Source organism: Chitinophaga sp. sic0106 (assembly GCF_019219075.1).
In the GTDB taxonomy this organism is placed as follows: Bacteria; Bacteroidota; Bacteroidia; order Chitinophagales; family Chitinophagaceae; genus Chitinophaga.
This window is the reverse complement of the sequence record NZ_JAHUWJ010000011.1, coordinates 57,672-173,014: the sequence shown is the minus strand read 5'-3', so window position 1 is coordinate 173,014 and position 115,343 is coordinate 57,672. Positions and strand designations below refer to the sequence as shown.

The 115,343-nt window shown below is 47.1% G+C and carries 98 protein-coding genes and 1 tRNA gene (2 of these 99 cut by a window edge); 29 read left to right on the top strand and 70 right to left on the bottom strand.

All coding sequences use genetic code 11. The features are described from left to right. The 4 genes from KW844_RS17590 to KW844_RS17575 form a co-directional block, all read right to left on the bottom strand. Nucleotides 1-3,238: the 5' portion of a SusC/RagA family TonB-linked outer membrane protein gene (locus tag KW844_RS17590; RefSeq protein WP_218378085.1), read on the bottom strand. Its footprint begins 50 nt before the window's first position; the window shows 3,238 of its 3,288 coding nt (coding positions 1-3,238); it begins with the start codon at nucleotides 3,236-3,238; the stop codon falls past the left edge of the window. 963 nt (nucleotides 3,239-4,201) lie between these two features. After that, nucleotides 4,202-5,776, bottom strand: coding sequence for a SusD/RagB family nutrient-binding outer membrane lipoprotein (locus KW844_RS17585; RefSeq protein ID WP_218378084.1), 1,575 nt, complete (start codon nucleotides 5,774-5,776; stop codon nucleotides 4,202-4,204). Nucleotides 5,777-5,801: 25 nt separating this feature from the next. Beyond that, complete coding sequence (locus KW844_RS17580; protein WP_218378083.1) at nucleotides 5,802-8,900, bottom strand: SusC/RagA family TonB-linked outer membrane protein; 3,099 nt, start codon at nucleotides 8,898-8,900, stop codon at nucleotides 5,802-5,804. A gap of 218 nt (nucleotides 8,901-9,118) precedes the next feature. Next, complete coding sequence (locus KW844_RS17575; RefSeq protein WP_218378082.1) at nucleotides 9,119-10,138, bottom strand: LacI family DNA-binding transcriptional regulator; 1,020 nt, start codon at nucleotides 10,136-10,138, stop codon at nucleotides 9,119-9,121. A gap of 266 nt (nucleotides 10,139-10,404) precedes the next feature. Here KW844_RS17575 and KW844_RS17570 point away from each other — a divergent pair, with 266 nt between their 5' ends. The 9 genes from KW844_RS17570 to KW844_RS17530 all read left to right on the top strand — a co-directional run bounded on the left by KW844_RS17570 (nucleotide 10,405) and on the right by KW844_RS17530 (nucleotide 28,255). Continuing rightward, nucleotides 10,405-11,280, top strand: coding sequence for an AraC family transcriptional regulator (locus KW844_RS17570; protein ID WP_073083650.1), 876 nt, complete (start codon nucleotides 10,405-10,407; stop codon nucleotides 11,278-11,280). Nucleotides 11,281-11,428: 148 nt separating this feature from the next. After that, complete coding sequence (locus KW844_RS17565) at nucleotides 11,429-12,019, top strand: RNA polymerase sigma factor (protein WP_218378081.1); 591 nt, start codon at nucleotides 11,429-11,431, stop codon at nucleotides 12,017-12,019. A gap of 72 nt (nucleotides 12,020-12,091) precedes the next feature. Then, a complete protein-coding gene (locus tag KW844_RS17560) occupies nucleotides 12,092-13,114 on the top strand; it encodes a FecR family protein (RefSeq protein ID WP_218378080.1) in 1,023 nt (340 codons plus the stop codon). 11 nt (nucleotides 13,115-13,125) lie between these two features. Continuing rightward, on the top strand, nucleotides 13,126-16,611 hold the full coding sequence (locus tag KW844_RS17555; protein ID WP_218378079.1) for a SusC/RagA family TonB-linked outer membrane protein: 3,486 nt from the start codon (nucleotides 13,126-13,128) through the stop codon (nucleotides 16,609-16,611). Nucleotides 16,612-16,622: 11 nt separating this feature from the next. After that, nucleotides 16,623-18,194, top strand: coding sequence for a RagB/SusD family nutrient uptake outer membrane protein (locus KW844_RS17550; RefSeq protein ID WP_218378078.1), 1,572 nt, complete (start codon nucleotides 16,623-16,625; stop codon nucleotides 18,192-18,194). Between the two features lie 210 nt (nucleotides 18,195-18,404). Further along, nucleotides 18,405-21,548 carry a SusC/RagA family TonB-linked outer membrane protein gene (locus KW844_RS17545; RefSeq protein WP_218378077.1) on the top strand — a complete coding sequence of 1,048 codons (3,144 nt, stop codon included), beginning with the start codon at nucleotides 18,405-18,407 and terminating at the stop codon, nucleotides 21,546-21,548. Nucleotides 21,549-21,577: 29 nt separating this feature from the next. Continuing rightward, nucleotides 21,578-23,182, top strand: coding sequence for a SusD/RagB family nutrient-binding outer membrane lipoprotein (locus tag KW844_RS17540; protein WP_218378076.1), 1,605 nt, complete (start codon nucleotides 21,578-21,580; stop codon nucleotides 23,180-23,182). Nucleotides 23,183-23,532: 350 nt separating this feature from the next. Then, on the top strand, nucleotides 23,533-26,658 hold the full coding sequence (locus tag KW844_RS17535; protein ID WP_218378075.1) for a SusC/RagA family TonB-linked outer membrane protein: 3,126 nt from the start codon (nucleotides 23,533-23,535) through the stop codon (nucleotides 26,656-26,658). 34 nt (nucleotides 26,659-26,692) lie between these two features. Further along, the gene (locus KW844_RS17530) at nucleotides 26,693-28,255 is read left to right on the top strand and encodes a SusD/RagB family nutrient-binding outer membrane lipoprotein (RefSeq protein WP_218378074.1); all 1,563 of its coding nucleotides are present in this window, start codon (nucleotides 26,693-26,695) and stop codon (nucleotides 28,253-28,255) included. Between the two features lie 202 nt (nucleotides 28,256-28,457). Here KW844_RS17530 and KW844_RS17525 read toward each other — a convergent pair whose 3' ends face one another. From KW844_RS17525 to KW844_RS17510, 4 genes are all read right to left on the bottom strand, one after another. After that, nucleotides 28,458-29,558 carry an alginate lyase family protein gene (locus tag KW844_RS17525; RefSeq protein ID WP_218378073.1) on the bottom strand — a complete coding sequence of 367 codons (1,101 nt, stop codon included), beginning with the start codon at nucleotides 29,556-29,558 and terminating at the stop codon, nucleotides 28,458-28,460. A 169-nt stretch (nucleotides 29,559-29,727) separates the two neighbouring features. Then, a complete protein-coding gene (locus tag KW844_RS17520; RefSeq protein WP_218378072.1) occupies nucleotides 29,728-30,543 on the bottom strand; it encodes an alpha/beta hydrolase family protein in 816 nt (271 codons plus the stop codon). Nucleotides 30,544-30,608: 65 nt separating this feature from the next. Then, entirely contained in the window at nucleotides 30,609-32,930 is a 2,322-nt protein-coding gene (locus KW844_RS17515) for a M1 family metallopeptidase (RefSeq protein WP_218378071.1), read from the bottom strand. A gap of 16 nt (nucleotides 32,931-32,946) precedes the next feature. Further along, on the bottom strand, nucleotides 32,947-33,531 hold the full coding sequence (locus KW844_RS17510; RefSeq protein ID WP_218378070.1) for a HupE/UreJ family protein: 585 nt from the start codon (nucleotides 33,529-33,531) through the stop codon (nucleotides 32,947-32,949). Between the two features lie 68 nt (nucleotides 33,532-33,599). Here KW844_RS17510 and KW844_RS17505 point away from each other — a divergent pair, with 68 nt between their 5' ends. Next, nucleotides 33,600-34,085 (top strand): DUF6702 family protein, encoded by a 486-nt coding sequence (locus KW844_RS17505; protein ID WP_218378069.1) that lies wholly within the window; start codon nucleotides 33,600-33,602, stop codon nucleotides 34,083-34,085. Nucleotides 34,086-34,456: 371 nt separating this feature from the next. Here the strand turns inward: KW844_RS17505 and KW844_RS17500 are convergent, their stop codons facing one another. The 32 genes from KW844_RS17500 to KW844_RS17345 form a co-directional block, all read right to left on the bottom strand. Next, nucleotides 34,457-34,756, bottom strand: coding sequence for a hypothetical protein (locus tag KW844_RS17500; protein WP_218378068.1), 300 nt, complete (start codon nucleotides 34,754-34,756; stop codon nucleotides 34,457-34,459). Next, nucleotides 34,749-35,294 (bottom strand): hypothetical protein, encoded by a 546-nt coding sequence (locus KW844_RS17495; RefSeq protein WP_218378067.1) that lies wholly within the window; start codon nucleotides 35,292-35,294, stop codon nucleotides 34,749-34,751. The genes KW844_RS17500 and KW844_RS17495 overlap by 8 nt, the downstream gene beginning before the upstream one ends. Before the next feature lie 200 nt (nucleotides 35,295-35,494). Beyond that, nucleotides 35,495-36,784, bottom strand: a complete 1,290-nt coding sequence (locus KW844_RS17490; protein ID WP_218378066.1) for a phenylacetate--CoA ligase family protein — start codon at nucleotides 36,782-36,784, stop codon at nucleotides 35,495-35,497. Between the two features lie 18 nt (nucleotides 36,785-36,802). After that, the gene (gene acpS, locus KW844_RS17485) at nucleotides 36,803-37,183 is read right to left on the bottom strand and encodes a holo-ACP synthase (protein WP_218378065.1); all 381 of its coding nucleotides are present in this window, start codon (nucleotides 37,181-37,183) and stop codon (nucleotides 36,803-36,805) included. Further along, on the bottom strand, nucleotides 37,180-38,898 hold the full coding sequence (locus KW844_RS17480) for a C45 family peptidase (RefSeq protein WP_218378064.1): 1,719 nt from the start codon (nucleotides 38,896-38,898) through the stop codon (nucleotides 37,180-37,182). Before KW844_RS17480 ends, acpS begins: the two co-directional genes overlap by 4 nt. After that, nucleotides 38,876-40,399, bottom strand: coding sequence for an NAD(P)/FAD-dependent oxidoreductase (locus tag KW844_RS17475; RefSeq protein WP_218378063.1), 1,524 nt, complete (start codon nucleotides 40,397-40,399; stop codon nucleotides 38,876-38,878). The genes KW844_RS17480 and KW844_RS17475 overlap by 23 nt, the downstream gene beginning before the upstream one ends. Beyond that, nucleotides 40,386-44,249 (bottom strand): trifunctional MMPL family transporter/lysophospholipid acyltransferase/class I SAM-dependent methyltransferase, encoded by a 3,864-nt coding sequence (locus tag KW844_RS17470; RefSeq protein ID WP_218378062.1) that lies wholly within the window; start codon nucleotides 44,247-44,249, stop codon nucleotides 40,386-40,388. The genes KW844_RS17475 and KW844_RS17470 overlap by 14 nt, the downstream gene beginning before the upstream one ends. A 1-nt stretch (nucleotide 44,250) precedes the next feature. Continuing rightward, nucleotides 44,251-45,471 carry a DUF2062 domain-containing protein gene (locus KW844_RS17465; RefSeq protein ID WP_218378061.1) on the bottom strand — a complete coding sequence of 407 codons (1,221 nt, stop codon included), beginning with the start codon at nucleotides 45,469-45,471 and terminating at the stop codon, nucleotides 44,251-44,253. Between the two features lie 4 nt (nucleotides 45,472-45,475). Continuing rightward, nucleotides 45,476-45,835, bottom strand: a complete 360-nt coding sequence (locus tag KW844_RS17460) for a 3-hydroxyacyl-ACP dehydratase (protein WP_218378060.1) — start codon at nucleotides 45,833-45,835, stop codon at nucleotides 45,476-45,478. A 5-nt stretch (nucleotides 45,836-45,840) separates the two neighbouring features. Then, nucleotides 45,841-46,467, bottom strand: coding sequence for a hypothetical protein (locus tag KW844_RS17455; RefSeq protein ID WP_218378059.1), 627 nt, complete (start codon nucleotides 46,465-46,467; stop codon nucleotides 45,841-45,843). Further along, nucleotides 46,445-47,077 (bottom strand): outer membrane lipoprotein carrier protein LolA, encoded by a 633-nt coding sequence (locus KW844_RS17450; protein ID WP_218378058.1) that lies wholly within the window; start codon nucleotides 47,075-47,077, stop codon nucleotides 46,445-46,447. The genes KW844_RS17455 and KW844_RS17450 overlap by 23 nt, the downstream gene beginning before the upstream one ends. Next, entirely contained in the window at nucleotides 47,070-47,849 is a 780-nt protein-coding gene (locus KW844_RS17445; protein WP_218378057.1) for a polysaccharide deacetylase family protein, read from the bottom strand. Before KW844_RS17445 ends, KW844_RS17450 begins: the two co-directional genes overlap by 8 nt. Further along, on the bottom strand, nucleotides 47,843-48,907 hold the full coding sequence (locus KW844_RS17440; protein WP_218378056.1) for a beta-ketoacyl synthase N-terminal-like domain-containing protein: 1,065 nt from the start codon (nucleotides 48,905-48,907) through the stop codon (nucleotides 47,843-47,845). Before KW844_RS17440 ends, KW844_RS17445 begins: the two co-directional genes overlap by 7 nt. A gap of 6 nt (nucleotides 48,908-48,913) precedes the next feature. Next, nucleotides 48,914-50,107 (bottom strand): beta-ketoacyl synthase, encoded by a 1,194-nt coding sequence (locus tag KW844_RS17435; RefSeq protein ID WP_218378055.1) that lies wholly within the window; start codon nucleotides 50,105-50,107, stop codon nucleotides 48,914-48,916. Then, a complete protein-coding gene (locus tag KW844_RS17430; protein WP_218378054.1) occupies nucleotides 50,104-50,367 on the bottom strand; it encodes a phosphopantetheine-binding protein in 264 nt (87 codons plus the stop codon). Before KW844_RS17430 ends, KW844_RS17435 begins: the two co-directional genes overlap by 4 nt. A gap of 196 nt (nucleotides 50,368-50,563) precedes the next feature. Further along, entirely contained in the window at nucleotides 50,564-51,172 is a 609-nt protein-coding gene (locus KW844_RS17425; RefSeq protein WP_218378053.1) for a hypothetical protein, read from the bottom strand. 7 nt (nucleotides 51,173-51,179) lie between these two features. Then, a complete protein-coding gene (locus KW844_RS17420; RefSeq protein WP_218378052.1) occupies nucleotides 51,180-52,421 on the bottom strand; it encodes an NAD(P)/FAD-dependent oxidoreductase in 1,242 nt (413 codons plus the stop codon). Between the two features lie 60 nt (nucleotides 52,422-52,481). Further along, the gene (locus KW844_RS17415; RefSeq protein ID WP_370626495.1) at nucleotides 52,482-53,543 is read right to left on the bottom strand and encodes a methyltransferase; all 1,062 of its coding nucleotides are present in this window, start codon (nucleotides 53,541-53,543) and stop codon (nucleotides 52,482-52,484) included. A gap of 47 nt (nucleotides 53,544-53,590) precedes the next feature. Beyond that, nucleotides 53,591-54,730 (bottom strand): beta-ketoacyl synthase, encoded by a 1,140-nt coding sequence (locus KW844_RS17410; RefSeq protein WP_218378051.1) that lies wholly within the window; start codon nucleotides 54,728-54,730, stop codon nucleotides 53,591-53,593. Between the two features lie 9 nt (nucleotides 54,731-54,739). Continuing rightward, nucleotides 54,740-55,159: a thioesterase family protein gene (locus KW844_RS17405; RefSeq protein ID WP_218378050.1), complete on the bottom strand. Its 420-nt coding sequence runs from the start codon at nucleotides 55,157-55,159 to the stop codon at nucleotides 54,740-54,742. A 2-nt stretch (nucleotides 55,160-55,161) separates the two neighbouring features. Further along, a complete protein-coding gene (locus KW844_RS17400) occupies nucleotides 55,162-55,914 on the bottom strand; it encodes a hypothetical protein (protein ID WP_218378049.1) in 753 nt (250 codons plus the stop codon). 15 nt (nucleotides 55,915-55,929) lie between these two features. After that, complete coding sequence (locus tag KW844_RS17395; RefSeq protein ID WP_218378048.1) at nucleotides 55,930-56,349, bottom strand: 3-hydroxyacyl-ACP dehydratase; 420 nt, start codon at nucleotides 56,347-56,349, stop codon at nucleotides 55,930-55,932. A gap of 198 nt (nucleotides 56,350-56,547) precedes the next feature. Beyond that, nucleotides 56,548-57,465, bottom strand: a complete 918-nt coding sequence (locus KW844_RS17390) for a lipid A biosynthesis acyltransferase (RefSeq protein ID WP_218378047.1) — start codon at nucleotides 57,463-57,465, stop codon at nucleotides 56,548-56,550. Next, the gene (locus tag KW844_RS17385; protein ID WP_073083587.1) at nucleotides 57,465-57,722 is read right to left on the bottom strand and encodes a phosphopantetheine-binding protein; all 258 of its coding nucleotides are present in this window, start codon (nucleotides 57,720-57,722) and stop codon (nucleotides 57,465-57,467) included. The genes KW844_RS17390 and KW844_RS17385 overlap by 1 nt, the downstream gene beginning before the upstream one ends. A 188-nt stretch (nucleotides 57,723-57,910) precedes the next feature. Next, entirely contained in the window at nucleotides 57,911-59,134 is a 1,224-nt protein-coding gene (locus KW844_RS17380) for a beta-ketoacyl synthase (RefSeq protein ID WP_218378046.1), read from the bottom strand. A 32-nt stretch (nucleotides 59,135-59,166) separates the two neighbouring features. Beyond that, on the bottom strand, nucleotides 59,167-59,895 hold the full coding sequence (gene fabG / locus KW844_RS17375) for a 3-oxoacyl-ACP reductase FabG (protein WP_218378045.1): 729 nt from the start codon (nucleotides 59,893-59,895) through the stop codon (nucleotides 59,167-59,169). Nucleotides 59,896-59,913: 18 nt separating this feature from the next. Next, a complete protein-coding gene (hutH, locus tag KW844_RS17370; RefSeq protein WP_218378044.1) occupies nucleotides 59,914-61,449 on the bottom strand; it encodes a histidine ammonia-lyase in 1,536 nt (511 codons plus the stop codon). Nucleotides 61,450-61,594: 145 nt separating this feature from the next. Next, nucleotides 61,595-62,890 carry a hemolysin family protein gene (locus KW844_RS17365; protein WP_218378043.1) on the bottom strand — a complete coding sequence of 432 codons (1,296 nt, stop codon included), beginning with the start codon at nucleotides 62,888-62,890 and terminating at the stop codon, nucleotides 61,595-61,597. Between the two features lie 23 nt (nucleotides 62,891-62,913). Next, complete coding sequence (locus tag KW844_RS17360) at nucleotides 62,914-63,648, bottom strand: ZIP family metal transporter (RefSeq protein WP_218378042.1); 735 nt, start codon at nucleotides 63,646-63,648, stop codon at nucleotides 62,914-62,916. Further along, nucleotides 63,645-64,229 carry a phosphatase PAP2 family protein gene (locus KW844_RS17355; protein ID WP_218378041.1) on the bottom strand — a complete coding sequence of 195 codons (585 nt, stop codon included), beginning with the start codon at nucleotides 64,227-64,229 and terminating at the stop codon, nucleotides 63,645-63,647. The genes KW844_RS17360 and KW844_RS17355 overlap by 4 nt, the downstream gene beginning before the upstream one ends. Further along, on the bottom strand, nucleotides 64,223-64,975 hold the full coding sequence (locus tag KW844_RS17350) for a class I SAM-dependent methyltransferase (protein ID WP_218378040.1): 753 nt from the start codon (nucleotides 64,973-64,975) through the stop codon (nucleotides 64,223-64,225). The genes KW844_RS17355 and KW844_RS17350 overlap by 7 nt, the downstream gene beginning before the upstream one ends. A gap of 9 nt (nucleotides 64,976-64,984) precedes the next feature. Continuing rightward, nucleotides 64,985-67,009, bottom strand: a complete 2,025-nt coding sequence (locus KW844_RS17345) for an LTA synthase family protein (RefSeq protein ID WP_218378039.1) — start codon at nucleotides 67,007-67,009, stop codon at nucleotides 64,985-64,987. Between the two features lie 174 nt (nucleotides 67,010-67,183). Here KW844_RS17345 and glmM point away from each other — a divergent pair, with 174 nt between their 5' ends. The 3 genes from glmM to KW844_RS17330 all read left to right on the top strand — a co-directional run bounded on the left by glmM (nucleotide 67,184) and on the right by KW844_RS17330 (nucleotide 69,653). Then, complete coding sequence (gene glmM / locus KW844_RS17340; protein ID WP_218378038.1) at nucleotides 67,184-68,566, top strand: phosphoglucosamine mutase; 1,383 nt, start codon at nucleotides 67,184-67,186, stop codon at nucleotides 68,564-68,566. Between the two features lie 164 nt (nucleotides 68,567-68,730). Further along, nucleotides 68,731-69,168: a hypothetical protein gene (locus tag KW844_RS17335; protein ID WP_218378037.1), complete on the top strand. Its 438-nt coding sequence runs from the start codon at nucleotides 68,731-68,733 to the stop codon at nucleotides 69,166-69,168. Then, nucleotides 69,165-69,653: a nucleotidyltransferase gene (locus KW844_RS17330; protein ID WP_218378036.1), complete on the top strand. Its 489-nt coding sequence runs from the start codon at nucleotides 69,165-69,167 to the stop codon at nucleotides 69,651-69,653. The genes KW844_RS17335 and KW844_RS17330 overlap by 4 nt, the downstream gene beginning before the upstream one ends. A 243-nt stretch (nucleotides 69,654-69,896) precedes the next feature. Here KW844_RS17330 and KW844_RS17325 read toward each other — a convergent pair whose 3' ends face one another. The 5 genes from KW844_RS17325 to KW844_RS17305 all read right to left on the bottom strand — a co-directional run bounded on the left by KW844_RS17325 (nucleotide 69,897) and on the right by KW844_RS17305 (nucleotide 74,790). Beyond that, nucleotides 69,897-71,021 (bottom strand): cysteine desulfurase family protein, encoded by a 1,125-nt coding sequence (locus tag KW844_RS17325; protein ID WP_218378035.1) that lies wholly within the window; start codon nucleotides 71,019-71,021, stop codon nucleotides 69,897-69,899. A 76-nt stretch (nucleotides 71,022-71,097) separates the two neighbouring features. After that, entirely contained in the window at nucleotides 71,098-71,811 is a 714-nt protein-coding gene (locus tag KW844_RS17320; RefSeq protein WP_218378034.1) for a LytTR family DNA-binding domain-containing protein, read from the bottom strand. Next, on the bottom strand, nucleotides 71,808-73,079 hold the full coding sequence (locus KW844_RS17315; RefSeq protein ID WP_218378033.1) for a sensor histidine kinase: 1,272 nt from the start codon (nucleotides 73,077-73,079) through the stop codon (nucleotides 71,808-71,810). The genes KW844_RS17320 and KW844_RS17315 overlap by 4 nt, the downstream gene beginning before the upstream one ends. Before the next feature lie 372 nt (nucleotides 73,080-73,451). Next, entirely contained in the window at nucleotides 73,452-73,787 is a 336-nt protein-coding gene (locus tag KW844_RS17310; RefSeq protein WP_218378032.1) for a DUF4907 domain-containing protein, read from the bottom strand. Beyond that, nucleotides 73,780-74,790: a kelch repeat-containing protein gene (locus tag KW844_RS17305; RefSeq protein WP_218378031.1), complete on the bottom strand. Its 1,011-nt coding sequence runs from the start codon at nucleotides 74,788-74,790 to the stop codon at nucleotides 73,780-73,782. The genes KW844_RS17310 and KW844_RS17305 overlap by 8 nt, the downstream gene beginning before the upstream one ends. A 248-nt stretch (nucleotides 74,791-75,038) precedes the next feature. On the opposite strand from KW844_RS17305, the gene KW844_RS17300 reads away from it, so the two are divergent. The 6 genes from KW844_RS17300 (at nucleotide 75,039) to KW844_RS17275 (ending at nucleotide 84,624) form a co-directional block, all read left to right on the top strand. Next, nucleotides 75,039-76,361 (top strand): DUF4270 family protein, encoded by a 1,323-nt coding sequence (locus KW844_RS17300; protein ID WP_218378030.1) that lies wholly within the window; start codon nucleotides 75,039-75,041, stop codon nucleotides 76,359-76,361. Nucleotides 76,362-76,373: 12 nt separating this feature from the next. After that, nucleotides 76,374-77,597 carry a hypothetical protein gene (locus tag KW844_RS17295; RefSeq protein WP_218378029.1) on the top strand — a complete coding sequence of 408 codons (1,224 nt, stop codon included), beginning with the start codon at nucleotides 76,374-76,376 and terminating at the stop codon, nucleotides 77,595-77,597. A 169-nt stretch (nucleotides 77,598-77,766) separates the two neighbouring features. After that, complete coding sequence (locus tag KW844_RS17290; RefSeq protein WP_218378028.1) at nucleotides 77,767-78,321, top strand: RNA polymerase sigma factor; 555 nt, start codon at nucleotides 77,767-77,769, stop codon at nucleotides 78,319-78,321. Between the two features lie 82 nt (nucleotides 78,322-78,403). After that, on the top strand, nucleotides 78,404-79,453 hold the full coding sequence (locus KW844_RS17285; protein ID WP_218378027.1) for a FecR family protein: 1,050 nt from the start codon (nucleotides 78,404-78,406) through the stop codon (nucleotides 79,451-79,453). 114 nt (nucleotides 79,454-79,567) lie between these two features. After that, entirely contained in the window at nucleotides 79,568-82,936 is a 3,369-nt protein-coding gene (locus KW844_RS17280) for a TonB-dependent receptor (RefSeq protein WP_218378026.1), read from the top strand. A gap of 11 nt (nucleotides 82,937-82,947) precedes the next feature. Beyond that, the gene (locus KW844_RS17275; protein ID WP_218378025.1) at nucleotides 82,948-84,624 is read left to right on the top strand and encodes a RagB/SusD family nutrient uptake outer membrane protein; all 1,677 of its coding nucleotides are present in this window, start codon (nucleotides 82,948-82,950) and stop codon (nucleotides 84,622-84,624) included. Between the two features lie 66 nt (nucleotides 84,625-84,690). On the opposite strand, the gene KW844_RS17270 is transcribed toward KW844_RS17275, so the two are convergent. Beyond that, entirely contained in the window at nucleotides 84,691-86,055 is a 1,365-nt protein-coding gene (locus tag KW844_RS17270; protein ID WP_218378024.1) for a GH1 family beta-glucosidase, read from the bottom strand. A 144-nt stretch (nucleotides 86,056-86,199) separates the two neighbouring features. Here KW844_RS17270 and KW844_RS17265 point away from each other — a divergent pair, with 144 nt between their 5' ends. Then, on the top strand, nucleotides 86,200-87,246 hold the full coding sequence (locus KW844_RS17265; protein WP_218378023.1) for a formylglycine-generating enzyme family protein: 1,047 nt from the start codon (nucleotides 86,200-86,202) through the stop codon (nucleotides 87,244-87,246). A gap of 76 nt (nucleotides 87,247-87,322) precedes the next feature. On the opposite strand, the gene KW844_RS17260 is transcribed toward KW844_RS17265, so the two are convergent. The 19 genes from KW844_RS17260 to hisG form a co-directional block, all read right to left on the bottom strand. Next, nucleotides 87,323-88,831: a M56 family metallopeptidase gene (locus KW844_RS17260; protein WP_218378022.1), complete on the bottom strand. Its 1,509-nt coding sequence runs from the start codon at nucleotides 88,829-88,831 to the stop codon at nucleotides 87,323-87,325. Between the two features lie 10 nt (nucleotides 88,832-88,841). Beyond that, complete coding sequence (locus KW844_RS17255) at nucleotides 88,842-89,201, bottom strand: BlaI/MecI/CopY family transcriptional regulator (RefSeq protein WP_218378021.1); 360 nt, start codon at nucleotides 89,199-89,201, stop codon at nucleotides 88,842-88,844. 262 nt (nucleotides 89,202-89,463) lie between these two features. Then, nucleotides 89,464-90,600, bottom strand: a complete 1,137-nt coding sequence (locus KW844_RS17250) for a TlpA disulfide reductase family protein (RefSeq protein WP_255578500.1) — start codon at nucleotides 90,598-90,600, stop codon at nucleotides 89,464-89,466. 71 nt (nucleotides 90,601-90,671) lie between these two features. Next, complete coding sequence (locus KW844_RS17245; RefSeq protein ID WP_218378020.1) at nucleotides 90,672-91,757, bottom strand: TlpA disulfide reductase family protein; 1,086 nt, start codon at nucleotides 91,755-91,757, stop codon at nucleotides 90,672-90,674. 22 nt (nucleotides 91,758-91,779) lie between these two features. Continuing rightward, nucleotides 91,780-92,373: a bifunctional phosphoribosyl-AMP cyclohydrolase/phosphoribosyl-ATP diphosphatase HisIE gene (gene hisIE, locus KW844_RS17240; RefSeq protein WP_218378019.1), complete on the bottom strand. Its 594-nt coding sequence runs from the start codon at nucleotides 92,371-92,373 to the stop codon at nucleotides 91,780-91,782. Between the two features lie 9 nt (nucleotides 92,374-92,382). Continuing rightward, nucleotides 92,383-93,138, bottom strand: a complete 756-nt coding sequence (gene hisF / locus KW844_RS17235) for an imidazole glycerol phosphate synthase subunit HisF (protein WP_218378018.1) — start codon at nucleotides 93,136-93,138, stop codon at nucleotides 92,383-92,385. An 11-nt stretch (nucleotides 93,139-93,149) separates the two neighbouring features. Next, the gene (gene hisA, locus KW844_RS17230; RefSeq protein ID WP_218378017.1) at nucleotides 93,150-94,289 is read right to left on the bottom strand and encodes a 1-(5-phosphoribosyl)-5-[(5-phosphoribosylamino)methylideneamino]imidazole-4-carboxamide isomerase; all 1,140 of its coding nucleotides are present in this window, start codon (nucleotides 94,287-94,289) and stop codon (nucleotides 93,150-93,152) included. Nucleotides 94,290-94,291: 2 nt separating this feature from the next. Further along, nucleotides 94,292-94,882, bottom strand: a complete 591-nt coding sequence (gene hisH / locus KW844_RS17225) for an imidazole glycerol phosphate synthase subunit HisH (protein WP_218378016.1) — start codon at nucleotides 94,880-94,882, stop codon at nucleotides 94,292-94,294. Between the two features lie 7 nt (nucleotides 94,883-94,889). Then, on the bottom strand, nucleotides 94,890-95,690 hold the full coding sequence (gene trpA, locus KW844_RS17220; RefSeq protein ID WP_218378015.1) for a tryptophan synthase subunit alpha: 801 nt from the start codon (nucleotides 95,688-95,690) through the stop codon (nucleotides 94,890-94,892). Between the two features lie 5 nt (nucleotides 95,691-95,695). Continuing rightward, nucleotides 95,696-96,892 (bottom strand): tryptophan synthase subunit beta, encoded by a 1,197-nt coding sequence (gene trpB / locus KW844_RS17215; RefSeq protein ID WP_370626499.1) that lies wholly within the window; start codon nucleotides 96,890-96,892, stop codon nucleotides 95,696-95,698. Between the two features lie 49 nt (nucleotides 96,893-96,941). Further along, nucleotides 96,942-97,583 carry a phosphoribosylanthranilate isomerase gene (locus KW844_RS17210; protein ID WP_218378013.1) on the bottom strand — a complete coding sequence of 214 codons (642 nt, stop codon included), beginning with the start codon at nucleotides 97,581-97,583 and terminating at the stop codon, nucleotides 96,942-96,944. A 254-nt stretch (nucleotides 97,584-97,837) separates the two neighbouring features. Then, nucleotides 97,838-98,638 (bottom strand): indole-3-glycerol phosphate synthase TrpC, encoded by an 801-nt coding sequence (gene trpC / locus KW844_RS17205; protein WP_218378012.1) that lies wholly within the window; start codon nucleotides 98,636-98,638, stop codon nucleotides 97,838-97,840. After that, nucleotides 98,638-99,630, bottom strand: coding sequence for an anthranilate phosphoribosyltransferase (trpD, locus tag KW844_RS17200; RefSeq protein WP_218378011.1), 993 nt, complete (start codon nucleotides 99,628-99,630; stop codon nucleotides 98,638-98,640). Before trpD ends, trpC begins: the two co-directional genes overlap by 1 nt. Before the next feature lie 54 nt (nucleotides 99,631-99,684). Beyond that, nucleotides 99,685-100,254 (bottom strand): aminodeoxychorismate/anthranilate synthase component II, encoded by a 570-nt coding sequence (locus KW844_RS17195; protein ID WP_218378010.1) that lies wholly within the window; start codon nucleotides 100,252-100,254, stop codon nucleotides 99,685-99,687. Nucleotides 100,255-100,256: 2 nt separating this feature from the next. Then, on the bottom strand, nucleotides 100,257-101,666 hold the full coding sequence (locus KW844_RS17190) for an anthranilate synthase component I family protein (RefSeq protein ID WP_218378009.1): 1,410 nt from the start codon (nucleotides 101,664-101,666) through the stop codon (nucleotides 100,257-100,259). A 255-nt stretch (nucleotides 101,667-101,921) separates the two neighbouring features. After that, nucleotides 101,922-103,058 (bottom strand): bifunctional histidinol-phosphatase/imidazoleglycerol-phosphate dehydratase HisB, encoded by a 1,137-nt coding sequence (gene hisB, locus KW844_RS17185; RefSeq protein ID WP_218378008.1) that lies wholly within the window; start codon nucleotides 103,056-103,058, stop codon nucleotides 101,922-101,924. Beyond that, complete coding sequence (hisC, locus tag KW844_RS17180) at nucleotides 103,055-104,128, bottom strand: histidinol-phosphate transaminase (RefSeq protein ID WP_218378007.1); 1,074 nt, start codon at nucleotides 104,126-104,128, stop codon at nucleotides 103,055-103,057. The genes hisB and hisC overlap by 4 nt, the downstream gene beginning before the upstream one ends. Before the next feature lie 10 nt (nucleotides 104,129-104,138). Then, entirely contained in the window at nucleotides 104,139-105,416 is a 1,278-nt protein-coding gene (hisD, locus tag KW844_RS17175) for a histidinol dehydrogenase (RefSeq protein ID WP_218378006.1), read from the bottom strand. A gap of 13 nt (nucleotides 105,417-105,429) precedes the next feature. Continuing rightward, complete coding sequence (gene hisG / locus KW844_RS17170) at nucleotides 105,430-106,284, bottom strand: ATP phosphoribosyltransferase (protein WP_218378005.1); 855 nt, start codon at nucleotides 106,282-106,284, stop codon at nucleotides 105,430-105,432. Nucleotides 106,285-106,848: 564 nt separating this feature from the next. Here hisG and KW844_RS17165 point away from each other — a divergent pair. From KW844_RS17165 to KW844_RS17135, 7 genes are all read left to right on the top strand, one after another. Further along, nucleotides 106,849-107,691: a TraB/GumN family protein gene (locus tag KW844_RS17165; protein ID WP_218378004.1), complete on the top strand. Its 843-nt coding sequence runs from the start codon at nucleotides 106,849-106,851 to the stop codon at nucleotides 107,689-107,691. A 12-nt stretch (nucleotides 107,692-107,703) separates the two neighbouring features. Beyond that, nucleotides 107,704-108,201 carry an RNA polymerase sigma factor gene (locus KW844_RS17160; RefSeq protein ID WP_218378003.1) on the top strand — a complete coding sequence of 166 codons (498 nt, stop codon included), beginning with the start codon at nucleotides 107,704-107,706 and terminating at the stop codon, nucleotides 108,199-108,201. Then, complete coding sequence (locus tag KW844_RS17155) at nucleotides 108,191-108,817, top strand: hypothetical protein (RefSeq protein WP_218378002.1); 627 nt, start codon at nucleotides 108,191-108,193, stop codon at nucleotides 108,815-108,817. Before KW844_RS17160 ends, KW844_RS17155 begins: the two co-directional genes overlap by 11 nt. Before the next feature lie 275 nt (nucleotides 108,818-109,092). After that, the gene (locus tag KW844_RS17150; RefSeq protein ID WP_255578499.1) at nucleotides 109,093-109,476 is read left to right on the top strand and encodes a LexA family transcriptional regulator; all 384 of its coding nucleotides are present in this window, start codon (nucleotides 109,093-109,095) and stop codon (nucleotides 109,474-109,476) included. 7 nt (nucleotides 109,477-109,483) lie between these two features. Further along, entirely contained in the window at nucleotides 109,484-109,972 is a 489-nt protein-coding gene (locus KW844_RS17145; protein WP_218378001.1) for a hypothetical protein, read from the top strand. Between the two features lie 3 nt (nucleotides 109,973-109,975). Beyond that, nucleotides 109,976-110,728: an SOS response-associated peptidase gene (locus KW844_RS17140; RefSeq protein WP_218378000.1), complete on the top strand. Its 753-nt coding sequence runs from the start codon at nucleotides 109,976-109,978 to the stop codon at nucleotides 110,726-110,728. A gap of 201 nt (nucleotides 110,729-110,929) precedes the next feature. Next, the gene (locus tag KW844_RS17135) at nucleotides 110,930-111,076 is read left to right on the top strand and encodes a hypothetical protein (protein WP_218377999.1); all 147 of its coding nucleotides are present in this window, start codon (nucleotides 110,930-110,932) and stop codon (nucleotides 111,074-111,076) included. A gap of 256 nt (nucleotides 111,077-111,332) precedes the next feature. Here the strand turns inward: KW844_RS17135 and KW844_RS17130 are convergent, their stop codons facing one another. The 5 genes from KW844_RS17130 to KW844_RS17110 form a co-directional block, all read right to left on the bottom strand. Next, complete coding sequence (locus KW844_RS17130) at nucleotides 111,333-111,812, bottom strand: hypothetical protein (RefSeq protein WP_218377998.1); 480 nt, start codon at nucleotides 111,810-111,812, stop codon at nucleotides 111,333-111,335. 54 nt (nucleotides 111,813-111,866) lie between these two features. Further along, nucleotides 111,867-112,361, bottom strand: coding sequence for a hypothetical protein (locus tag KW844_RS17125; protein WP_218377997.1), 495 nt, complete (start codon nucleotides 112,359-112,361; stop codon nucleotides 111,867-111,869). Between the two features lie 38 nt (nucleotides 112,362-112,399). After that, nucleotides 112,400-112,882 carry a hypothetical protein gene (locus KW844_RS17120; RefSeq protein ID WP_218377996.1) on the bottom strand — a complete coding sequence of 161 codons (483 nt, stop codon included), beginning with the start codon at nucleotides 112,880-112,882 and terminating at the stop codon, nucleotides 112,400-112,402. Nucleotides 112,883-113,205: 323 nt separating this feature from the next. Further along, on the bottom strand, nucleotides 113,206-113,394 hold the full coding sequence (locus KW844_RS17115; RefSeq protein WP_218377995.1) for a hypothetical protein: 189 nt from the start codon (nucleotides 113,392-113,394) through the stop codon (nucleotides 113,206-113,208). A gap of 497 nt (nucleotides 113,395-113,891) precedes the next feature. Then, a tRNA-Gln gene (locus KW844_RS17110) sits at nucleotides 113,892-113,962 on the bottom strand. A 159-nt stretch (nucleotides 113,963-114,121) separates the two neighbouring features. Between KW844_RS17110 and KW844_RS17105 the strand changes: the two genes are divergently transcribed. Beyond that, a complete protein-coding gene (locus KW844_RS17105; RefSeq protein WP_218377994.1) occupies nucleotides 114,122-114,976 on the top strand; it encodes a hypothetical protein in 855 nt (284 codons plus the stop codon). A gap of 192 nt (nucleotides 114,977-115,168) precedes the next feature. Next, nucleotides 115,169-115,343, top strand: the 5' portion of a protein-coding gene (locus KW844_RS17100; RefSeq protein WP_218377993.1) for an NAD(P)/FAD-dependent oxidoreductase. The gene runs 1,427 nt beyond the window's last position; 175 of the gene's 1,602 nt are visible here — the first part of the coding sequence; its start codon is at nucleotides 115,169-115,171; its stop codon lies off the right edge, out of view.

Genomic DNA, 115,343 nt, shown 5'->3' with positions numbered 1-115,343 from the left:
ATGAGTTTTCGATGTAGATATCGGAACCCAGTGTGGATTCAGGATCTACGTTTGGTAATGTTTTATACAGGTAGAACAGGTTACGGGCAGCAGCTGTAACTTTCACACCCTGCAGATGTACCGGCTGCAGCCATTTACGTGGCAGATCATAGGCGATCGCCAGCTCACGTAATTTGATGTAATCATTTTTGAACAACCTGTCCGGACCCCAGCCAGTGCTCAGGTCATTGATGTATGTTTGGTAGTAGGCTGTGGAAGAAGTAATGATATCATTCTTTTCATACTTCACGTTACCGCTTTGATCTGTAACGGATTTCACACCGTCGAGCACCATACCGTCGTGATACAACCTGTTGTCCTTAGCCTGCGCCGGAGCGGTGTTGCCACCAGTCCATGCTACATTCTGATTGGTAGTTTTATCGATATAGTACGTTAAACCTCCGTGCTCTGTATCTCTGTAGGCCAGTGTATTTTCAGTCACACCTAAACCGGTGAGGTAATAGTTGGTATAGGAGAAGATACTACCACCAAATTTATAATCGATACCCAGGTGGAAAGTGAGGTTCTTGTAACGAACATCAGAGAAGAAACCACCGAGGACTTTTGATTGAGTATTACCTACGGTCGACATCTTACTATCCAGCTGATACAGTCCTTTTGCATCTACGACTTTGTTACCACTTGGATCTTTGATGTAATCGAACATTCTGATATCGTTTACCGGGCGACCCTCTTCTGCCACCACGCTGAAACCGGCGTTACCACCGATCGCATTCACTTTAATCCCAGGATAGAGTTTTTTAACCATAGACCGTTGGGTAGCGGCGGTGACGCCTACCATCCAGGATACATCATTAGTCATCACCGGATAGCCTTTCAGACTCAGCTCATAGCCCCAGTTTTTAACATTACCGGCATTGATGCGGATTTCTTCATACCCAGTGGCGGAGGAAAGAGACACTGGCATGATCTGATCATACACGTTGTTGGTGTAGAAGGAGAAGTCGGCCTGCAAACGGCTTTTTTCAAAGAACGCAGCTTCAAAGCCCAGTTCATACTCACGTTTACGTTCCGGACGTATTTCATTTGCGTACAGTGCTTTCTGTGAACTGATCAGGGAAGCATTGTTATAACCCACTATGCTACCGATATCATAGGAGCGGAAAGCAAAGTAGTTCTGATTGGTTCCTTTACCCACATCAGCCCAGCCTACACGGAATTTACCGTAGTTCAGCTTAGGAATATTGAGGTCTTTGGTGAAGTCCCAGGTGAAGGAAAGACTTGGATAGTTAAAGCTGTTGTATTGTGGATACAGGGTAGAGTTCCAGTCGTTTCTGTCTGTTGCTTCCACAAAGAAGCGATCTTTCCAGGAGAGCTGTAAGGAACCAAAGGCACTGTAAACGATGCGGCTGCCTCTGGATGCGGCTCTTGCTTTGCCGGCATCATCCAGGGAAGGGAATGTTTTACTGTTATTTACGGAGTACCATCCCGGGAGGCGGAAGCCACCGGTGGTACTGGCGAAGATGCTGTTATTATTGTCCTGTTGAATACTACCACCTACGAGCGCGTAGAGATGGAGGTTGTTATTCAGGAAATCCTTGTTATAGGAGAAGTGTGACTGATAAGTCTGAATCGCATAGTTATCGCGTTTCATAGAATACGTACCGCCTTGAATCGAAGGGTAGATACGTGTTTCTTTTTCTTTGCTGGTAAAGTCAGTATTGGTATAGTCCAACCCTATGAGTGTTACCATCGAGAGATCGTTGGTAAAATTGAGGGTCATTTTAGCGGAAGAGATGAGATGTATTTTCGCATCAAGGTTGTAGTTCTGGTTCTGATTCCACCAGAAGTCAAACAGTTTGGTTACCATGGTTGGCAATCCTGCAGCATCCAGGTCCGGACGGTGTTCGGTGGAGTCGACATAGAAAGGACGCAGCTGGTCAAAATCATATTCGCGGTTCATACCCCATGCCACCAGTCCATCGATAGATGGGCGGCGGTTGTTGGATTTTACGCTGAACAGGTTGGCGGTTACATCGAACTGTGCAAACTTGCTTGCTTTCATGGAACCGTTGAAGCTGAAGGTATTTTGTTTCTGCCAGGAATTTTCCAGGATGTCGTCATAACCATAGTTGGTATAGGACAGGCGCATGCTACCTTTATCGTTCGAACCGGAGATGGATACGTTTGTTCTGTTGGAGCTGCCATTCTGGAAGAGGCTCATAAAATTATCCGGTACGGCGCTAAGTTGGCGGGTGGTGCCATCAAAATAAACGGCGGAGGCATTGTCGAGTTTAGGCCCAAAGCTAAAGCGGCTGGGGTTAAATGCTCTTGTTCTTACGCCATTAATGGTTTTAAAGGTGCTGTCGTAAATGGAGGCACCTGAGCCATATTCATTTTGGAAATCGATATAGTTTACCGGTTGTTCCACTGTTCGTTGGTGCGATACCGTTACACCGAAACCTCTGGCGTTTGCGCCTGATTTGGTGGTGATCATCATTACACCGTTAGCACCTTTTTCACCATAGAGGGCCGTTGCTTTGGCGCCTTTGAGGATGTCGATGGAGGCGATATCATCCGGGTTGATGTCGTTGATACCGGAGCCATAATCTACCGAGTGCAGCGGATCATAGTTACGGGAAGCCATGGACGTGTTTTCGTCGCGGATCACTACTCCATCTACCACAAACAGCGGGCGGTTGTTGGCTCCCGGGGTGAGACTGGCAGCACCACGTACTTTAATATTGATACCTCCCATTGGGCCTGCAGAACCGGCGATAACGCCTACCCCTGCTGCTTTACCATACAGTGCCTGTACCGGGTTCATGGTAGTACCTGCCACGGTGAGTTCATCACCTTTAATGGAGGATACCGCATAGCCAAGTGATTTACGACTTTGCTTTATACCCAGTGCCGTAACTACTACTTCTCCGAGGCCTTTGGCATCTTCCTGCAACAAGATATCGATGGTTGGTTTAGATGTAATAGTGACTTCAGTTTTACCATATCCCACCATAGACACCTGGAGCACAGTGCCTCCTGGGACTGCCAGTGTAAATTTACCTGAAGCATCGGTGGTGGTACCGGTTTTGGTACCTTTTTCCAGAATTGTTACCCCTGGCAACGGGTTTCCTTTTGCGTCGTGCACTACGCCGGAGATATTACGTTTGTCCTGCGCAGAAACGATTTGGCTGCATACCGCCAAAAGGACCGCAAGTAAGGTTAGCGATCTTTTCATGGTTTACTGATTTAAGAGATAATTAGAAAGTGAACTGATTACGTACAGCACCGGGCATAGCAGTAGCTGTCCGTTATTTTTCTTATTGAAAAACCGGTGAATAAATAGCAGGATGCAGGCATGGCAAAGCCGTTCACCAGGTAAAGGAAAACCGCTATCCCATTACATCGTGTGCAAAAAATTGGTTGATGATAAACTCGTTGTTGTTTTAACTCATGCTAACAGTTTAGTGATTTATTGATTCACAGATGTTGGATAAAAAAAGTAAGTACACTGGTATAGCAGCGCCTATCCGCTATTTTTCATTGTTGAAAAACCGGTTAAGAAAAAATACATTCATTGCAGATAATATTCGCATACGTAAGCCTGTATTGACTTTCGTGCAAATGCTCGGTTCACAAATGTGTTTGTACTGTTGCTGAGATCAGGGAGATATTATAGCGTCGCCTCTTTCCGTTAGCAAAGTTTACTTTCTCATCGTGTGCAAAATACTGGTTGATAACTACGTGCTCTATTAGCTCATATTAAGCAATTCGTTGGTATTAAATTTTCAGGATAAACGCTACACTATTCTCATTCTTCGATTTTGGTCTGTCCTTGTTCTTGTTGCAATCGTTGTAAGGTCGTTCTACAGCAGTAAAACGTTTTAGCTACTGTATCTAAAAAAAGAAAGCACTACGGATATATCCTATTGCTTTCTAGTATCAAACTTAGTTAAACTTTCCATGCAACACAAATATTTTGTTAAAATTTTTTTAAGATTTTTCAGGTAACAGGATGGTGTGGGTTTTATGACAGGTGACGGTAACATCTCCCTAAATAAATAGCGTAACAACAGTAACTAATACTGCTGTTACGCTTTTGCTGCCTTCGGCAGCGGGTGAAGCAAGTTTCGCGCTGCGCGTTATTTTTTCAGGGAGATGTAAACGCATGCCATTCGACGGCCTCCCGTTAACAGGACTACTACGGCTTATCCCACCAGATAGGGGTGGTAAACAGGTCAGCCCCCTGTGCCGCCACTGCTGCATTAACATTGGTGCCATTGGAATTGTACTCCCCACGCGGATAACGAAGCCTCCTCGGAATTTGCCCGTTGGTTTCATTATTCTTATAGTTCACCGGCGTGAGTACCGGATAGCCGGTGCGGCGCCAGTTGGCATATGCCTCATATTCATTCAGCAAAGTAGTGATGTAATACTGCTCATTGATAGCCTGTAGCTGAGCGGTGAGGCCCCCGGCCAGCGCTGCCGACTGCGCGGTGGCGTAAGTAGTAGCAGTAACATCATTATAAGCAATAGCAGCAGAATAGAGTGTATACTGCCAGATGCCCGCCTTTACCCCTTCAATAAAGTAGGTAGCAGGCGTACCGGTAGTCCACCCGCGGGCGGCCGCTTCAGCCAGCATTAACTGCACCTCACTGTAGGTCAGAAAAATATTGGGCGTGTTGGCCAATACAAGTACCTGCTTGGGCTGTGAGTAGTGCGCCAGGTTGGCATCATCCACCGAAGCAATGCCATATACCGGGTCCGACGTATTATCGTAACCGTTACGCAGGCCTTTTTGTACTGCCGGCACATCGGAACCCCCTGGTGTGGAATCCGCCTTTGGCAGTTCGCTGATAATCTGCAACCTCGGATCACCCTTGGCTTTCAGCATATCAATGAAAGATTTGGAGTATTTAATCGCCAGGTTATCCTTATTCGTTTGGCCGCGGGAGTTACTATAAGTGCCTATTACATGGCTGTTTGGATTATCGTAATCTCCATCTACATGACGGATATAAAAGACCTCCGACCGGTCCGTAAAAACGCCACCGGCAATGGCCTTTTGCACAATAGTGCGGGCTTGCGTCTGGTCCGATTTCTTACTCAATCGCATGCCTATACGAAGCATCAGGGAATAAGCCAGCTTTTTCCATTTGGTCACATCACCCCGGTAGCCGGTAATGTCCGCATCGCCGGGAGATGCTTTGGATGCGTCCAGCATGCCTGCCGCCATTTCCAGTTCAGCCGCAAGGCCGGCATAAATAGCGGACTGCTGATCATAAGCCGGATAAAAGGTTAAGTCTGTAAACCCTTTACTGGCCTGACTGTAAGGTACATCGCCATACAAGTCCGTCAAACGCTGCAGGATCACCACCCTCAGTATATGCGCAATAGCCGCATAGTTTGCGTTGGCCGGATCATTTTCTGTTTGCGTCATCATATCCGTGATGATCTTCAACCCATTTGGATAAAATGAATTAAAGGCCGCACCGGAATAATCATCATTGTACAGGTATTTATCCCCTACGTACGTCAGATTCAGCGAGGCAAAATGCTGGATCATCATACCGCAGTAGATGATATTGGCGCGCCAGGCCTCGTATTCCCCACCAGAGGTATATATCAGCCCTCTCGTTAGTTTAATGGAAGGCGGCACATCCGGCGCCGAGGTAGGATCAGTATTGATCTTTTCAAAATTCTTGGTACACGACACCATACTCAGCATGCCTCCAAGGGCCAGCACCGATAGTGTTTTATATATGTTACGGATCATAGTTCGCTGATTTAGAAATTGGTGACTAGAATCTCACATTGAGGTTAAGACCAAAGCTGCGTGCCTGTGGATAACCCATTACTTCAGCACCCTGGCCGGCACCACTGGTGTAGCTCGACTCCGGATCTATACCTGGCAGGTCCTTGTAGATGATCCAGAGGTTTCTGGCCACAAACGACAGCGAGGCGCCCGTGAATGGTGATTTAGTCAATACGGAAGATGGCAGTGCATACGTGAGGATTACCTGACGCAGTTTGATAAAATCTCCCTTATATATAAATGGTTCCGCAATGGTGAAAGCGATATTCTGGTAGTAGTCCTGCGCAGCTACATTTTTATCCACGTATTTCGTTGGATCAGCCGGGTCCTGTGCCTTGATGTTGAGTCCACCTTCACGGCCCTGTAAAGTGGCTTTATTCAGGCCGAAGTAGTAAGAGTAATCGCTGGTGCCTGAATAGATCTTATTGCCCCATTTACCATCTACGAGGAAGCTAAGCTGCCAGGCTTTGTAGGTGAAGGTATTGGTGATACCCATCGCAAACGGTGCCACACCGGTACCGAAGGCGGTATAATCGCCCTGCAACGGCTTGCCGGCACTATTAAACAGGATATTCCCCTGCTCATCGCGTTTGAACTTATACCCTACTATCTGCCCGAAAGGCTTGCCAACAATGTGTTGGATAGAAGCATTGAACGTACGCACATTTGCTACTAGCACACTGGTGGAACCCGCATCCAGCGATACCACTTCATTTTTGTTGTAGGAAAAGTTAGGTGTGATTTCCCAGGTGAAATTTTTACTGCGTACTGGCACGCCGGTAAGCAGTACTTCCACCCCGGTGTTTTTCACCTTACCCACGTTGATAAATGCTGCGTTATAACCGGAGGCATTGGAGATGGTGGTTTGCAGGATATCATCTTTGGTGGTGCGGGTATAAAAGGCAAAATCGAGCGTGAGGCGACTATCAAACAACCTCGCTTCCAGTCCTGCTTCATAACTGGTATTTACGAGCGGGCGCAGCGTAGGATTTGGAACCGCATATTGTCCGTCAGGTGTTTTCTTTACGTCTGCCAGCGGTAAACCGTCGAACGGATTTTGCACCTGGTAGGCCAGGAACAGGCGGTAAGGATCTGTATCGCCACCCACCTGCGCCCAGGAGGTGCGCACTTTCAGGAAGTTGATCCACTCCGGCATTTTAAAGGCATCGGACAATACAAAGCTCAATCCGAAGGAAGGATAGAGGATACTCCATTCGTCCGGTGACAAGGTAGAGAACCAGTCGTTACGGGCGGTTGCGGTGAAGTAAAGGTAGCTTTTGAAAGCTATTTCCGCGGAACCATATACCGAGTTGATTTTCTTTTCCAGGATGTCGTTCAGAACGGTTTTGGTTTTAAGGTTTGTTTGATCGTAGAAGTAAGGAATGAAGAAGCCGTTACCGTTGAGATAGAATTTATCATTCTTGTTATGCATCTGGTTTCCACCTACGAAAGCGGTGAGGCGCCAGTCTTTCCCGAAGGTTTTATCCATACCGAGCATTACGTCGGCGTTTACTTCATAGAAGTTTTGGCGGGCCTGGTCATTGATCTGTCCGGCGGTATTGTAGGCTGTTCCGGTTGGGGTGATGGCGAAGTTATTCCGGTACCACATATCCGCACCGATGCGTCCTTTGGCGTAGAGCCATGGAAGGATATCGTATTTCAGTTCGGCGGAGTTGATGAAGCGGTCGCGCTTATCATTTTGCTGGAAATCGTATACGGAGAACCAGGGGTTGGTAACGTATTCATTTGCTTCCCAGCGTGCCTCAAACCCTTGCGCATCGTACTTACTTTGTTTGAGGGTGTTTACATCCAGGCTGGTGGGCAGCATGTACATGGAATAGTTGGCGTTACCGGGGGAGTCGGATACCCTTGGACGGTTCTCAACCCTTTCACGGCTGTATTTACTGTTTACGGAGAGATATAATTTGCGACCCAGCCAGGCGTTTACGTTCAGGCTGAGGTTATCCCTGCGCATGCCTGAGTTGGGAAGCATCGCCTCATTTTTCAGGTCGGTAGCACCAAAGCGGTAATTGATTTTATCCGTTCCGCCGCTGAAGGCGATGGAGTTGGTGAAGGTGTAACCACTTTTATAGAAATTTTTGAAGTTGTTTTTTACGGCGCTATATGGGCGACTCACACCATCATACTGCATCACAGAAGAGCCGTCCAGTTTGGCGCCCCAGCTAAACAGGCCTGCGGAGCGGGCTTCTGCCACCGAGGTGGGTTTTACGCCGTTCAGTCCCATGCCGTAGTCGTACTGCCAGTCGAGTGTATTAACGATTGGTTTATCCAGTACGATATTGCTGCTGAATTCCACGCCCACCCCTTTTCTGGCGCTGCCTGACTTGGTGGTGATGAGGATTACCCCGTTGGAGGCGCGGGAGCCGTAGAGTGCCGCGGCGGTACCGCCTTTGAGTACGGACATGGTGGCGATATCATCCGGGTTGATACTGGAGAAGCCATCGCCGGCATCTTGTCCGCCCCATTCGTTGGCGCTGCCGAGGTTATCATTATTGATAGGAATTCCATCTACTACGATGAGGGGTTGGTTGTTGCGGCTTTTATCGATGGAGGTGTTACCACGGAGTACGATGCGGTTGGAGCCTGCGGGCCCGGAGGAGGCGGGGCTTACGTTGAGTCCTGCTACCTTACCTGCGAGGGTGGCGGCTACGTTGGTGGATCGTGCCTGGGTAAGTTCATCGCCTTTAATTTCGGAGATGGAGTAGCCGAGTGCTTTCTTTTCCTTTTTGATACCCAGGGCGGTTACTACTACTTCGCTGAGGGATTTATTATCCGGCAAGAGGCGTACCTCCATGGTGCTGCCGGTAACGGGGACTTCTTTCTGAAGGTAGCCGATATACCGGAAAGAAAGTGTGGAGCCGGGCGGGACGTTGATTTTAAACTCCCCTTTGTCGTTGGTGGTGGTTCCTTTACCCGATCCTTTCACGAGCACCACCACTCCTACCAGGTGCTGGGAGGTCGAGTCATCGACTACCAGTCCGCTAACATCTTGCTGGGCCCATGCAATTGGTGCCGACAGCATCATTAACAGAGTAAGGATAAGTTGAATAGAATTCTTACGCATGTTTACTGTATGAAGTGAAGCAATAAAAAGTTAACCGACATGGCAGGCAGGGACAAATGGAAATTGGTTGATGTATTCAGCTCCTGATTGTAGCCAGGATTACTTTATGATATATAACAAAGTGCGTAGAAAAAGGGTTGAGTGGTGCGCAAAAAAAACCAGCACTTTTTAAGTGCTGGCTGAATAGGTTGTATAACCGCTAAAACGTTATAGTACGGTTATTTATGTAAGCTGGAAGGACGGATAATCAGTTCGAGCGGCAGCACTACCTGTTGCATGGTGGTGGTAGGCTGATTGAGTTCCTTCATGAGAATGGAAACGAGGTTTTCACCTATCTCCCGGAGCGGTTGTGCCACGCAGGTGATGGCGGGACTATGGAGGCGGAAGATATCGTGGTCGTCAAATGAAACGACGCCGATATCCGCACCGATGGTCCATCCGAGGCTGCGGATACTTTCGATGCCGTAGATACCGAGGTAGTTGGTGGCAAAGAAAACGGCGTCCAGTCCTTTGGTGGCGGTGAGGAACTTTTTGATTTCATTGTTGAATCCTTCACGGTCGAGGTCGAACGGCAGTTTTTTCACCAGTGCTTTATTGGTGGTGATGCCGGCGGCTTTCAGGGCGTCGTTATATCCCTGGAGGCGGTCTTTCATCTGCACCTGATCGGAGGTGGTGGTAACGATGGCGATTTTGGAATAGCCTTGTTTTACGAGGTGTTCGGTGGCAGTGTAGGCGCCCTTGTAGTTATCTACTACTACGTAGTGCGATGGCATCTGCGGAAAATAACGGTCCATGAGCACGATAGGTTTACCGGCGCCTTGCAGCTGTTCTATTTCCTTATCCAGATTTTTGGTGGGTGTGATGATGTAACCGTCTACCTGCCGGTATTTCAGCACTTCCAGGAGGCCTTTTGCTTTTTCCGTGTTATCCTCTGTAGAGCCGTACAGTACTTTATATCCGTACTTATCGGCTTCGTCTTCCACTACTTTAGCGAGGGTGGCGAAGAAGTTGTTGGCGATATCTTCGACGATAAGGCCAATTGTTTTGGTTTTGCCTGTGCGCAATCCGCGAGCCAGCTGGTTGGGCTTATATTTAAGCTTGCCTGCTATTTTCTGGATTTTCTTGCTTACCTGATCGCTGATCCTCTTCTCTTTGGCTTTTCCATTCAGTACGAATGATACAGTGGTAGGAGATACACCGGCCTGTTTTGCAATATCTTTAATAGAGATACCTTTCATAATAAGAGTTATGCTATATCGATTTAGCCCAGCGTAATTTACAAAATGAAGTTGAAATTTACATAGTTGTGGGAATTATTCCAAATAGTAGGGGGGCCTCTTACATATAAAGCATTCCTAATTTGTATCACATAAAAGGACCATTTAAAAAAAGATGATATTTTTTTAACCAAATTTCTATAATTTGGCAACAAACATAGGACAATGGTATTCTTCGATAAGGAAACAAGATGCCACAAATAATACTCGTTTAAATTAATACATGAATGAAACCCATCCTTATTAAAGTTGGGGCCTTTGCCGATAATCAGATCACGATCATAGAGCGATGTGATCCTCATTTTAATACACCGTTTCACTTTCATCCGGAGTGCGAGCTGGTATTTGTGACAGAGAGCCATGGAAAGAGGATAGTAGGCGACAGCATTGAGAGCTTCGAAGAAGGGGACATGGTGTTTCTGGGTCCGCATATCCCGCACGTATGGTATAATGATGAAGGGTATTATAAGGGAGATGAGAGTCAGAAGGCCCGCTCTGTGGTTATTTATTTTCCGAAAGACATCTTTGGGGAAAAGTTTTACGGACTGCCTGAAACGAAGGCATTGAGTGAACTTTTTCACAAGGCGCAGCGCGGCATGAAAATCATAGGGGACACTTATGACAAGCTGAAACCTGAAATTTTATCGCTGCCACGTAAGGAGGGGCTGGACAGGATAATTTCCCTGCTGCACATTCTCAAAACGTTGTCGGAAACTAAAGACTGCTATTACCTGGCCAGCACGGGTTATTCACATGCCTACAACCTGAAAGACAACCACAAGATTGACGAGGTCTTCAAATATGTGATGAACAACTTCTCCAAGGAAATATCCCTGCAGGACGTTGCCAGCATCACTAATTTATCACCGCAATCATTCTGCCGTTTCTTTAAGAACCGCACCAAGAAATCGTTTGTACAGTTCCTCAATGAGGTACGGATAGGCCATGCCTGTAAGCGCCTTACCGAGGAGGACTGGTCGATTGCTGAAATTGCCTATTCCTGCGGATTTAAGAATTTATCCAACTTTAACCGGTTTTTTAAAGAGATAGTAGGTAAAACACCGAAAGAGTACAAGAATGAACTTCGGTTAAAAGAGGCCTGATCATTTTCTAACGCGAGATTTCCCTGTATATTACCACGTATATGATACTTTATTCCCTAAAAATAATAGGGAAATCTCCCAAAATAATCCTTACTTTCATAGCAGTTAACATTTAGTCAACCAAACGCATTTCTTCTCCTGTAATTCGATGTACAGCAGTTATCAAGATCACGAATTAGTATCGCTGCTAAAAAGCGATAACGTTGCTGCCTTCAATGCCATTTATGAGCGTTACAGCAAGGCGCTGTATCTATTCATCTATAGTAAGCTGGATACCGCAGAAATCAGTAAAGACGTGCTGCAGGACCTTTTTGTTTCCCTATGGGAGAAACGGCAGGCCCTTGTGCTTAAGGAGTCGCTCAAATCTTACCTGTACCAGGCGGCCAGGCATAAGATCATTGACATCTACCGAAAAAACACCACCTACCGGAAGTACCTTCAGCAACTGATTGAGCATTTTGATGAGCAGCCACATTCCATTTCGGATCAGCTGGATACCAAGGCCCGCACCCAGGAAATGTTTGAGGCCATCAACCACCTGCCTGAAAAAATGAAGGAAATATTTATGCTGAGCAGGTTTGAAAACCTGAGCGTAGAACAGATCGCCTCACACCTCAACCTCTCCCAGCAGACCGTTAAGAACCAGATTACCAAAGCTTTAAAGATATTAAGAGCCAACTATGCCCAGCCGGACATGATACTGATCATCGTTTCCATCCTGTTGGGATGCCTGGCCTGATATTATTTTTTTAGCCAGAAATAGTACTAATTCCACGTTATTACGACATTACAATATCAAAAACGCTATCAGGTGGACACAGAACAGATTAAAATATTACTGGAACGATATAACCAGGGCACCTGCTCACCGGAGGAAGCGGAAATAATTGAACAATGGTTCGACAATATCAACCGTCATCAGTCGGTGATAATGAATGATGATGCATTGAATCTGCAATTAGACGAAGTTAAACACCTCATAAACGAGCAAATAACACCAGCCGTGGATGCCACCGTACCTGCAAAGGTCCGCAACCTCCGCCCCTGGTACATCGGCATTGCCGCCGCCGCCGTAGTGGCCGCAGTGGTTTTACTCTTTACGAACAACCGTCACACAACTGCACCGGCATCTCCCGAACTACTGGCAACCACCACTAAAACGGTTACACGTACCGTGAGTAACGGTTTTGTAGCCGTTGCCACGCCCTATGGCCTGAAAGAAACCATTACCCTGGAAGATGGCAGCACCATCGCTATGAACGGTGGCACCAAAGTGCACTACCCGGAACATTTTACCAGCACGGCCCGCCAGATATTCCTCGACGAAGGAGAAGCGATGTTTGATGCTGCCCACGACCCGGCCAGGAGCTTCACCGTGTATAGCGGCGACCTCTCCACCATAGCCCTGGGTACCTCCTTTAACATTCGCGCCTATGCCAGCGAAGCTGATATCACCGTAGCCCTGATCACCGGAAAAGTAAAGGTGGAAAAAACAGGCAATGCCAATAATGCCACCATCCTGATGCCCAGTGAGCAACTACGCTACAACCGTACTTCCCTCGAACTGATCAAGTCCTCCTTCGCCAACCCCGATAACATCATCGGCTGGAGAAAAGGCTACCTGATCTTTGACGGCGCCGGCTTTAACGATATCGCCGCCGCTCTTCAAAATCGTTTTGGCGTTACCGTTATCAACAACAGCAATAAAATTGAATGGAATTATAAAGGATCCTTTACTAAAAACGAAAGCCTTTCTGAAGTACTGGACGTCATTTGCACGATTAAATCTCTTACGTACACCATTAAAAGCGATACCGTTTATCTCGAAAACTAAAACAAGCCAATATGAGGGTAAAACCATGCCCACTAAAATGGTTTTTCTCTTTTGGCCTGATACTGACGCTGCTGCTTGCAGGTAGCCTGACCTCCGTTGCCAACGCTGTCAGGCATGTTCAGGAACCTACTATACCCATTATTGTCAGTATCCAGGCGAAGGATAAGAACCTGGAGGATGTTATTTCGGAACTATCAACCAAAACAGGATTAAACTTTCATTATGATAAATCAGACTTAAACCTCCGGAAAAAAGTAACACTCAACTGTGTGAAAATTCCAATCGAAGAGGTGCTAATACAGCTATCTACCCAAACGGGACTGAAATTTACCCGTAAAGAAAACAAAATAATCGTTGGAGCAGACAGTGATTCCCAATCCTCGCTGACTGTAGAGTTGAACAGTAAGGTTTCATTAGACAGAGATATCACCGGATTTATACGCGATAACAAAGGCACGCCGCTACCAGGAGTAACAATTCAGATCAAGAACACCACAAAAGGCACGCAGGCAGACGCCGAGGCCGCTTTTACCATTAAAGCAGCGCCGGGCGATATACTCGTTTTCAGCTCCGTAGGATTTTTTACCAAAGAAGTAATGCTCGGCACCTCCAGCGATATCCAGGTTACCATGCTGGAAAACGTACGCGCACTGGGTGAACTCGTAGTAACGGCCATGGGTATACAAAAAAAATCAAAAGAACTGCCCTATGCCACCCAACAACTAAGCGGAGACGACGTTTCGCTCGTAAAAGATGCCAACGTCATGAACACCCTCGCCGGAAAAACTGCAGGTGTAACAATTACACGTAATGCCTCCGGAATAGGCGGATCAGTAAGAGTCGTACTCAGAGGTAACAAATCCACCCGCGAAAATCAACCGCTCTACATCGTTGACGGTGTACCCTACGCCAACTTCATGCCCTCCCAGCCCACGGACGTATGGGGACAATCCAACAACATCATCGGAGCCGGTGGTCGCGACGGTGGCGACGGTATCTCCAACCTCAACCCGGATGATATCGAAAGCATCAGCATACTCAAAGGCGCATCCGCAGCAGCACTCTACGGCAGCCAGGCCGCAAACGGCGTGATCCTCATCACCACCAAAAAAGGAAAAGCAGGTAAAAGTAAATTCGATTTCAGTTCCGACTTCACCCTCCAAACACCTTCCCTCCTGCCCTCCCTGCAATACCGCTACGCACAAACAGATCCGCCAGGCGTAGGCTCCACCAACAGCAACCAACCCGGTTCACTCGGCAGCTGGGGTGAAAAAATTACTGCCCCCGACCATGTAAAAGATTTCTACCAGTCAGGACATACCTGGACCAATGGCATCTCCTTCAGCGGAGGCACCGAAACAGCACAGAGCTACCTATCATACGCCAATACAACAAACAAAGGAATTTTGCCTACCAACACCTTCAGGAGGCACGCTTTTAATTTCCGTGAAACGCTCAAACTGTTTAATAACCGATTCGTTATAGATGCCAACGCGTCCTTCCTGGCGCAAAATACCAACAACCGCCACTCCTCCGGGCTGTACTACAGCCCCATTTCCGGACTGTACACCTTCCCCCGCGGACTCGATTTCGACTATTACAAAAATAATTTCGAGTACCCTGACATGGAGCGAAACCTCTATCTGCAAAACTGGTGGAACATCCGCCACGACAAAAGATGGATAGGCCAGGATGACCAGCAAAACCCGATGTGGGCCCTGCAGCGCAATATCCGTAAGGACTACCGTTATCGTGGTATGGCTACCATCTCCCTGAATTATAAATTCAATGACTGGATATCTGTTCAGAGTCGCGGCAGCTACGATAAATCCATGGACGAGTACGAACTCCAGGCCTACGCCGGCACACAGGTAGTACTGGCGGCCTCCAATGGCAGGTACACGCTGGAAAAGGAATTCAATACGCAGGCATACGGCGACCTGATGCTCAACGTATGCGGAAAAGCAAACGACTGGCTCCACCTGGCCGGTAACATCGGTGGCAGCATCACAGATATTAAAGCACATGAGCGTACTTACAACGGCGCTAATCCCAACTCCGACCCGGGACTGATGTACCCGAATAAATTCGCCGTCAGCAATATTATGAGCGTAGCCATGGATGCCCAGCATTCTGTGGATCAGAAGCAGATGCATGCCCTCTTTGGTAACATGCAGCTGGGGGTGAGGAACGTGTTGTTTATTGACCTTACCGGTCGTAACGACTGGTCCAGCACATTTGCCTACACGCCTACCCTCAAGAAAGGATATTTCTATTATTCTGCGGGAGCCTCCCTGATCGTGAGCGACCTGATGAAAATGCCGCAGCAGCTTGACTTCCTCCGGGCACGCCTTTCCTTTGCCAAAGTAGGTAACGATATAGCCAGCTATGCCAGTAATCCCGCACCATTCACCATGCAAACCATTGCCGGCGTTACCCGTGTAGTGCTCAACCAGCGTACCCCCTACCCCGGCGTATTCCTGGCACCGGAAGACAACCAGAGCTTTGAAACCGGGCTGGAGGCCAGGCTGTTTAAAAACCGCCTTACCCTCGACGTGACCTGGTATAAAAACAATAACTACAAGCAATACATGGAAGTGCCCGCCCCACCGGGTTCCAGGTATCTCACCTATTACCTGAACATGGGTAATATCCAGAACAAAGGCTGGGAAGCCACTGTAACGGTATCGCCTGTACGTAATGAAAAAATTAACTGGACCAGCACCGTCAACTTTGCCACCAACAATAACAAGGTGATCAAACTCAGCAATGATGAAATTCCCGGAGCCGATAACAGCAACAGCTTTGTGCTGACGGATTTCGGCGTAAATATGTTCGGCTCCTTTATTCAGGAAGGCGGCTCCTGGGGCGATATTTACAGTAACAAGGAATTGGTAAAAAATGAAAAAGGACAATACCTGCTCGATGATCAGGGACGACTTGAAACCAGAGGCATACAAAAAAGAGTGGGCAACCCGAATCCTGATTTCACGCTGGGATTGAACAACACGGTTGATTATGGTAACTGGTCGCTGAGCTTTCTTATCGACGGCAGGTTTGGTGGCAAGGTGATGAGCGTAACACAGGCCGTACTCGACTGGTACGGCGTGAGCGAAGTATCAGCCAAAGCACGCGACAATGGTGGTGTAAAGATCGATGCAGTATATGAAAACGGAACACCTTTTAACGGCATACTGGATGCACAGTCGTATTACACGACGATTGGCGGCCGCGCCGGCATTGGTGAACTGTACATGTATGATGCTACGAATATCCGTTTACGTGAGCTGAGCTTAAGTTATCGCATACCCCTGAAATGGAAGTGGCTGCGCAATGCGCGGGTAGGGTTGATCGGGCGCAATCTATTCTTCTTTAAACTGGAGGCGCCTTTTGATCCGGAAGTATCCATGGGTACGGCCAACGGACTACAGGGCGTGGATGTATTTGGCTTGCCGCCGGTGCGAAGCATGGGTTTGAATTTAAAAGTAGGTTTTTAAAAAATGCAGCTATGAAAAGGTGGAAATATTTGATAGTGATTAGTATTGCATGCATGCTCCTCAGTTGTACCAAGCGTTTCGGGGAGATCAACAAAAATCCATATGACTTTACCGAAGAGGAGCTGAAAGCCGACTTTCAGCTGATGGGCGAACCTATGTCGCAAGCCCAGCTGAACCTGCTGATATATAATGATCCTCCTACAGCCCAGCTGCAACAGAATCTGAATGCGGACGTGTTTTCGGGGTATATGATGTCGCCCAACCCCTACGAAGGCAATATCAACAACCTTAACTATGGCCTGCTGTATTATTGGAACGTAAAGCCCTGGATTGTTACTTACAGCAATGTGATGAAGTCCTGCGATTTTGCGCAGCAAAAAGCAAAAGGCAAATATCAGGAGTTTTATGCCTGGGCACAGATCGTGAAGGTAGAGGCTATGCACCGGCTCAGTGACATTTATGGTCCTATTATTTATACCCATTACGGAGAGATTAATGCTGACAAAAGCATTGATTACGATTCTCAGCAGGATGCTTACTATGCTTTCTTTAAAGATCTGAACGAGGCGATCGGTGTACTGACTGATTCAGTGAATAATCATGCTGCCTGGCGGTTCTCCAACTTTGACCTGGTGTATAAGGGAGATTACAGCAAATGGGTAAAATTTGCCAATACACTGCGCCTGAGGCTGGCGATACGCATAAACGGCATAGATCCTAAAAAGGCAAAGCAGGAAGGAGAAGCTGCGCTATCACATCCGTTAGGATTACTAACCAGTATAGAGGACAACTTCAATGTAAATATTTCACCGGTAACCCATCCGCTGAATATCATGTGTAACAATTGGGCGGACATACGCATGGGGGCGCCTATGGAATCGATACTCACCGGCTATAAGGACCCACGCCTGCCACATTATTTTGTACATGCTGATGGCGGACCGGATGTATATCATGGCATTCGCAACGGGATAGCCATCAGTGCCAAGGAGGACTATACCAGCTTTTCATCACTGGTAAAGCTGGAAAGTAAAATCCAGTTTATGACGGCAGCAGAAGCCTGGTTCCTGAAAGCAGAAGCTGCTTTAAATAACTGGAGTAATGCCGGAGATGCCGGTGCAAATTATGAAAAAGGCATCAGGACTTCCTTTCAGCAGTATGGCATTACTAACGTGAGCGACTATATCAATAACGATACCAGCAAGCCCAAACCCTATGTGGACCCGCATAATGCGGCCAATAATATTCCACCCGGAAACAAATTTTTATCCACCGCCACCATTAAATGGGATAATAATGCCCTTTACCAGGCAAAGCTGGAAAAGATTATTACCCAAAAGTGGATCGCCATGTTTCCCGAAGGACAGGAAGCGTGGAGTGAGTTCCGGAGAACAGGATATCCTAAATTATTTCCGGTGGTAGTTAACAACAGCGGCGGTACCATCTCCACAGAAAAATTTATACGCCGCCTGCCTATACCACAGATAGAATATGTAACAAACCCACAGGCAGTGGAGCGCGCCAGGCAAACGCTGAACGGGCCGGATAATGGCGGAACACCGTTATGGTGGGATCTGCGATAATCTTTTTTTGCACGCGTTTTTCTCTCGCCTTTGGCGAGAGAAAAACGCGTGCGTTTGTATGAGCGAAACGCTGATATCAACGTACAAAACTTTTTTTCAAACGGCATGGTACTAAGTTAATTTCCACCCGACTCCTTCATCATACATAGCGCTAAAAATTCCCGGGGAAAATTTTGATCAACCCATTTCACTAATCTTAAAAAGGCATGTATGAAAAACAACCTACGCCTTATGAGAATGTGCGTGGCTACCAGTGTAGTCATCACTTCCATAACAGCAGTTCATATGCAGGCGAAGGCCGCTAACCTTTCGGCTACGGCAGTTTCATTTAAGAGCACCTTCCAGAATGGCCAGGTTTCCGGTACTGTACGTGACAGTAAGGGAAATGTGCTGCCAGGCGTGACTGTACAGGTAAAAGGTAGTAATAAAGGTACCCAAACCACTCCGGAAGGGAACTACCACCTGGAAGCAAAAAACGGAGATGTGCTGGTGTTCAGCTCTGTAGGATTTGCTCCAAAAGAAGTAGCTGTAGGTAATAGCGCTACATTAAATGTAACCCTTGATGATAATGTAAAAGGGCTGAATGAGCTGGTGGTAACTGCACTTGGTATTCAGCGTAAAGCAAAAGAATTAACGTATTCCACACAGTCGGTAAAAAACGAAGACCTTACCACTGTAAAAGAAACAAACGTGGTCAATAGTTTATCCGGAAAAATTTCCGGTTTGCAGGTAAACCGCAGCGCTTCCGGTGTTGCCGGTTCTGCGAGAGTAGTATTACGTGGACAAAAATCCATCCGCGAAAATCAGCCATTGTATGTTGTAGACGGAGTTCCTATTGCGAACTTCACCAGTGCACAACCTACCGACCTGTGGGGACAATCATCCGGAGCTTCTTCCGGCGGTAGGGACGGTGGGGACATCCTCAGTACTATCAATCCTGATGACATTGAAAGTGTGAACGTACTGAAAGGTGCCTCTGCCTCTGCACTGTATGGTAGCCAGGCTGCCAACGGGGTCATCATGATCACCACTAAAAAAGGAAAAGCAGGACAAACGAAAGTCAACTTCTCTTCCAACTTTATGCTCGACAAAGCCGCCTACGGCCCGGATTTGCAATTCTCCTATCTGCAAACAAATAAAGACAACCTGTACAGCTGGGGCAGCAAAGGTTCCAGCCCGGATCATGTAGAATCATTTTTCCAGAACGGCCAAACATGGATCAACTCCATCAACCTCTCCGGCGGTACTGAAAAGGCACAGACTTACTTCTCCTATTCCAATACTACCAATAAGGGAATTGTGCCTACTACCAAGTTTGATCAGCATACGGTTAACTTCAGGGAAAACGCCAATTTCTTCAACGACCGGTTGAATATTGATGCGAACGTGCTTGCCACTACGCAGAAAGCGCATAACCGCCCGAGTTCAGGACTTTACTACAACGCTCTTACTGGTTTGTACCTGTTTCCGAGAGGGCTGAACTTCCAGAATTATGCGGATAACTATGAGTACATGAGCGCCAAGCGTAACATGTACATGCAGAACTGGTGGAACCTGAATTATGAAGAAGATAAAAGTGGCCAGGACTCCCAGCAAAATCCTTATTGGATTCTTAACCGCAACGTCACTGAAAATAAGAAGGATAACCTGATTGCGGCGATTACCCTCCGTTATAAACTAACGCCCTGGCTGAATATCCAGGCAAGAGGCAATGCCAATAAATCATGGGATAAATATGAGCTAAAAGCCAACGCCGGTACGCAAACTACCATTGCGGATGCGAATGGTCGCTATACCTACGATTACATCACCAGCACCCAATATTATGGGGACCTGTTGGTGGTTGGTACGCCCAAACTGTCCGACAACTTCGGGCTTAATTTCACCGCAGGTACCAGCATCACGGATCTGAAGCAGGACCGTACTTTCCTGGATTCCAAGGACGGTGACCTGGCGTTTGCAAATGTGTTTCACATTGGTAACCTGAACCTTAATTCTGCTACCAAATTAACGCCTACAGGCCTCAGAAGGCAGTTACAGTCTGTTTTTGCTACTGCTGGTATTAATTTTAAGGAGAAGGTGTTTTTAGATCTGACGGGCCGAAACGACTGGTCATCTACCCTTGCGTACTCACCAAACATGAAGAAGGGATACCTCTATTATTCAGCTGGTTTGAACACCATTGTAAGTGATTTAATGAAGATGCCGGAGTGGGTAAACTATGGTAAAGTTCGCGCGTCTTATGCAAAAGTGGGTAACGATATTGCATCTTTTGCAACCTTACCGACCAATACAGTGACCTCCGGTATATTAACATCTAATACCTCCGGTGCATTTCTGGGTCAGCCATTGAAGCCTGAGATGACTACTTCCGTGGAGCTTGGTACTGAATGGCGTTTCCTGGACAACAGGCTGAATTTCGATTTCACCTGGTATAATTCTCACACCAAAGATCAATACTTCGATTTCCGCATATCGAGTGGCTTCCTTTACCCTAACGCCTTCATCAATGCAGGTGACGTGCGTAACACGGGTATTGAGGCCACTTTAGGTTACCAGGTAATCAAACAGAAAGAGTTGAGCTGGACTACCACCTTCAACTTCACGCGTAACAAAAATACCCTGATCGAGCTGGCCCCACAGCTGCGCGGCGATTACACGATTACTCCGAAGGGGGATAACGTGAATAACTATGCGCTGGTGCTGCATGAGGGCAGCTCCTTCGGGGATATTTACGGCAGGGCGTTTAAACGTGCTGCTGATGGCAGTATCCTGGTGGATGACAATGGCAAGCCGCAGGCTGCGGATGGTCCGCTGACCTACCTTGGCAACCCAACGCCTAAGTTCTTATTGGGCTGGAATAACAGTATTACCTGGAAAAATTTCAACATCAATTTCCTGATCGATGGTCGTTTTGGTGGTAAGGTAATGAGTGTTACGCAGGCTATGCTGGATGAATATGGGGTATCTAAAAATACAGCAGATGCCCGTGATGCAGGCGGTGTTAACATCAATGCAACCAAAGCCAGTGGCGGCAAGTTTGCCGGCCCTATTGACCCTGCCGTGTTTTATGGTGCGGTGGGTGGCCGTGCGGGCATCACTGAATATTACATGTACGATGCTACCAACGTGCGTTTGAGAGAGTTCTCCGTGGTGTATACCATTCCTACAAACGGCAAGGTATTAAAGGATCTGAAGGTGGGCCTGGTGGGCCGTAACCTGTTTTTCTTCAGCAAGAAAGCTCCTTATGATCCAGAGCTGAGCATGAGTACCGACAATGGTTTACAGGGCGTGGATGTATTTGGCCTGCCTGCTACCCGCAGTTTTGGTCTTAACCTGAAAGTGACCCTCTAACCCGATTCAGAACCACAAAAACAAAAGCTATGAATTCTCAATCATTGAAGATAGCAGGGTTGGCAGTTGCGGCGATACTTAGTTTTGGCAGCTGTACAAAGAATTTTGAAGAGATCAACAAGAACCCTTACGGGTCTACCGATATCGATCTGCAGGGCGACTATGCCATCGTAGCGGCGCAGTTGCAGCAGGCGCAGCGCAGTATTTACCTGTACCAGCCGGTACCTTCCTTTCAGTTGCAACAGAACCTGTTGGGGGATGTATTCAGCGGGTATATGATGAGTGCGACGCCCTTTGCCGGCAACAGTAACAACCTGAATTACAATCTGTTGGATGGCTGGACAAGTTCCGCATTCACCATTGCATACGCCAATGTGATGAATCCGTTGTATAAGTCCCTGCAGTTTTCGAAAGAGAAACAACTGCCCGATGCGGTAGGGATGTCGGAAATTCTGCGGGTAGCGGCGATGCACAGGATCAGTGATATATACGGGCCCGTTATTTACACGAAATATAATACTCCTAATGCAGAAGGCGGCGTTGATTTTGACAGTCAGCAGGAGGCTTATAATGCGTTTTTCACGGACCTGAAAGATGCGGTGGCACAACTGACACCTTTTGCCGGTAAAACAGCCAGCACTTTGTTTGCAAAGGCTGACCTGGTGTATGGGGGAAACTATACCAAATGGCTGCGTTTTGCCAACACCCTGCGCTTGCGGCTTGCGTTGCGTATCGTGCGTATAGATCCGGCCAAAGCGAAGCAGGAAGGCGAGGCGGCGCTGGCCGATCCGGCGGGTTTGCTGCTGGATGCGAGCGACAATTTCCTGGTGGATATAGGCAGTACTACCCATCCATTGAATACCATTAACGGCTCATGGGATGATATCCGCATGGGGGCACCGATGGAGTCGATCATGGGCGGCTATGCAGATCCGCGGTTACCCAAATACTTCCGTACTGCCACGGACGCTGCTGTAACAGGTACGTACAAGGGTATACGAAATGGGATAAATATAGATGCGAAGGAACGTTATGTGGGTTATTCCAAGCTGGCTGATTTTGCCAGTAAGATTCAGCTGATGACGGCTGCGGAAGCCTGGTTTCTGAAGTCGGAGGCGGCGCTGCGTGGCTGGGCCAATGCCGGCAGTGCCCAGGCCAATTACGAGCAGGGCATCCGGGTATCGTTTGACCAGTACAAGCTGGCTGGTGCGGATACCTATATTAATAACAGTACTGCCAAACCTTTGGCTTATGGAGACCCTAAGGCTATTACGGCTGGCAGCAACGATGTTGCTACGGGTTCTCCTTATCTGAGTACGATCACTATCAAATGGGATGCGGCAGCATCTTTCGAAAGAAACCTGGAGCGGGTGATCACACAGAAATGGATCGCCAATTATCCGGAGGGGCAGGAAGCGTGGAGTGAGTTCAGAAGAACCGGTTACCCTAAGCTGTTCCCTGTGGTGATTAATAATAGTGGTGGAAAGATCAGTACAACAGATTTTGTGAGAAGGGCCATCTTTCCGAGCAATGAGTATCAAACCAACAATGCGGCGGTGCAGCGGGCTATTGGCCTGTTGAGCGAGCCGAAAGATGTGGGTGGTACTCATTTGTGGTGGGATCCAAAACAATAATAACAATCTCTTTTTTGAATCGCGTGCATAAAAAATCAATGCCGGTCTTATCAAGGACCGGCTTTTTTATTGGATATACAAATGTGTAAATTTTACACTTCAAAAAATTTGCAAAAAAAATTTGCAATTTTTTAAAGATTGGATGGTACCAAATGAATTTAGCCCCGACTACTATATAGCGATCAAAATAAAAATAACTGTAACGATAACGACTATACGAATTATTAGACCTGATGTATCCCTTTGACCTGTAAGATTTCACTGACTACTCAATTATGAAGGACGGTTCACTTGTGCATCGGGGGTCTTAAATAAACATTTATCCAAACCAAAATCAAAATTAGGTAAGTATGAAAACAAACCTACGCCTTGTAAAAGTATGTGCAGTAGCCGGGCTCACGCTGAGTGCCGCGATTACTGACAATGCTTTTGCCGCTTCCGCTGCAAGGGTGGCTAACGCTACTGCTTTGCATGCTAACTTCCAGCAGAAGGAGATTCATGGTACTGTAAAAGATGCTAAAGGCTCCATACTCCCCGGAGTTACAGTAATGATCAAAGGATCTGCAAAAGGTACACAAACAGATGTGAATGGTCAGTTCAAGCTGGCCGCCAAAGCTGGTGACGTACTGGTATTCCGCTTTGTGGGATATGGTTCACAGGAAATTACCGTAGGCAGCAGCGATGAGGTGAATGTAGCCCTGGAAGAGGGTGCTACCGGGCTGAATGAGCTGGTAGTAACTGCATTGGGTATTAAGAGAGAGGAAAAAAGCATTGGTTATGCCATGACCAAAGTGAAGGGCAGTGAATTTACCCAAGCCCGTGAAATCAACGTAGCTAATGCGCTGGTTGGTAAGGTAGCTGGTGTAAACAGTACCGCTCCTTCTACTGGTGCCGGTGGTTCCAGCAGGGTAAGTATCCGTGGTACTGTATCGGTAGCAGGTACTGTACAGCCATTATATGTGGTAAATGGGGTACCTTATAATAACACGAACATGGGTAATCCTGGTAAATATGGCGGCTCCGATATGGGAGATGGTATGGCCAGCATTAACCCGGATGATATTGAAGATATTACCGTCCTCAAAGGTGGACCCGCAGCAGCGCTGTATGGCTCCAGGGGTCTGGGTGGCGTAATCCTCATCACCACCAAATCCGGCAAAGCCCGTAAAGGACTGGGTGTAGAGGTGAACAGCAATTTCACAATTGATAAGGTACATGACTTCCGCGACTTCCAGGATCAGTATGGTCAGGGTACACAGGGGGCCAAGCCAACCGATGCCGGTGGTGCTAAAGCAACTGGTTTATCTTCCTGGGGCGCTAAACTCGATGGTTCCACTACCCCATTATTCAATGGCACAAACTCTCCTTATGCCAATGTTGCAGACGACCACTTCAAGGACTTTTACAGAACAGGAAATACTATTTCCAATACTGTAGCTATTTCCGGCGGTAATGAAATGGCATCCTTCCGCCTGTCACTGGGAGACCTTAGAAACCAGGGCGTATATCCAAACTCCTACTACAAACGTAATAACGTTGCATTGGATTTGAACTACAAGCTGAGCGACAAGTTTTCCGGTGGTGTAAACATCATCTATTCTAAAGAGCGTGCCAATCGTTCCAACGTAAGTGATGCACCAGCCAATGGTAACTTTGCGATTATGTTCCTGCCGAATAACGTACCGGCAAAATCACTCGCACCAGGATGGGATCCGCTGACAGACTTCGAAACTGAATTCAACGCAAACCAATATAACACCAACCCATACTTTGCTGCGGCCAAAGCCACTAACCTGACCAATAAAAACAGGACTACGGCAACGGGTACACTGAAATACCAGGCTACTGACTGGTTATTCTTCCAGGGTCGCCTGAGCAATGATAACTATAGCTTTAACAGTGTTAGCATCTGGCCTTATGGTATTGCCTTTAAGCATGACGGTAAGCTGCTCGGTGATCAAACTAATACCTTCAACGAGCTGAATGCTGAGCTGATGGCTGGCATCAATAAAAAGCTGGGTAGCCACTTCAATGTGAGCGCAAACGTAGGTGGTAACTTCATGAAACAGGATGTTAAAAACATCGGCATGAATGCGGATGGGCTGGCATATAAAAATGTATACAGTCCTGCAACTGGTAGCTCCGTAGTGCCGTCACTCACTACTCCAAACAAAGAAATCCAATCCGTGTACGCATCAGCAGAGTTGTCTTACAAAAACATGCTGTTCCTGAACCTGACAGATCGTAATGACTGGTCCAGCACATTACCTAACGGAAAGAATTCTTACAACTACCCTTCTGCCAGTGTTTCTTACCTGCTTTCCGAAACAATCAAAACTGATTGGCTGAGCCTTGCAAAAATCCGCGCAGGTTATTCAAAAGTGGGTGGCGATGCTGAACCACAGAAAACACAACTCTACTACGCTACACTTGCCGGCGCTTCCATCAACGGTGCTCCTATCGGCAGTATGCCAACAGAAATACCGAATAAAGCGCTGGAACCACTGATGGCCACGGAATATGAAGTGGGAACACAACTCTCCTTCCTGCGTAACAGGGTGAGCGTTGACTTCGCCTGGTATAAAAGAGCTACTAACAATGATATCGTAGCAAGTAGTATTTCCTATACTTCCGGGTACGATAAGAAATATGTGAACCTCGGTAAAATCGAGAATACTGGTATCGAACTGTTAGTTGCCGTTACTCCAGTGAAAACCAACAATTTTAGCTGGACTACCACTGTAAACTTCACTAACAACAAGAACACCGTAGTGCAGCTGACAGATGGCCAGCCAGACTTACAGATGGACGAATCCAGAACGGAGCGTGCGTATGTAAAACAAGCGGTGGGATTACCAGCCTTCCAGATCACAGGTTTTGATTACCTGAGAGATGATAAAGGAAACCTGATCCTCGATAACGGCCTGCCACAGGCAGGTAACCTCAAATACCTGGGTACTGCAGTAGCGCCTATCACCGGTGGTTGGAGCAACGAATTTAACTATAAACGTTTCGGCCTTTCATTCCTCATTGACTTCAAAGATGGTGCAGTAATGTACTCTGGTACCAATTCTACAGCGTACAGCCTGGGTCTGCATAAAGAAACGCTCCCAGGCCGCGAAACGGGTATTACTGTAACCGGTGTAGATGCAACTGGTAAAGCGGTTTCAGTTCAGAAAGATGCACAGACTTACTACGCCCGTCTTGCTACTATCTCTGCTTTACAAGTATATGATGCAGACTTCATCAAGTTCCGTTCACTTAGCCTTACTTATAACTTCCCTGCCAGCGCCTTCAAAAATAAAATTGGTGGCTTAAGTCTCTCATTGGTAGGTAGAAATCTGTTTTACATCAAGAAGAATGTGCCAAACATTGATCCTGAGTCATTTTACACCTCTGGTGTTGGTCAGGGTCTGGAATATGCAGGTGTTCCAACATCCGCCTCTTATGGCCTGAATCTGAACGTGAAATTTTAATTAAGGGTTTGTACGAAGTTCAAAAAACAGCAACATGAAATCATTAAAGAAATATACTATACTACTGGCCGTACCGGCACTGACGTTTTTGTCGTCCTGTACTAAAAACTTCGAATCACTGAACACTGATCCTAACAGTGCTTCTGCCGAAACTACCATTCCAATTTATTCCCTTACCAGGGCGCAACTGGAATTCACTGGTAACAACGACTTCAGCTTCGAAACATGGCGTGTAAACATTATTTACCTCAGTTTGATGACCCAACAAATGGCATCTACTACAGGATGGTATAACGGCGATAAATATTCCCGCAGCGATGGGTTTGCCGCCTCTTACTTCCAGGTAGCATATCCTTCACAGGTTAAATACATCGAGGATGTAATTGCACAAACGAAAGGTAAACCTGGTGCCATCAACCTTTACAATATCAGCAGGATCACCCGTGTTTTGATTTATCACCGCCTGACTGACCTATACGGCATGGTGCCTTACAGCCAAGCTGGTAAAGGTTATCTGGAAAATACTACCACCCCAAAATACGATACACAGAAAGACATCTATGCGGACATGCTGAAGGAGCTGGATGAAGCAGCCAAAGCACTGGATGCCACTAAAGATGTGATAGGCAAAGGAGATATCATCTACGCCGGAGATTTAGCCAAATGGAAAAAACTGGCTTACTCCCTGATGGTACGCCTGGGTATGCGTATGACCAAGGTAGAAGAAGCCACTGCAAAAACCTGGGTAGAGAAAGCATATACCGGCGGTACGTTCGCGTCCATCGACGATAACGCTAACGTAAGCCACAATGGTGCCGGTGGCCGTGCTACTGTAAACAGAAACAGTAACATCATCGGTGGGGAGTGGGATGCAGTAGGTAAAGGAAACGTTTACCTGAGCAAAACCTTCGTTGATTTCCTGAAAAACAACAACGATCCACGCCTCGGAGTGTATGCACAAATCAATCTGACCGGCGATAAAACACCTGCCAACCAGGTAGGCTTACCAAATGGTTACGATGAAAATGGTGCTACTACTGCTAACGATGTACACAAAGCACCTGGCTTTAAAGATACCATTGCCAACTACTCCACTGTTCGTAAAGACATTTTTGCGAAACTGGATGGTTATACCTCTCTGGTAACTTATGCACAAACCGAATTGTTGTTGGCAGAAGCCGCACAACGTGGATGGAATGTAGGAGCTAATGCCGCTACGCACTATGAAAATGGTGTGAAAGCAGCCATGACACAACTGAAACAATATGATGCTGCGGCTAATATCAGTGAGGGGGCAGCTACCACCTACCTGACAGCTCATCCGTACAATCCTGCTACTGGTCTGGAGCAAATCAACACCCAATACTGGGCTGCCAGCTTCCTTGATTGGTACGAAGTATTCAGTAACTGGAGAAGAACTGATTTCCCTAAGTTGACACCAGTAATTTATCCTGGTGATAACAATGGCGGACAGATTCCAAGAAGAATGCTATATCCCGCTGTAGAAGCCAGTGCCAACGCCAAGAACTATACAGACGCTATCAACACACAAGGTGCCAACAACTTTAACACCCGTGTTTGGTGGGATAAACAATAAGCAACTTAACGTTTAATACATAGGTCACATACAAGATGCTAAAGGCCGTTTGTACTCTTACTTACGGCCCTCTTTTAAAGCTCTTGCAACAATAATACTTTCATAACAACTAGGACATATTTAGCATTATTGAACGGGTCGTCTAATCTTTAGACGACCCTTTTTGTTCTATTGATGCCTTTGGTTTTATTGCGGTACGCTATTACTTAAACGGAATACGGTAATGGGTATACGTAGTGAATCCTAAAAAAGTATAATCCCCCGGCCAGCCTAATGGTGCCTGCAACTGACGGAGGTAATCGAGGTTGGTAGTTTTATAGTAATTAGCAGCAACCTCCAAACCCGGGAAAATCTTACTGTTAGCAGAACAGAAGGAGCACTCCGCCTGATTATCCCAGGCTTTACGCATGTAATCATACCCCTTTGCCATTAATCTCTCCCCAAATTCCCAAAGGGATTTATCCCCTTGCAATTGAGCCAGCTGGGCTGCGTAGGAAAATGCAGTGAGCGAATACTGAAAGTGTACACAGTCTTTACGATCGCAATATTCAGAAATATCCCCGTTTTCCTTAATTACGATGGGCATAAACTTCGCAGTAATATCATACCCCTCCTGGTATAAAGCAGTACTATCCAGGAAGATGCCTATGGCCATTTTGGCGTAGCCCTGCGAGGCATTCCAGTTGTTATTATAAATGGGCATGATATTGATATAATCCCCTACCACCGTGCGGAGGTAATTACCAAATTGCGCAATGTCAGCCTCTTTCCAACCGGCATTTTTACCATTCACTTTGTAATGACGCATAATTTCTGCGGCAGCAACAAAACCCGGGGTAGTCCAACAAGCCTCCAGACCAGGCTGACGCTTATTGGTAGCGGCATTCAGCAGGTCATAGTTTTTAAACGCATAGGACCAGCCATTAATTAAACCAATGGTTTTCTCCGCATATTCCGGTTTACCCGTTTTGGCCCAGGCTAACGCATACGCATACACGAGTTCTGCATCCCGCCGGATCTGTGACTTGGATGGGGAAGTAGCACCATTGGAGCCTACTACCACCGTTGCAAAAAAGGAGGTAGGATAATCACTGCGTTCAATAAACTCTTCGACCCTTTTATAGGCAGCCACGCGTACCGCGTCTCCTTTATCCACTTCCTTGCTGATCAGGTCAAGTGAAGCCTTGGTATTGAGGATCGCAGGGTGCAGGAATTTCTTCGGTTTGGGACCGTTGGCCGTAGCCTGGAGCGCAATTATGCAGGTAAACGCAAGGGCGCTGGTAAGTTGGATTATCTTCTTCATACAAAAAATGCAATCGATTACAATTAATATTCAAAAATAAGCAGGTTTTACCTGCTTTAATAATTTGTGCTGAGCCGTCGGTGTCAGTAAGCCTGGTTGCGTGCTTGCTTTACTGTGAGGCGAAACTGCGGTTATCAGTACCTCTGGCCCCGAATAACCGCAGAAAAAGTTACTGCTGAAAGAACCTGTGAAAAAACAACATCTGGTACTGCACAGCATTGCTCCAGTATTCCCAGTTATGTGCGCCGGGTCTTTCAATATAATCATGTGGTACTTTCCGTCGCAGCAATGACTGGTGCAGACTTCTGTTCACATCAATAAAGAAATCACTGACACCGCAATCCACAATCAACGGCATTTTGCTGGTGCTGTCGAGCTTTTCCACCTGCATACTTACCGTGTAGTCGGTCCAGTTAGCGCCATCAGGGCCGGGATCTCCCAGATGTTTTACGATGTCCCAGTTTTTAGGGAAAGGCCTGAAATCCACGCCTCCACTCATACTACCGGCCGCGCCAAAAATATCCTGGTGGCGGATGCCGAGGTATAAACCGCCGTGACCGCCCATACTTAAACCGGTGATGGCACGACCTTTAGGGGACGGAACTGTTTGATAATGCTGATCAATGTAGGCCGGTATCTCCGTACCAACATAGGTTTCAAACCGCCAGTTACTGTCGATCGGACTATCCAGGTACCAGCTGCCGATGGCGCCGTCGGGGCATACGATCATGAAATTATATTGATCCGCAAGTTCCCGGAGGGCGGGTACTTTATTGATCCAGTTGCTGTAATTGCCGCCATAGCCATGCAGCAGGTATACCACCGGATAACGCTCACCGCCATTTTTATAGCTGCGCGGTGTAATCACCACTGCTTTGAAACTGCGGTGCATGGCTGCACTGGGAATGGCAATCGTATCCACCTGTGCTGCCTGGCAGGCCTGCAGCACCACGAATGTTAAAATAAAAAACAAGAGTGTCCTCATAACGGAAATCATATTTATGCAACAATAAATATCTAAAAAAAAAAGCAGCATTGCTGCTGCTTTTCTTAATTTCTTGCCTTACGCATCGGATTATCACCGGTGCTGGCCCCTCGTGGGGTATTGCTGCCCTTAAACAGTTCAAACTGTGAAGGTGCGGCTTCCCGCGGCCAGCTGTTGTTGGACTCATCAATATCCGCTGTTTCGCGGTATGGGTCCAGTCGCACACTGGTTACCTGTTTATCTTTTGCAAATACTTTTGTTACCTGGTTTTCATTTTTCCGCCAGATGTAAACCGGAATCCGGTCTACTTCTTTCGTACCATCTGCGAAGGTCCACTCGAGCAGTATGGGCATTACCAAACCGCCTTTGTTATTGAACGTGAGCTCATAGAAATTCTTTTTGCTGTCGTAGAGCTTTTTCTCAGCGGGTGTGAGACTGTTGTAGTAGTTATTGAATGCGGTCTGGTCTTCTTTAGACACAGCAAAGCGGTCATATTTGCTGTAGAAGTCCTGCAGTTCAGCATCCTGGTCCACCACATATTTTACGCCATCCGCTTTGTTTTTGCGGCGAGCCACGTGATCCATATTTTTATCGTAGGCGGCTTGGGCTTCTTTGTTATTTACTGCCGGGTTTTTGGAATCGAGTCGATACCATTTTACAGTATCCAGTGCGATATCGCAAGGTTCTGTACCAAAGAACCATCCACGCCAGAACCAGTCCAGATCTACCGCTGAAGCATCTTCCATGGTACGGAACAGGTCGGCCGGTGTTGGGTGCTTAAATGCCCAGCGGCGTGCGTATTCACGGAACGCGAAATCAAACAACTCTCTGCCCATCACAGTTTCACGCAGGATATTTAAGCCTGTTGCAGGTTTCGCGTAGGCATTAGGACCAAAATTGATAATGTTTTCAGAATTGGTCATAATAGGTTCCAGCTGGTCTTTCGGCATTTTCATGTAGTCTACGATCTTATGCGCAGGGCCGCGACCGGAAGGGAAATTGCTATCCCACTCCTGTTCTGCCATAAACTGGCAGAAGGTATTCAGACCCTCATCCATCCATGTCCACTGGCGCTCATCGGAGTTAACAATCATCGGGAAGAAGTTATGACCTACTTCGTGAATGATTACGCCTATCATACCATTTTTAGTGGCTTCAGAATAGGTACCGTCTTTATCAGCGCGACCGTAGTTGAAGCAGATCATCGGGTATTCCATACCGTTGGCAGCTTCCACGGAGATGGCCACCGGATAAGGGTATGGAATGGTATGTTTAGAGTAGGATTGCAGGGTGTGTGCTACTACCTTGGTAGAATAGCGGTTGTAGAGCGGATAGGCTTCCTGGCCGTAGTACGACATGGCCAGTACCTTGTTGCCTTCCACGTTGGTAGCCATAGCGTCCCAAACGAGGCGGCGGGAGGATACCCATGCGAAGTCGCGCACGTTGCTGGCTTCGTACTCCCAGGTTTTTGTGCTGGAAGCATGACCTTTCATGGCCTTCTTCGCTTCGTCGAGGGTAACTACTTCCACGGGTGTTTTGCTGGATTGTGCCTGCTGCCAGCGTTGGAACTGGGCAGGTGTCAGCATGTCTTTATAGTTCTGGCATTCACCGGTACCGCCTACTATGTGATCAGCAGGAACGGTCATGCGTACTTTGAAGTTGCCGAATGTGAGGGCAAATTCGCCGCTGCCAAAGAATTGTTTATTCTGCCATCCCTGGAAGTCGGAATACACGGCGAGGCGTGGATACCACTGGGTGATGGTGTAGAGGTAGTTTTTATCTTCCGGGAAGTATTCGTATCCACCGCGGCCGCCAACGGTCATGCGGTCGGGGATGTTATAGGACCATTCTACCTTGAAGCGGTATTTTTCACCGGGCATGAGTGGTTGGGCCAGGTCCAGCCGCATCATGGTGCTGTTGATGGTATAGGGCACTGGTTTACCGTTGGTGTCGGTTACTTTGGCGATTTTTACGCCGAGGTCTTTATCTTCCTTGAGGATGTTATTGATAGCGCTCATGTTCATTTTATCAGACATGCGGCTACTGTTGATCTGCTGCAGTTCACTTTTGGCGTCGTGCTGGTTTTCGTCCAGTTGCAGCCAGAGGTAGGTGAGCGGATCGGGTGAGTTGTTGTAGTAGGTGATTGTTTCTGCACCGGTGAGTCGCTGTTTGTCATCGTCGAGTGTGGCGGCGATGTCGTAGTCGGCTCTTTGTTGCCAGTATTTAGGTCCTGGTGCACCGGAGGCAGAGCGGTACATATTAGGCGTCTGGAGCATAGTGCCCAGTTGCTCGAAGCGGTTGCCATGGTTAGAGCCGGGATTATTTTGTGCATGCAGGGCAAAGGTGCTGCTGCACAAGATTCCAAGCAGGAATATACTTCTTCTCATAAACGGTATAAAATACTTAATTCAAAAACATTGCTCTTGCTCCTTCGATCACCATTACGAGGGCGATCCCGAAAGCACCTGAGGAAACACAGAGGTTCCAGTCGCGGCGCTTTACTCCGGCCAGGTTGACGAGTACTCCGGAGATTACTAAAATTATCATCACAATTACGATCTGCCCACATTCCAGGCCCAGGTTGAATCCCAGCAGTGGCCCGGCGACATTGGTGTGTGCGCCCAGCATACTTTTCAGGTAGTTCGAAAAACCCAGACCGTGTATCAGGCCGAAAAACAAGGCATAGAAATAATTCAGCTGCAATTTTTTCGGTTCACTGTCTTTACGAATGATATTGGTTGCTGCGGTGATGCAGATGGTTACGGGTATGAGCCATTCGATAATATCGCCTGGCACGTGGATTACATCTAATACACTCAGTGCCAGCGTAATGGAATGCCCGATGGTAAATGCTGTCACCAGGATCAGGACTTTCTTCCAGTCGCGCAGCAGGTACATGGCACACAAGGCTATGATAAACAAGATGTGGTCATAGGCGTCCCAATTAATAATGTGCTGCCAGCCCAACTGAAAATACAAACCATCCATTGCACTACTTTTATCTAAATTTGTAATTATATAACCAAAAAGTTAATTTTTCCTAAAATTTTTTGCTAGTGGGATTATTACTATGTAAATGGTGGGTAGGTATTGTGTTGGCGATGCATCCTTTTTATGCCAGCGTAACAGAAATAACCCATAATGCGGCCCATCAGGAGTTGGAGGTGAGTACCCGCATTTTTACGGACGACCTGGAGAAAACGCTTAAAAAACAGTTTAAGACATCTTTTGATATTATCAAGCCGGCTAACCGCAAGCAGGTGGAGGGTTTTATTGCGGCCTACCTGCAGCAGCATTTATCTGTAAAAGTGGATGGGAAGCCGGTGGCGCTGAAGTTCATTGGTTATAAGATTGAGGAGGACGCTGTTTGGAGCTTTCTGGAAGTGGGGCATGTGGCGGCACCTAAGAAAGTGGAGGTGCGCAATGATGTATTATACGAGCAGCATGCTACACAAACCAATATGGTGCATGTGATTGTTGGGGGGAAAAGGCAAAGTTATAAGCTGGATAATCCACAGGCAACGGCGGTATTTGGATTTTAGCGGAGGCGCTGCGGCATGCGATTTTTTGCATTGGCAGCTGACAAACTATCGGATGTCTGGAGCCAGCCTGTTGCGAACCTCTATTATTGAAAGTGACCCACCACTATTAGCAGCGTTTTTTCCGCGATGGATCACGCGGAGGCAACCAGCTGTCTTTGCGGCACCAGCGGCTTAAGTTTTTCTTTACGGGCGGGTAGGTATAAACGCGGCCAGTAGCACGGTAAATCTTAAAAATTAATGCGGTGTTCCTGCTTTCTCTTTTACTGTATGGCCTGCTTATCACATACCATTCTGGTTCGTTGAAATAATGGAAATCATCCATAAAAATCTTTCATCTTATTACTTACCAATTATTTCAAATGTTTATATTATTACCATTTAACCCACCTCCTCCTGGCTCCATGCCTGCGTCTTCTCAATGCAGGTTTATATCCTCTTTTTTCATACCGCTTAAACCATCGTCTAAGTTTCTTAAATGACGGCTCCTTCGGATTATAGCCAGTACGGCGATATTCACTAATAGAATAAGAGGTAAACATTTTTATTTGTTTACTTTCTACATAATTCTGATCGCCAATGGGAAGCAGGTCATCCAAAAAAGCTAAATCTGCAATTGTTATATTTCTCCATAAAGCTTCACTCTCCAGCGCAGCTTTCTCTCTATCAGTCAATGGCCTGGTCGTTTTCTTTCTTAAAATATGCATGTATAAGTTTTTTCGCTTTTATTTCTGGAATTTTCATTCTTAAATGCCCAACAAGCTGAGCACCTAATTTATCCTTGTAGTAATCCACCAATTTTGTCTTCGCCACAAATCCAATCTCCCCTCCATATCCTTGCTCCAACGACAACTTACAGACAAAAGCAAACAAATTTGGTGCAACACCGGAAAACAACTTCAGCTTACCCACATTCGCAGGGGCATTTTCAATAAGATGAACAAAGTAATGATCCGTACAATCTGTACAACTCATTACTCCATGCACTTCTTTCGGACGATTTATTATCGTCAGTTTGTACACTATCCTGTCTACACACTGGCATTCTAATTGCCAGTTAAATCTCCATTTTTTCCGACGGGTTAGCTTTTTCGCTTCCTCCATGGTTAATGGTGAAACAATGGTATCAAACCTTTCTCCTGTTCTCGTACAAACAATACTATTAGTCAGTTCATCGATCTCTACATCGATGAATAGCGGGTTAACTTTCATACCGGCAAATTAGCCGCTATTAAGCCTCAAAAACGCCCGAATGAGCTGACTTCATCCCCGAATGAGAATGAACAGAACGAAGTAAGAATGAACGGAATGAACAGATCAGAATGATCGAAAAATGATTACCAAACTTGCGCAAAAAACAAAGAGATGCCTCACCGGCATCTCCCTAAAAAATATTTAAATAAAACATACTACTACCGCTTATCCACAAACTTCACCGGCTTCCTGCTGCCCTCCGGAAACTGCATCTTCATAATCTCCGCCTGACTGCAATACCGCACCTGCGGAATCACCCGCAGCTTCGCCTGTAAGTACGATTTAATCTTCCGGTCCATCTCCTCCGACTCCTCCAGCGGCCACAAATGCAGCATGATCTCGTCCGTACCTAATTCGTTGGAATGTACCTCCACCACAAACTCCCGCACCTCGTTCATCTCATTCAGCAAATCAAACAGCGCCGGCGGATACAACGTAGTACCCTTAAATTTCAACATCTGCTTTTTGCGACCTATCACCGGCGATAAACGAATAGTTTGGCGGCCACAGCTGCAAGGCTCATTGTAATACCGACAAATATCACCGGTCTTGTAACGCAACAGTGGCATGCCTTCCACCCCAAGCGTAGTAATCGTTACCTCTCCATCCTCACCAGGACCTACCTGCTCATTATTATCATCCAGCAGCTCCACATACAGCAACTCCGGATGATGATGCCCCCCATGCCCCGCCTTACATTCAGTGAAAGCAGTCTGCATTTCAGTGGATGCATAGGTGGAATACAGCTTTATATCCCATTGCTCCGTTATTTTCTTTCCCAATACATTCAGTGAAAAATCAGTATTACGTATGTTTTCCCCAATACACACGGCCTTCTTCACGGATGTACTGTTCACATCAATATTATGCTCTTTTGCATACGCTATCAGCTTTACCAGAAATGAAGGCACTCCTACGATAGTCGTAGGCTGTATGCGCTCAATATTTTCCCACTGCATACTGGGCACGCCAGGGCCTACACGCAGTACGCCGGCACCCAGCTTACGGATACCATTGTAATACGCCATACCCGCCATAAACTGACGATCCAGCGTGAGCATCAGCTGATACACATCACTGTCGGTACCATCAGCGCAACTAAAAGAAATATATTCGTTGTAAGTAAGCCTTTGTAAGTCCTTTTCCGTTAAAGCCAATATCACCGGCCGTCCCAGCGTGCCGCTGGTAGTAGTATACTCCGCAATCTTGCTTTTATCCACACATAAAAAATCCCAGTTTTGCTCCTGCAACGCTTCTTTGGTAACTGGTGGAATTTTCTTTACCTCTTCCAGCGAACGGATATCATCTGCCTGTATACCATGACGCTTGAACCAGTCTTTATAAAACGGTGAAAACTGCTGGAGGTAGCCGATCATATGCAGCACTTCCTTCTCCTGGAAAGCCCTGATGGCAGCTAAAGACTGTAATTCAATATCGGGTATATACATAGCTCAGTTTTTAACAGGTTATCCTTCCAGTACCACCATCGCAATGGCAGCACTTTTTTCATGCGATAAGGACACCCAGATATGTTTGATAGATAGCTGCTCATAGCGGGCCTCCGCCGCTCCAATTAAAAATAATTCCGGTTTGCCGTTGGCATCATTGCGGACTTCAATCTCGTTAAAATTCACACCACCATTATTTCCCCAGCCAGTGCCAAAAGCTTTCAGCAGCGCCTCTTTAGCCGCAAACCTTGCGGCATACGACTCAGCAGGCAACGCCTGCTTTTCGCAATACGCAATTTCTACCGGTGTAAACACTAGATCCCTGAAAGCTATACCTTTGGCCAGCTTTGCGGCAATACGCCCCACCTCCACGATATCTGTGCCTATGCCTATAATCATTTTTGCAATGCTTTATTCGTTTTCTCCAGCTGCACGCGAATATGCGTTTCCTCACCTTTGGTGGCAATCTCTTTGGTTAAAGCAGTTTCATAATACTGCTTTGCCGCAGCAAACTGTTTCAGCCGGAAACTATAATCTCCTGCCATCACATACGTATGATAATACTCAGGATTGCTGGCCACAAAAGCCTTCAGGTCCACGCTTTCCTTATTCATCAGCTGCTCCTTCATCGTGTGGAACCGCTGCCACTGCGCATATTCGTTGGTAACCAGGAAAGTATCTGCCGGCACATTATATGCAGTGTCATATACTTCGTGGTTGCTTTGCAGCCCCTGCATACTAAAAATCTTGTTCAGGTCGTACGCTACAAACTCACCCATCTGGAAAGGCGCTGTAGATACCCACACCAATTTTTTCTTAGGCTCAAACACAATACCATGGTGGGCTATAAACTGGTTAATCGCCTTCTCATTACCCAAGCCTATATTAGCATCGTGCAGCCCTTTACGGTCACGTAAAATGCCAATGGTTTTCTGTACATCGTTTTTGCCGTTGCGCGACAATAACTCCGTGAGCCGCAGGTAACGATAGGCAGACGCACTTTGCGCCAGCTGTACCTTATTGGAGCCCAGCGTTTTCAGCGTATCCCCCTGGAAGTGATTGGTACAGGTAATAAAGTGCCTTCCCGGATCATACTTATCCATACCAGTCGGTGTTTTTTCAATCACCACGGCCATATTATCAATGGCAGAGCCTATCAGGAAAGATTCTGATACAAACATTCTGCGTTTGGACGCTATCGCCCAGGCCTCTTCAATCGTCTTAGCATATTGTAATATCTCCCTGGCCACCAATGATACCGGTGTAGCAGCTCCAAAAGGCACGTCAGTTCTGGCGGCATTAATGGTAACGGTGAGCCCCTGGTCGTTCATACCGGAAACCACGCCCGTAAAGCCCCCCCAGGTCACAAACATAAAGTTGTAGCCCTTTTCGGGATGGTAAAACACCACCATCTTATCCTCTGCAAACTTATCGCCCATGTAGAAGTCGAAATTCCGGCCAATGATCAGGTTACTGTCCGCCGAATGATCATCCCAGGTAGCAAAGGAAGTACATCCCACCAGGTACATACCCTGCAGGGCGTGCCCAATATCATGCGCCGCATGATAGTTCATCAGCCGCTCGTAGTTACTGCCGATATAGTCATAGTCAGGAGAGGCGGAGAACGACTCCCCGTAAATCTCTTCCTTAAACTCCTCCGGCACATTGGCTGCCAGGTCCCTGTTAAAGAACCCGATGAAATAACGCAGGAAATGCCTGTAAAAGGTGCTGGGCACCATCTTTGCGATCTGCTCCACAAACACGTCTTCCTGACGCTGAATCAGTTCCTTGCTCAGCTTACCGTTTACCACCCCTCTTTCAAAAGGTGACCCTTCTACGTACATTTCATACAATCCCGTGCTGCTATGACGGAACCAGTTGTTTCCAATGGTGTAGGTACCTTTGTCCAGCTCCTTGCGCTGTAGCTGCAAGGCCGACTGATTACTAATTTCCGGCGGTGCCATTTTGCTCACACTTACAATATAGATCGCAAGCCCTATCAGCAATACCAGGAAAAATCCGATAATATAAAGGATTGCCCTGCCCAGCTTTTTCCAGATACTGCGCTTCTTTTTCTTCTGCCCGCTGGCTTTATATGTCGAATACTGATACATTGTTAATTGCTGTTACTAAAGATTCCATTCCCACTAATTCTGATGCGGTGATCACACTACTCATGGTTACCCCCAGAATTCCGTGCAAGTTCAGGTTTTGCCCTGTAAGATACAAATTAGATAGTTTGGTACGGGCGGATACCATGGTGCGCAAAGGATCTGCCGCATCTTTCATGATACCGTACATGCTGCCGTCGGCAGTGCCCATATAGTCCCGGTACGATAATGGCGTAGCCACATAGTACGACTGTATCGCCTGCCTGAAATCCGGGAAACGCTTTCCCACACAGGCTATCAGCTGTTCCGCTTTCTCTCTTTTAAAGCGTTCATAGTCTTCTCCCCTGGCCCCCGGCTGTAACACCGTGTTAAAAGTATCCTTCCAGGGCGCCATTTCTTCATAGCGCATATAGGTCATCACACACAAACTATCCGCATATTCCGGATGTTTGGATGATGCTGCCACATACATCGCATAGGTCTGCGGCCAGGCATCGGTTTGGTAGTCAATACCCGCCCAGGCATCCTCCGTAGTATGATAATAATAGTTATAATTGAGATAAGGAAAACTACCCGGCTTCAACACCACATTTAACACAAAGGCCCCTACAGAGTTTTCCAGTGACTGCATGCGCGTCCGGTAAGCACCGCGCAGCGCGTCGGAATGCGTCATGGCAATGGTTTGCACGGGATGCAGATTGGAAACGAAATAATCCGCTTTTACTTTCTCTCCGTTCTGCAACACCAGATGGTCCACCCGGTCGGCTTCGCCTACAATGGCCGTCACGGCGGTATTGCGGATGATCTCTCCTCCGTTTTCCATGATACGCCTTCCCAGCCATTTAGCGATCTGCCCGCCACCATCCACACACTTCCAGGAGCTGTTCATATAACTGTTCAGTACCAACGCATGTACATACAACGGCGTTTTTTCCGCCACCCCTGCGTACAGCAGGTTGTTGCCGGCCAATACCTGTTGCAGCCGCTGGTTATTGGTAATGCTGCGGAGAAAATCTGCTGTGTTATAGTGCAGTACTTCCCGCTTTTCTTCATAATCTCCCAAACGAAGATTATACAAGGGAAACTTACCGCAAATCTCCCTGATCTTATGCACATACGCTTCCAGCGCCGGCTTTTCATCCGGAAAGCTTTGCAGCAGCGTGTTCATAAACCGCTGCTCTCCCTGTGCTATTTTATACACCGCAGGATCATCCGCAAAGGCAATGTGGTCAAAGCCTTCCAGGTCCATCCGGCGGAGCTTCAGCTTATCCAGGATACCCAGGTATTTAAAAACTTTGTATAGATTTTCACCCGGTGCAAGGCCACCAATGTAGTGTACGCCGGAATCAAAAATTACTTTTTCGCGGGAATAGGTTTGCAAACAACCACCGATCTGACGGTTTTTTTCATACACACGCACTTTGTAACCATTCATGCCCAGAATAGCTGCGGTGGCCAGGCCACCAAGACCACTACCTATTACAATGACTTCATTGCTGCGCATATTGCTCTTGGGGGGATTTTCGGATCACAAAAATGACATTAGATGTATAGCGGGTATTATCAATTTCCTCTGCTACAGCGCCATATTTTTTCACCATGTTACGAATACCCGAAGCTGAAAGGAAGGTAAGCCCGTCCCTGCCTGTTTTATTGAATCCAATTACTTTAGTGGAAAGCCATTCAGTGAGCTTAGTACCTTCATGGCGCTGCTTACGGTCCATGTCCCCATCGCGGAGTACAATCACGCCGTCGTCTGTTAAATGCGCAATACATTGGCTCAGCAAACGTTCCTGCTCTTCGGATGTCAGGTAATGCATTACATCACTGAGGATAAATGCATTGTACTGCTCCAGCTCCATGTCCGCAATATCGCCATGGATAAAGGTGAGCTGGTCCGTTTTGCTATAGTTGTTGTTGGCGGTAATAATTTTTTCTTCATCATGATCTATCCCCACAATTTGTCTTTGGGGAGATAACCAAGCCAGCATATACGACATAAACCCGTACCCACAACCTATATCCATGATCTTACCCTGCTGGGGAATGAGCTGATTAAATTCCGCATAGTTACCTTCCATGCGGGTTTTAATACGCATGTACCATTCCAGCACCGGCCCTTTATAAATGTAGTTATAGATCAGCTGCTCCCGGAAATACTTCGGTGTTTCCTTTTCACTTCGCAGCTTTTCATATTCCCCTTTAAAATACCGGGAGATGGATTTCGTACGTGCGCTGTAGTTACCCCCCCAGCTCTTATCGTCCGCGGCAATACGTGGCAGGTACCTGATAGTGATATATCCGTCTTTCAGCAGGAAGTCGCCCTTTTGCATGGTTTGTGCCGTGCCATGCATTACTATTGGTAGGATATCCAACCCCAGCTCCTGGGCAATGTAAAACGCCCCTTTATGAAACCGCTTTATCGACGGGTCGGGAGAACGGGTACCCTCCGGATAAACAAGGATCGAATAGCCCTGTTCCACGCGTTCACGCAGCTTGTCCACCGCGCCCTCTGCCCCATCCGCTACCGGGTAATAATCGGCATACCGCACCACGGCACCAAATACCGGTGAACGCCATACCCACTGGTTGGTGAGCAGGATCATATTCGGATGCAACATGGTCGATAGCAAGATATCCAGGAAAGACTGATGATTACTGATAATCACCACCGGCTTCTCCAGCTTTTCGTGCAGCGGGTTCTCGATTTTTTTGGTCACATTTCCCATGATATACATCACGGACCAGGTGTACTTCGATAAGATGCAGTGATAGATGTACTTACCCTTTTCCTTATTGAAAGGATTGATTCTTATTAACACAAAACCCAGAAAAGTAAGTATAAAGCTGCCTAACGTGAAGTACATAAACGAGAATACAGAAAGGCTTAGTCCCTTCAGCGTCCACGGTGCATAGCCTTTACGCACCCGGTTAGTGATCAGGAAGTTGAACAGCACCGGGATCATCACCTGCGAAATCAAAACCACCGTGCCTATTCCGATTATAGATACCAGCGCTATAGATTGCAGCGAAGGATGTTTTGCAAATATCATTACACCCAGCCCCAGCATAGTCGTGATGGCACTGAGAAAAATAGAAGATTTAAAGGATGAGATGTTTTTACGGCCGGTTTTATATTCCTGTAATAAACCATCCATCATGAAGATGCTATAATCATCTCCCAAACCAAAAATAAACGTGCTCAGGATAATGTTTACAATATTGAATTTAATACCGAAAAGCCCCATAATACCCAGTATCCACTCCCAGCTGATAGCCATGGGGATAAAGGTGATCAGCGCCAGTTCAATGCGGCCATAAGAAATCAGCAGGGCAGCAAATACCAGCAAGGAGGTCATCCAGGCGATGCTGTTGAACTCGTCCTTCATCACTTCTACCAGCCTGTTGGCGGCATATTGTTTATCCAGCACAGTAGTATGCGGATGGTTATCCAGCACGGCATATACGGCATTCTTCTGCGCCGGGTCCACCTTCAGCAAGGTAACCAGCGAGGTATTGCCATTGCGGTGCATGATGTAATCGCCCAGGTTACCACTGGTAAGCACGTCCAGCTGCTCCGGTGATAACACCTGGTAATCGGTGTTCAGCAGGTTTTCAAATTTATCAAAGGCGGCTCCACTAAAACCAATTGGTTGCCCGTGCGTGCGCAGGTAACTCAGGACCTGTTGCTTCTTTTCCGGTGTCCAGTAAGCATTCCAGCGGTTAATACGCTGTTGTTGCTCTTTTGCCGAAATCAGGAGCGACTGCACACCCGCCACTTTCAGCACTACGCCCTGCTGTTGCAGGTTACGGATCAGCGGCATCAGCTGCTCGCTGTTTTCCAGGGCCTGCTCCATGCTGGTGCCATCCGTTACTACGTATACGGATTGCGCTACATAGGCGTTCACGGAGTTGAGGTGCGCTTCGGCCGCCTTCAGTTTGGGCGACATATAATTCATCCGCATCATGTCGCTTTCAAAAGCAACTTTTTTTGCGGTGAAAAAGAAGATAATCGTCAATACAAAAATGCCCGCTACCAGCCACTTATTCTTCTCCGGTTTCAGCCCGGAAAGCTTGTCCAGCCAGGTTTCGTGATGGGTATCCTGCTTACTGGTCACTATCCAGTGCGGGAGGTAAATCAGCGAAAACAGCGCTGCACCAATCAGGCTACAGGCGGCAAACAGGCCTACATCATGCAGCATGGGCGATTGCACAAACTGCAAACAAAGGAAACCGCCCACGGTAGTAAAACTACCCAGGGTCATAGGCGTGGCCAGGTCGCGGATTACCTCACGCGGATCAGGTGTATGGCGGAAATGATTGAATACGTGCAGCGAATAGTTTACCGCTATACCCAATACGACCGCTCCTGCACCCAGGGCTATTACAGAAATATGCCCTCTGATAACGTATATGCATGCCAGTGAGAACAGTGCTCCGAAAATTACCGGAAGCATTACCAGCACCGGCGCTCTTTTTTTGCGGAAGAAAAACGCGATCAGCACTACCAGCAGCAATACAGTGACACCCTGCGTAAGCATGGTATCCATGCGCAATTGCGTAGCATTGCCGGCACTTACAGCGGTTCCGCCAAAGTAAGTAGCCTGTATCTCCGGATGTTGTTTTAATAAACTATCCTGCAAATGATCCAGCCCTGCCAGGAATTTTGTGTTCACTTTTGTGGCTGTAGGCGGATTCGCCGGGGTGATAAAGATCATCAGGTGCCGGTGATCTTTGGTCATGATGAAATTATCATACAGCTCAAACTGATCATCGGCTTGTAATTGCTGTAGTTTCTTCACACCAATCCAGCTGATACCAACAGGATCAGCCTGTATCATACGTTTCAGCACCAGGCCTGTGGGAGATATCAGGGTATTGTAATCATACAGCAACGATTTTTGCAGCGTGTCCGGCCGGGTGAGCTGGTCGATCCGCGCGTAATCCTTTTCTTCCAGGAATACCGGCAGGTTCGATTGAATCAGCTGCATCAGGTTCATCACGGTTTCATCTTCTACCTGGCCCTGTATTGTTTTTATATAGGGAGATAATTGTGCCGCGGCAGCAGTGGTAAGCGCGGTAGCATAGGCGGTCAGACTGTCCGGAACAGCTGCCCCAACGGTATCTTTTTGCGATACGGTAATGATCAGTTTATCGGCAAACTTGGAGTCCTGGAATACCTGTTGCAGTTTATCCAGCTTTTTATCCTGCGGAAGAATTTTAGTAATATCTTCTTCCAGCTTTACCTTCGAAGCAAAGAAGCCCACCAGCAGGAAGCTCAGGACAGCAGATATCCACAGCCATGCCTTGTGGCGCTCAAAGAAATTATATATTGCTACGAAGAAGTTACCCATTTTATATTGTTACTGAATCTGCAGAATTTTGTTTTTTCCTCCGGAAGATGGACAGCAGCGCAAAGCTGACGATGCCCGCCAGCAGGCCGGCACCGATGGCCAGGGTTACCGCCCCCACCACATATTGCAGGAGGTTTGCCTTGATACTGGCCCATATCGTATCCATAGTTTGCCCGAGAAAGATCAGGTCCCTGGACGACTGGCCCATAAATATTTTACCGGTAATAAAGCTGGCGTAAAGCACCAGTATGGTTAGCGGCGGAGTACTGATATGTGCTGCCAGCACTACCAGCGCTTTATTTAATCTGAATTTTATCGACAATAATATAGCGGTGATCAGTTGAAAGCCCCAGAGCGGAATGATGCCCATGAACACCCCGAAACCGATGGCAGTGGCTTTTTTAGCATTGCTTTCTGTTGGGTTCAGCACTTCTTCTCTCCATAACTTTTTCCAGTTTTCCCATTTAGAGAGGAACCTGATCAAATCCCTTGGCTTAATGTACACGAGTGTAATAAACACCAATACGGTATTGAGCACACTGATACGGGAAAAATCACGGAAGGGCCTGAAATGAGAAATCCTCTCTTCAGCAGGAGGATAGTATACTTTAACAGGCGCCCAGTCTATCTTGATCCCCTTCCACGCACTTCGCACCAGCACTTCAATTTCGAATTCATACTTGGTACACCAGTAACGCGTATTACCCATTTTATGCAAGGGGTACAGGCGGTAGCCGGATTGCGTGTCCGGCCCTTTTAAACCGGTTTCTACATAAAACCAGAAATTGGAAAATTTATTGGCGAAGGTATTTTTCCCCGGCATATTTTCCTGTTGCAGGTTGCGGGCGCCTATTACCAGTGCGTCCGGGTCTTCTGCAATTTTTGCCAGCATTACGGGCAGGTCGGTAGCAAAATGCTGCCCGTCTGCATCCATGGTGATTACATAATCGTAACCTTGTTGTCTGGCATATTCAAACCCTTTGCGGAGGGCAATTCCTTTACCACGGTTAGGGTTATACGAAACCAGCTGGATCTGCGGATGGTTGCCCAGAATATCCGGCGTATGGTCTGTAGCGCCGTCGTTTACCACTATTACGTGATGGGTATAGCTGAGCGCATCCTGCAATACGGCGGCGAGGGTACCGGCGTTATTGTAGGTAGGAATCAGCACCGCTACCCGGTGCTGTTCAAACAACTCGTTATGTGTAGGTGTAACCGACATGCAATTATTTAAACAATCCCTGGAACTTCATGAAAATCTTATCTTCCCGCTTCAGCACCGCTGTTACCTTCAGGCCGGCTTCGTCGTCCTTGCAGGTTACCTGCACGTCTACAAGTGGCGTCTGGCGAGGGTCTATCATGTTCATAAACTTCATCTGATTCGCTTTTTGCAGCATCACTTTACGACTGGCTACAGTGCGTACAAACTCAGTAATGGTTTGCATCATGCATACACCCGGCACTACCGGCTGCTCCGGAAAGTGACCGCCAAAAATCGGATGTTCCGCATTCAGTGCAATGGTGGCATTGATTTGTCCGCCTTCCTGTGTTTGTTCTGTGATGGTGTAGAAGTTACCAGCTAACATAGTTTTTATTTTTTTTCTACCCTTTGCAGGGAGATGTTGAACTTAAAGTTGAGATGTTTGATAAGTATACTATCCGGTATCCCGTTTTGATAGTGGCTCATCGTTACCCTTATCACCGGCTTGCGGGGGGATGATTTTTCTATTCGCCGCAACTGCGTACAGGCGCTATCCGTTATATAGTAGTTATTCCCTTTTTCAGTGGGCACCACTACAAAGCGTTCTCCGTTTTCCCTTGCTACGTGGGCTTTGCTGAGGTCCAGTTGCATCAGCACCAGCGCAAAATCCTGGCTGAGCGTTTTTACCACCGGCTTCTTATCCATTTTAGGTATGATAAAGTGTTTTGTAAAATTCCCGTCTTTATCATACTCAAAATCAAAAAACTTAAAGCCCATTTCATTGGCAAACACGAGCCGGGTAGAGCTGTCCGGCATTTGCTTGAGCAGTACCAAACCACTCAGGTGGTGTTTGGTCACATCTACCTGGGCACTATATAACGTGTTGGTAAATGCCGGCGCAAACTGCCTGATGCATTCCACCGAAGCCGCAGGATCGGTGTGCAGGCCTTTGTATACGGACCTGCATCCCGTGGCCATCATAGCCAGCAGCGCACTACTTAGCAGAAAATAACGCATCCGGAATGTTTGCATTCAATTGTTTATGTAAAAAGCTGATGACAGTATCGTCGCCGGATTGCTCCGCCATGGTGATCTTAGATACGCCATAGTCGGCCTTATCCACCAGCAGCGTGATTTTACTGAAATACTCTTTTAATGCCTTGTTTGCCGGCACCATTTCCAGTTTGTAGTACTGTGTATTTTCAAATGCTTTGGTAGTGAAGTCGGCATTATCCAGCACGGTGCCGCGTACGCAGTCCACCGTTATCTTATTGATCTGTTCAAACAGCTTATTGGATTTCCCCGAAACCTTGTTTTCTTTCTGGGCATCCTTGATTTTAATATCTTTTCCGTTGATCACGAGCAGGTAGTAGGATGGCTGTGTGTATTCCATTCTTACCTTATTATCTTTCTTAAACCAGAACTTGCCTTTGGAGGTAATTTTATCCGATAGCATGCTCAGGTTTTTCTCCTGCACAAAATCACACTGGATGCTTTGGGTAGCCTGTGCAGCCTTTGCGAACTGCTGTTTGAGCGGCGCCAGGTCGGCCACAGCCTTAAAGCCCTGCTGCGCTTTCAATTGCAGTCCGGTCAATACACATAGCATGATGAGCAACCATTTACGCATAAGCGGGTATTTTTAATAGTTTATCAATTCTTTCCAGGCGGTAGCCTTTTTCGCGGATTCCTTTTATCAGCCTGGGCAGTATAGCAGCGGTGATACTGCAAGTATCATGCAGTAAAATCACGGCACCGGGGTGCAGGGCATCCTGTATTTTCTGCAACAGCGCGGCTTCGTCTTTCGCTACAGTATCCAGTGAACGGATGCTCCAGCCTACGGATACCAGCCTTTCCCTTTCCACTGCTGTGGCCAGGTTAGGATTGGTAACACCGTATGGTGGTCGAAAGAGTCGCGGCGTTACCCCCAGCACACTTTCCACCTGCTCCTGCATACGATCCAGGTCCAGCTGCATACGTTTGGTGCCGTACATATCAAACCAGAAATCGTGGGACCAGCTATGGTTACCTATTACATGCCCTTCGGCGTGTATGCGTTCCAGTAATTCGTCGTGCTCCGGAATATTTTTACCGATGCAGAAAAATGCGGCGGGCACCTGTTCCTGTTTAAGTATATCGAGCACCAGCGGTGTGTATTCCGGCAGCGGCCCGTCATCAAAGGTGAGCGCGACTACCTTTTCGTTGGTGCGTGCCTGTGATACAGAAGAAATAAAGTAGTTGGCCTGTATGTTAATAGCTCCCCATACACATAGCGGAATATATACCAGTGGCAGCACCAGCAGCCACCAGGCAGAGATATTTACTTCCATGCCAAAGCGGAGTGTAATCCAGCATAGCAGTAAAATTCCGAGGATGATATATGTGAACCGGTGCGTTAGCATGCTTTCAGCAATATCAGGGAGTGGTGGGTACCCTGGCGATGATTATACACCAGTAGATTTTTAATTTTTGCAGGGGGCGTGCCATAAAACATGGCTGCCTCCGGCACATCCTGTTCCGCAATAATTTTGTTGGCCATCCAGGTACCGAAAGCTATTGCCGTAGGATATTCCCCGCAGAGGTGCTTGAAGCATGCCTCCGGATGGTCCGGAAACAGTGCGGCTGCTACTTCTTCATAGATGTCATCCTGGGCGATGTCTCCGTTTCTGCCGGTTACAATCAGGTCGATTTCTTCCAGGGTAACTTCATGTTCTTCCAGAAACTTCACAATGGCTCCAATCACTTCTCCTTCCCACAGCGGTTTGTAGATGGTGCTGATGCCTGCCAGCTCTGCAACGGTGTGCGTGCCTTTTTCAGGGCTGAGCACAAAGAAGGCAGCACCTTCACCGGCAATGGTGCCACGGTCGGGGCTTTTCAGCAGCTCCATGGTTTTCACCGGGGCTTTTTTGTACAAGCCAAAGCGGGACAATATCTGGTGGCTGTAATGGGTAATTTCATCCAAACCACCTGCCAGTACATACTTTGCTTCTCCTTCGCGGAGTATCATGGTCGCATCCAGCAAGGAGTTTTCAAATGAAAACCCCCGATGCACGAAGGTGTTGTTATAAGTATTGCAACCCAGCAACAGCGCAATCTGTCCGCCCACGGTATTGTGAGTAGACTGTATAAACGCTGTAGGCGTAAGCATTTGCTCTTCCTGCGATACCATTTTATTCAGGAACACGCCGGTATCATCGAGGCAGCCGTAGGCTGTGCCGGTGATAATAGCGTCCGGCATTTTAATGCCGGCTTCTTCCATACTGAGATTGGCTGCTCCCACACCCATTTTCACTGCGCGGCTCATACGGCGGATCTGCTTCAGGTCGATCCATTGTTTATAGTCCGGATCAACGGTTTGCAGCCGCACCTGCTCGTATTCTTTCAGGGGGGAAAACAAAGGTCCAATCTGCGCAGTTTCCTGCGGAGAAATACAACCCGTTCCGTTTATATAGATGTTCATGTGTCGTTATTCTTTTGAAAACACCAGGCTGGAGCAGTTGCCGCCAAAGCCAAATGAATTGGACATTACGTGTTTCAAATCATTACCTGTGCTAAACGCGGTGGCAGGAGCAAAAGGCAGTTCCTTCATCTGGTGCTGGAAACGTGCGTTGGGATAGATGATCCCTTCTTTCAGTGCAAGTGCTGCGTATACCGCTTCAATACCCCCGCTGGCGCCCAATGTATGACCGGTGAAGGATTTGGTGCTGCTCATTGCCGGAAAATGCGGCGCAAACAAGCGGTTGATCGCAATACCTTCTGATACATCGTTGTTTTGTGTACCGGTGCCGTGCAGGTTGATGTAGCCGATATCTTCCGGTGTGAGTCCTGCCATTTCCAGTGCGCCTTTCATGGCCAGGTAGTTACCGGTGCCATCAGGTGAAGAGGCGGTCTGATGGTAGGCATCGTTGGCATTGGCAAAACCGCTGAGTCTTGCCCATGGCTGGATATGTGCCAGCAGGTTATCGGATACGAGTACTACATAACCGGCGCCTTCGCCCAGGTTGAGGCCTGTGCGGGTATCATCAAACGGTCGGCAGGGCTGCTGATCCAGGATCATGAGCGTATTGAAGCCGTTGAGGGTAAAGCGGGTCAGCGCATCGGTACCGCCAGCGATCACGATATCCACGATGTTGTTACGGATCAGTCGCGCCCCATACATCAATGCATTTGCTGCTGATGAACAGGCCGTGCTGATGGTAGAAATATGGTGCCTGATACCCATGGCATCGGCCACCAGCTCGGTCACTGCCCCACATTCATGGTTCAGCACCTGGTGTAGCCGGCCACCCTGCGGGTTGGATAAAAAGCTGTTGAAGAAATCTTCTGTTTTGTCCATCCCACCTACGGTATTGGCGGATACAAATCCTACGCGGTATTGGGAGATATCTCCCAGCCCGGTGGATTTCCAGGCTTCCCTGGCAGCAATGAGGCTGAGCAATGCGGTACGGCTGGTGTTTTCAGGCATCAGCGCCATATCTGACAGCGTATCGTTGTCGGCCTTTACTTCCGCAACGGGGAAGGTTTCGTGATGCACAGACTGCAGGTATTGCATGGTGGTCATACCGGTACGCATATCTTTAAATGCCTGCAGGTTTTCCTCCAGGTTCATGCCTATACCACTGATGACGCCGCCGCCTGCTATCCACACCTTTACACTCATGCCTGCTGCTTTTGTTGAGCGGTAATAAATTCCGCCATCGTACGGATGGAGTGGAATATTTCAGGACCCTGTTCCGGGTTGGCAATGCGGATGTTATAATGCTGCTGCAGCAGAACAATCAGTTCCAGCGCATCGATGGAATCGAGGCCCAGTCCGGTTTTGAATAAAGGCTCATCGTTGCCGATGTCTTCCGGTTTTACTTCCTGCAAATTTAATTGTTCAATGATCTGCGCTTTCAGATCCGCCATCAACTGTTCCATATGTGTTTTGTTTGGCCTGCTTTACAGGCTGCAGCGATCTTTTTTCTCGCAAAGCAGCATAAGATGCAAAGCAGCAAAGGATTATGTTTTGTTATTTTAAGGCTTGCCTTTTGTTTGCCTTTAGTTTTTTGGTGGGCCTTTCAGGCCCTTTCAGATTTCAGCAACGCCTGCGGCGGCTCTGAAATCCCTTACCGGATTACCTTGCAAGATACAAAGCTTCCAGTGTCTCTTTTGTGAGCGGCTGCTCACCGGTGCGTTGCACCAGCGCCATAACCACCTCGTAGCGTTGCTCCATTACTTCCACCCAGGCTACCAGGCATGCCTGCAACGGCGTTTCCGCCAGCAGCTGCGTTGGATAAACCGATAGTAGTGCCGGATCAAACTGTTCTGACACAAAGAATGTATTCTCTCCCTTAAACCCATGCCGGATACAGATTTCTCCCATTACAATGTTGGGCAACGTATACACGAACAAGGCAGGGCTTGCGATATCTTTCACGGTAGCATAATAACGTAGGTCGGTATCCAGGCTGGCGCTGCGATTAGCCAGCACCATGCCTACGGCTTCTGCGGGCAGTTGCAGCACCGGGTTGTTTTTCAACAGCACCTCTGCTGCGAGCCAGCCGAGCTTGCTCAGCGGGTCCATTTTATGGAACTTCGGATATTGACCAGATACGTGGTCGTATGCCGCGCGCAGGAAATCCTGGAGTTCGGAACCATCCCCTGAAAATACCTGCTTTTCATTAAGAATGATTTGATGCTCTCTGATAATACAAGTACCTGTTATAAATGCACTATTACTCAATCTATGATTAGCTTTTTATTATCTCTGTTAATTCAATGGTGCGCGCCAGACGTTTCAGGGCGGTGTCGTGATTGGTTACAAATGGGTTCGACAAATCCCACACATAACCTGCCAGCACCGAACAGATCTGACCTTTGATTTCAGGGTCAGGATTTTTGGAGAAGAAGATCCTATCCAAAGTACCTTCATACCAGGCCATTACATATGAACGGAAGGTATTTACACCCTGCATGGTAGGCGCCATGTATTCTTTTTCCCAGTCTACATCCTCTCCTTTGAGCTTACGGATCACCAGTTTGGCAGCCGTTTGGCTGGATACGCAGGCCAAAGTTACGCCAGATGAGAAAATAGGGTCCAAAAATTCTGTCACGTTGCCGGTGAGCACGTAGCCGTCGCCATAGAATTTATCTGTGGTGGCGGACCATGACTGGAGGACACGCGGTTCAAATACCAGCTCTACATCGCGGAAACGCTCCCTGGTGTAGGGTTCTGCTTCCAGCATGGCGCGGTATTTTTCTTCGTCAGTACCCGGGAAACCATCAAAGAATTCCGGATCACTTACAAAGCCTACGCTGGTAACGCCGGTGGAGAAAGGTATGATCCAGATCCAGGTACCTTTTTTATGCACCACCGCGGTAATGCGGTTAGGCTCATCGGCCATGGAGCGGCGTACATCCCTGGTATGTGCAAACAGCGCTTTCCGCGGTTGCAGGTTCGAATTTTTTTCCAGGTTGAAGAGCCTGGGGATCACGCGGCCGTAGCCACTTCCATCCACTATAAAGCGGGCTTCAATTTCGTATTTGTTGCCATCAATATCCTCTACGGTAGTCACTGAATCGGAGCCGTTAAAGCGGATATCCGTTACAGTGGTTTCATATGCTACCGGCACCCCCATTTGCTCCACCGTATCGGCCAGGGTTTTGTCGAAGTCGGCCCTGGTCACCTGCCAGGTGTAATGCCAGCCTGGTGTGTACTGATCCTTGAACTGGAAGTCGCATACCAGGTCGCCTTTTACGAATTTGGCACCAAACTTTTGCTGGAAGCCTTTTTCTGTAATGGCGTCAATGAATTTAGCTTCCTGCAGGGCGTCCATACAGCGCGGCAGCAAGCTCTCCCCGATTACGAAACGAGGAAACTTCAACTTTTCCACCACCTTCACCGAGTAGCCAGCCTGGTGAATAATGGAGGCGGCTACTGATCCCGCAGGACCAGCGCCAATAACCAGCACATCGACTTTTTCAGTTTTCATACGATGCAAAATTTGGGATGTAAGATGAGTATATTAATTGCAAGGCACTATGTATCGTTATTATGCTTTTTTACACTTCAGCAAGGTGTAGTTCAATCCCATCTGGTTATTTTCCTCTACCACTTTCAGTCCCGCATTTTCGATGCATTGGAAGAAATCATCTGTATGGTACATCTGGCTGTTGCCATTGGCCATAGCAGTGAAGTAGAGGGATGTTTGCTGGAGGCAGAAGGCCGCAGACTTAAACTGCTGGCGGTTCCAGAATGGCTCCAGGATATAGATGGTACCGTTGTCGTTGAGTGCTTCACGGCAGCGGGACAGGATTGATTCGATTTCCGCTTCGGAGAAGCAGTCCAGGAACTGGCTCATCCAGATGGCATCAAAGCCTGTAGGGAAAGGGATGCTGGTGTCGAGGATGTTGGCGATATGGAAATGCACGCGGTTTTCCACACCGGCTTCCTTCATGGTTTTCTGTGCCAGGCCGGCCTGCCCTGGCAGGTCGAAGATGGTCACTTCCACTTCAGGATCTTTGGCAGTGCATGCCAGCGCCCATTTACCGGTGTTACCGCCGATGTCGAGCAGTTTTTTAGGTTTGTTTTCGAACACAATATCCAGTGCGGCTGGTGTAGCCAGGTCGGAATAGTAGTGATCGAAGTCGAACCAGCTTTTACCTACGCTTGGCGGCAGCAGGGAAAGGCCTGGGTAGATGGTATCCCATGGGCCGAGCTCTTTGAGTCCGGCGGGTTTACCTTCTCTCAAACTTTCTTCCAGGTGATACATACCTTTGTAGCAGATATCCTGGGTAAAGTCCATATTGATGCGTGTCAGTTCGTCGTGTAAAATGAAGTAACCGGTTTTGGTAAGGGTATATTTTTTATCATTTACGATAACGAGTTCCATTCCCAAACCGGCTTCCAGCAATACTCTAACGGCATAGCGGTTCATGCTGGTTTGTTCCATGATTTCTTCAATGGTGATACCTTTAGAACCGCTTTTGCTTACTGCTGTTAAAATGCCCATATCGCGCAGTGCCCGTGTAGCCTGGAATGCAATTGGAGCAAATGCGAGCCATAAAGCGGCTTCTTTAGCCTGTAATGCTGTTTTTGTTTCTTTATTAAACACGACAATGATAAATATGTGCTGATGACCGGGATAATAGGCGGCAGCAATCAGCTGATTAAACTAAAAACCATGGCAGCATTGCAGCCGCCGAATCCTGATACTGTTTTCAGGAGATGGCGTGCCTGCGTAGGTGCGATGGCGTTACTTATTTTCACCGGCATGGTAACGCCGGAATTTTGATAATTTTTTGTTGGCAGTATCACGCCTTCCTTCAGTGCTTTCATGCTGATGATGGCTTCTATCAGTCCGGCGGCGCCGAGGGTATGGCCGTAATAACCTTTGAGGCTGTTGACCGGCGTATTGGCCAGTCCGGCGTGGTGCAGGGCTTTAGCTTCCATCTCGTCGTTATAAAGGGTGGCTGTACCATGTGCGGATACAAATCCAATATCTTTTGGTGAGATGCCGGTGCCTTCCAGGGCCAGTGTCATGGCAGCTGCCAGTTCTTCCCCTGTTCGGGAGGGACCGGATATATGGTTGGCATCGTTGCTGACGGCACCATTTCCCAACACAAAATCTTTTGCCAGTGCCGGATTGCCGGTGAGTATCACTGTAGCGGCGCCCTCCCCTAAAGTAACACCGTTACGGTCGGCATCAAAAGGGCGGCATGGTGCGGCGCTTACTGCCTGGAACGACTGAAATCCTGACAATACAAAACGGGTCAGCACATCTGCACCGGTAACGATCACCTGGTCGTAGATACCTGCGGTGATCAGTCGCTTTGCGGTGAGAATGGCTACCAGTCCGGATATACAGGCACTGCTTACTACTACCGGCTCCGTGGTGATGCCAAAAAATCCGGCCACTTTACGGGCCGAATATCCCAGTTGCAGCTGGTCCGGTGATGGTGGTGTTCCTGCGGCATCGTGCTGTTCCAACAGTTCGATGTTTCCTTTGGTAGTGGAAACTACGAGGCCGGTGCGGGCACTATGCAGCGGGATAGTAGTTTGCGTCAATGCTTCTGTTACAGAAGTGATGAGCAGCTGTTCAAATTTCGTATAATCGTTACCGTTAAATGCATTAAGCTGGCCCGGGGCCAGCATGGCAGCATAAAACGGCGCAGCAGCATAGGCTGCATTTTCCTGTAGGCTGATGCCACTGTTACCCAGCAACACCTGTTCATAATTCTGAAGGGTAGTATTGCCCAGTGGGCTCACAATGTTATCAGCAACAACAAATACCTTTTGCATATTACCCTTTTAAAGCAGTCCCTGTGTCTTTTTCCAGTTGCTGAAAAACGGTGGCAGGGTGAGTTGCAGCAGGGAGGATTCCTTGTCCAGAAACACCTGTACGGACGACCCTTTTGCGACAACTTCGCCGGTGACTGCGTGTGTTAGTACGTATTCAAATCTGAGCTTCGCGGCCAGGTCGTCGATGTAGGTGGTATGTACCACTACCTTGTCGCCATAGCGCAGCGGGCGCTTATAATCACACTGGATATTGACCAGCGGTACGGTAAAACCTTCCGCGGCAATATCCAGGTAGCGTAATCCGTATTTTTCACCGAAAGCTTCTCTTCCGTCCTCAAAATACTGCACGTAGTTTCCATGCCATACGATCCCTAAGGGGTCACAGTCATTGAATCTGATCGTTATTGTAGTGCTTTCGGTTAATTGCATGCTTAGCTTTTCTTTTTTGCTGCCGGAGCTTTTTTAGCTGCAACGCCGGTTTTACCTGTTTTCTTAGGTGCCGGTGCAGGAGCTGGCGCTGGTGCCGGCTCTACAGGGTCCGTTGCGTTGGCATATTTCTCTTTCAGCTTGTTGTAGTCGTCGTGAAAATTATCCAGTATGTACTTGATCGGGAGTGCCCAATAGTTACGATTACCGAAAGCCATGCCAGTTTTTCCTTCTATTCTTTCGGTCATCAGCACGCGGCGACTACCCATATCCACCAGTGTTACAAAAGCGGATGCTTTTTTGTCGGTTTTGCTCATACCATCCATTACCAGCAGCGCACCGATACCTTTTTTAGTACCGAAGTCGAAGCTTTTCACCAGTTTGGTAACATCCTCTTCTGACAAACGATGGAGGTCTGCACTGTTATCGGATTTAAAGTTATCCGGGTTGACAGCCGCATTGCGTTTGTTTACAAGGCTGATATCGTAGGTTACTTTATCATGGCGCATATTGCCAGGCACATCGTATTTTTTAGGTTCGTTTACTACTACCTGGTTGATGCCGGCGAAGTGACTGTCCACAAAATCGATTGGTTTAGCCCCTGCATCCCCAATCAGCCGCGCCTGTGTAAAATCTATACCCAGCCAGGTGAAGGAGGAATCCTTATTGTCCAGGAAGTTTTTCAGCGTTTGCGCTTTCGCAGTGAATACAGTACCCAACATAAGGGCTGCTACCAGAAATAATCTACTGGTTTTCATGATGCTTAAGTTTTATTAGGGGTTGATGAATATTTTCAGTTCACACTGTGCCATCACCTTATCTTGATATACTACTTTGGCGTTCACCATGGTGGCATTAAATACTTCTGCACCAATAACGGTAGTGGTTTCAACGGTGGCTCCGGCGGGAGGTAATTCAAAAATTTCAAAATCTTTTACGGCGCCAATAAAGCCCAGCGGTACTGGTACATTTTGCTGGCGGGAGATATAACCAATCCGGGCGGCGGCAGTCTGGGCCATGTTTTCCATGAGGCCGGGGGCCGTGAAAAAGCCCTCTTCCACGAAAATATTATCCGCGGCTATGTTCAATGCAGTGCGGGTTACAGGTCCTTCTACTTCGAGAATGCCACTGATCATCACTATAGGTGCGCGCTGCGGGATATATGCAGTAATATCGTCTGTATGAATAAACATCTCCACAATTTATTGTAAAAAAAGAAATACGAAGTAACTAGAATTATATGAAATTATGAACAGTATAATCCCGGAAATATTTTGTTTTATGTGGTTTTAGTCGCAAAACCTTCGGTTTTGCCGGGAAGGATTCCGCGCTTCGCGCGGATTGCTAACGATGGATTTCTATACCGGAAGGACACTACCGGGACTATACACTTATTGCTGGCTTACCAGACTATCGGATCCGGTCACCGTTACACCTTCGTCCTCCCAAAAATCGTAGTAGTTAAACCATTGGGTAGGATATTTCCGGATCTTCACTTCCATCTCCCCTACAAAATCCTTTAATGCCTGCTCCTGCTGCCTGCGGCCATTATAGACCCTGGGTTCGGTAGCGTAAAAGTGATAGTGGGTAGCCGATTCCTTAAAAGCAAATACTGCGGCTAGGGGCACCCGGAAAGTGGATGCCAGCAGGAATGGGCCTAGTGGAAATTGTGCAGGTGATCCTAGCAAGTCAGCAGTCATGGTTTTATTTCCGGGTAGGAACCGGTCAGCGTGCATGCATACCAGTTCCTGGTTGCTGAGGGCATCGTTGATGGCATAGATGTGCGACAGATCGTCTTTCAGCACAATGATATTCACAGAACGCTCACCGGTAACGGAGGAGAGGTATTCCTTGATCCTTTCATGCTCACCGTCGAACATCACGATATTGATGCGCGCCTGCAGGCGCTTAAACAGGTGGCCTGCCACTTCCCAGTTGCCCAAGTGGGCACTAAGCAGGATGCCTCCCTTGCCGCCACTCACCATATCACGCAGGTGTTGTTCCCCATCAAAATCAAAGGTGAATTTATTGGCCATACCAGCCATCACCACCACTTTATCGAGTATGGTCTGCCCAAAGACATAGTAATTCCTATACAGGTTCAAAATTGATTTAAACCTGCTGAAACCAGCCTTAGTATGAAAATATTTGTAAATAGGTCTGGAAGAACTCCAGGAGAACAAAAAATAATACGCGGCTACAAACCTTAACAGGAAATAAGCAGGATACACACCCCCATAGCGCAGTATGGCAATAAAAATACTGTAGCCCAGCTTATTTCCTTTCGACTTTCCCTGCCAGGACGGCATTATACGAGTTCTTTTTGCTGAATACGAGCAGTTACGTAATTATAGAAATCCTGGAAGGTGACAATGTTCTGAAAATCTTCCGGTTTTACTTTAAAACCGAAGTTGTCTTCAATTACTACCACCATGTCGATATAGTCCAGACTATCTAAGTCCAGGGTAGCCTTCAGATTCGCTTCCGGCGTGATATCCGCTAAGTTAGCTTCAAACTCCTCTACCAGAAATTTGTTTGTGACAGTTATTACTTCTTTAAGTTCCATATAACGTATAACAGATATAGGTTGATTATAAAATAATTACGGTTACCAACCAAGCCTGTAAAATCTTCAAATTAGTCCGAGCGTCAAAGTTAAGAATATATTGGGAGTTACACACACCGGGGAATATATGAGTTTATTACTCATATAGATGTCAGGCAACTAGCGTACACTCTAAACCGGCAACAGTCCTACTTTCCGTCCCACGCTCTTACGATCAGTGAGGAGTTGGTACCTCCGAATCCGAAAGAGTTAGACAAAAATATATTAAAATTTTTATTAATTGTACTGGTAATTATATTCAGTTTGGCGGCGTCATCATCCGGGTTGTCCAGGTTGATATTGGGTGCGATAAATCCGTTTTGCTGCATGAGCATGGAATAAACGATTTCGCTGGCACCAGCCATCCAGCATTCGTGGCCGGTCATGGACTTGGTGGAGCTAACCGGCACTTCTCCGCCGAATACTTCGTAGATTGCTTTTGCCTCGCTGGCATCACCTGCCGGCGTGGAGGTCGCATGGGCATTGATGTATTGTACATCTTTAGCGAGCAGGCCTGAATCGCTCAGGGCTATCTGGAGGCTGCGCACCGGCCCGTCTACGGTTGGATTGGAGATATGCGCTCCGTTGGAGGAGAAGCCATAGCCGAGCACTTCGCCCAGGATGGTAGCTCCTCTTTTTTGTGCGGATTCCAAACTTTCCAGTATCACTGTGGCAGCGCCACCACTTGGCACGAGGCCGTCCCTGTCGCGGTCAAACGGTCGGGAAGCGCGTTCCGGCTCAGTTTCACGGGTAGAAAATGCCGCGATGGCATCGAAGTTACCCATCGCGTATACATTCACTTCCTGGGCGCCTCCGCAGATCACTGCATCCTGCATACCGTTTTTAATAAACATATAGCCGAGACCGATAGCATGGGAGCCGCTGGCACAAGCCGCGCTCACCGTGAAATTGACACCTTTCAGTTTAAAGATGGTGGCCAGGTTCATGTTTACGGTGGAGTTCATGGTCTGAAACACAGAACCGGAGCCCACCAGCATGGTATCTTTCTTTTCCCGCATGATGTCATTGGCTTCTACAGTGGGCTTGGCGCAGCTGTCGTTGCCATAGAGAATACCTACGGGTGTTTTTTCGATGTAGTCAGGGTCCATTTTAGCCATGGCTAAGGCTTCCCTGGTAGCCATAAAGGCGAATTCGGCCTGTTCAGGCATCATCAGGCGGGCACGGCGATCCAGTAAGCCTTTCAGCTCAGGACGTTCGATTTTGCCGGTGAGGCCGGAGCGGTATCCGAATGCTTTTCTTTCGGGGTCCAGCACGATGCCGGACTTACCCTTGTATAATGAATCTCGCACCTCCTCCAGGTTTTTACCTATGCAGGAGTAGATTCCCAATCCTGTGATCACAACTCTGTTCATAATAGGAGCGGTTAACGTTAGTTGGATTATTATCAGGTATATAGTCCACCGTTGATGCTCAGTACTTCGCCGGTGATGTAGCCAGCACCTTTGGAGGCAAAAAATGCCACGGCTTCAGCTACTTCTTCTGCGGTACCGAAGCGGTTCATCGGCACTTGTGCGGCCAGTTCTTTTTCGTTCAGTTCTGCCGTCATATCGGTTTTGATAAATCCTGGTGCTACTGCGTTTACGGTTACGCCACGCTTGGCGATTTCCTGTGCCAGCGCTTTGGTAGCTCCGATCACGCCTGCTTTGGCGGCTGAGTAGTTGGTTTGTCCGGCCAGGCCTTTGATACCGGATAAGGATACCATGTTGATGATGCGGCCGTAGCGTTTCATCAGCATGCCACTGAGTACCTGTTTGGTAACGTGATAGAAACCATTCAGGCTGATATTGAGTACATTATTCCACTGTGCCTCGCTCATCATAAACATCAGCCCATCTTCACGCACACCGGCATTGTTGACCAGTACTTCTATCTGGTCGTCTTTATGCCCTTCTATCCAGTTGCCGAGCACCTGGGTTACTTCCTCTGCGCTGCCTACGTTGAACTGCAGCAGTTCGCCGGTGCTGCCGGCTGCTTTTACTGCTTCCAGTGTTTCGAGGGCTGCTGCCTCATTGCCTTTATAGTTGATCAGAACATGGTAACCCCGTTCTGCCATTTTAATACATACTGCCCGTCCTATGCCTCTTGAGCCGCCGGTGATAAGCGCACATTTCATTGTTGAGAGTTTTTGCTGTTACAACTGTACCGGCTGGTTTGCCATCAGGTACTCCCTGATTTTCTGAAGGTCCTTATATTTAGGACTGTCTTCAATAAATTTAGGGAAAATCGCCCTCACCTCTTCGTAAATTTTGTGTGAAAAGCCTGCCAGCCTGTCCTGGCAACCGAGGTAATCCACTGCCTGCAGCATGGTCATCACCTGGATGGCCAATACTTCGAAAGTGTTGCCGATTACTCTGCCTGCCATCAGCGCGGCGTTGCAGCCCATGCTCACAATATCCTGGTTATCATTGTTATTAGGTATGCTGTGTACATACATCGGGAAGGAAAGCGTCTGGTTTTCCGCCACCGTGGAGGTTGCTGTAAACTGTACGCCCTGCATACCGAAGTTGAAGCCCAGTTTACCAAGGTTCATAAACGGCGGGAACTTATGGTTCAGCTTTTCGTTCATGAGGTAGTTCAGCTGGCGCTCGGAGAGCATCGACAGCTTGGTGATGGCGATTTTGATCTTATCCATTTCCAGGGAAACATAGTCGCCATGGAAGTTACCGCCATGGAACACATTTTCCTTGTGGTGATCCACCACCGGGTTATCACTCACGGAGTTCAGCTCCTGCACTACCAGCTGCTCGGCCTGTTTCAGGGTATCGAACACCGGTCCCAGGATCTGTGGAACACAGCGGAGTGAATAGTATTCCTGTACTTTATCTTTAAATATCTCTTCTTCCAGTTCTTTATAGAGGTGATCCGGACGGTGGCGTACCATTTTGCTGCCCACGAGGATCTCCCGCATGATGGCGGCCACTTTGTTCTGGCCTTCATGCATTTTAACCGCATTGAGTTCTGCCGACAAATGATCATCAAAGGCTTCCACGATCTCGTTGATCATGGCAGAGATGGTGATAGACCAGGTCAGCAGTCGTTTTGCTTCGATCAGGTTTACCAGGCCCACGCCGGTCATGGCCGATGTTCCGTTGATGATGGCCAGGCCTTCCCGCACATGGATGCCGATAGGCTTGAGACCCAGTCTGGCAAATACTTCAGCCGTAGGCTGCAGTTTCTCTTCATACACCACTTCCCCTTCCCCGATCAGCACCAGGGCCAGGTGAGCGAGCTGCACGAGGTCGCCGCTGGCGCCCACGCCGCCGTGCTCAAACACACACGGATATACGTTTTTATTGATCAGATCTTTCAGCAGGTGTACTACCTCAGGGTGGATGCCCGAATGTGCCTGCATAAAGCTGCTGAGGCGGGCGATCATCAGACCTTTGGTATGTAACGGAGATAACAGTTTGCCGGAGCCGGAACTGTGGCTGCGGATCAGGTTGTATTGCAGCTGGAAGGTGTCCTCATCGCTGATGCGGTACTGTGCCATCGGCCCAAAGCCGGTGTTGATACCATAAATCAGTTTTTTTGCGGAAAACTTCTTCAGAAACTCAAAACTGGCTTCCACCTGTTGTAAAGCCGCTGCGTCCAATACCAGCTCTTCACCGCTGTAAAGAACCCTGTAAGCTTCTTCCAGGGACAGCACCTTACTTCCTATTGCAACCATGGTGACTATTAAATTAAATTTATTGTTTATGTAAAAAAGTGCTCAAATTTAGTATAAACCTGGGTTTATCCAAATAATTAAGGCACTCCGTTCATTAAAATACGGATAACTACGTTGGCGGTTTCTACGTGTGCAGGGAAGATAATCAGTCCTCTTCGTCTGTTGATTGCATAGGCGGAACTACCATGACTTTATCGATGCGGTGTGCATCCATGTCCACTATCTCGAAGGTAAACCCTTTCCAGCTGAACTTTTCGCCGGTACTCGGGATATGCTCCAGGTGGTGGAGGATAAAACCTGCCAGGGTATCGAAGTCCTGTTCAAATTCATTCATCCAGTCTTCCTTGTCGAATTCGGCCAGGAAGTCGTAGAACGGAATCTGTGCATCCACCAGATAGCTGCCATCATCGCGGAGGTGCATCTCGTAACTGTCATATTCTTCGGTTTCCGGCATATCACCAACAATAGCCTCCAGGATATCGTTGAGGGTGATCATACCAAGAAACGTACCGTACTCATCAACGATGAATGCGGCATGTATATGTGTTTCCTTAAACTTTTCCAGTACCTGGTAGGCGGTATTGTTTTCAGGAACGAATAGTGGTTTTTTCATTACCTGCGCCAGTGGCAGGGCTTTCCCGGCAACGGCATACAGATCTTTAATGGACACAACGCCTTTCAGCGCATCCACTTCCCCATCGCATACAGGGTATACGGAGTGGAGACTTTCACGGATTTTAGACTGGTAGGCATCGATGGATTCATTGATATCCAGCCAGGTGATATCTGTGCGGTGGGTCATGAGCGAGGTAATGTTCCTGTCGCCCAGGTGAAATACCCTTTCGATAATTTCCTGTTCAGTTTCTTCAATAGCGCCGGAGGACGTCCCCTCGTTGATCATGGCCTTAATTTCTTCCTCCGTAACATGGGTATCGTTAGGGCGGACATTAAACAGTTTTACGAGCACATTGGTAGATGCGCTCAGCAACCAGATGAACGGAAAGGTAAGCCAGGAGATCAGGGTCATGGGCCTGGCCACATTTTTAGCGATAGTCTCCGGCTTGGCCATTGCCAGCCGTTTAGGCACAAGCTCTCCCAATACAAGGGAAAAATAGGTGATGGTCACTACGATGATGGTAGTTGCCAGGGGGCCGCTGTATGGTTGTACAGATGGATAAGTATTAAGCCAGGCTACGATATCAGTTTTGATATTTTCACCGGAGTAAATACCGGTAAGGATACCGATAAGTGTGATGCCGATCTGGACGGTGGAAAGAAACCTGTCCGGATTGTTGGCCAGCTTCAGCGCGGCCTTTGCTTTTTCATCCCCTTTATTGGCGAGGTGCTCCAGCCTGATTTTGCGGGCGGACACCAATGCTATCTCCGACATCGAGAATAGGCCATTGAGTAAAATGAGGATGAGGATTATGACGACTTCCATGATATAAAGTCTAAAAATAATAATTATTCAAATATCAGTGTAATAAATGCCAGTACCAGTCCCAGGGCGATAGCCATCACTTTTTTACGGCTCAGCTCATGGTGTTTGGTACCGCTTTCATAGAAAATAGTAGTAGAAATATGCAGAAAAGCGCCAATTACCAGGGCAACCAGATATACCAGATAGTGAGATACTACCTCAAAGCGATTACCGAGCCATCCTGCCAGTATAGCCGCTACCGGCGTTACCAGGGCAAAAACGATGAGTATCTGCCATAACTGCTGTTTCGACTTATGGGCGTGGATCATCACCGTTATCAGCGTCAGGGCTTCCGGAATTTTGTGCGCCGCCACTCCCAGCATTAAGGATGGCAGGGCCGACTGGTCTTCATAATGAAAGCCCAGCGGAATACCTTCCATAAACGCGTGGATAGACAAACCCAGTAACAACGGGGTTACAGCTATATGGTGATGATGATTTTCAGTAGGCAGGTGCGAGTGGCCATGTTCCATGCCGTGCGACAGCTGCTGCAGGAATACCTGCAGGAAAAAGCCCAGTACGATATAGGCACCTGCGGCATGGCCCAGCTCATGGTATACCTCAGGCAGCAGGTGCATGATGGTAACGCCAAATAAGAAAGCGCCTGTAAATGCCAGCAGGTAAATAGTGAAATTGGCACTGATATGCCTTACCGTCATAGGAATGATTCCCCCGGCAATAGTTGCAACCAGTACAAGTATCAGATAATTCCAGTTCATGTTTTCAATTCAGGTTCCAATTCCAGTCTTATACGCCTGCTGAAGAAGCTTCCGCTCAGCAACCCGATCAGAGAGCCCAGCACAGCGCCACCGGTTACATCCAGCGGGTAGTGTACACCCACGTATACCTGTGCATAGGCAATTGCTGCTGCCCACAGGTAAAACAAAAGGGTAAACCGGCCAAAGAATGATTTTAAAGTTAAGAAACAAAAGGTAGCCAGCGCAAAATGATTGGCCGCATGGTTAGAGGTAAAACTGCCGCTCATTGGGCAATACACCACCAACACCCTTGTATAGTGAGATACCACAGGGTCGCGGCAAGGCCTGATCCTTCCGAAGTAATCCTTCAGAAACAGGCTTGACTGATCCGAAATCCCAAATGTTACCAGGAAAAAAACGATCCAGAAAAATCCTCTCCAGCCAAAGTTAATGGTCACGAACACCCCCAAAAACAGATATAGTGGAGCCCAGATAAATGGTTCCCGCAATATCGGCATAATCACATCCAGCAGTGCGTTGTGCCACTGCCCGTTGATATGGAAAAATAACCTGAGATCGCCACGAAGTAAACTTTCTAGCATGGCTTTGTTTTTGTGGCTATGATGATCAGTCGCGGTGACTGTTGGTCGTCATAGCTATTAAAATGATAGTCTCCGAAAATTTCCGTGATCTCCATCCCGTGCCGCGCAAACATCTCCTCAAAATCAGCTTTGGTAAAAGCATTCACACTCTCGGTATACCTCAGTCTCCTCATCTTCTCCTTATCGAGTATACTGATTTCCTTGAGGAATTTATTATTGTGCAGCTCCCGGTGGATATCAAATACGACCTGCTCTTTCTCTTTTACTTCAGCTTTAACAAGATGCGCGGCTACATAGTTGCTGTTGAGGTAGTCCAGCACCAGTTTACCACCCGGTTTGAGGGCGTTGGTGAGGGTACGCAGGGCATTATCGTTATCCCGTTGGGTATCGAAATAGCCAAAGCTGGTGAAGAAATTAAATACAACATCGAAATAATTAACGCGAAAGGGTAAACGCATATCATGCTGAAAAAAGCTCAGGTGATCGTTTTCCAGTTTTTTGGCGATGTTGATGCTTTCGGTGGAAAGATCGATACCGGTTACATAATAGCCTTTATCCGCGAGGTATTTGGCGTGGCGTCCTTTGCCACAGGCTACATCCAGCATTTCGGCATCTGTTGCCGGGCGGAGGTAGGCCAGGAGTTTATCAATAAAAGCAGCAGCCTCCTTTTCATCCCTGTTGCTGTACAGCAGGTGATAATAAGGAGAATTGAACCAATCTTTAAACCATGCTTTTTCTGCTTCCACTGCGTATTATTATTTTTTATTATTAAAGAGTAAATATCGTGTGCTTTGATAATAGCCACGTGTTAAATTATCCAGATATTTTGCCTGCTCCGGCTGCGCTGTGGCCACGTTTTTCTGTGGGTCGCCCTGGAGGTCATACAGCGCGGAGGCACCTGTTTTGTCGTTTACTTCATAGAGATACTTATTTCCCAACATAGCATAGTAGCCTTGCTGGTTACGGATATACGTAATAAACACATATTTGTCGTTACCGTTGCGGGTACTGTCAAACAGGTTCATACCCATAGTATAGTTATTATACGGCATACCTACCATACCTGCCACGGTAGGATAAATATCCAGCAGGCTGCCCGGGGTGGTGATCACCTGGCCCGGCGTGATGTGCTTAGGGCTGTACATGAAAGCGGTGACGTGCACGCTGCCGGTAGCCATTTCATATTCCGGCAGTGGCATAAAGCTGTATGGATTGAGGATACAGTTATGATCTCCGAAGAATACGAAAATAGTATTATCCAGGTAGCCGTCTTTTTTTGCCATTTCAACAAGGTGGCCTACGTTATAGTCTTCGTAACGCAGGGCGTTGAACTGGTCTATACTTACAAAGCCTGACTTTTTGAATTGCTCCATATTCAGGTCTTTTTCCTTCATATCCTTGAAATCGCCGTTTCCTTTGGTGGTAGTGTATGGCGGATGGTTATCGGCCAGCTGCAGGAAGGCGATGAAAGGTTTCTTTTTCTCGTTATTTTCTTTGAAGATGGCACTGGCTTCGGTAATGAGGTCGAAGTCGGACACGCCCCATACATCTGCCTTTGGTGATTTCCAGTCGCCCTCTTCGAAGATTTTGAGGCCTTCCACATTGTTGGTAAATACCGCACGGATATTGGCCCAGTTGGTGTTACCACCGAGCATATAATATTTATCGTAGCCGGTAAACTGATCCATGACCACGCGCTGGTCCAGCATCTGCGGGTGACGGCTGGCGGTGCGTACGCGGGTGATATCGGGCAGTCCGGTGGTAACGCCAAAAACAGTTCTGGCGGTACTTACGGCGGGAACATAAAAATTCTTGAACAGGATACCTTCGTCAGACAGGCGCTGCATGTTGGGCGTAGGTTGCATGGGATTACCATACATACTGGTGGGCGCTGCGCCGGTGGATTCGAGCATCACCAGTACTATATTCAGTTTAGGTTTGGTGCTGTCACCGGGGGAATGTCGTTTATAGTCCAGCGTGGCTGCATCCGGCTTATCTACCCGGAGGTATTCAGCTGTAGGATTGTAGTATTGGCGGGTAAGTTCCGGATCAAAGGAATCACCTTTTACATTCAGGTTGGAAACGAAGTACAGGATCGGGTTGAGGCCGAGGCTGGTGACGCCGTTGTCGCGCGTGAACATGGCCTGGCTCCAGCGCAGCGGGAAATAGGCAACGTTGGCGTATATACCAGCGGCGGTGAGCAGGATAAGGGCGCTGGTCCAACCGATGAACACCCCTTTGCGGAGGTATATTTCCGGTTGTGCGGCGAAGTATTTCCAGGTGCGCTTTTGAATCACCAGCAGGAAGAACATAAATAGCGCTAAGGCCAGGACGCCGCGTACTACGGGATAGCTTTGCCACACCATGCGGGCGTTATCGGCGCGTTCGCCTTTGGCCAGGAAGCGGAGCACCGATGGATCGAGGCGGATACCGAGATAATCGTAATGACCGAGGTCGAGTATATATAATAAGGTAAGACCGAGGTAGAGTATAAAAAGGTAAATGAAATTAAATTTACGTATAGGCTTACGCGTGAAATAGCTATTTCTGAAAATAAGTGTGACAATTAACAACGGTACTATCAGGATCAATGTAAGACGCATGTCAAATTTAAGACCCAGGTACCACGCTTTGGAGATCACGGCGGCATCGGTGATGGTGGTCTTGAAGAAGAACAGGAAAAATAGCAGCCTGAACATGACCATCAGCAGGAATAGGTAAAGCGTTTGAACAAACACATATCGAATATACCGGGGTATATTCTTCCAGAAGTTTTGCATGTAACGTATAGCCGTTTTTTTAAAAGCGTAGCTGCAAATATAGTTATTACTTATTAGATAAGGCGCGTTTAGAGGCTGATAATGCCCTATGAAGGCCGGAGTTCATCACAATTTACTAATTAGGAAATCTGGCACGGATTTTTTTATATTTGCCTTCCTTAAAAAACGAAACTTGTGGCACTGATCAAATCGATATCCGGCATACGCGGAACCATAGGCGGCAGGCCCGGCGAGGGACTTTCTCCATTAGACGTAGTAAAATTCACAGCGGCTTACGGCACCTGGCTTAGCAGGAACACAGAAAACCGTAAGGTAGTAATTGGCCGTGATGGCCGTATTTCAGGAGAAATGGTAAAAAACCTGGTAGTGTCCACTCTCAACGGCTTAGGCATTGATGTGGTAGACCTTGGTTTATCCACCACCCCTACTGTAGAAGTAGCTGTTAAGATGGAAAACGCTGCAGGTGGTATTATTCTCACTGCCAGCCACAATCCTAAAGAATGGAACGCCCTGAAATTGCTGAACGGTGAAGGCGAGTTTATTTCCGGTGAAGATGGCGCACAGCTCCTGGAAATCGCTGCCAGCGAAGACTTCAACTTTGCTGACGTAAACAAACTGGGTACTTACACCCAGGACGACTCCTATTTGCAAAAGCACATCGACCTGATAGTAAATTATCCACTGGTAGACGTGGAAGCTATCAGAAAGCGTAACTTCAAAGTGGTGGTAGATGCGGTGAACTCCACCGGTGCCATATTTGTGCCTGCCCTGCTGAATGCGCTGGGTGTAGAGCAAGTAGAGGTATTGTTTGGAGAAGTTACCGGTAAGTTCAGCCACAATCCGGAGCCACTGCCAGAAAACCTGGTGGCATTATCCAACGAAGTAAACAAATCCAAAGCTGACCTGGGCATCGCAGTAGATCCGGACGTAGACCGTCTCTGCTTCGTATGTGAGGATGGCAGTATGTTTGGTGAAGAATATACCCTTGTTGCCGTAGCTGATTACATCCTCAGCAAACGCAAAGGCAACACTGTTTCCAACCTCTCTTCTACCCGTGCATTGAAAGATGTTACTTTGAAACATGGTGGTGAGTACACACCATCTGCCGTAGGCGAAGTAAATGTGGTAAAGAAAATGAAGGAAACCAACGCAGTCATTGGCGGCGAAGGTAACGGTGGTATCATTGTTCCGGATCTGCATTACGGTCGTGATGCGCTCATTGGCATCGGGTTATTCCTGAGCCATCTGGCACACAGCGGTAAAGGCATCAAAGCACTGCGCAACAGCTATCCTGACTATTTCATCTCTAAAAATAAAATAGAGTTGGATAAAGGGGTAGACGTTAAAGTTATCTTTGAAAAAATCAAGGATAAATACAAGAACCAGCCCATCAACACCGAAGATGGTCTGAAAATAGAGTTCGAAACTGACTGGGTGCATCTGCGCACTTCTAACACCGAGCCTATTATCCGTATTTATGCGGAGTCGCAGAATGAAACTACTGCCGACAATATTGCAAAAAGAATTATGCAGGACATTAAAGAGTTCATGCACTAGTTATAACGCTATTTTTCCAAAAGCGGCAAAGCTGAAAAGGCCGTCTCAGTAGATGAGACGGCTTTTTTCATTTAATACGTGAAAAATATAAAATTTCAATTTCAAAAACATCTATAATAAGTAAATATGACCAATATTACACTTATATTTGTTATATTTGCTTTATGTCAGTTAGCTTAGAAAGTAAAAAACGAATTGTATTGGTGTACTGGAAAAATCGTCCGGAACAACCATTTGAAGTATTTTCAAACCTCAAAAATTTTTGTTTAAGTTACCCGGCATACAATTATAACACACTAAACAATTATCTGAGTAAAGAGAAAATTCCATTTGACAATAAAGAAGTGCGTGTAGAAAGGCACTATGTTATTACGCAACCGAAAATAGCTGCTCCTTCGACAAAGGTGGAACGTTCTATAGTGCCTGTTGTACGTAAAGTTTTAATGAAAGAAGCAGATGATGCTGCCCATGACCTGGAATACTGGTTAAATCAACCGCCAGCCCAGAGGCTTGCTGCAGTAACATTTATTATTAATCAATCCTTAAGAAAGAATAGCAGGATCGATAAAACTGCAATTCAAAAAAGACCATTGAAGTCATGATTCTTGCACAAGATTTTGAGGACTTTGTAAAGTTACTAAATAAACATCAGGTGGATTATATGGTGGTGGGTGGATATGCACTCGCACTTCACGGTAAACCACGTCATACTGGGGATTTAGATATATGGATTAATATTTCCCCAGAGAATGCGGAGCGTATACTCCTGGTTCTTAATGAATATGGCATGGCCTCTTTGGGATTTGAGAAAGAAGACTTTTTACGCCAAGGCTATATTAATCAAATCGGTTATCCTCCACTACGCATTGATATATTAAACCAGATAGATGGTGTCGAATTTTCGGAGGCTGTAAAAAACCGCCAGCTAATTGCAATTGACGATGATCTTGAGATTGCTTTCATTGGGTTGAAAGATTTATTGAAAAATAAACAGGCCGCGGGTCGTAGTCAGGATCTGTCAGATATTAAGGAAATAAAAAAAATCCTTCCTAAAGAGAAAAAAGGTAAGAAGAAACCTAAAAAGTAATTGCAATTATAAAGTTGCGAAGGCCGTCTCAGTAGATGAGACGGCTTTTTCTTTTCCAACGGGCATAAAAAAAGAGCAACCGAAGCTGCTCTTTTTTTACGCAAAGGAAGATGTTTATCAGGTGTAATCTGTAATGCATACAGAATAACCATAGTATTTTTCGGGGGTTATAATATCGCCGGTGGCGATGTTATAACCCCCTGATTAAGCGGAGCCGCTGGTTCCGCTTTATCAGGGAAAAAGTTAAATCAGTTCTTTCAATTTTGCAATCACGGTATCCACTTCTGCTTTCGTATTATTCTTGGAGAAAGAGAAGCGTACAGCGATCTGATTAGGATTGCTGTTGATAGCGCGGATTACGTGTGAACCTGCGTTGGCACCGGATGTGCAGGCACTGCCGCCGGAAGCGCAGATACCGTTGATATCCATGTTAAACAGGATCATTTCGCTTTTTTCTGTTTTAGGGAAAGAAGCGTTGAGTACGGTGTACAGGCTGCGTCCATAGAGGTCACCGTTGAAGGTAACGCCAGGGATCTGCTGTTGCAGTTGCTCCGCCATATACATACGCAGGTCGTTGATATGTTTGCTATGCTCTTCGTGGTGGGCAGTTGCCATTTCGAGGGCTTTTGCAAAACCGATGATACCGTACAGGTTTTCGGTACCCGCGCGCATGTTGCGCTCCTGGCTACCACCCTGGATAAACGGTGTGATCTTTACGTTTTCGTTGATGTAGAGGATACCTACGCCTTTAGGACCGTGGAATTTGTGGCCGGCACCGGTAATGAAGTGCACGGGGGTGTTTCTCAGGTCAAAAGGATAGTGTCCTACTGTTTGGACAGTGTCGGAGTGGAAGATAGCATCGAACTCTTTACAGAGGGTGCCCACCGCCTGGATATCGAGCAGGTTGCCGATTTCGTTGTTGGCGTGCATCAGTGTTACCAGGCTTCTTTCTTTAGAGCCGGCGAGCAGTTCGCGCAGGTTTTCCAGGTCGATGTGACCATCAGGCAGCAGCTTCACGAAAGACAGCGTTACGCCCTGGTGGTGCAGGTGCTCCACGGAATGCAGGGTAGCATGGTGTTCTATCGGAGAAGAGATGATGTGTTTACATCCCAGATCTCTGATAGCCGCGTTGATAGCGGTGTTGCTGGCTTCAGTACCGCCGGAGGTAAAGAAAATTTCTCCCGGGTGAGCGTTCAAAATTTTGGCTACTGACTTACGTGCGTTTTCAATTCCCAGACGGGATTCTCTTCCGTAGGAATAGATAGAAGACGGGTTTCCGAATTTTTCGGTCATATACGGCAGCATGGCCTCCAATACTACCGGGTCCAGCGACGTGGTGGCTGCGTTGTCAAAATATATTCTTTCCAATGCGTTGGTTTTTGAAAAAAAGAATAATAATGGTGGTTGTCAAAAAAACGATGCAAAGGTCCGAAAAATTTACGAATTACGAATTTTTGTTGATGACGTCATAAAAGCGGTCCCGGTAGCCATCGCTGATTGGTATTGACTGATTGGCGATCATGACCGTATTTTTCTCCACAGAATTTATTTTATTGAGCGAAACCAGGTATGAACGGTGAACGCGTATGAATTTATCCGCCGGTAATCTTGTTTCGAATGATTTGAGACTGCGCAGGGTAAGCACCGGCTGTACCTGCGTGTATATTTTGGTATAATCCTTCAGCGCCTCAATAAAGAGGATGTCTTCCAGATTGATTTTGATAATTTTATATTCTGTTTTTATAAATATATAATCATTTAACCATGCGGCCTCTGCTACCGGGTTCACCTTATGCTGGTTAGCAGCCATCAGCTCCCTGGCTTTGGCGGCAGCCTTCAGGAAACGCTCAAAAGGAACGGGTTTCAGCAGGTAATCCACCACATCAAGGTCGAAACCATCCAGGGCATACTCCCCGTAAGCAGTGGTAAACACCACCATAGGCGGGTGTTTGAGCGATTTCAGGAACTGGATACCGGTGATATCCGGCATCTTGATATCCAGGAAAACCAGGTCCACGGGCTCGTCCTGCAGGTAGCGCAAGGCAGTTGCTGCATTTTCAAATTTTCCCTCCAGCGATAAAAACGGCACCTTGCGGATATAATCTTCAATAATTTCCAGTGCCAGTGGCTCATCATCAACAGCGATACATTTGATCATTTTTTCAGCAACAGTTTAAGATCAACAATAAATTCGTTTCCAGCATCCCTGATATCCAGGTGATGATCGTCAGGGTAAAGCAATTCCAGTCGTTTCATTACATTTTGCAGGCCTATTCCTCCTCTCTCTGCCACCCGCTCCTTGAAATGGCTGTTTTTAACAATTAGTCGGATCATATTTACTTCAATCGATATATCTATGTTTATAAACGAAGGCTCGGCATAGCTGATACCATGTTTAAAGGCATTTTCCACAAAAGGCACCAGTAGCATAGGCTCTATCACTAAATCCATAGTACTGCCATGCACGTTATAGGATACGGCAATATCCTTTGGCAGGCGCAGGCGCTGAATGTCGATATAGTCCGACAGGTATTTCAGCTCCTGTTCCAGTCGTACCCTGGCCACGTTGGCATCATAAATCATGTAGCGCATGATCGTAGAAAGCTTTAGGATGGCATGTTCCGTCTGATCTGAACGCTTATGCGCCAGGGAATAGATAGTATTTAGACAGTTAAAAAGGAAGTGAGGATTAATCTGCGACTTTAAAAATTTTAATTCTGCATTTAATTTCTCCACTTTCAACTCCTCCCGCTGCTTTTCAGAGCGGAACCATTCCTGGGCAATCTTGATGAAGCCACTCATAAACAACATCAACAGCGCAAAAAAACCTGAGCGCCGCAGCGTTTCCGGAAATAACAGGAAATCCCAGAACGAAGGCTTCTCCCCCATTTCGAACATACGCATGCGCCGGTGCATGGGGGATGGCATAAACTCTGAAGCAGTGTCGGCAGCCATTGCTACATGGAATCCGCTCGCAGGCTGGGCCGGAGTAGCAACGTAGGCATCTGCCACCTGCTGATTTCTCATCTCTCCCAAAACCTTTAACGAACTATCCTTACGGGATGTTACCTGCAGGTCGTGTAATTTACTAATACGTATAGCCATCCCCGGGCGCATCCTGCTGCCCAGCATGTAGTAATCCAACGCCACCTGCTGCAACGTAATAAATACCACTAGCAGTACCATACTACTGAGGTAGATACCAATTTTTTTCTGGTTGAAAAACTTCGGTATCAGCACATAGATGTTCAGATAAAAAAGCCCGATTAAAAAAAGATTATCTATCAGCTCCTTCACAAAAAAACCGGTATGCAGTATCTGTATCCTATACAGGAAAAACGGCATAAACAGAAAACATACCCACGCAATAATATGCAGGCTGATGACGAACGGACGATACTTAAAAAGTTGTTTGAAATTTGGCATCTGTGAAATGATGCAACGAACTTAGTGCAGTTGAGGTTATCCTTATGTTAAAATGTGTTAATCAAGTATACACAATATGTTAAAATAAAATATCCAATTAAAATATTCTTAAAGAAACCTTAAAATCATTGTAAATACCGGGATGTAGGGGCATGACAAAAACTGGTGCGTGCACACCAGTTTTGATATTTTTAGTTTTTGATTTGGATGCAAAACCTTCGGTTTTGCTGTTGTTAGTTCCGCGCTTCGCGCGGGGGACTGCGTCCGGCTTTGCAATGCACCTCACATGGATAACTGCGTCAGGCATGGCAATGCATCAATCAAAGCTATGTACTTGTTTTTTCACGCTTCGCGAGATGCCACTACCACGTATTAATAACTGATACGCATTTGCTGAATCTCCGCGGCGGAAACCGCAGGAATCTGATGACTGGTGAGTTTCTCCACCATCAGTTGTCCAACACGAAGCGCATCTGCTCTGGACTTAAACACATGATTTCCTGCAACACCCGGAATTACATCCTGGTAGATAAACGTTTTTCCGGCAACATTCACTTTGTATCCCCATCCTTGCCGGATCTGAAACGGCTCTACCACTACGGCCAGCATATCGGCGGACCGCTCCTGTTTATGACCGGCAAAATGCCAGGCAACAGCAGCCAGCAACACCAATATGCTGGTTATAAATAAATATTTACGCTTAGTCATTTTTGTTGTATTCAGCAGCAGGATCAAATTCCCACATATCATCAAACGGTTGACTGGAACTGGTTCCCAGCACTATAAAGCCACGGTCTTTTGCAGCAAACCCGGTAGTATAACTACGGCCGGCACCTTCGAAATCTGTTTTCTGTGTCCACAGATCAGAAGCCGGATCGTATTCCCACACGGCGGTAGATAAACCACTTTTCAAACCTGATGCGATATAGCCTTTTCCTTTGATAGTAAATGCCGCAGCTGCATAGCCGGCAAAGTTGTAAGCATCATCATAGCTATCATCGGAGATATTTGAAATGGAACGCAACGTTGTCCAGTTATCCGCATCCGCATCATAGGAAGCGAAATCAGTTACGTTAACACTGTTGGCAGTACCCATACTAACATATGCCTTGTTGTTGATCACGAATACAGAAGCATCTGTTCTCTTACCAAGGTTCATACTCTGCACCTGTGTCCAGCTGTCGGCAGTGGGATCATAGCGCCAGTTATCTTTCAGCCAGTTACCATCGTAACCGGTAGCAAAAAATCCGTATTCACTTCCGCTTTTAGTAAGACTAAACCCAACGGCGCCATAACGGGCAGTCCCGGCGAAATTGGCTTTCTTGGCCCAGCTGTTGGCCGATGGATCATATTGATAGAAATCATTGAGCTTGTTCAAACCGTCGTAACCAATACCTACATACCCTTTACCGCCGGCAGCAAATCCACTGGCATTGTTACGTGCCGTACCAGGGAAGGAGGCCTTCTGTGTCCACTGGTTCATATCAACATCGTATACCCAAAAGTCCTGTAACCTGTTGGTGCCATCATAACCAGTACCAACATAGGCTTTATTATCAATCACAAAGGATGCAGCGGCACTTCTTGCCACCCCTTCAAATTCAGAACGTCTGATCCAGTTACCTACCTTATCGGTGGTGGTACTGTCTTTAGAGCAGGAGGCCACCAGTGAGGCGATCAATAATAAACTATAACTGCTGATATTTCGCATTTGCATGTTCTTTTTAACTGCGCCAAAATTATCCGCAGTAGCATTCCGTCAAACAGGAAATAGACATTTCCCCCTTTTTACAGGATAAATACCGGCTTTTTATCTGCCAGTAGTATTCTTTCGCCCTGTAATGCCCGCTGGGCGTGTATTGGCGTCATATAGAACAGAAGCTCCGATTCGTCGATAAATTTCCCCTGTTGGCATATTACGCGGCAAGTAAGTATTGATCCTGTCTAAAATTGCGCACTATGAATAATAAGTTTACGATACGCCTGCATACCGGCATCTGGGTTTCTGTAACGTTGCTGTTATTGTCGGCCGTGCTCCCCTCCTGCCAGAAAACAGGCTTCAGCTATGATAATATCATAGCTAATAACGAAACTACCGACTACATCATCAGCGATACCTTGTCGGTAGAAATGAAGAATATCCAGTATGATTCCGTGCCTACCTCCGGCTCAGGAGCGGCCCTCATCGGCAGAAATAACGATTTGCTCTTTGGCAAAATCACTTCCGGCACGTATTTCCAGATCGCAGCACCTGCATCGCTGGACATTCCCGAATTTGGGGCATCGTATGATTCCATGTCGCTAATTATGACGCCTAACGCTTACTATGAAGGCGATACTACGGCGCAGCAGGACTTGCGCATCTACCGGGTACAACAAACCATTCAACCGGCTACCAACTTTTACTATATATACAATAACAACTCATTTAAAACGGAAACCACGCCTATAGGCAGCTTCACCGGTATTATCCGCCCCCGTACCGATAAAACCATCAGCGTGCCGATGTCTAACACCCTGGGCGCCCAGTTATTTGAAATGGTCCGCAGCAAAAGCGCGGATATCAGCACTGCCAACACCTGGCAGGAATTTTTCAAAGGCCTGAATATAGAAGCCGGTCCGCTCAGCAAAGCTGTTACCGGCTTCCAGGCACAAGACAGCAGCATGTATATGCGGTTGTACTACCATATCAATGAAATGATTACCACCGTGAAATATGTGGATTTCAAACTCACCAATAACACGGTGCAGTTCAACCATGTATCCTACGACCGTTCGGAAACAGCCATCAGCACGCTGGGGCCAACGCTTAAAACATTATCCACCAGCAGCACCAATAATACCGCTTACATGCAGCCTATAACGGGAGTGGTTACACGCTTAGACATTCCATACGTCAAAAATCTGCTGCAGTTAGGTAAATATTTTCAGCTGATGAAGGTAATCCTTACACTCAAGCCAATCGCCGGCAGCTATACGGATCACCGCCTGCCACCACGGCTCGCGCTCTGCCGCATGGATAACGCCAATAATATCACGGATACATTGTCTTACGGGACACTGGTGAAAGATGATATGTTTAATGAGAATACGTACTACGCATATGATATCACTTCGTACTGTAAGTCAGAGCTGACTGCCGACGGACTCACCACCCGCGGGCTGGCACTCACGCCCAGCAGCACCGACGCAAAAATGACCCTGGACAGGCTCGTGCTGGGTGATCAGAAAAACAGCGGCAGCAAACTCAAAATCCAGGTTTACTATTTACTGTACAAATAGGTACTATCAGCAATGAAGAAACATAATATACTTTGGCTGCTCCTGCTACTGGCAAATATTGCCAATGCACAGCACGGAATTAACTCGATTTACTCGGCCTTTGGCATCGGCGACCTTGAAACAAGGGATTACAGCCGCAATTTTGGCCTCAGCAGCACCGGCATAGGCGCCAGACCCGGCGGGTATCTGAACGACCTTAATCCGGCCTCCTATAGCGCCATACCTACACAGAACTTTATGCTGGACCTCTCGCTCCGCGCGCAGAGCATCAGTTACGAAGGAAAGAATTTAAGCCAGAGCGCCGGCGACCTGAACTTCAAACGCATTGCTGTAGGCTTTAAAGCTGCCAAATGGTGGGGGATCAGCGCAGGTGTTACGCCTTTCAGTACGGTAGATTATAAAATCCTCAGTAAAGAATATATTACCGGCAGCGGGGCCGCTGTTACCGGCACCATGACCGGTACCGGGGGGCTTAACAGGGCTTACATCTCCAACGCCTTCCGTATTTCCAAAAACTTCTCGGTGGGTGTGGCTACCAACTTCCTCTTCGGGCCGCTGGATGTGTCACAATCGGTAGGTTCCGACTCTATAGTTACGCAGCGCCATTCCTATACTTTCAAACCTAACTTCACGCTGGGGGGCCAGTACCAGGGGAAAATTGCCGGTGACTGGGTACTTGGGCTGGGGGCCACTTATCGTCTCCAAACAAAAATGAAACTGCAGCAAAAGCTGAACATTATCAACCAGGACGAAACCGTGCTGTTTACGGAAGACAGAGATCCTACCTGGTTTACCCTGCCTGCTGAAATCGGTGCCGGTATCTCAATTACCAATGGCGCCCTCACCTGGGTGGCGGACTACCGCAAGCAACAGTGGAACGGCCTGAATAACAAAGGTACCGGCTATTATTACCAGGATGGCGAACGCTATTCCACTGGTTTTGAATATGCGCTGCAAAAGCAATACTATAACCGCTCCTATGAAGGCATGACCTTCCAGATAGGCTTTAGCTATAATAAATCGCCGCTGGTGATCAATAATACCCCGGTGACGGATAAATCCGGCACCCTCGGATTTTCTGTTCCAAGCAAGAACGGGGCTTTGCGTTATTATATTGGCCTGGAAGCCGGCCAGCGCGGCACCAGCAATAACGGGCTGATTAAGGAAAACTACATCAACGCGGTGTTTAACTTTAGTTTGAGAGACATCTGGTTTATCAAACGCCATTATGATTGATCTGTGTTTATCTGAGTATATCAGGAAGCGTCTCTGTTTATCAGGGGCGCTTTTTTTATGACATGTGCACCTGCATTCGATTGTATTAGTTATTAGGTGGGATATTATTTGATTTTGTCTATCTTCGGTCACCACAACGCCAAGACTTCCGTATAAATCACGATCACGCATGGTAGAAAGTGTAACGTATTTGCTGAATAGAATTGCCTACTTACGTGATGAGAAGGCTTATCAATCTATCTTTCTCCATTTTCACCCCCGGTTATTCAGGTTTTGTTATAATTTATTGAAAGATGCGGAGGCCGCAGAGGAAATTGTGTCCGACATCCTGCTGAAAGTTTGGACGATGGATCACCGGCTTAACTTTGTGGAAGATATAGAGTTGTACCTTTTCCGGGCGGCTAAAAACGCCTGCTTTACCTGGATATCCCAACAGAAGCGGAAAGCCACTGCCGCCCTGGACGACTTTGATACGGCCGACATCACCAGTTCCGCCGAAAATGTATATATCCGCAATGAAACCAAGCGGGAAATTGAATACGCCATCTCTACCCTCCCCCAGCAATGTCAGCTGGTATTCCGGCTGGCAAAGGAAGAAGGATTCTCTTACAAGCGCATAGGCGCCGTACTGGACATTTCCCAGAATACCATAGAATCACACATGCGAACCGCCTTGAAACGTATCAGGCTACAGCTCCAACAGTACCTGGAAGGCAAGAAATAATCCACCGCCAGGGCGCCTCAAAAAAAAATTTCAATCCCCTCTCACGGTAAATACCTTTTTGATAGTCTTATACTCTAGACAAATGGATGAGAACACAGAAAAACGGATGTATGACCTGTTATCAAAGAAGATGACGGGGGATGCCACTACGGAAGAGCTGCAGGCACTGGAAAACCTGCTGTCCAGGTATCCTGAGTTCCGGTTTCTGAACGATGAGCTGGGAAAACCGGATTACGACGAGGAAGCGGCTGCAGAACGGGCATTACAGGCCTATGCTGTACATTATTACGGGAAAGTTTGCCAGGATATACCGACGCATAAAAAAGCGGACTCCGGGCGCATAGTACCGGTCATGCATAAACGGCGGGGAAAGGTATGGATGAAAGCGGCGGCAGTAATAGCCGTACCGTTTTTGCTAGGTCTGGGTTTTTATCTCTCCCTACAGGAAGGAGAAACAGAAGATATCAGGCAGGCAAAGAATGTTAGTGAAATGATCACGCAGCGGGCATCTAAATCAACCATACGCTTGCCGGACGGGAGTACCGTATTATTGAATGCGGATAGTAAAATTTCGTACAGCAAAAACTTCGGTGTGCATTCCAGGTCGGTGATACTGGTGGGGGAAGCCTACTTTGACGTGGTTTCCAATGCCGAATCACCGTTTGTTATTCATACAGAAAATGCTGACATCCGTGTACTGGGAACCACTTTAAACGTTCGTTCCTATCCTGGAGAGGCGAAGTTTGAAACGTCATTGATCAATGGAAAAGTAGAAGTGGCGCTGAAAAACAGCAAAAAAGCATTTATCCTGAAGCCATCCGAAAAGCTGGTACTACCTAAAAATAATGTCAGTGAGTTCAATCTCACACAGGTGAGGTTACTGGACTCCGCAGTGGTGGAAACAGCCTGGATCAAAGGACAGCTGAGCTTCGTAGACGAGCCATTTTCAGCCATAGCCGCTGAACTGGAAAGACAATATAACGTAACATTTGAATTTAGTAATACCGACGCTATGCATTACAGGTATACCGGTATTTTCGACAAATCCAAAATAGAAGAGGTGTTAAATATATTAAAACTGATAAAACCATTCAACTATAGTATTACCAACAATACAGTGAACATTTATTAAAGACCAATAAAAAAATAAAATCACAAGCAGGTGAACTACTAAACAGTGAATAAACTGATAGGGCTTTCTATGCCTGTAAGATGCGTTATGTCAATTAAAACCAAAATCTCATTTATGAAAGGAAAATTACGTTGTATTTTCAAGGGATGCTCCTTGCCTGTACGCACGCCCGTATTGGCGCTAAAGCTGGTCATCCTGTTGTTAGTTGCATTGCAGGTATCTGCGGTGAACAATGCACAGGGACTGATCAACCTGAAATCAAAAAACATTGCCATTGATGAAGCATTTAAACAAATAGAGCGCAGGACTACTTATCGGTTTTACTATAGCAAAGAGGATTTCAGCAGCTACAAACCGCTGGATATTGCTATTGAAAATGCCAGTATTGACCAGGCCCTTAAAGTGATCCTGGGTGAAACCGATATCACCTGGAAAATCATGAACGACACCAAAGTAGTGCTCTATAAGGCCGGCACCACAGCAATGAGTCCTGCCGCCATCATCCATGGTACCATTACTGATACAAAAGGTGATCCTATCCCGGGTGTATCCGTAGTAATCAAAGGCACCACCAAAGGTACTACCAGCGGCGGCAATGGCAGCTTCACCCTGGAGGCTCCGGATGGCGCCACCCTCGTGGTTTCCGCCATCGGTTTTACCTCCCAGGAAATCAAACTCGCCGGCGAAAAAGAATTGCATATTAAGTTAGAAGTATCCTCTATCAATATCAACGAGGTAGTGGCTGTTGCCTATGGTGTACAAAAACGCGTGAACCTTTCCGGTTCTGTAAACACGCTCAATAAAGCACAGATTGTTAACAGACCAGTAACTTCCCTCACCAACTCCCTGCAGGGTTTAATTCCAGGTATGGTGGTAATGGCGCGCCCAGGCGATGTGGGTAGCGACGTGGGCACTATCAACGTGCGCGGACGTGGTAACCTGGGTACTTCCAGCCCGCTGTATATTGTGGATGGGGTGCCGGTAACCGCTGGTGACTTTGCCAGAATCAATGGTTCTGACGTAGAAAGCATGTCGGTTTTGAAAGATGCAGCCGCTTCTTCTCTTTATGGTTCCAGAGCTTCCTTCGGTGTGATATTGGTGACTACCAAAAAAGGTAAATCCGGTAAGCCAACCGTACAATACAACGGCTACTACGGCTTCCAGAAAGCACTCGTTCTGCCTAAATGGCTCGGCTCCTATGACTATGCTATACTGAGCAACGAAGCCTCTACCAATGCCGGTGGTACACCAGTTTATAACGCTACCCAGCTGGATAAAATAAAAAATGGTACCAGCCCGGATAGTTTCCCTAATACTGACTGGTATTCCCTGGCATTACGCAACTCTGCTCCTATCACCGAGCACCAGATAAGTGTTTCAGGTGGTGGTACTACCCGCTATTATTTCAGTGGCTCATACCTGAAACAAAACTCCTTAATTCCTGAAAAGGATTTAAAGAGATATTCATTCCGTACAAATGTAGAATCACAAGTATCGGAGAAGTTTAAAGTTGGAACAAACCTCTCCTTCATCAGAGATGAGATCAACAGTGAAACAGGCGCGCTGAGCTTCACCAGCTTAAACCGTGTAACACCACTGCTGGTAAATAAACAATCCAATGGCGAATGGGGCACTATCAACGGTGGTGTGGTAGACGCTACCCTGGCTAAAGATAACCCCGTGAGGATGCTGCAGGAAGGTGGCAGAAACTCTTCCGGTACCAACCGCTTCATCGGTAACCTGACGGGTACTTATACTCCGATCAAGGATTTAGATATCATCGGTCTGTTTTCTTATAACAACTACAACTACGACAGCTCGCAGTTTGTAAACAGAATGGACCCTATCAAGAACTTCAACACGGGCGTACCTATTGCTTCTACTGCTGTTAACGTCAATCAGCTGGGTGAGTCCTGGCAGAACACTACCAACCTGCTGGCACAATTAACTGCCGGTTATAGCAAACGAGTTGGCAAACATTCCGGTCAGGTATTGGCAGGTACTTCTTTCGAGAATAACAAGGCCCGCTTTATCAGAGTAATCAGGAAAAACTTTGTTACAAACGGCCTGGACGCCATCAATGCCGGCTCTACTGATCCATTGAATACCAGTGCTTTTGGCGGTATTCAGCAATATGCATTGTTCTCTGTTTTCGGACGGTTGAATTATACATATAACGATAAATATATCCTGGAAGCTAATCTCAGAGGAGATGAATCCTCCCGGTTTGCACCTGGCCACAGATGGGGCTACTACCCTTCGTTCTCCGGTGCATGGCGCATAGGCCAGGAAGATTTCCTGCAAAACAACCACGTAGTTTACGATCTGAAACTGAGAGGTTCCTGGGGTAAGTTAGGTAACATCAACAACGTAGGTAACTATGATTTCTATGATGGCTTAGTATCTTCTACAGTAGGTATCCTGGATGAAAAACAACAGGATGGCGTTTCTCCGGGCAAACTGGCTAATCCAACACTGTCCTGGGAAAAAACGACAATGGCTAACATCGGTATTGATGCGGGCTTCCTGCAAAATAAACTCACTCTCCAGTTAGATGTATTCCATAAAGTAACCAATGATATCTTGCTGCAAGATGCCTCTGTACCATACGAGGCGGGACTGACCACAGACCAGTTACCATCTAAAAACATGGGTAGCGTGCAGAATAGAGGTATTGAATTAACACTTGCATATAGCGACCGCATTGGCGATTTCAATTATAGCGTAGGCGGTAACTTCTCCAAAGTACAGAACAAAATCCTCTCCCTCAACAACCAGGGAACTGACATCATTAAAGACTATTACATTCAGCGTGTAGGCGGCGCCGTAGGAGATTTCTACATGTACCAGGCAGATGGTTTATTTGTAACAGACGCCGAAGTAGCAAAACATGCGAAGCAGTTTTCCGGCACCAAAGCGGGCGACATTAAATATGTAGATCAGGACGGTGACAATGCGATCACTGCAGAAGACAGAGTAGTTACAGGTAACGACGTACCATATTTAACCTATGGTCTGAACGCTTCTGCGAGCTACAAAAACTTTGATTTCTCCATCATTGGTCAGGGTGTATCCGGAGTAAAAGTATACCTGGAAAATGAGGCATCACAGGCGTTCTTTAATGGTGCCGGCGTAAAAGAGTATGTGCTTGGCCGTTGGACCGCTGCCAACCCTGATCCTAATGCCGCTTATCCGCGCGTGTTAAGATCTGCTGCTAACTCTCAAAACCTGCAGATGTCCAGCTTCTGGCTGTTTAATGCAGATTATTTCAGGATCAAATCCTTATCCATCGGATATACCATTCCTGATCACGTGATGCAGCGCGCACATATGCAGAAGCTGAGGATTTATATGTCCAGCAACAATCCATTTACTATCAGAGGGGACAAGCGTATGAAGGACTTCGATCCGGAGTCAGCATCTGTGAGAGCAGGTTATCCACAGCTGAAGTCCTGGTCATTTGGTATTAACCTCACCCTCTAAAATGTGTTTTTATGAAAAGATCTAAATTATATATATCTATATTATCAGTGAGCTTGTTTATGAGTTGTTCTAAAAAACTCGAGCTCACCCCTAACGATACGATTTCTACTGCATCGTTCTGGAAATCATCCAATGATGCTCGCCTGGCGCTGAATGCCTGCTACGGCTACCTGCAGTATGGCTTTAACTACGCCTATGATGATGGCAAAACGGATAACGCCTATGCACAGTACCCATGGGAAAGCACCGCTACCTATATCAGTGCTGGTAACGTAGATCCTTCCATCGATGCAGGCTATGCAGGCAAGTATCAATCCATCAGGACCTTAAACTACTTCCTGGCAAATATCGACAAAGCACCGATCGACGACCAGACCAGGAAGCAGTACATTGCAGAAGCACGTGCCATCAGGGCATTTGCGTATTATGAGCTGACGGCCACCTTCGGCCCTGTGCCTTTGATTAAGGAACAATACACTGATCCTTCTGAAACAGCCGTAGATCCAACCCCTCAGGCGGATGTGATCAACTTCGTTATCACTGAACTGCAGGCAGCAGTACCGGACTTACCAGCTTCTTATTCCGGTGGTACCGGTAATGAATCAGGTCGCATTACCTCCGGTGCAGCCTGGGCGATACTCACCAGGGTACAGTTACATTTTGCGAAATATGCAGATGCAGTAGCCAGCGCACAGAAAGTAATGGGCCAGGGTTATGAGTTATTCCGTGTAGCAGCTGTTTCTGCTGCCGACATGAGCGATGACTTCTCCACCTTCGTTGACTTCGCAGATGCCGCAGATAAGGATAAATTTTACAAGGGCCTGTCCAGCTACGAACAGCAGTTCTGGGCTGCCAACGAGCAAAGCAATCCTGAAATTATCCTTGCTTCACAGGCTATCACGAATTCTTCCTATGCCTGGGGAAATGGCCTGAATACCTTATTACCAACATCTGCACTAGGTGGATGGAGCTCTATCACTCCTACACAAAGCCTGGTAAATGCTTACTGGAACAGGAATGGTAGCGCTTTCGCTCCTCAAACACCTGCTACACGCGCTATCAACTTCAATGATGGCAACGCTAATGCAGCGTTTTATGCAGAATTCAAAAACAGGGATACCCGGCTATATGCCAGCATACAGTTCCCATCAGCTACCTGGAACAGGTATTCATCAGGATTTACCTTTACCTGGAAATCTGGCGCTAACAACAACAACAGTAAAACCGGCTATAACTTCCGTAAACTGGTGGACCCGGTGTATAACACCACCGAGTGGGATGGTGCGCAGGATTTCCCCATCATCCGCTATGCAGAAATACTGTTAGCCTATGCTGAAGCTAAAAATGAAGTAAGCGGACCTGACGCCTCCATCTACGATGCACTGGACGATATCAGGGATCGCGCAGGCATGCCGGCTGTTGACCGCGTTGCCAACAGCAGTAAAGAAACACTCAGGGAGTTTATCAGAAACGAGAGAAGAATAGAACTCGCCGGCGAAGGCCAGCGTTACTATGATATACGCCGCTGGAACATTGCAGCTACGGTGATGACGGGCATCACTGATCTGAATAACTCATCTGTACAGGCGCGTGTATGGAACAATAATTTTGTGCTGATGCCTTATCCGCAGTCGGCCATTGACAGAAATGCGAAGTTGAAAACGGCGCAGGCAGCGAAAGGGTATTAGGAATAATATTACTGGTTGCAGGAAAGGTTTCGTGGACGTGAGTTCACGAAACCTTTTTGTTTAACACTAACCCTCCCTTGTCAACATCTCCTTAAACCAATACCCCGAATCCTTGATAATCCTTTGTTGCGTTTCAAAGTTCACATACACCAGGCCAAACCTTGCCCGGTATCCTTCTGCCCATTCAAAGTTATCGGTCAGTGTCCAGGCGAAGTAACCATCAACGGGAATGCCTTCCTGGCGGGCCTTTAGTACAGCGCCGATGTATTCCTGGAAATAGCTGATACGCGCAGTATCATGAATACAGCCATCATCTTGTAACACGTCGGGGAAGGAGGCGCCGCCTTCAGTAACTATCAGTTTCTTCACACCTTTGTAGGCAGCAAATTGCTTGAGAATTTCATACAGGCCGTTCCCGTTAATCTCCCATCCGAGGCCCGTTACAGGCACTTTCCTGTCTTTTGCCTTCACTTCGGAAACGCCGAGGTAAGGCATAAAGGCATTATATCTCACCACTAAAGGAAAATAATTCTGGATGCCTATAAAATCGAAGTCGAAAGCGAGCTTTTCCCAGTCGCGCCAGAGGGCGTAACGCCTACTGATTTTTTTCAGCAGCGGGAAATCATCTACCGGGTAACCAAGGCCCAGCGAGGGTTCTATAAACAAGCGGTTAAAAAGTGCATCCGCCCGGCGGGCCGCGTAGAGATCTTTTTCGTTATTGGTATATGGGATAATATGCGAGCAGGAAAAAGTAGTACCGATGTTAGCTTCGGGCATTTCTTCCCGGATGATCCGCGCTGCGCCGGATTGCGCCAGCACGGTGTGGTGTACGGCAGGCAGGAAATAGGATAACCCGAATTTTCCTGGCGCATGCACGCCCAGCATGTAGCCCAGGGCAGTATAGCCAAACGGCTCATTCAATATAATCCAGTTGCGTACTTTGGCGCCGTATTCACGCACACAAATTCTGGCATATTCTTCAAAGGCAAACACTACGCCCCTGTGGCACCAGCCGCCTTTCTGTTCCAGCGCCTGTGGCAGGTCCCAGTGGTACAGCGTTACATAAGGTTCCAATCCTACTTCCAGGCAGGCATCTATCACGCGATGGTAAAATGCGATGCCATGTGGATTTATTTCTCCCGTACCCTTTGGTAAGATGCGGGACCAGGCAATGGAAAAACGGAAAACAGAGAAGCCCAGAATCTTGGCCAGCAGTATATCCTGTAGAAAGCGGTTGTAGAAGTCAGAAGCTACCTGTGCATGACTGCGATCTTTGATTTTGCCTTTGCGGGCGGAGAAAGTATCCCAGATAGAAGGCCCCTTGCCATCATCGCTGAAAGCTCCCTCATTCTGAAAAGCGGATATAGTTACGCCCCATAAAAAGTCATCCCCAAAATCCTTACGGCTAAAGGGCATGCCGGTATTTTGCATAAGCAAAGTGATATTCTGACCGCAGATTACAACTATTTACGTAAAAAAATAATTATGAAATTGTTAACCTGCTATTGGGGAACAGATAAAAAAAAGAAAATACCTGCTATTTTTGATGATCACCGTAAACAGCGAGCATAGACAATGACCAGAAATTATATCAATATTTGCATCCTCACCAGCTTGACGGGCTTATTTTCCTGTGGCCAGTCCACGCCCGCAGCCAAAGAAACTGCCAGCTTCAACACCCCGGATACGCTGAACCATATGGTACTCGTGCCTGCCGGCACTTACGGTATGGGAGCGGACGACAACACCGGTGTAGCGGATGAATATCCAAAACACAATGTGAAAGTGGACAGCTTTTATATGGATGAACACGAAGTTACCAACGCGGAGTTCGCACTCTTTGTGACCCAAACCGGCTATGTAACCACTGCAGAAAAGCCTATTTCCAAGGAAGAGCTGATGCGCGGACTGCCACCAGGCTCCCCGGAGCCGGATAGCAGCATGCTCGCCGCTGGTGCACTGGTGTTTACTCCACCGGATCATGCCGTGCCTTTTAACGATGTATCGCAATGGTGGAGCTTTGTAGCCGGTGCCAGCTGGCGCCATCCTGAAGGACCGGACAGCGACATCAAAGGCAGAGAAAACCATCCGGTAACGCAGGTATCTTACGAGGATGCCGTTGCCTTTGCCAAATGGGCCAATAAGCGCCTCCCTACCGAGGCGGAATGGGAATATGCTTCCAGGGGCGGACTCAAAAACCAACTGTATCCCTGGGGCACAGAAGCCCTCACCGCCGGCAAGCCCAAAGCCAATACCTGGAACGGAAACTTTCCTTATAAAAATACCAATACCGATGGCTTCACTGGTACAGCGCCAGTAAAATCGTATGCCCCTAACGGTTATGGACTATACGATATGTCCGGCAACGTGTGGGAGTGGGTACATGATTTATACCATGCTAATTATTATGGAAAAGACGGGGAGCTGTCTGTAAACCCTACCGGCCCTGCGGAAGCATTTGACCCGGAAGATCCCGGCCAGATCAAACATGTGATCCGTGGCGGTTCATATATGTGTAGCGATGAATATTGCCGCGGCTACAGGGTTTCCGCCAGGATGAAAACAACGCCGGAATCAGGATTGGCGAATCTGGGCTTCAGATGCGTGAGATCAGCAAAATAAACGAAATTGAAAAGGTCGCCTCAACAGGCGACCTTTATAGTAATGAGATTACAAGCTATTGAATGGCGCCAATATTTTAATTCGTTTTCTTCAGTTTGATCAGAATTACACCGTCGGCTCCTTTTTCGCCATACAGTTTAGTTGCACTCTCACCTTTGAGTACATTGATAGATTCGATATTGTTTGGGCTGATATCCTTCATTTCACTCTCCTCTATCACTTTCCCATCCAGCACATAAAGGGGTTTGTGACCTGATTTAGTGCCAACAATGCGGATCACGTTGCGGTTGGTATCAGATTTCACACCAATGGCACGGCCCTGCACGGTTACAGCTTCTACAGCATCTCCCGATTTTTGTGCCTGCTTTGTTTTCTCTGAAACTGTGGTAGCATAACCCACCACTACTTTTTCCGGTTTTGTGGTATCCGCGTTATAGGTCAGTACAATGCGGGGCTGCTTGCCGGAGCTGTCAGTGGAAGTGCGTACATCATCCGCCCTTACAAATACCACATCGTTCGCCTCCAAGGTATAGGTCCCTTTATCGTTTTTCGCTTTTTCAATAACCTCGACGCGGATGGAATCGCTAGACTGTTTGTCGTCTTTCACCACTCTTACAATCCGTACTTCCTTTGGCCTGGTGGTATCGGCCACTGCCGCAGGAGCAGGAGTAGCTGCTGGCGCAGGTTCCGCTTTCACGAACGGAATAATTTCGGATACCACGCTGGTAGCGGCGCGACTATAATTAAGCGATAATACGATTCCTCCTACTAAAGCGCCGAGTACTACGTAGCGTACCATGTGATAGGTTGATGATTTCTTTTTATTCATCATCATAATTCTTGTTTTTAAGTGTGAGAAATTGAAATTGTTTGCGATGGCCGTCGCGTATGGGATCCCACTTATTTTTAAAAGACTGTACTGATAGTTTTTACGGTCTACTCCCTGGTGTAGCAGGTAGCGGTCGGTGATGAACTCCAGGTTCTCACGGATGGCCGATTTCATGAGCCATGCACCGGGATTAAACCAGTAAAAGATGTTATTGATTTCTCCCATTACCACATCCACACTGTGCCACTGGCGTACATGTACCTGCTCGTGCAGGAGTATGTCATCAATTTCTTCAGGCTGGTGTAATACAGGATTTATGTAGATGTTACGGAAAAAGGAAAACGGGTTTACCGGTGACCGCAATACCTTCACGGTTGTGCCATTGATGGCATCATCAGTAGCGCTTCTATGGATTTTATACATGGAAAACAACTGGATCATAAACCGTCCGATCATGATCAGGACTCCTGCCCAGAAAGCATATACCAGAATGTTCCAGTAGTTGAAATGCGGTGTTTCCTGCCACTGGCGGAAATCCGGTACATAGTTGAGTACCTGTCCGATTTCTTCATGCCGGTGTATAAAACTGTTAATATTGATAAGCGGAAATACGGCCGCCACCAGGATACCAAACAACAGGAACACCCTGTTGAGCGTATAAAACGTCAGCTTGCGAAGCCCGAGGCGATAAGCGAGGAAGCATAAGGTAAGCGCTACGTTCGCTTTCAGCAGATAGATCAGGATTTCAGGTACCATGGTTGCGATTTTATTTGCCTTTCTCAATCATGTTAATAATCTCTTTCAGTTCATCCGGTGATATCTTCTTTTCCTTTGCAAAGAAGGATACCAGCTCTTTGTAGGAGTCCGCGAAGTAGTCCTTTACAAACGTATTCATGAACTTCTGTTTATAAATCTGTTCTTCAATCACCGGCGAGTATTCGTATACGTTACCCACTTTGCGACTTTCCACAAATCCTTTTTTCTCCAGGTTTTTGATGGTGGATGCCAGGGTGGTATATGGAGGAGCAGGCGCAATGTGCGCTTCCAGAAAGTCTTTCACGAAGCCTTTCCCTGCTTTCCAGATGGCTATCATTGCAGCTTCTTCCTGCTGACTAAGCTTTTCCATTAAGGTTCATTTTTTATAATTACGAATGTTTCGTAAAGCTACGAAAGTTTCGTAATTGAACAAATTTATTTTTTATTTTTTTAGGGAGATGTAGGTGCGGCAGGGGTGGTAAGGTGCGGTTGTCGGGAGGTTTCTGTGGTTTAATCGTCTGCTTCGCAGACGATTAAACCACAGCGGTGTAGGCCTACCAGGCCTACACCGCCAGGATAAAAAAAGCAGCCATATAGGCTGCTTTTCCAATAATATATTGAACCTGTATTTCTTAGTTCATGAACTCGGCTAATTTCTTCTCCAGTTCTTCACCGCGCAGGTTTTTAGCAATGATTTTGCCTTTAGGATCGATCAGGAAGTTTTGCGGGATAGCGCGTACACCGTAGAGGCCAGCAGCTGCGTTATTCCAGCCTTTCAGGTCGGAAACATGCTGCCAGGTCAGTTTATCTGCGTGGATAGCGGCTACCCATTTTTCCTTTTTATCATCCAGGGAAACACCGAGGATTTCGAAACCTTTAGGATTGAATTTTTCGTAAGCTTTTACCACGTTCGGGTTTTCAGCGCGGCAAGGGCCACACCAGCTTGCCCAGAAGTCCACCAGTACATATTTACCACGGAAAGATGCCAGGGAAATAGCTTTTCCGGTGCTGTCGGCCTGGCTGAAATCCAGCGCAATGCTGCCGATAGAAGTTTTCTTAGCGGCATTCAGTCTTTTCGCGAACTCTTTACCGGAAGGGAGATTTTTCGCTTCTTTGCTCAGCTTTTTGTACAGCGGCTCGATGGTTTTAACATCCAGATCGTAACCAGCTACCTGGTTGAGTACAAACAGGGCAATCGGGGAAGAAGTGTTGGCGTTGAAAAAACTGGTTTCAATTGCTTTTTCTGCTGCATCCAGGCTGTCGTAACGAGCTTCCAATGCTTTGATACCTTCTTTATCCTTTGCCTGGGAAAGAGCACGGTATTGCTGCTGCAACGCCATATTCGCTTCATTCACGCTCTTCAGCTGTTCGCCGAGTTTATTATAATCGTCGTTCGCTTTGGAACCGGTTACGGTTGCCTTGCTGATCGAATCTGTAGTAGTGATGTTAACGGTACCGTTGTCAAGGAAAATGGCAAGCATATCTCTGCGCATGGACACAGATTTACCTGCATCTTCAGGCGACAGCATCAGGCTAGCCATGGTTGGCTCTTCCAGCGTACCTGTGAAAGTGAATTTACCATCTTTAGTGAGCGTACTATCGATGAAAGTTTCGCCTGATTTACGCATTCTCAGGAAAACTTTAGCAGGTGTTTTCTGGTCAGATACGGTGCCCTGAATGGTGAAAGGTTTGGCAGTAACAGTTTTTTTATCCTGGGCAAACAATAATGCCGGCATTAGCAGCGCAGCACCTATAAATAATTTTTTCATTGGTTTTTATTTTTACGAATAACAAATTTCCTCAAAAGCCGGCAGCTTATCAATCTTTAATTGATAAGCGGCTATTGTAACAGCTCTGCCAGCTTTGCTTCCAAAGCCTCGCCGCGGAGGTTGCGTGCAATGATATTGCCCGCCGGATCTACGAGGAAATTGGACGGAATTGATTGAATGCCATACTGTACCGCCACTTCGTTGCCCCAGCCCTTCAGGTCAGAAACCTGGGTCCAACCCAGCCCATCCTGGGTAATGGCACGCAGCCAACGCGCCTTATCCTGGTCCAGTGAAACACCCAGAATGGTGAAATTCTTATCTTTATACTTATTATATGCTTTTACTACGTTAGGGTTTTCCTGCCTGCAAGGGCCGCACCAGCTAGCCCAGAAATCCACCAGCACATACTTGCCCTTAAACGAGGAAAGCTTTACCAGCTGGCCTTTCATATCTTCCTGAGCAAAATCCTCCGCAGCTACCCCCAAAGCATTTTTGTATGCACTTTTTATATAGGCGGTGGCCATTTCCCCGTACTTGGAATTTTGTACGGACTTATCTAGTCCCGCAAACAGTTGCTTAAATGCATCCGGTTGCAGCCTGTTGCGCAGCTCATTTAACATGAGCCAGATGCTGGCCACGCTCTTAGGATGTGCATTTACAAAGGAAGTACCCACTGATACTACCTCATCGCCAAAACCGGCGGCTTTCTTACGGAACGCATTTTGCCCCGCCTCATCCGAACCGGCAATGCCGCGGGCCTCCACATTCAGGTCATTCGCTTTCTTAATCAGCGGCTCGAAAGCCTTCTGGTATGCCTGTAAGTCGCGGGTATTTGCGCCCCCCTTCAATTCACTGGTAATTGGAAACGTTGTTGCTGTTGTTACCACATGTACGGCACCTTCCCCTGTCACAAACAACATCGGATACTCGATATTCTGCAGAATCAGCGCATGAATAGCCGGCTGCTTGCCCGCCTTCACCTTAAAACTGAACTGGTCATTTTTTATCAGCACCGAATCATCCGGGTTATTATCCTCATCGTCAAACAAATACAGGTACTTGCCCGTACCACCTTTCACCACACCAGATACCACTTCCTGGGCAAATGCAGCACCAGAGAGCAATACTGTTCCCATAATCAGCAAAAAACGCTTCATAAATTATTTTTTATAAATATAACTATTTATGCCTTTGTTTCAGCACTGCTATTACATCGCTGAGCGTGAAGCCTTTAGCCTGTAAGAGGATCAGGTAATGAAACAACAAGTCGGCAGATTCATTCAAAAATAACTCATTGTTGTTATCTTTTGCCTCAATGACTACTTCAATGGCTTCCTCCCCGACTTTTTGCGCCACCTTATTAATACCACGGGCAAACAGCTTGCTGGTATAGGAATTCTCGGAAGGGTTGTTTAAACGATCCGTGATGATACCCTCCAGCTCAAACAGGAAATCGTTGCTCATATTCTGCTCTTCCCAGCAGGTATCCGCGCCGGTATGACAAACAGGACCTACCGGATTCACCTTGATCAGCAGCGTGTCCGCATCACAGTCCACCTTCACATCCTGTACCAGCAGGAAGTTACCGCTCTCCTCCCCTTTTGTCCACAGCCGTTGCTTGGAGCGACTAAAAAACGTCACTTTCTTCTCCTGTAATGTTTTATCGAGCGACTCCTGGTTCATATATCCCAGCATCAGCACTTTCTGTGTTGCTGCGTCCTGGATTACAGCAGGAACGAGGCCATCGGGGGATTTTTTAAAATCTATCTGCATAAATGATTATTAGAAACGCATGTTAATGTTTTGCTGATAGAGGAAATTCTTCAGCGTCGGTATTTCTATCTCTTTATAGTGAAAAATACTTGCTGCCAGGGCTGCATCAGCCTGGGCAGTCTGGAACACATCCACAAAATGCTCCATGGTACCTGCTCCGCCGGAGGCAATCACCGGTACATTCAGGTTTTGCGCCAACTTACCGGTAATGTCCAGTGCAAAGCCCTGCTTGGTACCGTCGTTGTTCATTGAAGTCAGCAATATCTCTCCTGCCCCGCGTGCTACCGCTTCTTTAGCCCAGTCGTACGCCTTTACTTCCGTTTTTACCCGGCCACCGTTCAGGTATACATACCAGTCGTCGCCCTCAAAGCGGGTATCAATAGCCAGTACAATGCACTGACTTCCAAACTCGCGCGACAACTCATCTACCAGCCCCGGATTTTTAAATGCGGAGGTATTAACAGATATTTTGTCGGCGCCGGACTGCAGCAGCACACTCACATCTTCCACACTGGAAATGCCTCCTCCAACAGTAAACGGAATGTTTACGTGGCGGGCAATCTGCGTTACGAGGGCCGACAATGTTTTACGGCGTTCATTCGTAGCCGTTATATCCAGAAACACCAGTTCATCGGCGCCCTGTTCAGCGTACAGTGCCCCTAACTCAATAGGATCACCTGCATCGCGGATGTTTTCAAAGTTAATCCCCTTCACTGTCCTGCCGTCTTTGATATCCAGGCAGGGTATAATTCTTTTGGTCAGCATAAAATGAACTTTTAGAGGAATGTTTTTAATTCTGCCATAGAAATTTTCCCTTCGTAGATGGCTTTACCAATGATAACACCGCTACAGCCTATTTCCTGCAACACTGCCACATCGTTGATGTTGCTTACACCACCGCTGGCCACAAAGTTAATGCCCTTGAACTGCTCCAGGATTTTTTTATACAACTCCACGCTGGGACCTTGCAGCAGGCCGTCTTTCGCGATATCGGTACAGAAAATATTATGTACCCCCTGCGCAATGTTGCTTTGCAGAAAATCGTACACGGATAAGCCGGTAGTTTCCAGCCAGCCACCCACGGCAATTTTCTCTTCTTTCACATCAGCACCGAGGAAAATTTTATCCGCGCCGTATTGTTTTACCCAGCTGAAAAACAGCTCCGGCTCTTTGGCCGCCACGCTACCGATGGTAGCCAGGGCTGCCCCGCTTTCAAATACAATCTGCAGGTCCTTCTCTGTTTTGATGCCTCCGCCGAAGTCGGTCACCAGGGATGTTTTGCCGGCAATATTTTCCAGCACTTTCCAGTTTACCACGGCGCCTTTTTTGGCACCGTCGAGGTCCACCAGGTGCAGGCGTTTTACGCCCAGTGCTTCAAATTCTTTTGCTACCTCCAGCGGGTGCTCGTTATAGACTTTTTGCTGATTGTAGTCGCCCTGCGTTAATCGCACGCATTTACCATCGATGATATCAATGGCAGGAATTATTTCGAATGATGGCATGATCTTGCTTTCGATAGGAATCTGCATTTTTATAAATACGATTCCCTGCTTGGTAAAGTAATCACCTTGGGTTTTGTAGCCCAGTTTCTCATAAAAAGAAACAGCGGTATTGCGGGCATTACACCAGAGGGTTTTAACACCGTGTGACCGGCAGAAATCTGTAAGGTGCGCCAGGATAGCTTTTCCATAACCACGGCCCTGACATCCGGGATGGGTGGCCAGTTTGCGGAACTGCGCTTCCGGCCCCTGTAAAAACAACGAAACAACTGTTACCAGTTGTGTCCCTTCATAAACCCCAAAATGCAGCCCGTCATCGTCGCCTTCCACCTGCACCGCCTGTAGCGATTCATTCGGGTAGAGCACGTCTCTGCGTAGCTGCAATGTATCTGTTGCACTGATATGTTGAATATTCATCACTATACGTTCAGGAAATTTTCAATGATGCGGGAACCTGCGGTGGCAGATTTCTCCGGGTGAAACTGCACGCCGTAAAAATTATCTTTCTGCAGGGCGGAGCTGTAGTTGAGCACATAGTTGGTGATGGCTACGGTATCTGCGCCCAGCGCAGCGTAGTAGCTATGCACAAAGTACATGTAGCTGTTTTCCGGCACATGTTCAAACAGGGAGCTGTGCAGGTTGGTGATGTTGTTCCAGCCTATCTGCGGTATTTTCAGCAGGCCTGCTACGGATTCAAAGCGTTTCACCTGACTGTCGAAAATGCCGAGGCATTCGGTATCATTTTCTTCAGAGTGTTTACACATCAGCTGCATGCCGAGGCATATGCCCAGCACTGGCTGTTTCAAATCTTTGATCACCTGGTCCAGCTTGCGTTCCTTCAGGTAATTCATGGCAGTGCTGGCCTCGCCCACACCGGGAAAAATTACTTTATCGGCCGCACGGATCTCTTCCACATTATCCGTAACAATACCGGTTACGCCTATACGCTCCAGTGCAAACAGCACGGAGCGTATATTACCAGCGTTATATTTTACAATAACTGTTTTCATAATCAGTTTAAATAGTCTTTTCTCCTACGGCCTTGCCTCCGCGGATATTACCCACAAAAGCTTTTACGGTAGGAACAATATCTGTACTGGCTTCCAGTGCCCTGATGAATGCGGTACCTATGATAGCACCGTTTGCGTGCGCTGCTGCTGCATCAAAGGTAGGCTTGTCTTTAATACCAAAACCTATGAGCACGGGATTGTTGAGCTGGAGGCTTTTCAATCTTTCAAAGTACGCTTCCTGGTTGCCCATATCCTTGTCCTTTCCGGTGGTGGAGCTGGAAGAAACCGCATAGATAAAGCCTCTGCTGAGGGTATCTATTTTACGGATTCTGGCATCGCTGGTTTCCGGTGTTACGAGGAAAATCAGGTCCAGGTTATATTGTTCAAACAGGTGTTTATAATCCTGCTCATATTCTGCCATGGGCAGGTCCGGCAAAATTAATCCGTCTACGCCTGTTTCCGCACATTTTTTCAGAAAAGCTTCCACACCATATTGCAGCACCGGGTTAAGGTATCCCATGAGGATCACCGGTACGTGAATATCTTTACGGAATCCTTGCAGCTGTTCAAACAGCTGGTGGATACTCATGCCGTTTTTAAGGGCGCGGGTGCTGCTGTCCTGGATCACCGGGCCGTCGGCCAGTGGATCGGAGAAAGGCATCCCCAGTTCAATGATGTCCACACCGCTGTCCTGCAGCGCTTTCATGATAGGGAGGGTGCTGTTCAGCTCCGGATAACCTGCGGTGCAATATATATTCAGTATGTCCTTCTTTTTGGAAGCAAACAGTTGATCTATACGGTTCTGCATACTTGTTACTTTTTCATGTTGGTGATATATGTATTCAAATCCTTATCACCGCGGCCTGAAAGGCACAGTACCACTACATCTTCAGGCTTGAGGTCCAGGTCTTTCAGTTTAGCCAGGGCGTGGGCAGACTCCATGGCGGGGATGATGCCTTCGAGCAGACTCAGTTCATAGCCGGCTGCCAGGGCTTCATCGTCGGTAGCGTCGAGGAAGGTACCACGGCCGGTTTCATAGAGGTGCGCATGCATAGGGCCGATGCCGGGATAATCCAGACCAGCGGAAATGCTGTGTGGCTCTACAATCTGGCCATCATCGGTTTGCATGAGCAGCGTTTTGCTGGCATGGATGATACCAATTTTACCCAGCTTGGTGCTGGCAGCGGAAAAGCCGCTGTGGATACCTTTACCGCCCGCTTCTACTGCCACAATTTTCACTTCCGGTACGTCCAGGTAGTGGAAATAGGTACCGGCAGCATTGCTGCCTCCGCCAATACAGGCAACGAGATAATCCGGGTTTTCACGCCCTTCCTGTTCCAGCAGCTGCTTTTTGATCTCCTCACTGATAACCGACTGAAAACGCGCCACCATATCAGGATATGGATGCGGACCGGCAGCGGTGCCGAGGATATAATGCGTATCTACGGGGTTATTGATCCAGTCGCGGATAGCTTCGTTGGTTGCATCCTTCAGGGTTTTACTTCCGCTGGTAGCCGGTACCACGGTAGCTCCCAGCATTTTCATGCGGGCTACGTTAGGTGCCTGGCGCTCAATATCAATTTCGCCCATGTACACCACGCATTCCATACCCATAAGTGCACAAACGGTAGCAGTGGCCACGCCATGTTGCCCTGCGCCGGTTTCAGCAATGATGCGGGTTTTACCCAGGCGCTTCGCCAGCAGGATTTGCCCGATGGTGTTATTGACTTTATGCGCCCCCGTGTGGTTCAGGTCTTCTCTTTTCAGGTAGATCTTAGCGCCGTATTTAGCGGATAAACGTTTGGCGAAATACAGCGGGGAAGGGCGTCCTACGTAGTTCCGCAGGAGGTCCGTAAACTCTGCCTGGAAGCCGGGATCGCTGAGGACTTCCATGTATTTCTGCTGCAGTTCTTCCACATTCGGATATAGCATTTCGGGAATATAGGCACCGCCAAATCTTCCGTAGTAGCCGTTCTTATCCACATGATACCTGGATTTGCTAGTATCTATCGCAATGTCCATGATACAATATTTTTATGTTGACAAATGTTTGTTTCGCTTACAGTACCTGCTGCAGGGCTTTACGAAGGCCGGCAACAAATACACTTACTTTTTCCGGATTTTTCACTCCGGGACTATCTTCAAATTTGCTGTTGATATCCACGGCAAACAGCTGCGGCAGTTGCAGGTTACCGATTTCCGCTTCCTGGCCGGGGGCAATGCCGCCGCTGAGCAGGAAAGGATGCTGATAAGGATATTGCTGCAGCAACTCCCAGTTGAAACGGTCGCCGGTGCCGCCGTAGCCTTTTTCAGAGGCGGTATCAAACAGGAAATATTTTGTTACCGGGAGATAGGGACTGATTTCCTTTTCCCAGTTTACGTGGGCGCCTATACGAAATGCCTTTATCACCGGTACCTTGGTTTGCACTGCCGCGCAAAACTCCGGCGTTTCATCCCCGTGGAGCTGCACCAGGTCCAGTGCATAGTCCACCACGGTGGTGAGCACCTGTTCCATGGAAGCGTTTACAAACACGCCTACCTTAAGGATACCGGTGGTTTCACGTACAGACCGGGCATCAATGCGGCTGCCGGCAAAGCGGGGCGAGCGCTCGTAGAAGATGAAGCCGGCATAGTCGGCTTTGTTTTCTACCAGCATTTGCAGGTCGCTTAGTTTTGTTATGCCACAAACTTTTATTTGCATGTGTGTTGTTTTTTGCGGTAGATGCCTTCGGCATCTGTTGCGATCTTTATTTCTTGCAGAGCAGCATGTTTTGTTGTTTTTTTGCCCGGATTCCACCACCGACCTATTCGGTGGTGGAATCCGGGGATGAGGACCTTGGGTCCTCATCCCCGGATCGGAACAAAAGGCAGGCCTTTGCTGCTTACCTGCTTATGCTGCTCTGCGAGAAATAAAGAACTATTCAATCAATCCCGGCGCGCGAAGCGCGCCTTCGCTTACTTATTTTGCAGCGTGCGCATCTCCGTTACAAAATTCTCAAATGCTCTTGCCGGATCTTCCTGGCGCATAAAATGCTCCCCGATGAGAAATCCTTCAAAGCCGGCCTGCTGCAGCGTTACGATGGCAGCAGGATCATTAATCCCGCTTTCTGCTACCTTCAGCTTATCCGAAGGTATCTTTGGCGCCAGCTCACAGGAACGGTTAAAGTCTACCTGAAAAGTAATCAGGTCCCTGTTGTTGACACCCACCAGGTTCACGTGCTCACTTACTTTTTCCAGTTGTGATTCACTATGTACTTCCAGCAATACTTCCAGGCCCAGGTTATGGGCAAAGGTGGAAAGCTGCTTTACTTCGGCGGCTTCCAGGCATTCAGCGATCAGCAGAATTACATCCGCACCGATAGCTTTTGCTTCCACAATCTGGTATTCATCCACAATAAAATCCTTGCGGAGGATAGGCACCTGATTGTAACTGCGCGCCTGTTGCAGGTCATCGGAGGTACCGCCAAAAAACTTTTCGTCAGTAAGCACCGACAGGCCGGAGGCACCGTAACGGGTATACGCAGTAGTAACCTGCTGTACGGTCACGTTGCCGTTGATCAGTCCCTTAGAGGGCGAGCGACGCTTGAACTCCGCGATGATACCGGTTTTATCCGGCATACGCAGGAACTGGCAGAGGGAGAGTGTTTCTCTTCCAAACATGGGCGCCTGTTCCAGTTCTGCTGTGCTGCGTACCTGCTTGCGGGCAGCTACTTCCGTATGCTTATGGGCAACTATTTCTGCCAGAATATTTTTCATTATTGTAATGCTATCAGGTTCTGGAAAGATTTGTATGCATTGCCGGACTCCAGTGATTCCACGGCGGCGGCAAAGCAATCCTCGTAGGTGTTGTAGGTACCGAGACTATACAATCCCATAGCAGCGTTCGCAAACACTACGGAGTTTTGTGCCCAGGTGCCCTCTCCTTTGAGTATTTTCATAAAGATCTTAGCTGCTTCTTCCGGCGTATTGCCACCGTAGATATCCTCAGGGTGTACTTTACGCTTGCCCAGCTGCTCCGGTGTCCAGTCCTGCTCACCTTTGTTGGTGATAACCTTGGTATCGGCGGTGAGGGAAATTTCATCGTATCCGTCGAGACTATGAACAATCACAAACTGTTTATCGGTTTGCTGGAACAGGTAGTTGTATACGCGGGCCATTTCCAGGCTGTATACGCCAATGAGCTGGTGTTGTGCGAAGGCCGGATTTACGAGTGGCCCCAGCATATTGAAGAATGTACGGATACCAAGCTGGCGGCGTATTCCGGCTACATTTTTCAATGCAGGGTGGAACAGTGGTGCATGGAGGAAGCAGATGCCTGCGCCTTCCAGCTCAGCTTTCAGCTTGCTGTCGTCGTTCTTGAATTTGTATCCTACCAACTCCATGAGATTGGAGGCACCACTAACGGAGGATACGCCGTAGTTACCGTGCTTGGCTACTTTTGCACCTGCGCCGGCTACTACAAAGCACGACAAGGTAGAAATATTAAATGTATTTTTTGCATCGCCGCCGGTACCTACGATGTCCAGTACGTTGTAGCCGTTCAGGTTTACCGGGATACAGAGTTCGAGCAGGGCATCGCGGAAGCCCAGCAGCTCATCGATGGTGATGGAGCGCATGAGGAAAACCGTCATGAATGCGGCCAGTTCGCTGTCGTTATACATGCCTTTGGAAATGCTGGTGAGGATTTCTTTGGCGGCTTCGCGACTAAATGTTTTATGTTCGAAGAGGTAGTTTAAAATCTTTTTCATGGTGATATTAGTGATAGACTGAAGAAATAGATAAGCGTGAAACGTGGTGGCAGATTACATTTCCAGCCAGTTTCTCAGTATCTGCTCTCCCTGTGGAGTGAGTACACTTTCCGGGTGGAACTGTACGCCGCTCACGTCGTAGCTTTCGTGTTGCAGTGCCATGATGTAGCCATCTTCATCTCTGGCGGTAATGATCAGCTCCGAAGGGAGTGTTTTTTCGTCTACCACCCATGAGTGATAGCGGCCTACTTCCAGTTCTTTCGGCATATTGTTAAAGAGGCGGCCGTTGTCTGCAATGATTTGCACATTGGTAGCCACGCCATGGTATACTTCTTTCAGGTTGATGAGAGAGGCGCCAAAGGCCTGTCCTATCGCCTGCTGGCCAAGGCATACACCGAAGATGGATTTGGTTGGTGCATATTCTTTGATCAGCGGCAGCAGCAGTCCTGCTTCTTCCGGGATTCCCGGGCCAGGGGAAAGAATAATTTTATCGTATTCTTTTACTTTCTCCAGCGGAATTTCGTCGTTGCGTACAACGGTTACTTTACCGTCTATGATTTTTTCAACCAGGTGTACCAGGTTATAGGTGAATGAGTCGTAGTTATCAAATACAAGGATATTCATGACTAAATTTTTTGCGCCAGCAAGATGGCCTGTTTTAAAGCATTGAGTTTATTGTTCACTTCTTCCAGTTCGGAGGAAGCTACTGATTTGGCCACCACGCCGGCTCCCGCCTGGTAGTACAGCGTATTCATTTTGCTGAGTATGGAGCGGATCATGATAGCGTGATTGAAGTTGCCGTTGAAACCTACTGCGCCTATACAGCCACCATAGAAGCCACGGGCGGTAGGTTCGTACTGGTCTATTATTTCCATGGCCCTGTATTTGGGAGCGCCGGAGAGCGTACCGGCAGGGAAGGTAGAAGCCAGGAGAGCAAAAGGATTGAGGCCTGGTTCCAGTTTACCTGTTACTTCACTTACGAGGTGAATCACGTGAGAGTAGTATTGTACTTCTTTGTAAGACTGTACCGCTACGTCTTTAGCGTTTCTGCTGAGGTCATTGCGTGCAAGGTCTACCAGCATCACGTGTTCTGCATTTTCTTTCGGGTCCTGGAGGAGTTTATCCGCCAGTGCTTTATCCTGTGCATCATCACCGGTGCGGCGGAACGTGCCTGCAATCGGGTGTATGGTAGCTTTTCCATCACGGATTACCAGCTGGGCTTCCGGTGAAGAACCCATTAATTTATAATCGCCGTAATCGAAGAAGAAAAGATAAGGTGAAGGGTTGATGGAGCGGAGGGCGCGGTATACGTTGAATTCATCGCCGATGTAAGATTGCTGGAAGGCTCTGGAGAGTACTACCTGGAAAACATCGCCCCGGAAGCAGTGTTGTTTTCCCTGTTCTACCATCTGCATGTATGCTGCGTCTGTCATGTTAGACGACTCTTCGCCTACAGCGGTGAAAGGATAACCGGGTGAGTCTTTATGGCGTATCAGTGATTCTATCAGTTCAAAATCGCTTTCGATGCCATCCACCTGGTTTTCGATGAGGTAGAGTTCATCTTTGAAGTGGTTAATTGCTATCACGTACTGGTAAAAACGGTATCGCATGAGCGGGATCACATTGGCGGACTGTTTTTCCTTATTGAATTCGATGGTTTCGAAGAACTGTACCGCATCAAAGGTGGTGTATCCGAAAAGGCTTTGTGCGAGCGGGATTGGATTGCTACCGGTGAAGGTGAAGTTCTTCAGAAACTTCTCAATTTCTCCTGTTACGGCCTCTTTGTTTTTGAGTTGTTTCTTTTCAACGGGGAGGTTGGGGTACTTGAATTCAAAATTGGTGGTGGAAGTAACTTCAATCCCTGCTATGGGCTTGATACCGATAAAGGAAAAGCTGTTTTCACTGGCTCTGTAATCGGTACTTTCGAGGAGAATGGAGCCCGGGAATTTGTCACGGAGTCGCAGATAGATACCCACCGGCGTGAACACGTCCGCCAGCATCTGTTTGGATCTCGTTTTTACTTGGATGGTACGCATGACTGATATGATAACCTAAAAAGTGAAAGTGAAATTTTTTGTAATAGGAACCGGATAAAAAGCCGAAGGGCCCGCTGTGTAACAGCGAGCCCTTCAAATATATTTCAAGACGAAACATGGCACTGTAACACAGATCAAGGATTGATTCCGTGCCACCACCAATATTTATTTGTCATGATATTCTGCATAGTGAGAGCAAAAATGAAACATTTTTACATTAAATGCAAATAATTTTTTTCCATCCGGAAAGAAAAATTACAGCACTCCTTTGGTACTAGGCAGTTGCATTTTTGATGGGTTGCGCTTTACAGCCACTTTCACGGCTTTGGCAAATGCTTTAAAAATTGCTTCTATCTTATGATGCTCGTTCTGACCTTCTGCTTTTATGTTGAGGTTAGCTTTTGCACCGTCTGAAAACGACTTAAAGAAATGATAGAACATTTCGGTAGGCATCTCTCCTATTTTCTCCCGGTTAAACTCAGCTTCCCATACCAGCCAGTTACGCCCACCGAAGTCGATGCCCACTTGTGCCAGGCAGTCGTCCATTGGGAGGGTAAAGCCGTAGCGCTCTATGCCTCTCTTATCGCCCAGGGCTTTGGCCATGGCCTCTCCCAGCGCGATGCCGGTATCTTCTATGGTATGGTGTTCATCGATATGCAGATCACCTTTAGCAGTGATTTCCAGGTCGATGCTGCCGTGGCGGGCAATCTGGTCCAGCATATGATCAAAAAAGCCCAGTCCGGTCTCTATTTTCGCTTTGCCGGTACCATCCAGGTTTATATTTATGGAGATGTCGGTTTCGTTTGTTTTGCGTACATGCGTCACCGTTCGAAGTCCCACTTTGAGAAATTCGTATATACGGTCCCAGTCGGTGCTTTCGAGCGCAATTACTTCACGCAGGGTGGCGGCGCTGTCCTGCACTTCGGCGTTGCCGAGGCCGTTGCCTTCGTTCATCCAGATGGCTTTGGCACCCAGATTTTTGGCCAGCTGTACATCGGTGATGCGGTCGCCGATGACGAAAGAGTTTTCCAGGTCGTACTCACCGGTGAGGTATTTGGTGAGCATGCCGGTACCGGGTTTGCGCGTGGGTGCATTATCCGCCGGGAAAGAGCGGTCGATAAACACTTCATCGAACTGCACGCCTTCATTTTCGAATGCACGGATGATAAAGTTCTGGGAAGGCCAGAAGGTATCTTCCGGGAAGGAGGCGGTACCGAGGCCGTCCTGGTTGGTAACCATGGCCAGCTCATAGCCCAGCTCCCCTGCGATGCGGGCCATGTTCACAAATACTTTCGGATAGAATTCGATTTTATCCAGGCTGTCGATCTGGTAAGTGGGCGGCACTTCTTTGATCAAAGTACCATCACGATCTATAAAGAGCACACGTTTCATGCAGAAACAGTTTTTTCGGTTTGTGGTTGATAAGATTTCAGGGCATCCATGAGTTCCAGGTTCTCCGCTGGTGTACCGATGGTGATACGTAAGCAGCCGGCGCAGAGCTCTACTTTGGAGCGATCCCGAACGATAATTCCTCTCGCTGTAAGGAAATCATAAATACCCCTTGCATCGATGGTTTTAACGAGGATGAAGTTGGCATCGCTGGGGTACACCTGTTGTACCAGTGGCAAAGCCTCCATGGCGGCGGAAAGCAGGTCACGCTCGATCACGATTTCGCGTATCCACTCGTTTACCTGTGTTACGTTGTCCAGGGCCTGTAATGCCAGTTCCTGTGCGGCCTGACTGATATTATAAGGCGCTTTCACCTTGTTGAAGATGTGGATAATATCCTCGCTGGCGAAGGCCATGCCTACGCGGAGTGCTGCCAGTCCCCATGCTTTGGACAGGGTTTGCATTACCACCAGGTTAGGATATTCCGTCAGTTCCTGGATAAAGGATTTCTGGCGGGAGAAGTTGATGTAGGCTTCGTCTATCACCACGATACCGTCGAAGTTATTGAGCAGGAGTTCAATATCAGCGCGGTTGATGGAGTTGCCGGTGGGGTTGTTAGGACTACAGATGAATATCAGTTTGGTATTTTCATCGATCGCTTCCTGGAGGCCGGCGATATCCAGCTGGAATTCCGGGGTGAGGCTCACCTTGCGGATGACAACGTCGTTGATATTGGCGCTTACCTCGTACATGCCGTAGGTAGGCGGGCAGAGGACTACGTTATCCACACCCGGGCGACAAAAAGCGCGGTAGAGGATATCGATGGGTTCATCGCTGCCGTTGCCGAGGAAGATATTTTGTGGCGGCACGCCTTTGATATCGGCGAGCTTGTATTTCAGTTTCCATTGCAGGGGATCGGGGTAGCGGTTGTAATTCACCGGCAGTGGCGATCCGAAGCCGTTTTCGTTGGCATCTATGAATACCCTTGCTTCGCCTTTGAATTCGTCGCGGGCGGAAGAATAGGGTACCAGTCTTTTTATATTGTCCCTCAGGAGGGAGTTGAGATCGAACATTTCAAAAGCTTTATTTCGGGTTATTAATTTGTTTGAGTCGCACCGATACGGCCTGTTTATGGGCATCGAGACCTTCTGCTGCCGCCATAGCCTCTATGGTGGCGCCTATATGGCTGAGGCCATCCGGGGTTATTTGCTGGAAGGTAATCTTTTTCACGAAGCTATCCAGCGATACGCCGCTATAGGCTTTAGCGTAGCCGTTGGTGGGCAGGGTATGGTTGGTACCGGAGGCGTAGTCGCCGGCGCTTTCCGGGGTGTAGTTCCCGATAAACACCGAGCCTGCGTTGGTGACCATTGCTGCTACCTCGCTGGCTGCGTTGCAGGCCAGGATGAGGTGTTCCGGTGCGTAGGCGTTGAGCATGGACATGGCCGTGTTCAGGTTATCAACGAGGATCATGCGGCTGTTGGCGAGGGCGCCGTTGGCGATGTCTTTACGGGGCAGCAGGGCGAGTTGTGCGTCCAGGGCTGCCTGTACGTCGTTGATGACTTTTTCGCTGGTGGTAACGAGTACAACCTGGCTATCGGGGCCGTGTTCGGCCTGGGAGAGCAGGTCGGCGGCTACGAAGTCGGGCACGCAGGTATCATCTGCGAGGACGGCCACTTCAGAAGGGCCGGCGGGCATATCGATGGCGAGGCCGTCTTTATTCACCAGTTGTTTGGCGCAGGTAACGTATTGGTTACCGGGGCCGAATATTTTATATACCTGCGGTACGGATGCTGTACCGTAGGCCATAGCGCCGATGGCTTGTACCCCGCCGATGGTAAACACGCGGGAGATGCCTACGAGTTTGGCCGTATACAGGATGGCGGGATGCAGGGAGGGTGTGCAGAGGATGATTTCCTTGCAGCCGGCGATCTTTGCGGGGATGCCGAGCATGAGGATGGTAGAAAACAGGGGGGCGGAGCCGCCTGGGATATAGAGGCCTACTTTTTCGATGGCCACTGATTTACGCCAGCACTGTACACCGGGCATGGTTTCAATTACCGCCGGGGCGGACTGCTGTGCGCTGTGGAAGGTGGTGATATTTTTTGCTGCCTGTTGGATAGCCGCTTTGAGGGCGGGTTCCAGGGCTGCTTCTGCCTCTTCGAAGGCGGCCGGCGCTACTTCGAAGGTAGCGGCGGTGAGCTTATCGAATTGTTCAGCATACTTTTTCACGGCAGCGTCACCATTGTTTTTAACATCCCGGAGGATGGCATCTACTTTTTGCTCCAGTGCGGAAGTGTCCATCACCGGGCGTTTCAGGATGTTACTCCAGGTGTTTGCCTCCGGGTATTTATAAATCTGCATGATTAAGTTCAGTTTAGATCACCATTTTTTCGATAGGTACCACGAGGATGCCTTGTGCGCCGGCGGCTTTGAGGCTTTCGATGATATCCCAGAAATCATTTTCGTTCAGCACGGAGTGTACGGAGCTCCAGCCGGCTTCGGCGAGGGGCAGTACGGTAGGGCTTTTCATGCCCGGGAGCAGACTGATAATCTCCTGTAGTTTATCGTTAGGCGCATTGAGCAGTACGTATTTATTGTTTTTTGCTTTTTTAACGGCCTGGATACGGAACAGCAGTTTATCGAGCAGCTTGGATTGTTCCGGCTGCAGGTGGTGATAGGCGGCCAGTACGGCTTCTGATTTCAGGACGGTTTCTACTTCTTTGAGTCCGTTCATGAACAGGGTGGAGCCGCTGCTGACGAGGTCGCAGATAGCATCGGCGAGGCCTATGCCTGGTGCTATTTCCACGGAGCCGCTGATTTCGTGGATTTCGGCGGTCACGTTATTTCTTTTCAGGAATTCTTCTACAATTACCGGGTAGCTGGTAGCGATGCGGGTATTGTGAAGGTCTTGTACACCGTTGTATTCCGATGATTTGGGTACTGCCATGGAGAGGCGGCATTTACCAAAGCCCAGTTTTTCTACGATGTTTACCTGTTTTTTCTTTTCCAGCACTACGTTTTCGCCCACGATACCGATATCGGCTACGCCGTCTTCGATATATTGAGGAATATCATCATCACGAAGGAAGAATACTTCCAGCGGGAAGTTACTGGCTTCGGTTTTTAATTTGTTGACACCGTTGTTGATGTCGATCCCGCATTCCTTCAGCAGTTTGATGGAATCGTCGTGCAGGCGGCCTGATTTCTGGATGGCGATTTTAAGTTTCATCTTTTGGACAAATAAAAAGGGCTTACCGATCCGGTAAGCCCTTGATGATGATCAATATGTTTGTATACACAAAATCATCCCAGCCTACCGGTGCGGTAAGTATGATGGTGATGATGTGTATGGATATTCTGTTTCATAATTCGGGTACAAAATTAGAAAGAAATCCAATAAAAAAAATATTTTTTTTCGGGGAGATGGAATGGTAATAAATCCTTAACAGTGGCGTGTTTGGGCGGGAAGTGCTATTATGTAAGTGCTGTTATAATTGATATGTAAGCGCTGTTATATTTAATACATAAGTGCTGTTACTCCACATACTACCGATATAAATACTGAAACAACAGCATTCACATCTCCCGAAAAAAATTTTACAGCAACTGTAACGAAAAAGGGAAAGCGAATACTAACGAAGTAAATACTGAAACAACAGCATTCACATCTCCCGAAAAAAAATTTTACAGCAACTGTAACGAAAAAGGGAAAGCGAATACTAACGAAGTAAGTACTGCTAGCAGCAAATAAAATTTCAACACAAACAATTCATCTGTTAAACATATTTAAATCATGAAAAAAATTATCCTCGTTTGCCTGACTGTTATATGCCTGTTTACTTTACAAACAAATGCACAATCCGTACTTTGGAAAGTAAGTGGCAATGGCCTTGAAAAGCCTTCCTATTTGTTTGGTACTATACATATGATATGTGCCGGTGATTTTGAGATCAAACCAAAAGTTAAAGCCGCGCTGGAAGCCGCTGACGCCTATGTGATAGAAACAGACATCCATAGTCCGGAAGCCCGGAAAGTAATGCAGGCAGCCGCTATCAGCCAGGAGCCGCAAAGTAAAAGACTGAGTGCCGCGACTTACAAAGAAGTGGATTCCATATTGATGAAACATCTTAAAATACCATTCCAAAAACTGGATAATTATACACTTGGCACCATTAACAGCATTCTGGTCATGGGCACCTATAAGTGTACTGATCTGAAACAATATGAAACAGAACTCCGCAAACTGGCCATGGAAAAGCAAATAAAAATGGACACACTGGAATCGGTAACAGCACAAATGGAATTTTTCAACAAGACCTACAACGATGACTACACTATTGCACAGATGCGGGCATTTGATGACTATAGCCAGGTACTCACCAGTATGATCACCAATTATAAAGCAGAAAATTTCAAGCAGCTGTATGCTGAAATGACGGCCGAAAAGTTCATGGATAAAAATTCAAAGCACTGGCTGCTGCATGTAAGAAATGCGAACTGGGCAAAGAAAATGCCTGCAATGATGCAAAAAGGCAGTAACTTCTTCGCCGTTGGAACGGCACACCTGGGTGGTGAGGATGGTTTGATTAAGCTGTTGCAAAACCAGGGCTATACGGTAGAACCTATTCTGAACTAAAGCATTCCCCCTTTGAAAACTAAAGAAAAGGAATTTCTTGAACTGATTGAACAACACAAGGGCATCATCCATAAGATATCCAGGATGTATATGGATACAAAGGATGATCAGGACGACCTGGCGCAGGAGATCATACTACAGTTATGGAAATCGTACGATAACTTCCGCCAGCAAAGTAGTTTTTCCACCTGGATGTACCGTGTAGCACTCAACACCGCGCTGGTGTTTTTCAAAAAAGACCAGCGCAAACCCATTACCACCGATGCGGTACCAGAACTGCCCGCCGAAGAAGCTTCTAATACCAAAGAATTGCAGCTGGCACATTTTTATCAGGCGGTACAAAAACTGGAGCGGTTGGAAAAGGCACTGATCTTTTATCACCTGGAGAATTACTCCCATCGCGAAATCGGAGAAAACTTAGGGATCACGGAAGGAAATGCCCGCACCAAATTAAACAGAGCAAAAACAAAATTAAAAGAACTTATAAAACAACAAGGCTATGGCTTTTGATGACTTACAATCCTTATGGAACAGCGATAAATCCGACGATAGCATTGCTATTCCTGCTAACCTGGAAAAATTGAAATCAGCTTCACTGCCGGTAGATAATGTACGTAAGCAACTGAAAAAAGAATTTTTTGTACAACTGGTTGCCATGATTGTTATTGGTTTTGTACCATCCATGTTAACATTCAATGCCTATCTGGTGTTCCCCTTCTACCTGATGTATTTCATTTTCTTGCTGATTGGCGGGTACTTTTTTGCTAAACTTTATTTATTCTATAAAAATATCAGCAACACTGCGCTAACGTCTAAAGACAACCTATTTGCAGTGTACTATGATATTAAACTCAGCATTGAGCTCTACAAGGCCTTTACTTATTGTTTGCTGCCCTTTATGGTAGTGTTTATGGGCATGATCATCGCAAACGATAAAAATATTTCTCCCAATGCTATGTTGAACCATAGTGCTACCATCACCCGGACACAAGTACTTACCATACTGGGGTTGCTATTGCTCACGATCCTGCTGCTGGCTACCATGACGGAGTTGTATGTAAATGCGATCTATGGTAAATCCGCTAAGCAAATCAAGAAACTGCTGGAAGAATTTAAGGAGGCGTAAGTTAGTTTTTAGGGAGATGTTGGTTTAACTTATTCAAAAATCCTGTTGCATGCTGAAAGGCAGCTGATAAAAATGACACCAGTGGTGTCATTTTTCTTGTTTTACTGCGGTATACCTATCAGTGAAAATACACATATTATTGAGCCCCAATGTATTTGGTCAACCCGCTCCTATTAACGTTTTCAAAGATTTTAAAAATGATCCCCGGAATATTTTTTTAACTAAAATATTTAGTTTTATTTTGCCAATAATATTAGCATTTTAAAACAGAGATTATGGAAGCGATGAAGTTGAGTGGAGAAATTGTTACCCTACCCTTGCATAATGCCAACATGGAAGAAACGATAGACCTTTCAAGGGTAATTCACTCCCAGCCCCACAGTACTTTTATCTTTCAGATCAAGGGTGATGGCATGGCGGAGGCCAACATGCCCGATGGCGCCATGGCCGTGATCGACAGGTCGTTACGCCCTGGCACCGGCGATATTATTCTGGCCATGATAAATGGCGAATACACGGTAAAACGGCTGGTGAAAGCGGGCCGTAACTGGGTGCTTCATTCAGAGAATGCTTTTTATAAACCGATATTAATCACAGAAGATACTGATTTCCAGGTTTGGGGAGTGGTAACGGCGGTGATCGTAGACATGCGTAAATAATACGGCCATGTTTAATCCGCTTGCATTATTTACCCCGCCGGTATTAACGGCATTCCTGAACCAGGGCTATACGCTGTTTGTAAGGCAAAGTTATCTTCCCGGTATTGAGCCTGGCGACCAGGTAACCAGGGAGGCATTTTTAATTACGCCTTATAAAGATATTGGGGAGGCCAATCAGCACTTTCAGCATATCCGCTTCGATAAGCGAAAATATATTTACCAGGCGCATCGCCCGGAAGAAATAGATAAGTTATTTATTGCTGCAGGCCAGCCCCCAGGCTACAAGGTATTTACCGCGATGCTAAAAGGTAAAACCTGGGAGCCAGGAGGCGAGGTCGCAGAAAAACTGAAGCGCTATATGCAGATCCATACTAACTGGCGGCCCAACAACACCGTTGCCGCCGAACTGTATACGCATTATGGCGAACTAATTATTGCACTTCGCTACGGACAAGAGGAAATACAAGTACCTTTATATCAACTAATATCCGGATAGCGTATGTGTTATGATATCGCCTTTACTACCAAAATTGAAAGCATATTCAAAATCATGCCCCTGCTGCAAACAGCGCCGGGAGCTAACCTGCAGTTTGATAGTACGTATCATAAAATCGGGATGTCGTACCCACAGTGGCCGATTGTGGTAAACCACGAAGGACCACAGTTAGCGCTCTTTAACTGGGGCCCCATTCCTAAAATGCTGAATACACCGGAAAAAGTAAAGCGCCAGCGGCAAATGTTTCTCAACGCACGCAGCGAGAAAGTACTGGAACCTAAAACCCTGTGGAACGCTATTCGCACACAACGCTGCCTGATTCCCGTTACCGGCTTCTTTGAATACCGCGAGGTGCCGGGATTAAAAAATAAAGTGCCGTACTATATTAAATCGCAGGAACAGGAAGTCTTTTTCATTGCAGGACTATGGGCATTGTCCAACTCCTGGGATGTGGATAAACCAGAACGCATCCCCACGTTTTCCCTGCTCACCCGCAGCGCCAACAACGTAATGCGGCAAATCCACAACGGCGGGGATAATGCCGGTCGCATGCCCATGATGCTCACCAATGAGCTGGCGGAAGAATGGATCAATCCAGATCTAACAGACACGGATATACGTGATGTGCTGCAATACGAACAGCCGTCAGATACATTGCAGTTCTGGACCGTTAACTCCGTACGTAAAGTCAAACCGGATGATGCCTCCGTAATTGCGGAAGTTAATATTGAAGGAGTACCACCGGTAACCGTATAGTTTATTTCAATTCCCTCCTATAACGGCGAACAGCCCGCATCACTGCGGGCTGTTCGCGTTTTGGGCGTTAACAGTAAATAACATTTCTATGGGTAGTCTGGCATAGTTTTCACATAATTATTCACAAGAGCCTCAACGGACTGCAGACGCTCAGGCTATCAACAACCAACCATTAATTTTTTCATTAAAAAATTAGCAGTCATGAAAGTATTGAAATATGTAGTAGTAGCATTGGTATTGGCAGCGGGGTTTAGTGCTTGTGTGGTGGAGAGCAGGCCGGGGTATTACAGGCATGGGCATGGGCATCCGCCGAGGCCACCGCATCATTATCATGGGCATTGGAGGTAAAATATAGGCGCCGCTGATAACCTCAGCGGCGCCGCTATTCTTGGAATAAATTCCAATTATTTGCTTCATAGTGTTTATTAACTACTTCTTCTATTTTCCCTTTTTAATCCGTTCTATTAACTTGAACTCTTTGGGAAAAGAATATCCATACTTATTGAAATCCTCGGGAAAAACCATCATTATACTAACTTCAGGATCCTTTGAGGAATAGATTATTGGAAAAAACCTCCTACACGCCTGCTCCATCGTCTTTCCATCAGCCCGGATCTATAGTCTGAACATAGTACATATGCACTAAAACGGATAACAATAATAACTCTGTGGATTCGGTTAATACCAATTCGCCCGCATAAGCAAAACGACCTATCGTTCCATCACGATAATTGCCGACACGTTTGTCATCCAGAAATAATGCGATATAACAAAATCGAACTTTAATTTCCCAATGCATTTCATTAAAATCCCATTCATAGTTACTATTGAACAAGACTGAACTATATGCAATCCTATAAGTGCCTATATTGCTAACTAATCCCAAAGATATCTCCAATTGATCTAGTTCTCCAATTTGCCTGATTAGCCTTGTACTTATCGCCGAAAGCACTTTTCCATAGATATCCTTGATGAGAATTTGGCTATCCGGAAACTTAGCATGTACGATATAGATTAATTGATTTCCCTTATAAAGCTGATGGTCATAATCCGCAGAAAATACGATTGAATAGGTAACGCTCATATTGATTTTTTCAAATTCATCCAGCAACAGTTATATATCAGGTCAATACCTATTTCACATCACTCCTTTTGCTTTCTCTTTCTGCTCCCGCCTCTCCCTGACTATTCTTCTAATCCGATTATACTCCTTCATCTCATCACTGTTTTCATACTTCCGCTTCTTCGCTAATCTTAAATTTAAAAAGATAAAGCTACATATCCCCAGTCCTCCTATACAAGCTAAGAGTTGGTATAACCAGTTGTCATCACCGGTTGCACTTAAAATCAGGTATGCACCGATAAATCCAATGGCAATTAATAATATTTTTACAAGCTTCTCAGCATTGGTTGTCCCGGGACGTGCCGGCATGGGAGGAATAACTAATTTTTCTTCTTCCTTGTCTGGTTCAGTCTCGGACACTTCTATGGCCTGCGGCAATAGCTCTCCCTGCGGTGATGGAATCATAAAAATAGCTCCACAGTAATTACAATTAACAAGGTCATTTCGTTGTGGCATCAGCTTTACATCGGAGCTGCCGCATTGGGCGCAGGTAAGGACCGGGAATTTCATGGATAGCGATTAAATAAAATATAGGCAATGTTATGTTCTTAGGCCTTTGCCTCGAGCTTCTTTGAATAGAAATAAAACCAAAGCATGGCTGCCATAACATCTGAAATAGGTTTATCACCGGACTTAACAGACGCCAGTTGAGATGCATTCAATCCGGTTTCCGCAACAATATCTTTGAGTTTTATTCCGTAATGCAACATTTGCTGCTCAATCCATTCAGGTGATACCTGACTAATTTTCTGCCCGGCAAATGGTACAGCCCTAACATGGATTTTTTGCCCAGGAAAAAATTCACCAAACTGCTGTTTAATTCGCTCAATTAATTCTTTCTGTGTGAAATATTTCCCAGTAGGCGATTTTTCCTGCTTCACGGCTACCGTCAATGCCGCATCGGTGTACTCTGTGATTTTTAATGAAATTCTTGAATGCCTACGATGAATTAATCCCAAATACTCTATCTTATCTAATACCTGTGGATCAACATTTTTAAGATTTTCTAAGCCTTTAACGATATTATTCATAGCGCTGCTTTAGGTTTTATAAAACATCATTTAACGCGTTGTCTGACACACCAGTCTTCCCTGGACTTAAAACTAACTATTAAGGGTCTTATAATAGTACAATATAAATAACATATTTTAATGAAAGGGGAAGGAGTACCCTCCCCTCTCCCAATTTCACAACCAAATAACCTCCGCAGAATCCAAGTGGTAGATAGCGATTTGATTATTAAGCTTACCTAGTGCTACTGCTGATACCTTATCGGTGGCAACAATAACAGCGTCCCAGTAAAACTTACCATTCTCTTCGCATTTCCAGCCTCCTAACAGCGGAGAGGGTGTTTCTATTGCGCCCCTATCGCCCTTTCCATTCCTTCATACCCATGACAGTTCTGAGTTTCGGCCATTGCAATCACCCAACCAGATTTAACAAAATCAAGTGTTGGCAACCTAACTGTAAAACCATCAGGATTGTTCTCTGCTACTTCAAGCAGTTTGCCAATCATCAATTCATAGATTCTTCTCTCTTTCATCTGTAAAATGGCTACTTATATGCCGGCGCCTCACCGGAATTGGTTTTCCATATGAAAAGAGATTGAAGTAAAAGAACTGACACAAAGATATTAGCAAATAAACAAACTAGCAACTATTTTCAATATTTATAATTTTCAAATAGCAACTTTATAAAGATGGCAATTTTAGAACATTATAGTTCCAACAACTAGATAGGATTAGAAAAATACAGCAGTGACGGGACTTTTATATAAATGATAATATCATATGATACTATCATTTGCTTCATTCAGAAAGACTCTTGCTCAAAATCGATCGCAAACTCAACCACATTATGCACTTGCTTAATATTTAAGATCGAAAACCTATCATAGAGAGGGCAACAACACTGATTATTACTACAGAGAAGATTTAAAAACAGATCCGCCACTCATGCGTTCTAAAAAAAAATCAAACAACAAACTCCTTAAAACAAAAACCGCAAACCCTTTTTCAAGAATTTGCGGTTTTTACCTTGTTGCCCGACCTGGATTCGAACCAAGACTGAGCGAGTCAGAGTCGCGAGTACTACCATTATACTATCAGGCATCATCGTTTCAGGACGGCAAAATTACAACATTCTTTATTTCAACCAAAATTTTTCCGGTATTTTTTCAGAAAAAAATTTCTGAACCCGCTCAGTATCAACCCTCGCGGCCTTTTTCCGGGAATTATCCCTAAATTAACACCTGCTAAACCGTTCATTTTATGCGCCACTTATTGTTTGCCGCCGTACTGCTAATAACTACCGGATACCAGGGTTTTACTCAAACTGCCACCGTATCTCCCCGGCTAATGGGCCATATTAATGATAAAAAGCTAAAAGAAGCCTCCGGTATCGCCTCCTCCGTACCACTCAAAAACTGCTTCTGGTCCCATAACGACAGCGGCAATAAGCCCGATGTATACCTCCTGAACAACAAAGCAGCAGCCATCAGCGTGTTTAACATCGAAAACGGGACGAATAGGGACTGGGAAGACATCGCCGAGGGTCCGGGGCCGGTAAAGGGGAAATACTACGTGTATGTGGCTGATATTGGCGATAACAGCGGTACCCGCGACCATATCCGCATCTACCGCTTCCCAGAACCCACCACCCAACCCCAGCCTAAAGTGAATATCACCGCCGATATCCTCCAACTCGAATACCCCGACCACCCCAAGGATGCGGAATCACTCATGATAGACCCCATCTCCCGGCAGATCTATATCATCAGCAAACGACAAAAAGCCGTTCACCTCTATAAAACCAAACTCGACTTCAAAAACGGCGACAAAACCACCCTCCAAAAACTAATTACCCTGCCCTTCACCTGGGTAGTATCCGCCGATATATCCAAAGATGGCCACCACATCGTCCTTAAAACCCTCACCACCGTTTACTACTGGAACCGCAAAAACGGCGAAACCGTAGAACAAGCCATGGCACGCCCCGGCAAACAACTCCCCTACCAGCCGGAAGCACAAGGTGAAGCCATCACCATCCTGCCCGACAACAGCGGGTACGTAACCATCAGCGAAGGCAAAGCCGCCCCGATGTATTTCTATAAATGGACATTCTGATCTCTCCCCATATCACCTGATTTTTTTATCGCTGACATACCATTTCAGTGTGGACTGTTAAACTTGTATATGCAAGCAGATCATTATTGCAGTTTATGATCTGCCTACCTGTTTTACCCTGAAGTCCGACACCCTCAAAAACAGCTGCGCCCTGATCACACCGGGCTGGCTGTTTTGTAAAACCATAATAGTATGCCAGCAAAAAAAGCAATTATCATCGGGGCAGGTCCCGCAGGTTTGACCGCCGCCTATGAACTACTTCAACGCACCAACATTATCCCGATAGTCCTGGAAAAAAGCACTGACATTGGAGGTATATCTAAAACAGTCAACTACAAAGGGAATAGGATCGACATCGGAGGACACC

Bases quoted from the DNA above. Each gene is read 5' to 3' on its own strand.
- hisH (WP_218378016.1), bottom strand. From the start codon at position 94,882: ATGAAAACAGTTATTGTAAAATATAACGCTGGTAATATACGCTCCGTG.
- KW844_RS17145 (WP_218378001.1), top strand. From the start codon at position 109,484: ATGTTTAATCCGCTTGCATTATTTACCCCGCCGGTATTAACGGCATTC.
- KW844_RS17255 (WP_218378021.1), bottom strand. From the start codon at position 89,201: ATGGAAAAGCTTAGTCAGCAGGAAGAAGCTGCAATGATAGCCATCTGG.
- KW844_RS17435 (WP_218378055.1), bottom strand. From the start codon at position 50,107: ATGAGTGTAAAGGTGTGGATAGCAGGCGGCGGCGTCATCAGTGGTATA.
- KW844_RS17345 (WP_218378039.1), bottom strand. From the start codon at position 67,009: ATGCAAAACTTCTGGAAGAATATACCCCGGTATATTCGATATGTGTTT.
- fabG (WP_218378045.1), bottom strand. From the start codon at position 59,895: ATGAAATGTGCGCTTATCACCGGCGGCTCAAGAGGCATAGGACGGGCA.
- KW844_RS17555 (WP_218378079.1), top strand. From the start codon at position 13,126: ATGAGGGTAAAACCATGCCCACTAAAATGGTTTTTCTCTTTTGGCCTG.
- trpA (WP_218378015.1), bottom strand. From the start codon at position 95,690: ATGCAGAACCGTATAGATCAACTGTTTGCTTCCAAAAAGAAGGACATA.
- KW844_RS17490 (WP_218378066.1), bottom strand. From the start codon at position 36,784: ATGTATATACCCGATATTGAATTACAGTCTTTAGCTGCCATCAGGGCT.
- KW844_RS17390 (WP_218378047.1), bottom strand. From the start codon at position 57,465: ATGCCGTCCTGGCAGGGAAAGTCGAAAGGAAATAAGCTGGGCTACAGT.
- KW844_RS17130 (WP_218377998.1), bottom strand. From the start codon at position 111,812: ATGAGCGTTACCTATTCAATCGTATTTTCTGCGGATTATGACCATCAG.
- KW844_RS17315 (WP_218378033.1), bottom strand. From the start codon at position 73,079: ATGCCAAATTTCAAACAACTTTTTAAGTATCGTCCGTTCGTCATCAGC.
- hisA (WP_218378017.1), bottom strand. From the start codon at position 94,289: ATGAATATTCAACATATCAGTGCAACAGATACATTGCAGCTACGCAGA.
- KW844_RS17120 (WP_218377996.1), bottom strand. From the start codon at position 112,882: ATGAATAATATCGTTAAAGGCTTAGAAAATCTTAAAAATGTTGATCCA.
- KW844_RS17455 (WP_218378059.1), bottom strand. From the start codon at position 46,467: ATGCGTTATTTTCTGCTAAGTAGTGCGCTGCTGGCTATGATGGCCACG.
- KW844_RS17290 (WP_218378028.1), top strand. From the start codon at position 77,767: ATGGTAGAAAGTGTAACGTATTTGCTGAATAGAATTGCCTACTTACGT.
- KW844_RS17520 (WP_218378072.1), bottom strand. From the start codon at position 30,543: ATGAGGACACTCTTGTTTTTTATTTTAACATTCGTGGTGCTGCAGGCC.
- KW844_RS17125 (WP_218377997.1), bottom strand. From the start codon at position 112,361: ATGAAATTCCCGGTCCTTACCTGCGCCCAATGCGGCAGCTCCGATGTA.
- KW844_RS17355 (WP_218378041.1), bottom strand. From the start codon at position 64,229: ATGCTAGAAAGTTTACTTCGTGGCGATCTCAGGTTATTTTTCCATATC.
- KW844_RS17270 (WP_218378024.1), bottom strand. From the start codon at position 86,055: ATGCAAAATACCGGCATGCCCTTTAGCCGTAAGGATTTTGGGGATGAC.
- KW844_RS17280 (WP_218378026.1), top strand. From the start codon at position 79,568: ATGAAAGGAAAATTACGTTGTATTTTCAAGGGATGCTCCTTGCCTGTA.
- KW844_RS17140 (WP_218378000.1), top strand. From the start codon at position 109,976: ATGTGTTATGATATCGCCTTTACTACCAAAATTGAAAGCATATTCAAA.
- KW844_RS17475 (WP_218378063.1), bottom strand. From the start codon at position 40,399: ATGCGCAGCAATGAAGTCATTGTAATAGGTAGTGGTCTTGGTGGCCTG.
- KW844_RS17470 (WP_218378062.1), bottom strand. From the start codon at position 44,249: ATGGGTAACTTCTTCGTAGCAATATATAATTTCTTTGAGCGCCACAAG.
- KW844_RS17575 (WP_218378082.1), bottom strand. From the start codon at position 10,138: ATGAAAGGTATCTCTATTAAAGATATTGCAAAACAGGCCGGTGTATCT.
- KW844_RS17190 (WP_218378009.1), bottom strand. From the start codon at position 101,666: ATGCGTACCATCCAAGTAAAAACGAGATCCAAACAGATGCTGGCGGAC.
- KW844_RS17535 (WP_218378075.1), top strand. From the start codon at position 23,533: ATGAAAACAAACCTACGCCTTGTAAAAGTATGTGCAGTAGCCGGGCTC.
- KW844_RS17335 (WP_218378037.1), top strand. From the start codon at position 68,731: ATGTCAGTTAGCTTAGAAAGTAAAAAACGAATTGTATTGGTGTACTGG.
- hisF (WP_218378018.1), bottom strand. From the start codon at position 93,138: ATGCTGACCAAAAGAATTATACCCTGCCTGGATATCAAAGACGGCAGG.
- KW844_RS17540 (WP_218378076.1), top strand. From the start codon at position 21,578: ATGAATTCTCAATCATTGAAGATAGCAGGGTTGGCAGTTGCGGCGATA.
- KW844_RS17430 (WP_218378054.1), bottom strand. From the start codon at position 50,367: ATGGAACAGTTGATGGCGGATCTGAAAGCGCAGATCATTGAACAATTA.
- KW844_RS17440 (WP_218378056.1), bottom strand. From the start codon at position 48,907: ATGAACATCTATATAAACGGAACGGGTTGTATTTCTCCGCAGGAAACT.
- KW844_RS17265 (WP_218378023.1), top strand. From the start codon at position 86,200: ATGACCAGAAATTATATCAATATTTGCATCCTCACCAGCTTGACGGGC.
- trpD (WP_218378011.1), bottom strand. From the start codon at position 99,630: ATGAAAAAGATTTTAAACTACCTCTTCGAACATAAAACATTTAGTCGC.
- KW844_RS17285 (WP_218378027.1), top strand. From the start codon at position 78,404: ATGGATGAGAACACAGAAAAACGGATGTATGACCTGTTATCAAAGAAG.
- KW844_RS17565 (WP_218378081.1), top strand. From the start codon at position 11,429: ATGTACAGCAGTTATCAAGATCACGAATTAGTATCGCTGCTAAAAAGC.
- KW844_RS17450 (WP_218378058.1), bottom strand. From the start codon at position 47,077: ATGCGTAAATGGTTGCTCATCATGCTATGTGTATTGACCGGACTGCAA.
- KW844_RS17195 (WP_218378010.1), bottom strand. From the start codon at position 100,254: ATGAATATCCTTGTATTTGATAACTACGACTCATTCACCTATAACCTG.
- hisC (WP_218378007.1), bottom strand. From the start codon at position 104,128: ATGTTCGATCTCAACTCCCTCCTGAGGGACAATATAAAAAGACTGGTA.
- hutH (WP_218378044.1), bottom strand. From the start codon at position 61,449: ATGGTTGCAATAGGAAGTAAGGTGCTGTCCCTGGAAGAAGCTTACAGG.
- KW844_RS17545 (WP_218378077.1), top strand. From the start codon at position 18,405: ATGAAAAACAACCTACGCCTTATGAGAATGTGCGTGGCTACCAGTGTA.
- KW844_RS17580 (WP_218378083.1), bottom strand. From the start codon at position 8,900: ATGCGTAAGAATTCTATTCAACTTATCCTTACTCTGTTAATGATGCTG.
- KW844_RS17165 (WP_218378004.1), top strand. From the start codon at position 106,849: ATGAAAAAAATTATCCTCGTTTGCCTGACTGTTATATGCCTGTTTACT.
- KW844_RS17365 (WP_218378043.1), bottom strand. From the start codon at position 62,890: ATGGAAGTCGTCATAATCCTCATCCTCATTTTACTCAATGGCCTATTC.
- KW844_RS17245 (WP_218378020.1), bottom strand. From the start codon at position 91,757: ATGAAGCGTTTTTTGCTGATTATGGGAACAGTATTGCTCTCTGGTGCT.
- KW844_RS17410 (WP_218378051.1), bottom strand. From the start codon at position 54,730: ATGCAAAAGGTATTTGTTGTTGCTGATAACATTGTGAGCCCACTGGGC.
- hisD (WP_218378006.1), bottom strand. From the start codon at position 105,416: ATGCAGATTTATAAATACCCGGAGGCAAACACCTGGAGTAACATCCTG.
- KW844_RS17310 (WP_218378032.1), bottom strand. From the start codon at position 73,787: ATGACTAAGCGTAAATATTTATTTATAACCAGCATATTGGTGTTGCTG.
- KW844_RS17380 (WP_218378046.1), bottom strand. From the start codon at position 59,134: ATGAACAGAGTTGTGATCACAGGATTGGGAATCTACTCCTGCATAGGT.
- KW844_RS17250 (WP_255578500.1), bottom strand. From the start codon at position 90,600: ATGAAAAAATTATTTATAGGTGCTGCGCTGCTAATGCCGGCATTATTG.
- KW844_RS17480 (WP_218378064.1), bottom strand. From the start codon at position 38,898: ATGTATCAGTATTCGACATATAAAGCCAGCGGGCAGAAGAAAAAGAAG.
- KW844_RS17400 (WP_218378049.1), bottom strand. From the start codon at position 55,914: ATGAAAACCAGTAGATTATTTCTGGTAGCAGCCCTTATGTTGGGTACT.
- KW844_RS17405 (WP_218378050.1), bottom strand. From the start codon at position 55,159: ATGCAATTAACCGAAAGCACTACAATAACGATCAGATTCAATGACTGT.
- KW844_RS17510 (WP_218378070.1), bottom strand. From the start codon at position 33,531: ATGGATGGTTTGTATTTTCAGTTGGGCTGGCAGCACATTATTAATTGG.
- KW844_RS17465 (WP_218378061.1), bottom strand. From the start codon at position 45,471: ATGTCGGTTACACCTACACATAACGAGTTGTTTGAACAGCACCGGGTA.
- KW844_RS17155 (WP_218378002.1), top strand. From the start codon at position 108,191: ATGGCTTTTGATGACTTACAATCCTTATGGAACAGCGATAAATCCGAC.
- KW844_RS17445 (WP_218378057.1), bottom strand. From the start codon at position 47,849: ATGCTAACGCACCGGTTCACATATATCATCCTCGGAATTTTACTGCTA.
- KW844_RS17105 (WP_218377994.1), top strand. From the start codon at position 114,122: ATGCGCCACTTATTGTTTGCCGCCGTACTGCTAATAACTACCGGATAC.
- hisG (WP_218378005.1), bottom strand. From the start codon at position 106,284: ATGAAACTTAAAATCGCCATCCAGAAATCAGGCCGCCTGCACGACGAT.
- KW844_RS17150 (WP_255578499.1), top strand. From the start codon at position 109,093: ATGGAAGCGATGAAGTTGAGTGGAGAAATTGTTACCCTACCCTTGCAT.
- KW844_RS17330 (WP_218378036.1), top strand. From the start codon at position 69,165: ATGATTCTTGCACAAGATTTTGAGGACTTTGTAAAGTTACTAAATAAA.
- KW844_RS17385 (WP_073083587.1), bottom strand. From the start codon at position 57,722: ATGGAACTTAAAGAAGTAATAACTGTCACAAACAAATTTCTGGTAGAG.
- KW844_RS17420 (WP_218378052.1), bottom strand. From the start codon at position 52,421: ATGAAAACTGAAAAAGTCGATGTGCTGGTTATTGGCGCTGGTCCTGCG.
- KW844_RS17320 (WP_218378034.1), bottom strand. From the start codon at position 71,811: ATGATCAAATGTATCGCTGTTGATGATGAGCCACTGGCACTGGAAATT.
- KW844_RS17115 (WP_218377995.1), bottom strand. From the start codon at position 113,394: ATGAAAGAGAGAAGAATCTATGAATTGATGATTGGCAAACTGCTTGAA.
- acpS (WP_218378065.1), bottom strand. From the start codon at position 37,183: ATGATTATAGGCATAGGCACAGATATCGTGGAGGTGGGGCGTATTGCC.
- trpC (WP_218378012.1), bottom strand. From the start codon at position 98,638: ATGAAAAATATTCTGGCAGAAATAGTTGCCCATAAGCATACGGAAGTA.
- KW844_RS17550 (WP_218378078.1), top strand. From the start codon at position 16,623: ATGAAAAGGTGGAAATATTTGATAGTGATTAGTATTGCATGCATGCTC.
- hisB (WP_218378008.1), bottom strand. From the start codon at position 103,058: ATGAAACGTGTGCTCTTTATAGATCGTGATGGTACTTTGATCAAAGAA.
- KW844_RS17360 (WP_218378042.1), bottom strand. From the start codon at position 63,648: ATGAACTGGAATTATCTGATACTTGTACTGGTTGCAACTATTGCCGGG.
- KW844_RS17210 (WP_218378013.1), bottom strand. From the start codon at position 97,583: ATGCAAATAAAAGTTTGTGGCATAACAAAACTAAGCGACCTGCAAATG.
- KW844_RS17570 (WP_073083650.1), top strand. From the start codon at position 10,405: ATGAAACCCATCCTTATTAAAGTTGGGGCCTTTGCCGATAATCAGATC.
- KW844_RS17530 (WP_218378074.1), top strand. From the start codon at position 26,693: ATGAAATCATTAAAGAAATATACTATACTACTGGCCGTACCGGCACTG.
- KW844_RS17300 (WP_218378030.1), top strand. From the start codon at position 75,039: ATGAATAATAAGTTTACGATACGCCTGCATACCGGCATCTGGGTTTCT.
- KW844_RS17305 (WP_218378031.1), bottom strand. From the start codon at position 74,790: ATGCGAAATATCAGCAGTTATAGTTTATTATTGATCGCCTCACTGGTG.
- KW844_RS17135 (WP_218377999.1), top strand. From the start codon at position 110,930: ATGAAAGTATTGAAATATGTAGTAGTAGCATTGGTATTGGCAGCGGGG.
- KW844_RS17275 (WP_218378025.1), top strand. From the start codon at position 82,948: ATGAAAAGATCTAAATTATATATATCTATATTATCAGTGAGCTTGTTT.
- hisIE (WP_218378019.1), bottom strand. From the start codon at position 92,373: ATGCAGATAGATTTTAAAAAATCCCCCGATGGCCTCGTTCCTGCTGTA.
- KW844_RS17460 (WP_218378060.1), bottom strand. From the start codon at position 45,835: ATGTTAGCTGGTAACTTCTACACCATCACAGAACAAACACAGGAAGGC.
- KW844_RS17495 (WP_218378067.1), bottom strand. From the start codon at position 35,294: ATGAAAGTTAACCCGCTATTCATCGATGTAGAGATCGATGAACTGACT.
- KW844_RS17525 (WP_218378073.1), bottom strand. From the start codon at position 29,558: ATGAAGAAGATAATCCAACTTACCAGCGCCCTTGCGTTTACCTGCATA.
- KW844_RS17585 (WP_218378084.1), bottom strand. From the start codon at position 5,776: ATGATCCGTAACATATATAAAACACTATCGGTGCTGGCCCTTGGAGGC.
- KW844_RS17395 (WP_218378048.1), bottom strand. From the start codon at position 56,349: ATGTTTATTCATACAGACGATATTACTGCATATATCCCGCAGCGCGCA.
- KW844_RS17260 (WP_218378022.1), bottom strand. From the start codon at position 88,831: ATGGTACCTGAAATCCTGATCTATCTGCTGAAAGCGAACGTAGCGCTT.
- KW844_RS17515 (WP_218378071.1), bottom strand. From the start codon at position 32,930: ATGAGAAGAAGTATATTCCTGCTTGGAATCTTGTGCAGCAGCACCTTT.
- KW844_RS17295 (WP_218378029.1), top strand. From the start codon at position 76,374: ATGAAGAAACATAATATACTTTGGCTGCTCCTGCTACTGGCAAATATT.